This window comes from Aeromicrobium flavum, from assembly GCF_007992115.1.
GTDB classification, from domain to species: Bacteria; Actinomycetota; Actinomycetes; order Propionibacteriales; family Nocardioidaceae; genus Aeromicrobium; species Aeromicrobium flavum.
This window is the reverse complement of record NZ_BJZQ01000009.1, coordinates 1-108,810: the sequence shown is the minus strand read 5'-3', so window position 1 is coordinate 108,810 and position 108,810 is coordinate 1. Positions and strand designations below refer to the sequence as shown.

The following is a 108,810-nucleotide window of genomic DNA, read 5'->3' as shown; positions in this document are numbered from 1 at the left end:
CGATGGGCTCCCCCGAGGCCGTCGCCTCGCTCGAGGCGGCCGCGGGTCGACTCAGCCGTGTCACGGTGCTCGTCGGCAACCGGGCGGGGCACAAGGCGGTGGTCCGCGCCGGCGCCGAGGCCGCCGCGGCCCAGGACCTGCCGCTGCGGGTCGTCTCGCTGCTCGCCCAGGACGACCTGCCCAGCGGCTGGGCCCTGCACCAGGCGGTGGAGTCGACGCAAGCGGCGGTGGCCGGCCTCGTCACCGAGCTCGGCATCGACGCCGACGTCACGGTGGCGTCGGGCGGCAGCCTCGACGAGGCGATCAGCGACCTCGCGTGGCTGCCGGGCGAGGTCGCCGTCGTCGGCTCGAGCCGGCTCGCTCGCAAGCGTCGGCTGTTCCTCGGCCCCACCGCCCAGCGGATGCTGCGCACCCTGCCGGTTCCCCTGGTGGTCGTGCCCAAGAGCTACAAGCCCGCATCGGCTCGGAACGAAGGAACCCCGACATGAGTGTTCGAGCAGATCGTCCGGCCGTGCCCGAGTCCGGCTTGAGCGAGAAGGGCCTCAGCAAGGGCACCGTCGGGGTCCTCGGCGCGGTCGTCATCGGCATCTCCTGCATCGCCCCGGCGTACACGCTCACCGCCGCGCTCGGCCCCACGGTGGCCGAGGTCGGCACCCAACTCCCGGCCGTCTTCATCGCCGGGTTCCTGCCGATGCTCCTGGTCGCCCTCGGCTATCGCGAGCTGAACCGCGCGATGCCCGACTCCGGCACCTCGTTCACGTGGGCCACGCGCGCCTTCGGGCCGTGGATCGGCTGGATGGGCGGCTGGGGCCTCGTCGCCGCGACCATCATCGTGCTGTCGAACCTGGCCGCGGTCGCCGTCGACTTCTTCTACCTGCTGATCGCCCAGATGACGGGCAACGACGGGATCGCCGACCTCACCACCAACCTGTGGGTGAACATCCCCACCACGCTGGTGTTCCTCGGCGTCGCGTGCTGGATCTCCTACCGCGGCATGGAGGCCACCAAGTCCTTCCAGTACGTCCTCGTGACGTTCCAGCTCGTCGTCCTGACCTGGTTCGCGGTCTCGGCGTTCTTCCACGTGAACAACGGCACGGCCTTCGACGCCACCCCGGTCTCGCTCGACTGGTTCAACCCGCTGGAGGTCTCGTCGTTCAGCGCCTTCGCCGCCGGCATCTCCCTGTCGATCTTCATCTTCTGGGGCTGGGACGTCACGCTGACCATGAACGAGGAGACGACGAACCCCGAGAAGGTCCCGGGGCGCGCGGCGACGCTGACCGTCCTGGTCATCATGGGGATCTACATGATCTGCTCGCTGGCGGTCATCGCGTACGCCGGCGTGGGCACGACCGGACTCGGCGCGGGCAACCCCGACAACCAGGAGTCGATGTTCGCCGTCCTGGCCGAGCCGATCATGGGACCCTTCGCGATCCTGATGTCGCTGGCGATCCTGTCGTCCTCGGCCGCCTCGCTGCAGTCGACGCTGGTCTCGCCGGCTCGCACGATGCTGGCCATGAGCTACTACAAGGCGCTGCCGCCGAGCCTGTCGAGGATCTCGCCCCGCTTCATGTCGCCGTCGGTGGCCACCATCGTCGCCGGCGCGGTCTCGGGGGCGTTCTACGTGGTCACGCGGCTGTTGAGCGAGAACGCCCTGTGGGACACGATCACCGCGCTCGGCCTGATGATCTGCTTCTACTACGGCGTCACCGCACTGGCCTGCGTCTGGTACTTCCGGCGCGAGGCGTTCTCCTCGGTGCGCAGCTTCCTCCTCAAGCTGCTGGCGCCACTCGTGGGCGGCGTGATCCTGATCGTGATGCTGGTCAGCACCGCGCGCGACTCGATGGACCCCGACTACGGATCCGGCTCGAGCGTCGCGGGCGTGGGCACCGTCTTCATCCTCGGCGTCGGGGTGCTGCTGCTCGGCGCCGTCATCATGGTCGTGATGCGCGTCCGCCACCCCGGCTTCTTCAAGGGAGAGACGATCAAGCGCCTGCGGTAGCGGCGGTGCGGTTGCGGACCTCGCGCTCCATCCGCTTCTCGTGCCGCTCGCGGCCCTTGACGGCCTCCTGTTCGCGGCTCTTCGGCGGCGCCTTCGTGACGAGGTCGTCGAGCAGGTGGCGGGTGGCGTGGGCGATCTCGTCGACGGCCCGGTCGAACGCCTCGGCGTTGGCCTGCGACGGCCGGGTCGACCCGCTGACCTTCCGCACGAACTGCAGCGCCGCCTCGCGCACCTCGTCGTCGGTGGTGGCGGGCTCGAAGTTGTGGAGCACCCGGATGTTTCTGCACATGCTCCGACGGTAAGCCTCCGCACGCCTCCCGTCACCGGGAGTGCGGTGATCAGAAGGATCGGGTTGGCGTGGGTCCTACGCTGGGCGCAACCATCCCGGCCCAGGAGGATCCCCATGAAGTGCCCGAACGACGCGACGACCCTGGTGATGAGTGAGCGCTCCGGCGTGGAGATCGACTACTGCCCCGAGTGCCGTGGCGTGTGGCTCGACCGAGGTGAGCTCGACAAGATCCTCGAGCGCGCCGAGGCCGAGGTGTCCCGCTCGGTCGCTCACCCGGCAGCGCCGGTCCGCGACACGCGCCCGTCCTACGACGACCGCGACCGCCGCTACGACGATCGCGACCGCGACCGGTACCGCAGCAAGAAGAAGAGCCACTGGCTGGGCGAGCTCTTCGACTGAGGTCCCCTCGTCAGCCCTTCTGGAGCTCCTCGGCGAGCATGACGATGATGCCGCTGGGACCGCGCACGTAGGTGAGCCGGTAGATGTCCTCGTAGGTCGCGACGCCCCGCAGCGGGTGGCACCCGTGCCGCGCGGCGATCTCGAGCGCCGCGTCGATGTCGTCCACCGAGAACGCCACCCGGTGCATGCCGATCTCGTTCGGCTGGGTCGGCTCGGTCTCGATCGCCTCGGGGTGGAGGTACTCGAACAGCTCCAGCCGGCCGTGCCCGTCCGGCGTCTGCAGCATCGCGATCTTGGCGTGGTTGCCGTCGAGCCCGACGGCCGTGTCGGTCCACTCCCCCTGGACTTCGTCGCGTCCGAGCACGGTGAGTCCCAGGTCGGTGAAGAACGCGATCGTGGCCTCGAGGTCGCGCACCGCGATCGCGACGTTCTCCAGCTTGATGGGCATGCGTTTCACGCTAGTGCCGGATCGCGCCGAGGTCACCACTCACGATGTCTGTCGCGGGCGCATCGGCACGGTGCCCGTGGGTACAGACCCCAGGTGACTGACACCGACCACAACTTCCTCACGACCATCGGGGCCCCACTCCCCCAGGCCGACGACGGGCACGCGACGTTGACGATGGATGCCGACGACCGGCACCTCAACGACGCCGGCACCGTTCACGGCGGACTGCTCGCCACCTTGGTCGACACGACGATGGGGGCGGCCATCCTCAGCGTCGTGGACGACGAGACGCCCGCCACCAGTCAGCTCACCGTGACCTACCTCCGCCCCGGCAAGCCGGGTCCGCTCACCGTCACGGCCACCGTGCGCAAGCGCGGCGACCGGCTCACCATCTGCGAGGCCGAGGTGAAGCAGGACGGGAAGTCACTCGTGCACGCGCTCGCCACCTTCGCGCTGAAGGAGAACTGACGACGCCGTTCGGCGCCACCTCGCGAGCTACGCCGTGAGGTCGATGCGGATGGTGAGCAGGTTCGTCCCGAGGGCACGGACCGCAGCGCTGTTGACGCCCCGAAGCGCTCGCAGTCGTGCCTGAGGGTCGTCGTCCGGCAGCACGTGCGCGATGCCGTCGCGCCACCGACCCCGCATCCGCACGCGGACCTTCGGCTGAGCCACCAGGTTCTTGACGTACTGCGAGCGGAGCCCGTGCTCGGAGACCAGCCAGAACGAATCGCCGACCAGCTGGCCACCCACGGGATTGCGGCGGGGCTGGCCAGTCTTGCGACCGGTGACCTCGAGCAGGACGGGAGCTCCGGGGACGCGCCCTGCGATCAGCTTCACGACCGGGTTCGCCACGTACTTCTGGAAGACGTCGACGACGGCCTTCTTGCGACTCGTCCGCGCCTCAGTCATCGAGGCCGCCCAGCTCCATCGCCTCGCGGGCGATGGGCGGCGGCGCATGGAAGTCGAAGGCCCGGAACAGCACGGCGTGGTCGACTCCCATCCGGCGCCCCTGCATGGCGGTGATGCCCGTGATCATCGGACGAACCGGCGGGTGCCCCTCGATCCCGGCCAGGTACTGCTCGTGGGCCTCGAGTGAGGCGATCCCCCGCTCCAGCGGGTCGCCGGTGACGTCCACACCGTGGGTCGGTCGCGAGTCGCCCGACACGAGGAGCCACCGCGGCGACCATGGCTCCAGGCCCTCCCGGAGCAGCTCGGGAAAGACCCACCGGTTCCCGGCGTCGCGCAGCGCATCCAGCGCGGCCAGGCCTGCGACGCGGTGGTCGGCCTGGTTCAGCCCGGCCACGAACTCGATCTCCCACGAGCCCACCACCACCGCGTCGGGCCGGAAGCGCCGGATCGCCATGGCGATGTCGCGCCGCATCGCCAAGGAGTACTCCAGCACCCCGTCCGGGTAGTCGAGGAAGTCCACCTGCGAGACGCCGACGGCCTGAGAGCCCGCGATCTGCTCGCGCTGACGCAGCTCGGCGGTCTCCGTCGGGTGCACGGCGTCCATGCCGGCCTCGCCTCGGGTCAACAGCAGGTAGGCGACGTCCACGCCCTCGCTCGTCCATCGCGCCACGGCCGACGACGTGCCGTACTCGACGTCGTCCGGGTGGGCCACGACGCACAGCACGCGCTCGAACGCGCCGTCGGGGAACGGCGGCAACAGCTCATCAGCGCCCATCCTCGGAGGGTACGCCCGGAACCGGCTGGGACGACAGGGCGAACTCAGATCGTGACGATCTCCGACTCCCCCGGCAGCCTCGCCCCGCCGGGCTCCCGGAAGGCGATCGGCAGTCCCCGCGTCCGCTGCCAGTCGGTGCTGTCCGTCGCCTGGACGTGCACGTGCGGCCGCGTGCTGTTCCCGGAGTTGCCGCAGGCGCCGACCACCGTCCCGATCCCGACCACGTCGCCGACAGGGACCGACACCGAGCCCTCGCGCAGGTGGGCCAGCAGCACGAACGCACCGCCGTCCTCGACCTCGATCACCACGTGGTTCCCGGCGATCGCGGGAGGGCCGCTGCGGATCCGCCTCGCCTGTCCCAGGGCGTACGGCACGAGCGTCAGTTGCGACCGTCGGGCCTCATGGTCCGGCTCACCGTCGTGGGCGACGACCACGCGCCCGGCACACGGCGCGAGGATCGGTCGACCGAAGCCGGCGAACGACTCGGGCGGCTCCGTCGCCAACGCGGTCCGCCAGCTCCACGGGGCCGAGCGGCCACGCTCGTCGACCGGGACGAAGTCGATGGCGTAGGTCGTGCCCATCAGGTGCGTCCCGTGGCTCGGCACGCGCCGCGCGGGACTGTTGCGTGCCAGCCACCGCCCGGAGAACGGATAGTCGAGCACCAACGGCTGGTCCTGACGGTGCGGCCTCACGGCAACGAGGGCGTCACGTCGCGGACGAGGTCGACGATGCGGCGGGCATCACCGCGCGACGGGTCGAGCTCGGGGTCGTAGATCGCCACGCTCCAGCCCAGGCACCCGCCCTCACCGACCGCCGCGACCAGCAGCCGGGTGAGCTGGCGCCAGGTCAGGCCGTTCGGCTCGTTCTCACCACCCGGCACCCCCTGCGCGCCGAACTCCTCGGGGTCGAGGACGTCGAGGTCCACGTGCAGCCACCACCGATCCACGTACTCCGGCAGGTGGCGCACGGCCTCGCGGGCGGACTCCTCGGGCGCTTCGGCAGCCCGGCGCCAGTCGCGGAGGAACACGCCCCGCTCACCGAGGGACCCAACGTTGAACTGCCGGCGCCAGGTCTCGTCCCGTGGCCCCACGGCGAGTTCGTGATCGGCGAGCACGCCCACGCGGTCCGCCAGCGGACCGGCCAGCAGGCGTCCCGTCAGCCCGAGAAGCAGTCCGATCTCCGTGTTCGCGGCCTCCCCGTCCTCGGAGACGTCCAACGGCATCGTGTCCTCGTGGCCGTCGACGAAGAGCAGGCCGACCGGTCCGTCCTCCCGCAGCGCCGGAATCGTGCCGAGGAGGGTGGTGCAGTCGCCGCCGTGCACGAGCGGGAACCGGTCGGAGCTGACGCTACGAACCACCGCATGCCCGAGCGCCTCGGCCATCGCCTCGAGCGCCGCTTCGTTGATCAGCGACGTCGTCCGCCCCCGTTGCGGATCTGGCGCAGGGAGCTCGAGGTCGCCGAGGTCCGTCACGTCACGGTTCGTGAGGGCCGCGGCCAGGCCCGCCTCCCGCAGCACGCGCGAGGCCGCGGACTGGTGTCCAGTCCGGCCGTACCCGTCGAACGGCACCCCGATGAGGTCGACGCCCTTCATCGTCCGATCTTCGCTCGGAAGGGACCGTCAGACCACCCTCAGCCCGGTCAGGCCTCCGGGACGGAGCCGTGGAAGTGACTGATCTTCCAGGTGTCGCCCACGTGCAGCAGCCACAGCGAGAGCCGGAAGTCCGATCGCTCAGGGCCGTCCCCGGCGTCGGTCTCGACCTCGCCCGAGGCGGCCACCAACAGCTGGTCACCGTCATGGTGGATGACCGACCAGCGGTCGAGGAACCAGCGGACCGACCCCGCCTCCACCACCAGCCGCAGGTAGTCGCCCACCTCGTCGGGCTCGAAGTTCGCTCGCGCCGTGCCAAACAGCACCGCCTCGTCGGCGAACAGGTCGGTCAGAGCTGCGAGGTCGCGGGCGGCGACGCCTGCCTCCAGGCGGTCCAGCACGTCCCTGGCGATGGCCACTCCATCGCTCGTCATGCCCTGAGACTAGGAGTCAGAGCGAGTCGAGGACGAACCGATCCTCGCGTGCCCACCCGCACGGCGATGCCTACCTGATCCTGATCTTCAAGGATTTCGCGCCAGGTTTGACGAGCGAGTTACCGGAGTAGCGAACCTTGTACGTTCGCTTGCCCTTCTTCTGCCGGGTGATCCCAAGCTTGGCCTTGCCGTTCTTCACCTTCACGGTTCGGAGCTTCTTGCCCTTGAGGTAGATCGTGACCTTGCCGTCGATCTTCGAGGCCCGAACACCCGCAGCGCGGATCGTCACCGCGACCGTCGCCTTCTTCCTGCCGGCTTTTGCCTTGACCTTGAGGGTCGCGGCCTTCTTCGCTGCGGGCTTGACCTTGACCTCGGCGCTCCTCACCGGACCGACTTGAGGCGATCGCGCCTTCGCCCACAGGTATTCACTCTCGGTAGCCACCGCCTCGACCGAGATTCTGCTGCCCATGTCCGCGGCCGTCAGCTTGTAGGACGAGCCGTGCCCGACAACCCGTCCGTCACGCAACCATCCCAAGTCAACTGAGGCTTCCGGGACATTCCACGACCCGTTGGTCGCTCTCAAGGTCTCCCCAATCACCGGCTGCCCTGCGATCTTGGGCGGGACTTCGTTCACCAGCGCGTTGGGGACTGACAGCTCGCCGTCCTTGCCCCATTCAATCTGGAGGTCGGCCTTCGTCGCCGTTCCCAACGTGAAGTGGACCGCTCCCAGCAGTTCACCCGCGTAGGCGCTGAGTCGATAGGTTCCTGGACCTAGGTCGTCCAAGCGGAAGTTCGCCGTTCGAGGACCGCTCCCGTAGAGGTGGGGTTCTTTCCACGCGAGCAGTTCACGGGTGCCGTCAACCATGTAGTTGAACGGCCATTCGTTGTGGTTCAGCCACCGCGATTCGCCGTCGACCGTCACCTTCCGCTCCAAGACCGCGCTCATCTCGGGAGTTCGAGCGAAATCCTCGTCATTGAGCGGGCTACCGCCCGGCCCCACGATCGACACATCGACCGATCCTGAGGGCACGAAGTCCAACCGTTGTCCGGCGTTGGTCTCTCCAGCCTTCACGACAAATGGTGCTGAGTACGTCTTCGCGCGGTTCCCGGATTGGCCCACCAGGACATAAGTGCCAGCTGAGAGCCCGGAGACCTTGAACGTGGAACCGGAAACCGTCGCCCGACGCACATCCCCAACGGCCCATTCCAGTCCGCCGCCAGTCTCGCTCCAAGTGGGTGAGAGCCTCTGGGCAACGACAGTGGGAACCCACTCCACGCCGGTGATGGTTCCCGACGCCTCCGCCCCACGCGCCAAGGGAACATCCACTCCAGCTACCACTTGTCCGTGCGACAAAGTGATCTCCGACGAATACGACATCGCGGCGAAGTTCCGATTGCTCGTTCCGACGGCAAGGTAGTACGTCCCTGCGGTCAAACCCGTGAGACTAAAGCTCGTCTCTTCGCCGTAAAGGAATGCCTTGTTCTCGCAGCCTTGCCCGACCTCGTCGACAAGGCAGACGAAAAGATGATTCCTGTCCAGCCATTCGTCAGGTCCTAAGCCCCCCTCAGTCGAGTCGAGCTTCTCCGGCGCAACGATCGATCCCTGGAGACTCGCGCCAACCACCAGGTTGACGTCGAATCCGGTCTTGACCTCTCCGAGGCTTAGCGTGAATTCGCGAGAAACGGTCTTGGCGTAGCCGCGAACGGGAGCGACGACCACCCGATACGTGCCGGTCCGGACCCCTTCGAACGAATAAGCGCCGCGCGCGGAGTCGTGGAGCGATGTTGAGGCTTCGGCGATCCAGACTCCTCCCCGCCCCAGGCGCTCAATCGACACCGACAACCACAACCCGGAATGTTCCGAAAGCGGTCGGCCGTCAGGCATCTTGACAGCACCAGCGACCCTGATCTCCCAGTCCAAAGCAGTGTCCACGCCGGTCACGACTCGCCCTGGCGTGAGGGTTACCGCGGGCGACTTCCATTCGACTCCGGCGCCCGCCGAATCGCCGTTCACCCGGACCTCGACGCGATACGTCCCCGCCTCAAGGTTCCTGAACATGTACCGCCCTTCGCTGTCGAAGGACGGCACGGTTTCGACCAGACCCCACACCGTCCCGCCGGCCACGGTTGTCCCGCGCCTCAACGTGATGGACGCGTCAGCGCTGGTGAGCGGCTTCCCGTTCGGCGCCAGGACCACGCCCGAGATGCTTCCCGTGTCCGCGGCCTGGGCGGGTGTCAGGCCGGTCAGTCCAAGGAGAAGTGCGGTCGCGGCGAGAAGCGCGACAAGGGTTCGACCGGACGTTCGGATCATGTGGAGTTCTTTCCCGAGACACAGACCCCTTGCAGGCGCGCGAAGCCGGTTCCACGGTATCCCGCGAGCGGCCGAGCCCTCGGCGAAACGGTGAATTCATCCCCGCAGGGAGGAACCTCAGAGCGAGTCGAGGACGACCGGATCCTCACACGCCCGCGCCCAAGCGGCGATCCGCGCGCGGATCTCGCGGCCCAGCAGCCACTTGCCGATCGGCTCGGCGACGAACTTCAGCCACGACGGGCGCACCGAGTACGTGTACTTCCACACCGCGCGTGTGCCCTCGCGACCGTCGCGGACGTCGGGCACGAATCGCCAGCCGCCGCCGAACGAGGCGAAGAACCACGGCCCCTTCACCATCGTCATGCCGACGGACGTCGGCGGCCGGTACGAGACGTACTCCGACACCATCCGCGGCCCCACGCGGGCGCGCGTGTGCGTGCGCACACCCTTCGCCGGCACGTCGGCGTCGATCAGGTGCTGCTCCCGGATGAACGGGTCCCACCGCATCCGGATCTCGCCGGTGGTCTGCGAGACGGCGAACGCGGTGTCGGGCGGGACGGGCACCCACGCTTCCACCGTGACTTGAGGCATGGCGCCACGCTATCGGTGCGGCGCCTAAACTCGGGCGATGCCGCCTCGTTCCCCGCTGCCGCCGCGCCACGGCCTGCAGTCGGCGTGGCTGCGCACCCCCGACCGGGATCCCCAGGGCCCGCCGTGGCCGACCATGAGCGCGTGGCTCGAGCACGAGATGGCCGTCCACGCCGACGTCCACCGGATGCTCGCCGACGAGCGCTTCGTCTACGACGACCTGTCCCCCGTGCGCGTCGACGACCCCTACGCGCCACACACCTTCGTCTGGTTCCACCGCGACCTGCGCGACGAGGTCGAGGTGCCCGGCGAGATCCACCTGCTGCACCGCGACGAGCGCATCATCGTCGTCGACAAGCCTCCGTTCCTCTCGACGATCCCTCGCGGCAAGCACGTCCTCCAGAGCGTCGTCGTGCGCCTGCGCGCCGAGCTCGACCTGCCCGAGCTCACACCCCTGCACCGGCTCGACCGCGTCACCTCCGGTGTCCTCCTGCTGGCCACCGAGCGTCGCTGGCGTGGGCCGTACCAGACGCTGTTCGAGCATCGGCGGGTCAGCAAGACCTACCGGGCCCTCGCCCCGTGGCAGGAAGCGCTCGAGTCACCCGTCGTCGTCCGCAACCACCTGCGCAAGGACCGTGGAGCCCTCCGCGCCGAGGTCGTCCCCGACGCGCCGGTCAACGCCGAGACCCGCATCGAGATGGTGACGCGCGTCGGCGACCTGGCGGTCTACGAGCTGCACCCCAGGACCGGCCGCACGCACCAGCTGCGCATGCACCTTGCCGGGCTCGGCGCACCGATCGTCGGCGACCCGCTCTACCCCGACGTCACCGACGTCTCGATCGACGACTTCTCACATCCGCTCCAGCTGCTCGCGAGCGAGCTGGCCTTCACTGATCCCGTGGACGGCTCCGAGCGCAGGTTCGTCAGCGACCGGAGCTTCCCGCTGGGTCAGTGACCCCCGCCGATGGCCGCGGGGCCACCCTCGCGACGGATGTCGATGACGTGGCCGGTCATGTCGGCGAGCAGCACGTCGAGCGAGCGGCGCGCCACCTCCTCCGACGACAGCAGCGTGCCCTCGGGCTCCTCGCCGAAGGCCTTCGTGCGCATCGGGGTGCCGGTGCGCTCGGGATTGACGCAGTTGACCCGCACCTGACCGGCCCACTCGTCGGCCAGCGCTTGGGTCAGGTTGACCGTCGCGGCCTTCGCCGACGAGTACAGCGAGTAGCCCTTGCGGCCGCGCGTGTACGACGACGACGTGAACAGCAGCAGCGAGCCGTTCGACTCGGCCAGCAGCGGCCGGAACTCCTGCGCGATGAAGATCGGCGCGAGGTAGTTGATCTCGGTGGCCGACCAGATGGTCTCCTCCGACGTGTCGGCGAGGTCGCCGATCGGCAGGATGCCGGCCGTGTTCACGACGTAGTCGACCTTGCCGGCCTTCGCCACGACCTCGCGCGCGGCCTCGGCCACGTCCTCGCGACGGTCGACGTGCGTGCCGGTGGACGAGCGCGAGAACGCGTGCACGTGCGCGCCGTACGACTCGGCCAGCTTCGCGATGTCGCCACCGATCCCGTACGAGCCGCCGAACACGACCATGGTCTTGCCCTCGAGCGCGGCGCGGTACTGGTCGTCGTCGAGCGCCTCCGGCTCCTCGGCGGACGCCAGCTGGAACAGCTTGTCGGCGATGTAGACGTCGATCGGCTCGGTGACCTTCATGTTCCGCTCGTGACCCTGCACGACCGCGATCGGCACGTCGGGGCGGTAGCGCAGCACCACGGTGCAGTCGTCGGTCGCGGTGAAGTCGGGGTCCTGCCACGCCTTCTCGTACGCGTCGCGGATCACCGAGGCGCGGAAGGCCTGCGGGGTCTGGCCGCGGCGCAGCAGGTCGCGGCGCAGCACGTCCGAGATCGTGTCGAGGTCTCCCCCGCGCTCGTCGTGCACCTGCACCACCGTGTCGGCCGACGGGATCGCGGTGTCGACGGCCTCGTAGGTGCCGAGCGCCTCGACGACGTCGGTGATGATCTTCTGCGACACCAGCGGGCGCACCGCGTCGTGGAAGAGCACGTTGCACTCGTCCTCGCCGAGCGCCTTCAGCGCCAGGCTCGTGGTCTCGTTGCGCGTCGCGCCGCCCTCGAGTACCTGCGTGACCTTCGGATACGCGCCGTCGCGGACGATCGCGTGCACCGGATCGAGGTACCCCGGCGTCATCAGGATGATGATCTCGTCGACCGCCTCGGCCGCCTGGAACACGGAGATCGTGTGCTCGAGGATCGTCTTGCCGGCGATCTTGATGAGCTGCTTGGGGATGGCCAACCCGACCCGGGTGCCGGTTCCGCCGGCGAGGATCACGGCGACGTTGCGCAATTCGGTCACCCGCCGAGGTTACCCGTCCCTCCGGCACCGCTGAGTTGCACGTATCGCCCGCGACACGCCGCTTCGAGATGGCCGAACGTGCAACTCAGCGGGACGGGCGGATGACCGCGTCCTGCTGCTGGCGCTTCCAGTCGCGGAAGCCCTCCTCGGTCACGCCGCAGCGCCAATAGGCCGAGACCGAGATGTCGCCGCGGGCCACGCGGCCGTCCATCAGGTACGGGCGCACCGTCTTCAACAGCGCCGACTCCCCGTGCACGAACGCCTGCACGCGACCCGCGGGCCACGTCCACGAGCGCACCGCCTGGTCGAGCAGCGCCGTCGAGCCCGGCGCCACGCCGTCGCGGTGCAGCCAGTGGACGGTGAGGTCGCCCGCGGTCGGCAGGTCGATCTCGTGCCCCGGACCGTCGACCTCGAGGAACGCGGTCGCCTTCGCTCCGGACTCGAGCACGGCGACCGAGGCGGCGATCGCCGGCAGCGCCGATTCGTCGCCCACGAAGAGCTGGTGGTCGGCCGTCGGATCGGGGCGGTAGGCGCCGCCGGGTCCGACGAATCGCAGCGTGTCGCCCGGCTTCGCCGACGCTGCCCACGGTCCGGCGAGGCCCTCGGTGCCGTGGGTGACGAAGTCGATCGCCAGCTCGCGGGCCTCGGCGTCGACCCAGCGCACCGTGTAGGTCCGCTTGACCTCGCCGTCGGCCGTGTCGAAGACGAGCTTCACGTACGTGTCGGTCGAGTCGAGGTGGTGCGCGAGGTACTCGTCGAACGCCGGTCCGCCCAGAACCACCCGCCGGAGCCGAGGGGCCAGATCCTCCGTGCGGAGGACGGTCAATTGAACCTCGGTCTTCTGAGCCACGCTGTGTAGCCTAACCGCGTGAGCAACGGCCTCGATCCCACGACCTTCGACCCGCAGATCCGTCCCCAGGACGACCTGTTCCGCCACGTGAACGGACCGTGGCTGCAGTCCGCCCCGATCAAGCCCGATCGGGCGACGGCCGGCGGGTTCATCGACCTGGTCGACGAGGCCGAGGAGCTCGTCCGCACGATCGTCGAGCGCTGCGCCGACGAGCCCGAGGGCGACGAGGAGCGCAAGATCGGCGACCTCTACACGAGCTTCATGGACACCGAGCGCATCGAGCGGCTCGGCGCCACGCCCCTGGCCGACGACCTCGCCCGCATCGACGCGATCGACTCGGTGCCCGCACTCGTCCGCACGATCGGCGAGCTGGAGCGCTCCGGCGTCAACAGCATCGCCGGCCTCTACATCGCGCCCGACCGCGGCAACCCCGACCGCTACGTCACGCACGTCGTCCAGGCCGGCATCAGCCTCCCCGACGAGTCGTACTACCGCGAGGACCAGTTCGCGCCCATCCGCGACGCCTACCGCGATCACGTCGGCACCATGCTCGACCTCGCCGGCTTCGACGACCGCGGCACGCGCGCCGACCGCGTCCTCGACCTCGAGACCCGCATCGCGTCGCACCACTGGGACCGCGTCGCCAGCCGCGACGCCCAGAAGACCTACAACCTGAAGTCCTTCGACGAGCTCAGCGCCCTGGTGCCCGCGTTCGACTGGAAGGCGTGGGCCGCGGCCGCCGACATCGACGAGGCCGTCCTGGCCGAGGCCGTCGTGTCGCAGCCGTCCTACCTCGAGGGCATGCAGACGCTGCTCACCGACGACCTCCTCCCCGCGTGGCAGGACTGGTTGCGCTGGCAGCTCGTCCACGCGGCCGCCCCCTACCTCTCGGACGAGTTCGTCACCGCCAACTTCGACTTCTACGGCAAGACGCTGCAGGGCACCGACGAGCTGCGTCCCCGCTGGAAGCGCGGCATCGGCTTCGTCGAGGGCTCGATGGGCGAGGCCGTGGGCAAGATCTACGTCCGCACCGAGTACCCGGCCGAGGCCAAGGCCCGCATGGAGGAGCTCATCGCCAACCTCCTGGAGGCCTACCGGATCAGCATCCGCGAGCTGTCGTGGATGAGCGACGAGACCAAGCAGCGCGCGCTGGCCAAGCTCGACTCCTTCACCCCGAAGATCGGGCACCCCGAGAACTTCCGGGACTACTCCGCCCTCGAGACCGATCCCGCCGACCTGGTCGGCAACGCCCGCCGCGCGCAGTCGGTCGCGATGGACCGCGAGCTGGCCAAGATCGGCCAGCCGATCGACCGCGACGAGTGGTACATGACCCCGCAGACGGTCAACGCCTACTACAACCCGACGATGAACGAGATCGTCTTCCCGGCCGCCATCCTCCAGCCGCCGTTCTTCGACGCGCAGGCCGACGACGCCGTCAACTACGGCGCGATCGGGTCGGTCATCGGCCACGAGATCGGCCACGGCTTCGACGACCAGGGCTCGCAGTACGACGGCACCGGCGCGCTCAGCAACTGGTGGACCGACGACGACCGCGCCGCGTTCGACGCCCTCGCCGCGAAGATCATCGGCCAGTACGACGACCTCAGCCCTGAGAACGCCGACGGCCAGACGGTCAACGGCGCGCTCACGATCGGCGAGAACATCGGCGATCTCGGTGGACTCGGCATCGCCCATCTGGCGTTCAAGCTCGCCCAGCAGGACAAGCCCGCGGAGACGATCGACGGACTCTCCCCCGACCAGCGCTTCTTCCTGGCGTGGGCGCGGGCCTGGCAGGGCAAGGTGCGTCCGGCCGAGACCATCCGCCGTCTCACCGTCGACCCGCACTCGCCGCCGGAGTTCCGCTGCAACCAGGTCGTGCGCAACATCGACGCGTTCTACGAGGCGTTCGGCGTCGCCGAGCAGGACGAGCTGTGGCTCGATCCCGCCGAGCGTGTGACGATCTGGGCCTGAGGTGGGCTGGGGCTTCCAGCGCCGCACCGTCGGCACCCTGGCGCTCGTCCAGGTGGTCGGCGGCATCGGCAACGGGGCGGGCCTCGCCGTCGGTGCCCTCCTGATCGAGGACGTCACCGGCTCTGCCGGCTGGGCCGGGCTCACTGTCGTCGCGACGACGCTCGGAGCGGCCCTGTTCACCGTGCCCCTGTCCAACTTCGCGGTGCACCGCGGTCGTCGGCCGGCGCTGACGACGGGCTGGCTCGGAGGCGCACTCGGCGCCCTCGCGGTCGTCGCCGGTGCCGAGTGGAGCTCGCTGCCGCTGCTGCTGCTCGGGTTCCTGCTGTTCGGGGGAAGCACGGCCGCCAACCTGCAGTCGCGGTTCGCCGCGGCCGACCGAGCGGAGCCCGACGAGGTGGGCCGGTCGATCTCGCTCGTCATCTGGGCCACCACCATCGGCTCCGTCGCCGGACCCAACCTGACCGGCCCGGGAGCCGCCACGGCGCGGGCCCTGGGCATCCCCGAGCTCGCGGGTCCACAGGTGTTCTCGGGCGTCGCCTTCACCGTCGCCGGCCTCCTCACCTGGCTGATGCTGCGGCCCGACCCGCTCGAGCGACGCGACGCCTCGGCCCCACCCCCGCCGCGCACCCGCGCCGCGCTCCCCCACGTCCGCGGCGCCACGGCTCTCGCGATCGGCACGATGGCGCTCTCCCACGCGGTCATGGTGGCCGTCATGGCGTTGACGCCGGTGCACATGTCCGGCCACGACGCGGCCCTCTCGGTGATCGGGCTGACGATCAGCCTGCACATCGCCGGCATGTTCGCGCTGTCGCCGCTGTTCGGCTGGATGACCGACCGCTGGGGCGCGGAGCCGACCATCCTGCTCGGCCAGGCGGTGCTCATCGCGGCCTGTGGCATCGCCGGCACCGCCGGGCACTCCAACGTCCAGATCACCATCGGCCTGATCCTGCTGGGCATCGGCTGGTCGATGTCCGTCATCGCGGGTGCGGCGCTGCTCACCCGCAGCGTCGATCCGACGGTGCGGCCGCTCGTGCAGGGCTTCAGCGACCTCACGATGAACCTCGCCGGTGCGGCGGGCGGACTGCTGGCCGGGCTCGTCGTCGCGGTCTGGAACTTCGGCACCCTGACCGCCGTGGCCGCCGTGCTGACCCTGCCGATCATCGCGGCGATCGTGCCCGCCTCGCGTCGACAGGGCGTCCGTCTCACGTAGCGAGAACACTCGCTTGTTTCGGTGCTTCTTCGAACACCTGTTCTACGCTGATGACATGAGCCCGATCGCCGACGACGCCTTCGCCGAGGCCCGGCGCAGGCGGGCGCGGGCCGAGTTCGCGGAATGGGATCTCGTGCTCACCCACCGTGAGCGCGAGATCGCCCGGATCGACGCCACCGACGACGTGCTGCTCAGCAAGGAGCTCGCTCGGCGGGCCGTCACGCTGGAGATCGCCCAGCGCCTGCGCATTCCCGAGAACTCGGTCTGGCGGATCATCGTGCAGGGCGAGGAGGTCCGCGATCGCACGCCCGCCGTGTGGGTCGCCTTCCGCGACGGAGTCCTCGACGCACGTCGCGTCGGCCTCATCGCCGACATGGTCGCCAAGCTGCACACGCCCAAGGCCCTCGAGGCCGTCGACCAGAACGCCGCCGAGTACGGATCCGGGCACACCCCGGGCGAGCTGCGCGCGTGGCTCAAGCGGCTGCGTGCCCGGCTCGAGCCCGAGAAGCTCAACGACGATGCCGCCCACGCCACGGAGCAGCGCCACGTCGAGATCTCGCACAACGACGACGGCACCTCGTGGCTCAGCGCCCTGCTGCCCACCGGCGTCGCGGTCGCCGTCGGCAACCGCCTGCGCGCCGCCGCCAAGGCGCTGCCGAAGACCGACCCCGACACGGGCGAGCGCGACCGTCGCACGCGTGAGCAGAAGAAGGCCGACCTCCTCGCGCACTGGCTCACCTGCAGCGAGGGCACCCAGACCGACATCCGCGCCGAGATCGCGATCACCATCGACTCCACCGACCTGATCGGGCTCACTCACGGCGCCGCCTTCACGCGCGGCCACCGCGAGCCGATCCCGGCGGCGTGGGCGCGCGAGCTGGCCGCCAGCGAGCACACCCTGTTCCGCCGCCTGGGCCTCGATCCCTTCGGCAACGTCATGGACACGACGAAGCTGGGGTACCACCCCAGCGAGTCCCTGCGCGAGGCGCTGAGGTGGCGCGACGGCACCTGCCGGGTCGCCGGCTGCCAGGCCGACATCCGCGACACCGACCTGGATCATGAGCTGGCCTACGACCGGGGCGGCACCACCTCGGCCGACAACCTGCGATCCCTGTGTCGCAAGCACCACAACATGAAGTCGCACGACCACCTCGACCGCCGCAGCCTCCGGCCACCGGTGCAGTTCGTCGAGTGCTACGCCGTCGGCACCCCCGTCGTCTACCGTCCCGTTCCCGCCTGAGGCACCCGCCTGCCCGGCTAGGCTCGCCGCGTGACCGATCAGATCAGGTTCGTGTTGTCCGAGTCCGACATGCCCACGCACTGGTACAACATCGTCCCGGACTTCCCGACGCCCCCGCCGCCGCCGCTGCACCCCGCGACGCACGAGCCCGTGGGTCCGGACGACCTGGCTGCGCTGTTCCCGCCCGAGCTGATCGCCCAGGAGGTCACCTCCGAGCGCTACGTCGAGATCCCCGAGCCCGTCCGCGACGTGTACCGCCAGTACCGTCCGTCGCCGCTCGTGCGGGCCCGCCGCTGGGAGCAGAAGCTCGGCACCTCGGCCCGGATCTACTACAAGTACGAGGGCGTCTCGCCCGCCGGCTCGCACAAGACCAACACCTCGGTGCCGCAGGTCTACTACAACGCCATCAACGGCATCACCCGCCTGACCACCGAGACGGGCGCGGGACAGTGGGGCACGGCGCTGGCGTACGCCTGCTCGCTCTTCGGACTCGAGTGCGAGGTGTGGCAGGTGGGCGCCTCGTTCGACTCCAAGCCGCAACGCCGCACCCTGATCGAGGTCTTCGGCGGCAAGGTGCACCGTTCGCCCAGTCGGCTCACCGCGTTCGGTCGCTCCCTGCCCGAGGACCACACCGGGTCCCTGGGCATCGCGATCACCGAGGCAGTCGAGGTCGCCGCCCAGGACGAGACGATCCAGTACGCGCTCGGCTCCGTCCTGAACCACGTCCTGCTGCACCAGACGATCATCGGCGAGGAAGCGCTCAAGCAGCTCGCGATGGCCGGCGAGTCCGGTGCCGACCTGGTCGTCGGTTGCGCTGGAGGAGGATCGAACTTCGCCGGCCTGGCGTTCCCCTTCCTGCGCGAGAAGCTCGCCGGCAACCAGTCGCCGCAGATCCTCGCGGTCGAGCCCTCGTCGTGCCCCACCCTCACCCGCGGCGAGTATTGCTACGACTTCGGCGACACGGGCGGCATGACCCCGCTGATGAAGATGTACACGCTCGGTCACGACTTCGTGCCCTCGCCGATCCACGCCGGCGGCCTCCGCTACCACGCGATGGCGCCGCTGGTGTCGCACGCCGTGCACGAGGGCCTGATCGACGCCGTGGCCCTCGACCAGAGCGAGTGCTTCGACAGCGCGATCGAGTTCGCCCGCACCGAGGGCATCGTCCCGGCGCCCGAGTCGTCGCACGCGCTGGCCCAGGCTCGGCGTGCCGCGATCGAGGCCACGGAGAACGGCACCGAACCGGTCATCGTCGTCGGCCTGTCCGGCCACGGCCTGCTCGAGCTCGGCGCCTACGACTCCTACCTGAACGGCCGACTCGAGGACGATCCGCTGTCCGACGAGGACCTGCAGGCGGCTCTGGCCAACGTGCCCGTCATCTGATCGGATCTCGATCATGACCATCGAGGTACGCGCCGCGACCGAGTTCGAGGACGTGCGCACGATGCTCGGGCCCAAGCGTCCCGACTCCGACGTGTGTTGGTGCCTCAGCTATCGCGTGCCCGGCACGGTCAACCGCGAGCTCCGGCGCGAGGCACGGGGCGAGTACGTCCGCGAGCTCATGCGGCAGGGTCCCCCCGGGGTGCTGGCGTACGCGGGCGACGAGGTGGTCGGCTGGGCGGCCATCCACCCCCGCGCCGACACGAGCTTCGCCACGAGCCGCAAGATCCCGCACGTCGACACCCTCGACGCCTGGAGCCTGTGGTGCGTGCGCGTCCGTCCCGGGCACCGCGGCCAGGGCATCGCCCACCACCTCATCACCGGCGCCGTCGAGCACGCGCGCGCCGAGGGCGCTCCCGCCGTCGAGGCCTACCCCGTCGACAACGCGGGCGCGAAGGTCGACCTCACGATGGCCTACGTGGGCACCCGGGCCATGTTCGAGCAGGCCGGCTTCGAGAAGGTCGCCGACACCACGTCGGTCCTCAACGGGTTCCCGCGCGTCGTGATGCGGCTCAGGCTGTCCTGACGGCGCCCAGAGACCCGTCCACCATCTCCAGCACGCGGTCGCAGTGCTCCAGCACGTCGTGGTCGTGCGTGACCATGACGACGGCGACGTTCTGCTCACGCGCCTGGTCCGCCAGCAGCTGGACGACCTCGTGGCTGCGCGCCCGGTCGAGCGCGGCGGTGGGCTCGTCGACCAGCAGCAGGCTGGGCGCGTTCACCAGGGCGCGGGCGATGCCCACACGCTGGCGCTCGCCACCGGAGAGGTGGCCGGGACGGTTCTTCGCCCGGTGAGCCATGCCCACGGAGTCGAGCACGGACTCGGCGTCGACCTTGCGGTTCCCCGCGAGGCGGCCCGCGAGGCGCAGCTGGTCGGCGGCGGTCAGGGCCGGCAGCAGGTTGCCGGACTGGAAGACGAAGCCGATGTTCTCGAGCCGGAACTTCGCCGAGGCGCCCTTCGACAGGGTGCTCAGGTCGGTGCCGTGCACCCGGACGGAGCCGGAGTCGGGGTTCGACAGCGCGCCGGCCACGGCCAGCAGCGAGGACTTGCCCGAGCCCGAGGGCCCGACGATGGCGACGAACTCGCCCGCGCGGACGGTCAGCGACACGGCGTCGAGGGCGCGGACCCGCGAGTCGCCGTCGCCCAGCTCGAGTGTCGCGTCGACGATCTCCAGGGCAGGTGTGTTCTCGGTGTTCATCGACGGCCTCCCAGCGCGGCGAGGGGATCGACCCGGGTGATGCGCAGCACCGCGACGGCGGCGCCCAGCAACCCGAGCACGATGGTCAGGACGGAGGCGGTCGCGATCGGGCCGGCCTCCAGCTCGAACGGCATGGCGTCGGGCATGATCGCGCCCATCGCGACGCCGGCGGCCACGCCGATGCCCGTGAAGACGAGCAGGACGACGACGGCCTGCGCGAGGCTGTCGCGCAACAGGTAGCGGCTCGAGGCGCCCATGGCGCGCAGCACGGCGAGGTCGCCGGCGCGCTGGATCGTCCACACGGTGAAGAAGGCACCCACGACGAGCGCGCAGATCACGTAGAGGAAGACCTGGATCATGCTCAGCGTCAGCGTCTCGGCCTCGTAGCCGGGCGACGCGTTGAACGACTCGGTCAGCGTCATGCTCGTCGTGCCGGCGGCCTCGTCGGCGGCGGCGAGGTCGACGTCCGCGTCGTCCTTCGCCTGCACGGCGACCGCGCTGAAGAGCGAGTAGTCGGCGGCGGCCACCGTGGCGTCGGTGGGCACCCCGGGCTGGGCGGTGTTCGACGCGATCAGCTGCCAGGTCTCGAGCGGCAGGTAGGCGACGTCGACGTGGCCGAACGTGGCCTGGCCCTCGGTGAAGCCCACGACCGTGAGCTCGACGTCGATGCGGTCCAGGGTGACGACGGTGCCGATGGCGACGCCGTCGTCCTTCAGCGTCTCGGAGACGACGATGCCGTCCGCACGGTCGAGGCCCTCGCCCGAGGACGTCTTCGGGGCGATGAAGCCGTCCGTGTCGACGCCGAACAGCGTCAGGTCGACCTGCTTGCCGTCGTCGGTCGTGCTGTTGACGATGCTGACGCCCATCGGTTCGGCGGCCTGCACGCCCTCGGCGTCGCGCCACGGGGCGAGCTGGTCCTCCTCGAGCACCGATCGGCTGAACGCGTTGTCCTTCATCGTGCCCTCGTCGAACGCGAACGCGGTGACGGGCATGGCCTTCAGGCCGGAGACGCCGTCGTTGACGAGGCCGGACGACAGTCCGGACAACAGGACGACGAGCACGGAGATCAGGGCGATCACCGTGCCCATCAGGGCGAATCGGCCGCGGGCGAACCGCAGCTCTCGCAGGGCCAGGAACATGCAGATCCTCGGAGTCAGAGATCCCGACACCTTGTCGGGAAGATACTGACAGTGTGTCACCACGCTCCCAGCGCTCAGGCGCCGGGCAGGCCCGCGGTGAGCATCGCGAAGACGTCCTCGGCGGTGCGGATCGCGTCGGCCCCGTGCTCCACGAGCTGGACGCCCGCGCCGAGCACGCCCTGGACGAGGTGGACGAACCGCTCCGGCACGCCGAGCTCGGCGACCACGTCCGCCACCGGACGCATCAGCGCGTCGTGCAGCACCATGAGGTCCTCGAACCGGGTGGGCGACAGGTCCGCCTGCTGCAGCGGTCCGGCGAGCTCGTGCTCGCCGGCCGCGGTCATCTGCATCGTCGCGTCGACGAGGGCGCGCAGCCTCGGCAGGCCCGGGTCGGCCTCCGCCAGGGCGTCCGCGATCCCACGGTTCCAGCGATCGAAGGCGTCGATGGCCACCGCGACGAGCAGGTCGTCCTTCGACGGGAAGTAGTCGTAGAAACTCGACCGCGACATGCCGGCGCGCTCGGTGACCGTTCGCGGGTTGATGCCCGCGACACCGCCCTCCCTGAGGATGTCCTCCGCGGCGCGCACCAGGGCGGCGCGTTGCGCCTCGCGGTGCGCGCCGACGGTGGGCGCGGAGATCCTGGGCATCAGTCCATTATGACGCCGTCGAGCCCTTCGTCCGTGCCGAGCCCAGGTAGATCGCCCGGATCTTCTGCTTCGCTCCACGGACCCGGACCGTCGCGACCGCACGCCCCTTGCGGAGCGTGACCGTCTTCAGCACCTTCGACCCGGCGACGAACCGGACCTTCCCCGTCGGCACGTGGCCGGCGGCCCGCACGGTGGCGACGACCTTGACCGTCGATCCGCGCTTCGTCGCCTTCAGAGCCGTACGACTCGTCGCCTTCACGACCGTGACCGTCACCGGAGTGCTCACGGACGACGTCCCGAGCGCCGCGCCCGTGAAGCGCGCCGTCAGGCGGTGACGTCCGACGGCCAGTCGCGGCAGCGTGACCGTGGCCTTCCCGTCCGTGACGCGCACCCGGGTCAGGACCCGGTTCCCGTCGCGGATCTCGACCACACCGGCCGTGGCCAGTCCCCCGAGCGTCACCACCGCGGTCAGCCGCTTCTTCGCGTACGCAGCCCGCGTGGCGGACAGGCGCAGGCCCGTCGTGGTCGCCTTGCCCAGCCGCAGGAACACCGTCTCACCGGTGGCGTCCTTGAGCCCGTCATTGTCGGTCACGCCGTAGAGCGAGCCGTCCTTCGCGATGGTGAAGCCCTCGAGCTTCTCCTGCGTCCATCCGTGCGTGGCCCGCAGTGCTGGCAGCACGTCGATCGCGAGCCGCTTCTCGACCGTCGGCAGGTCCTTCCCCGAGCCCTGCGGGACCGTGAAGGTGGAGATGTGCTTGGTGCGCGCCTTCGGCCCGTTCAGCTTGTCGCGCTCGATGACCGCGAACGTGTCGTCGTCGACTGCCGTGATCTCCGAAAGCCCGACCCAGTCGCCACTGCCGCGCAGCGGCGTCTGCAGCTCGTAGCCGAACCACGCGAACGACCGGTCGGAGACGTCGTAGCGGCCGATGCGCGCCACGTCCTCGCCCGCGAGCGGGCGCTGCAGGACGAACCACACGTGCTCACCGTCCCGGTCCGTCGTCGCCGTGACGCCCTCGAGACCCTGGGCGCCGAGCTTCGACGTCACCTCGGTCGGCAGGCTCACGCGCTCCTGCACGACGCCGGCCCCGTTCGTCCGCACCAGCTCGTTCCCGCCGCCCTTCGCCCCCTCGGACGCGATCCAGAAGCCGCCCTGCGGCCGCTGGAACAGGCCCTCGATGTCCAGCTCGACGGGGCTCCCGGCCTCCGTCACCGGGACCGAGTCGGTGATGCGCGCCGGGTGGCCGGCCACGTCGACGCGGTAGAGCGTGGCCTGCTTGATGACCTTGTCGGCGGCGGTCCACAGCGTGGTGGCGCTCTTCGTGTCGGCGGTCAGGGCGCCGAGCGCCTGCCAGCCGATCGGCGCGCCGTCCTTCTCGTCCGAGACGATCGAGGGGAAGGCCGCCTTCCCGGGCTTCCACGCGTACAGACCCACCGTGGCGCGCACGCCCGCCTCCGCGTCGTCCGTCTCGCTCGACACCGCGAACAGGCCACGGGACGGGATCGGCAGCAAGCCCTCGGGGCCGTTGGTCGTCGGCATGACCTGGACGTACTCCGGCTTCGCCGGGTCGCTCACGTCGTAGACGGCGACGAAGTTGCTGCGCTCGGAGCCCACGAACGCGTACGGCGTGCCGTCGTACTCGGCGACGGCGAGGCCCTCCGGCTCCGCGCCCTTCTTGGCCGCGCGGTCGTCGTTGTGGAGCCCGTGCTTCACGGCGAGGCGCTCGAAGGTGTTGCCGGCGTCCCACACGACGTCGCCGTCGGTGTCGAAGACGGTCCAACCGCGGGTGCCGCCCTTCCAATCGCCCTCGTTGGCGGTGGCCAGGTGGTCGTCACCGACCCAGGCGATCGCGTCGGGCTCGCGCGGCACGGCCGCCACCGAGTCCGTCAGCGAGATCGCGCCGTCCTTCGTGACATCGACGCCCTCCAGGGCGACCGACCCCGCGCTGAACGCCTTCTCGATCCTGCCCGAGGCCGAGTCGATCAGGACGACGCCGTTGTTCTCCTGCAGGGTCACCGCGAGCGTGCCCTTGCTGTTGAACGCGACGTACTCGGGCTCCGGGTCGGTCGGGGCCGCCATCCCGGCCGCGGCCAGCACGTCGGCCGGCAGGTCGACGCGGCGCGGGGTCCAGTCGGCGGGCGCCCCCTCGAGGTCGACCAGCTGGACGAAGCCGCCGGGCGCCTGGGGCAGGTCGCCCTCCTTCCCACCCGCGGGCGCGGCGTCCTCGTCGCGCTGGTTCTCCATCGCGACGGCCGCCACGGACCGGTCCTTGCTCAGAGCGATCGAGTCCGGCTGGCCGCCCAGGTCGATGCTGCGCACCCGTGTGCCGTCGCTGAGCCGCACGACGTCGAGTCGGCCGCTCGGATCGGTGAACGAGGCGGAGGTGTCGACGACCACGAGGACGTACTTCCCGACGACGCTCACCGAGGTGGGCTGGTCGTCCGCATCGCCGAGCTCCTCCAGCGAGAGCGAGCCGTCGCCGCGAGGCGCCGACGGGTCGCTGATGTCGAGGAAGCCGATCCGCTTCCCGAGAGCGTCGGTGTGGACGAGGGTCCTGCCGTCGTCGGAGACCGCGGAGATCTCGGCGACCGTCTCGGCCGACGCCGGGACGCCGGCGGGAGCGTTCTGGAAGACCGGGTACGTGGCGACGCGGTGGAAGGAGTGGTCGGAGGCCGCGACGGCCGGGGTGGACAGGAGCGGGAGGGCGCTGGCGAGCACGGCGGCACCGGCCAGGCTGGCGAGGGAACGAGACACGGCGACACCGTCTCGGCACCACCGCAACGGCCCGGGGCCGTCCGGTGAACGTCAGGTGACGACTCCGGCAACTCTCGCGGTCAGGGCACGAGCACGATCTTGCCGCGTACCTCGCCGGACTCACTCAGCCGATGCGCCTCGACGACGTCGTCCAGCGGCAGCACGCGCCCGATCTCGACGTCGAACTCGCCGGTCGCGATCAGCGGGAGGACAGCGCCGACCGCCTCGTCGCGCCAGCCCTGCTGCTCGGGCGTCAGCGGCTCCGGCGATCCGCCGGACCACGCCTGCAGTCCCAGCTCGTGGTACTGCGCGCCCTGCACGATCGTGCCGATCCGGGTGCGGTCGACCAGCTCCAGGCTCGTCTCGAGCGCCTCCTCGGTGCCCGCACAATCCAGCGAGACCGTGAAACCCTGCGGGGCAGCCTCGCGCAGGCGCTCCAGCAGCCCGGTGCCGTAGGTGACGGGCACGGCGCCCAGCTCGCGCAGGCGCTCGTGGTTGCGCTCCCCCGCCGTGGCGACGACCTCGGCGCCCATCGTGCGGGCCAGCTGGATCGCGGCCTGGCCGACGCTGCCCGAGCCACCGTGCACGAGCAGGGTGTCCCCGGTCTCGACACCGAGCGAGCGCAGCACCTGGTAGGCGGTCGCGACCGGCACGCCGAGGGCCGCGGCAACCTCGAAGCCGACGCCGGCCGGCTTGGACGTGAGGTGGCCGGGCGTCGCGACGACGTGGGTGGCGTACGTGCCCTGCGTGTTCTGCACGACGACCTCGTCGCCGATCCCGCAGCCGTCGACACCCTCGCCCACGGCCACGATCACGCCGGCGCCGTCGAAGCCCGCACGGCGCGGCTCGGTGAACGGCGGCGACGGACGGATGCCCGCCCGCAGCTTCGTGTCGATCGGGTTGACCCCCGCCGCGCGCACCTCGACGACCACCTGGCCGTCACCGGGCGTGGGCTCGGGGCCCTCGCTCACCTCGAGGACCTCGGGTCCGCCGGTCTGGGCATACGTCACGTAACGGGCCATGCACCCACCCTGTCAGGGAAAAACAAAACGGGCCCCGCGGGGCCCGTTCGTGTTTCCTTCGGTGGAGCATAGGAGATTCGAACTCCTGACCTCTTCCATGCCATGGAAGCGCGCTACCAACTGCGCCAATGCCCCGCTAACAACCTGACTGATATTACCTGCTCGCTCCCGAGTTCCCCAAACCGGGGTCGGGGTCGTCGGCTTCGTCGTCCGACATGACCGGCTCGGGCAGCGATCCGGAGTTCCATTCCGACAGCCGCCACTGCGACCAATCCTGGTACCGCGCCTCCTCCAGCACCGACCAGTGGCAGTTCGACAGGCCACCGAACTGGCGCCACGACGACTCGGGAATCCCCAGGAACGCCAGGATGCCCGTGCGCAGGACCGCGCCGTGGGCGACGACGACCAGCGTCTCGCCCAGCGGCAGCTCGTCGAGGTAGTCGTGCAGGGCGCCGGCGAGCCGGGCCCCGGCCTGGGCGTGCGTCTCGGCACCCTCGATCTGGGTCTCGTCGCCGTCGGCCCACGCCTGCATCTGCGCCGGGAACCGCTCCCACGATTCGCGCCAGGTCAGGCCCTCGCGCGCCCCGAAGGCCAGCTCGCGCAGGCGCGGGTCGGTCTCGACCTCGAGGCCGGTGCGCTCGGCCAGGGCCCGCGCGGTGTCGGCCGCACGCGACAGGTCGGAGCTGACGATCCGGCTGGGCGCCAGCGACGCCAGCCGCGCCGCCGCGTCGACCGCCTGCTGGCGGCCGACCTCGTCGAGCGGGATGTCGGTCTGGCCCTGGACGCGTCCGGCGAGGTTCCACTCGGTGCGCCCGTGCCGCCAGAAGATGACCCGGCGGCCCATCGTGCTGCCGGGCTTCACGACAGCTGCAGGTCGATGGCCGGGCAGTCGCTCCACAGCCGCTCGAGCGTGTAGAAGGCGCGCTCCTCGGCGTGCTGGATGTGCACGACGATGTCGCCGTAGTCCATGAGGATCCAGCGCGACTCGCGCTGGCCCTCGCGGCGGATGGTCTTGGCGCCGAGCTCGAGCAGCTTCTCCTCGATGGCGTCCTTGACGGCGTTCATCTGCGGCTGGTTCGACGCCGAGGCCAGCAGGAAGACGTCGGTGATCGCCAGCTGGTCGGAGACGTCGAAGGCGATGAGGTCGGCCGCCTGCTTGTCGGCGGCGGCGTGTGCGGCGGCACGAGTCAGTTCGATCGCGCGATCGGTGGCGGTCATGGGGTGTCCTTGTCGGTGGGGTCCTGCGGTTGGTAGAGGCCGTGCTTGCCGATGTACTGCACGACCCCGTCGGGCACGAGGTACCAGACCGGCTCGCCGCTGTTCACGCGAGCGCGGCAGTCGGTGGAGCTGATCGCCAGTGCCGGGATCTCGACGAGGGTGACGCGCTCGCGGGGCAGACCCTCGAGCGTCGACTCGTTCATCTCGTGGCCCGGTCGCGTACAGCCGACGAAGTGGGCCAGCTCGAAGAGCTCGCGGTGGTCGCGCCAGGTGAGGATCGCTGCCATCGCGTCGGCGCCGGTGATGAAGTACAGCTCGTCATCGGGGTACGCGGCGGCGAGGTCGCGCAGGGTGTCGATCGTGTAGGTCGGCCCGTCGCGGTCGATGTCGACGCGGCTGACGGTGAAGCGCGGGTTGGCCGCCGTGGCGATGACCGTCATCAGGTAGCGGTCCTCCGGCGGCGAGACGACACGCTCGGACTTCTGCCAGGGCTGCCCGGTGGGCACGAAGACGACCTCGTCGAGGTCGAACCACGACTGCACCTCGCTGGCGGCAACGAGGTGTCCGTGGTGGATGGGATCGAAGGTGCCGCCCATCACGCCGATGCGACGGCGACGATCCGACATGCTCAGGAGTGCTCGCGACCCAATCCGAACAGGAACGTGACGAGCAGCAGGGCCATGAGCACGGCCAGGGCGATCCCGCCGATCACGTACGGGTTGATGGCCGGTTCGCCGTGGGAGGCCGCTTCTTCAGCAGCCAGCATGAGATCGAGCATGGGCGTCAATCTACCAGCGGCTCAGCGGGTCTGGCCGCTGCCGGTCACGACGTACGTGGTGGTGGTCATCTCGACGAGTCCCATCGGGCCGCGCGCGTGCAGCTTCTGCGTCGAGATGCCGATCTCCGCACCGAACCCGAACTCGCCGCCGTCGGTGAACCGCGTCGACGCGTTGACCATGACCGCGGCCGAGTCGACGCCCATCGTGAAGCGCCGTGCGGCGTCGAGCGATCGCGTCACGATCGCCTCGGTGTGGCCCGAGCTGAACCGCCGGATGTGGTCGACGGCCTCCTCGAGCGAGTCGACGACGCGGGCCGAGATCTCCGACGCGAGGTACTCGGTCGCGTAGTCGTCGTCGGTCGCCGCGGTGACGCCGTCGAACGTCTGGAACGTGGCATCGCCGTGGATCGCGACGTCACGCTCCTGCAGCGCCTCGACGACGCGCGGCAGGAACGCGTCGGCGACCTTGCGGTGCACCAGCAGCGACTCCGCCGCGTTGCAGACGCTCGTGCGCTGGGTCTTGGAGTTCACGACGATGTCGAGCGCCATGTCGAGGTCGGCCTCGGCGTCGACGTACACGTGCACGTTGCCCGTGCCGGTCTCGATGACGGGCACGGTGGACTGCTCGACGACGGTGCGGATCAGGCCCGCTCCCCCGCGCGGGATGACGAGGTCGACCAGCCCTCGGGCGGTCATCAGGTCGGTGGAGGTGCTGCGGTCCTCCGCGCTGATCGCCTGGATCGCGTCGGCGGGCAGGCCGGCCGACGCGACGGCGTCGCGCATGATCTGGACGATGACCGCGTTGGAGCGCCGGGCCGAGCGCGACCCGCGCAACAGCGAGGCGCTGCCGGCCTTGAGGCAGATCGCTGCGGCGTCGGCGGTGACGTTCGGGCGACCCTCGTAGATCATCCCGATGACTCCCATGGGCACCCGGATCTGCTGCAGCTGCAGGCCGTTGGGCAGCGTCGAGCCCCGGACGACCTCGCCGATCGGGTCGGGCAGCGCGGCGATGTCGCGGACGCCTCCGGCGAACGCCGCGACGCGGTCGGCGTCGAGCGCCAGCCGGTCGATGACGTTCTCGGGGGTGCCCTCGGCACGGGCCTCGGCGACGTCCTCGGCGTTGGCCGCGACGATCCGGTCGGTGCCGGCCACGAGTGCCTCGGCCATCGCGGTCAGCGCCGCGTCCTTGTCCTTGCGCGTCGCGAGCGCCAGCACGCGCGCCGCCTCACGCGCCCGCAGTGCAGCCTCACGGACCTCGGTTCCCATGGGGCGAGTGTAGTTCCGCCGCTCAGGACGGAGGCAACGGATCGGCCTTCACCGCGTTGATCTCGGGCTCCTGGTAAACCTCGCCGGTCCACTCGGCGATCACCCGCCGGTACTCCGGAGTGTGCTGGTAGCCGCCGTGGGTCAGCACGAGCGAGCCCGGATCGCCGACCTCGGCGGGCCGCACCTCGAGCGTCGGCACGTCGTACGGGCCGTCGGCGTCGCCGTACACGCGGTAGCCCAGCGGATCGGACCGACGGAAGAAGTTGATCCAGTGCCCCGGCTCGGCGAGGCAGTACCGCAGCCCCTCGCCGTCGGTCGGCGGCTTCCCGGCGGGCGGGGCCTGCGGGAGGTCGGGCCGGGCCGCCCGCATCCGGGACGCGCCGTCGGTGGGCTCGTAGCCGAGGGCGTCGGGCCCGGCCGCGGCCGGGAAGACCCGCCCGTAGAGCGCCCGCACCTGGCTGCCGTACGTGAGGAGCCGCACCCGCTTCGCCAGGCCGTTCAACCGCGCCACCACCGAGACGCAGATGAGCGAGCCCTGGCTGTGTCCCGAGAGCACCACGATCCGATCGTCCTGACGGCCCAGAGCCCAGCGCACGCGGGCGGTGATCTCGGGGACCACCCGCTCGGCGTAGCAGGGCGGCCCGAAGGGGTGGCCCGACCGCGGCCAGAAGGTCGTGATGTCCCACAGCATGCCGACGTTGCGGCGCGCGGACGGCGAGCGCCGCACGAGCGAGCCGGCCAGCATGAGGCCGGCGCTGACCGCCAGTGCGGCGTACAGCGAGGCCGTGGCGAACGGGCGCGTCCACTCCCACCACTCCCAGGGCGGCCGACCGCCGGACGACAGGGCGAGCGTGCCCAGCGCCAGGAACGAGGTGACGGCGCCGACGGCGTCCATCATCCGCTCACCGCGGTGCGCGAGGGCCGCAGTCACACGCGCCTCCTGCACGGCCTCGCGGTCCTGGCGGGGCACCCCCAGGGCGTCCGTCTTCACCTCGTCCCGGATCTCGGGAGCCGCCTTCAGGCGGAACAGCGCCACCATCGCGAGCGTGAGGAGGATGCCGCCGATGATCACGGCCAGCTGCATGAGCGGTGTCCAGACCAGGATCTGGGGCACGACCAGCGGCGTCTGCGGCGGGTCGGTGACGGTCAGCGCGACGCGCCCGCGAGCAGCGTCGACCACGAGGCAGCGCCGGGTCGCGTCGTCGGGGCACGCCGTCGTCACGTCCAGCAGGCCCGCCGTGCGGAAGCCCTCCGACTCTCCCGTGCAGACCTCGTCCCGCAGCTCGGGCGAGTCGCTCCGGAAGCACGACGCGACCAGCCGCACCCGCGTGGCGTCCGCGGGCAGGACGAGCGTCGCGTCCGTCACCCGCGAGGACGCCATCGAGTAGAACGAGCCGGCCTGGCGCGGATCCGTGCTGGCGCGGGACAGGCCGTCGGTGCGCACCTCGCCCGACGTCATCACCAGCTGGTCGTCGATGCGTGAGATCCGCGCCTTCGCCAGGACCACGTCGCCCGACAGCGTCAGGGGGTCCTTCTCCGCCTGGGCCGACAGCGGTGACCGCTCGTTGCGCTTCGTGATCAGGTCGGCGACCGACTGCGACTCCCCGTTGAGGTACTCCGCGGCGGCGACGGTCAGGGCCGACGTGAACAACAAGGCGACCATCGTCGCCGCGCCGAGCAGCACCGACGCACCGGCCCCCGCCCACGCGAACGCCCGGTACTGGGCACGCGTCGAGCTCCACCACTGGAAGAGCATCAGGCCCGCCCACGCCAGCAGCGCGAGCGCCAGCAGGACGCGGGTCGACACGAACCACCCTGAGACGACGATCGCCAGCACCGCCGCGATGATCAGGAAGGCCGCGACGAGCCCGACCCGCGAGCCGACGAAGACGATGACGTGCACCACGGTGAGGGCGACGAACAGGCCGAGGAACCACAGGTTGGAGCCCCACCAGGACAGGTCCTCGGCGGCCGGATCGACGCCGTCCGGCGTGGACCAGATCAGCGCCAGGTGCGCCGCCAGGATCGCGAACGACACCCACACGAGCCGGAGCAGCGGCAGCGCGCGCAGCCACTCGCCGGGGCGGGCGAGCCAGTGCTCCTTCCGGGCCAGCTCGCGATCGCGCCCGCCCAGCCGCAGGTGCCAGGTCCACCGGTACTCGAGGTCCTCCTCGTCGATGGTGAGCGTGCGGGCCAGGACCAGCAATGCCACCACGCCTGCGGCCCCGGTCGTGATCCACAGCAGGTCGGTCGCGTCACGCGCGATCAGGTGGGCCCCGGTGAACAGCACGATCGTCGCGGCCGCCATCGCGACGTGCAGGCGGAGCAGGCGGCGGGTGCGCTTCTCGCCCTGCCACATGCTCGGGTGACCCAGGACGTTCTTCGCGCACGTGTCGAGCTCGACGTCCCGATCGGCGGTCCGATCCTTCAGCTTCCGGTCACGGCGGTGCTGGTCGGGGTCGTCGGTGGTGGCCTCGTAGCGGGCCAGGCTCTGGCGGGTGAGCAGGAACAGGCCGAGCACGAGAGCCACCGGCACCACCGACATCACCACGATCCGGCGGCCGGCCGACAGCGACGCGAGCGCGTCGAGCCAGTCCGGCAGCACCGGACAGGCCACCGAGTTCGCCCGGAAGCACTGCCAGGCGATGAGATCGAGCGCGACGAAGCAGGCGGTGAGGATGCCGACCATCGTGAGGATCAGCCCGCTGACGCGCACGGCGCGCAGGCCCCAACGGGCCTGGCCCGAGTTCTGCCCGACCTGCGTGCGGGCCCAGAAGGCGAGGTTGACCAGGGCGAAGGGCAGCAGGCCCAGCCACAGGACGCGCGTCACCCAGCCCCACGCGCCGCGGACGCTCGAGGTCAGGCCGCCCCACGAGTACGCCTCGAGCGCCATCCCCGTGGGGAGCCTCCGCATCGGCGGGTGGACGTCCTCGGCGAGGCGGTAGAACCCGGTCAGGGAGTCGCCGGCGACCTGCTGGACCTGCCCCGGGTCGTCGGCACCGAGCATCGACGTGGTGGGCGTGCCGCGCACGCCGTGCACGCGGAGCTCCAGGACCACCTGGGCGGGTGTGGGTGCGGGCATGGGCCGACCTCCGTGACTTGACCGTGTCACCGAGGGAGAGGCCGTGGCAAGACCCCGTGATGCAGGAAGGTCAGGCCATGAGGATCAGGTCGTCGCGGTGGATGACCGCGCGCTCGTGATCGGCGCCCATCGAGGCGGCCAGGTCGGAGGTGGACCGGCCCAGCATCGCGGGCAGCTCGGCGCTGTCGTAGTTGACGATCCCCCGGGCCACGAGGGCGCCGTCGGGACCGACCACGTCGACGGGGTCGCCGCCGGAGAACTCGCCCTCGACCGCGACGACACCGGCCGCCAGCAACGACGCCCCGCGCTCGACCAGGGCGCGCCGGGCGCCGGCGTCCAGCACGAGCCGGCCGCGGGTCTCGCTGGCGTGGGCGAGCCACAGCAGCCGGGTGGCGCGGCGCTTGCCCGTGGGAGCGAAGCGAGTGCCGACCGGCTGGCCCTCGACGGCCTCGATGGCGCGCGCGGCGGACGTGAGCCGCACCGGGATGCCGGCCGCCGTGGCGATCCGGGCCGCCTCGATCTTGGTGACCATGCCGCCGGTGCCGACCGCCGAGCCCACCCGGGCCACGTCGACGCCCGCGAGGTCGGCCTCCGAGGCGACGGTGGCGATCGGGCGCGAGTCGGGCAGGTCGGGATGACCCGTGTAGAGCCCGTCGACGTCCGACAGCAGGATCAGCTCGTCGGCGTGGACCAGGTGGGCCACCAGGGCCGCGAGCCGGTCGTTGTCGCCGAAGCGGATCTCGGACGTGGCGACGGTGTCGTTCTCGTTGACGACGGGCACGACGCCGAGCTCGAGCAGCTTCGCGAACGTCTGGTGGGCGTTGCGGTAGTGGCTGCGGCGGCTGACGTCGTCGACGGTGAGCAGCACCTGGCCGACGACCAGGCCGGCGGCGGCGAACGCCTCGGAGTAGTGCGCGATGAGCGCCCGCTGGCCGACGGCCGCGGCCGCCTGCTGGGTGGGCAGGTCACGAGGACGCTGCGGCAGCGCGAGCGGGCCGAGACCGGCGGCGATCGCGCCGGAGGACACCAGGACGACCTCGTCGCCGCGCGCCCGGACGGCGACGACGGCGTCGACGACGGTGCCGACGCGGTCGGGGTCGAGGTGGCCGTCAGCCGTGGTCAGCGAGGAGGAGCCGACCTTGATGACGACCCTCACTGATCGTCCTCGTCCAGCTCGTCGTCGCCGGGGTACTCCTCACCGATCTCCCAGTCCGGAAGGACCGTGCGGGGGTCGAACGGCTCGGGCTCGAGGCCCTCGGCGCGCAGCGCCACGGCCTCCAGCTCCCAGGCACGGCGCGCCGCGAGCAGCTGGCGCCGCTCGACGTTGGTGCGTCGCGTGCTCTGGTCGATGCGCAGGTCCTCGCCACGACGACCCAGCACCTCGGCGCCCGCGGTCATCGTCGGATCGAAGTCGAAGACGACCTCGTTGCGACCCATGTCGGCCTCGTTCGACGCACCGATGACGATGTCGTCGCCGGCCTTCGCGCCCAGCTTGAGCAGGTGATCCTCGACGCCGAGCCGGTTGAGCCGGTCGGCCAAGAAGCCCACGGCCTCGTCGTTGCTGAAGTCGGTCTGGCGGACCCAGCGCGCGGGCTTCTCGCCCAGGACGTGCCAGCGGCCCTCGATCTGGCGCACCTCGAACTCGCGGCCGACACCGGACGGGGCCGGCGGGCGCAGGACGATGCGGGTGGCCTCGCGGTGCGGCTCGGCGGCGCGGCGGGCGGCGACGATCTCGGCCATCGCGAACGACAGCTCGCGCAGTCCGGCGTGGCTGGCGGCGGAGACCTCGAAGACCTGCAGCCCGCGCTCGCGCAGCTCGGCGATCACGAACTCCGCGATCTGGGCCGCATCGGGCACGTCGGTCTTGTTCAGCGCGACCAGGCGGGGCCGGTCGCTGAAGTCGACGTCGGCGTACTCGCCGTAGCGGGCCAACTCGTTCTCGATCACGTCGAGGTCGGACAGCGGGTCGCGGCCCGGCTCGACGGTGGCGCAGTCGATCACGTGCACCAGCGCGGCGCAGCGCTCGACGTGCCGCAGGAAGTCGTGGCCCAGGCCACGGCCCTCACTGGCGCCCTCGATCAGGCCGGGGACGTCGGCGACGGTGAACGTCGTGTCGCCGGCCGTGACGACGCCCAGGTTCGGGACCAGCGTCGTGAACGGGTAGTCGGCGATCTTGGGACGCGCTCGCGACAACGAGGCGATGAGGCTGGACTTGCCGGCCGAGGGGAAGCCGATGAGGCCGATGTCGGCGACGACCTTGAGCTCGAGCGTGACCGTGAGCTCCTCGCCGGGCTCGCCCTTCAGGGCGAAGCCGGGCGCCTTGCGCTTGCTGGAGGCCAGGGCAGCGTTGCCCAGGCCGCCGCGGCCGCCGGCGGCGATGACCAGCTCGGTGCCGACGCCGACCAGGTCGGCCAGGACCTCGCCGTTCTCGCCGCGCACGACGGTGCCGTCGGGCACGCGCAGCACGAGGTCCTCGCCGTTGGAGCCGCTGCGGTTCGAGCCTGCGCCGGGCGCGCCGCTGGTGGCCTTGCGGTGGGGCTCGTGGTGGAAGTCGATCAGCGTCGTGACGTCGGCCGCGACGACCAGGATGACGTCGCCACCGTGCCCGCCGTTGCCGCCGTCGGGACCGCCGAGGGGCTTGAACTTCTCGCGGTGGACCGACGCGACGCCGTGACCACCGTTGCCGCCGGAGACGTGCAACGTCACCTGGTCAACGAACGTGGGGATCGCCATGGGTACTCCTGGCCGAGGGGTGGAAAAAGAGAAGGGGCAGCCCGCATCAGCGGACCGCCCCTCTCAGGAGGATCTGCGCGTCACTGCTCCGGAACGATGTTCACGACGCGACGGCCGCGCTTCGAGCCGAACTCGACCGCACCGGGGGCGAGGGCGAACAGCGTGTCGTCGCCGCCACGGCCCACGTTGGAGCCGGGGTGGAAGTGGGTGCCACGCTGGCGGACGATGATCTCGCCGGCGTTGACCAGCTGGCCGCCGAAACGCTTGACGCCGAGGCGTTGGGCGTTGGAGTCGCGACCGTTCTTGGTGGAGGCTGCGCCCTTCTTGTGTGCCATGTCGTCAGTCCCTTACTTCGTGATTCCGGTGATCTTGACCTGGGTGTACTTCTGACGGTGACCCTGGCGCTTCTTGTAACCGGTCTTGTTCTTGTACTTCTGGATGATGATCTTGGGGCCCTTGAGCCCACCGACCACCTCAGCGTCGACCTTGGCCTTGGAGGCGTCGGCGCCAGCCGTCACCTCGTCGCCGTCGACCAGCATGACCGCGGCGAGCTGGACGGTGTCGCCCTCGGCCGCCTGGACCTGGTCGATCGAGATGACGTCGCCGACCGCGACCTTGGTCTGGCCGCCGCCATTGCGCACGATTGCGTACACCACGGGATTCCTCACTCTGTACTGAAAGAAGACTACGTACGAAAAAAGTCAGTTGAGGCGCGCAATGCGCACCGACTGTCGATTCTACTCGGGCGCACCATCGTCGGTCAAAACGGGTGCCTCGGAGGCCTGCGGCGTCTCGTCGGACGAGGACTCGTCCGCCTTGGCGTCGTCGCCCCGGTCCTGGCGCTGGCGGCCGTTTCCGTTGCCGTTGCCGCCCTTGTCACCGCCCCGGCCCGAGCGACCGCCGCGGCGGCCACGGCGCTGGCCGTCGTCCTTCTTGGGCTCGACGGGCGCGTCCTCGATCATGACGCCGCGGCCGTGACAGTGCTCACACTCGTGGCTGAAGGACTCCAGCAGGCCGGTGCCGATGCGCTTGCGCGTCATCTGGACCAGGCCCAGCGAGGTCACCTCGGCCACCTGGTGGCGGGTGCGGTCGCGGCCGAGGCACTCGACGAGGCGACGCATCACCAGGTCGCGGTTGCTCTCGAGCACCATGTCGATGAAGTCGATGACGATGATGCCGCCGAGGTCGCGCAGCCGCAGTTGGCGCACGATCTCCTCGGCCGCCTCGAGGTTGTTCTTGGTGACGGTCTCCTCGAGGTTGCCCCCCGAGCCGGTGAACCGGCCGGTGTTGACGTCGACGACGACCATCGCCTCGGTGCGGTCGATGACCAGCGAGCCGCCCGACGGCAGGTGCACCTTGCGGTCGAGGGCCTTGTGGATCTGCTCGTCCAGGCGCCGCTCGGCGAAGATGTCGTTCTCGCCCTCCCAACGCTTGACCCGCTCCTCGAGGTCGGGCGCCACGTGGGCGATGTAGCCCGCGACCATGTCCCAGGCCTCGTCACCCTGGATGGTCAGCGACGCGAAGTCCTCGTTGAACAGGTCGCGGATGACCTTGATCATCAGGTCGGGCTCGGAGTACAGCAGCTGGGGCGCCTTGCCGGCGGCCACCTTGCTCTCGATGTCCTCCCAGCGGGCGGTCAGCGCCGTGATGTCGCGCTGCAGCTGGTCCTCGGTGGCACCCTCGGCGGCCGTGCGGACGATGACGCCGGCGCTCTCGGGGAGGGCCTCCTTCAGCAGGCCCTTGAGGCGCGCGCGCTCGTTCTCGGGCAGCTTGCGGCTGATGCCGTTGCTGCCGCCGCCGGGCACGTAGACCAGGAAGCGGCCCGGCAGGCTGATCTGGCTCGTGAGCCGCGCGCCCTTCTGGCCGATCGGGTCCTTGGAGACCTGGACGAGCACGGTCTGGCCGGGCTGCAGCGCGTCCTCGATCTTGCGCTGCTTGCCGTTCTGGATGTTCGACCAGTCGACCTCGCCGGCGTAGATGACGGCGTTGCGACCGGCGCCGATGTCGACGAACGCGGCCTCCATGCTGGGCAGCACGTTCTGGACCTTGCCCAGGTAGACGTTGCCGATCAGCGAGGTCTGCGACTCGCGGGCGACGTAGTGCTCGACGAGCACGCCGTCCTCGAGCACGGCGATCTGCGTGTAGTCGTCGCGCTGGCGCACGACCATCTCGCGGTCGACGGCCTCGCGACGGGCCAGGAACTCGGCCTCGCTGACGATCGGGGCGCGGCGGCGGCCGGCCTCGCGGCCCTCGCGGCGACGCTGCTTCTTGGCCTCGAGGCGGGTCGAGCCCGTGACGCCGGTGATCTCGTCCTCGGCGGTGCGGCCCTCGCGGACCTTGACGACGGTGTTCTCGGGGTCGTCGGGCGCACCCTCGGCACCCTCGCCCGCACGGGCGCGGCGCCGACGGCGGCGCGTCGTGGTGGAACCGGTCGAGGACTGGTCGTCGTCGGACGACTCGCCGTCCTTGGCCTCGGTGTCGTCGGAGTCGCCGTCGTTGTCGGAGTCGGCGTCGTCGCTGCCGCCGTCCTGGTCGCTCTTGCGGCGACGACGGCCGCCGCGGCGGCGGCGACGGCGTCCGCCTTCGCCGGACTCGTCGTTCGAGTCGTCCTCGTCGTCGGCGTCGGACTCGGAGCCCGGGTCGACGTCGTCGTCCTGCGGCTCGGGGCGCTTCCTCTCCCGCGGCGGCGCCAGCTCGGCCGGCGGCGGCTGGAACATCGCGCCGACCGGCGGCAGCTTGCGCTGGACGGGAGCAGGCTCGGGGACCTCGTCGGTCTCCTCGTCGTCCTCGTCCTGGTCGGTCACGGGCGGCTCGGGAGCCTCCCCGGCCGGTGCGGCGAAGACCGCGGCCGGGGGGCCGGCGGGTCGGCCGGCCGCACGGCGCCGCGTCCGCGCGGTGGGCGCGGCTTCGGGCGTGTCGGTGCCTTCGGGGGTGTCAGTCGCGTCGTTCGGATCGAGCATGTGCTCTCCTTCGCCCGGCAGCGGCGCAGCCATCACCGGGCTGGTCAACGGTCCCGCGGGACCTCAAGTCTGTCTGCAGGACGGCGCTTAGGCCTGTCACCCGGCAAACTGCCCGACCTGCCGCGGTCGACACCTCTTACAGTGCGTCGCGGCCGGTGGCGAGCGGATCGCCGACCGTACCGGTCCGAGCATCCAGCGGCCCTTGGTCCGAGCGGGTCGCCAGGGGCGCCTTCTCGATCGGCAAGCCGCACAGGGTGCGCAGTCCGGTGATCACGTCGTCCGGTCGTACCGACGGGATGTCATGGCGTACGACCACGTCCAGTATCGCACACCCGCCTGTGCCGACCGTCTCATCGACGCGAAGCGCGAGCACCGCGTCGCGGCAGTCGAAGGTGCGCAGGCCCCGTTTCATCATGCGCTCGACGAGGACCTCCTCGCGGGCGAGGAAGGTCTCGACGGCCGCGGTGGCGTCCGCGACGGACACCTCGGGCAGCTCGATCAGCCAGCGACTGGCCTGCAGCAGGTCGGCGAGCGCGCCACCGGGCGACACCACGACGTCGACGATGTCGAGGCCGGTCGGGAGCGCCTCGTCGAGCGCCGCCTGCACCTCGGCCGGGTCCATCGGGCGGGTCAGGCCGATCTCGAGGTACTCGGCCTCGCTCGCCGCGCCGGTGGGCGAGGCGTTGGCGTAGGAGATCTTGGGGTGCGGCGAGTAGCCGGACGAGTGGCCGATCGGCAGGGCGGCGCGGCGGATGGCCCGCTCGAAGGCGCGGGCGAAGTCCCGGTGGCTGGTGAAGCGCATCCGGCCCCGCTTGGCGTAGCGGATCCGCAGCTTCTGCACGATCGGCAGCTGCGGGTTGGGGGCCTCCGGGTTGGGGGTTCCCTGCAGGGTCGTGCTGCCGTCGTTGCTCACCCCACCAGCCTACGGTGGCTGCGCGCGGGCACCGATCCCAGCGCCGGGCAATACCCGGGGGCAATGGCGTCACGTTCTTCCGATCGGTCCGTCTCAAGAGCGGACGCACTCCGCGACCGCTCCGGCAGGACTTGGAAGGACCTTCGTGAAACTGACGACTCGACGACTCGCTACTGCGGTCGCCACCAGCGTGGCCGGGCTGCTTCTGGCCTTCCTACCCTCCGTTGCTCACGCGGAGGAGTCGAGCGATGTCAGCGACGTGTGGCTCACCGCTCAGGACGTCCGGGTCACCTCCGGAGCGTGCCGAAACGCGAAGTTGAAGATGACACACAACGGTGGGTACCTGGAACGGATCGCCGCTGAGGTCGAGATCTGGAAGGGCTCGCGGTTCATGGGTGAGACGTTCGACTTCCTCTACGAGTCCTCTGACGCATTGGCGGTCGAATATCAGTGGTGCCCCTACGAGGGACTCGGTCGATTCCGCGCAGGCCCGAGCGATGTCGAGTGGAGCTACACGGTCGAGACCTCGTACTGGGATCCGTTCTTGGAGATGTGGGAGACCGAGACTGACTACCGCGAAGGCGACCTCCGCGACTACTCGAAGGCGTCGTTCTGGATCAAGCAGGACTCTCGACTCTCCCGGCCGACCGGCCGCACTACCGGGAGGGTGCGCACCTTGTCGACCAAGTTGACGCATTACAACGTCGAGGCTTCCCGTTGGAAGGCCCTGAGGAAAGCGTCCGTGAAACTCCAGCGTCGGGCATCGAACGGTCGCGGTCAGTGGAAGACCATCAAGACGGTTCGCACGTCGTTCGCCGGACGAGCGACCGCGAAGGTGAAGTCGGCAAAGTCTTCGCAGTACCGCTTCGTCTACGGGGGGTCGGGCACGACGTGGAGTCGCACGTCAGCGACCGTGCGCCGCTGAGAGTGCTCGTGGCGCCCCCTCGTCAGTCCGCCGTGTCGAACCTGCGGTCCAGGACGTCCAGCGCGTAGGAGAGGCCGGCACCGAGGACGCCCAGCACCAGGCGCGGGTGCGGCACCCCGCGACGCACGAGAGCCTGCTCGAAGGCCCGGTCGACCGTGAAGCCCAGCGCGGTCGCTCCCGCGGCGACGCCGCCCAGGCCTGCGCCAGCGAGGGCCGACGGCGGCGCCGGGACGTCCTTGCTCCTCAGCGCGAGGAACGCCGCCCCGCCGGCCACGGCGCCCGACGTCGCGGCCACGGCGATCCGCACCCGGCGCGGGGCGCGCCCGATCGGGACGACCGACACGAGTCCGGTGAGGGCCGCGAACGCCAGCGACTGGCGCGTCTCCCGTGCTCCCATCTCAGACCACCGAGAGCGGCAGCAGCTTCTGCCCGGTCGGGCCGATCTGGATCTCCAGATCCATCTCGGGGCACACGCCGCAATCGAAGCACGGGGTCCAGCGGCAGTCCTCGACCTCGGCGGCGCCGTCGGGGTCGATCGCGTCCTGCCAGTCCTCCCACAGCCACTCGCGGTCGAGGCCCGAGTCCATGTGGTCCCACGGCAGCACCTCGTCGTGGTCGCGCTCGCGCGTGGTGAACCAGTCGAGGTCGACGCCCAGGGGCGACAGCACCTCGTCGGCCTTCGCGGCCCAGCGGTCGTAGCTGAAGTGCTCGCTCCAGCCGTCGAACCGGCCGCCGTCGCGCCACACCTGCTCGATGACCGCACCGACGCGGCGGTCGCCACGGGACAGCAGTCCTTCGACGATGCCGGGCTTGCCGTCGTGGTAGCGGAAGCCGATCGCCTTGCCGTAGCGCTTGTCGGACTGGACCGAGGCGCGCAGCTTGCGCAGTCGCTCGTCGGTGGTCTCGTGGTCGAGCTGCGCGGCCCACTGGAACGGCGTGTGCGGCTTGGGCACGAAGCCGCCGATCGAGACGGTGCAGCGGATGTCGCGCCGACCCGAGACCTCGCGGCCGGTGTCGATGACCCGCTTGGCGAGCTCGCCGATCTGCAGGACGTCCTCGTCGGTCTCGGTGGGCAGGCCGCACATGAAGTAGAGCTTCACCTGGCGCCACCCGTGCGAGAACGCGGCGGAGACGGTGCGGATCAGGTCGTCCTCGCTGACCATCTTGTTGATGACCTTGCGCATCCGGTCGCTGCCGCCCTCGGGCGCGAACGTCAGGCCCGAGCGGCGGCCGTTGCGGCTGAACTCGTTGGCGAGGGTGATGTTGAAGGCGTCGACCCGCGTCGACGGCAGCGAGAGCGACGTGTTGGTGCCCTCGTAGCGGTCGCCCAGCTGCTTGGCGACCTCGCCGATCTCGGAGTGGTCGGCGCTCGAGAGGCTCAGCAGGCCGACCTCCTCGAAGCCGGACTGCTTCAGGCCGTTGTCGACCATCTGGCCGATCGTCTGGATCGAGCGCTCGCGGACCGGGCGCGTGATCATGCCGGCCTGGCAGAAGCGGCAGCCGCGCGTGCAGCCGCGGAAGATCTCGACGCTGAAGCGCTCGTGCACCGTCTCGGCCAACGGCACGAGCGGCTTCTTCGGGTACGGCCAGGCGTCCAGGTCCATCAGCGTGTGCTTCGCGACCCGCGTCGGCACGCCGGGACGATTGGGCGTGATCGCGGCGATCTGGCCGTCGGGCCGGTACGTCACGTCGTAGAACTTCGGCACGTAGACGCCGCCGGACGCGGCGAGCCGCATCAGCACCTCGTCGCGGCCGCCGGGACGCCCCTCGGCCTTCCACTCGCGCACGACCTCGCTGATCGCCAGCACGACCTCCTCGCCGTCGCCCATGACGGCAGCGTCGACGAAGTCGGCGATCGGCTCGGGGTTGAACGCACTGTGGCCGCCGGCGACGACGATCGGGTGCGAGTCGTCGCGGTTGACCGCCAGCAGCGGGATGACCGCGAGGTCGAGCGCCGTCAGCAGGTTCGTGTAGCCCAGCTCGGTCGAGAAGCTGATGCCGAAGAGGTCGAAGGCCCCGACGGGTCGGTGTGCGTCGACGGTGAACTGCGGGATGCGGTGCTCGCGCAGCACGGCCTCCATGTCGGGCATGACGGCGTAGGTGCGCTCGGCGAGGATCCCCTCGCGCTCGTTCAGGACCTCGTAGAGGACCTGGACGCCCTGGTTGGGCAGGCCGACCTCGTAGGCGTCCGGGTACATCAGCGCCCAGCGCACGTCGGCCTCGTCCCAGTCCTTGACGGTGGAGTTCAGCTCACCGCCGATGTACTGGATCGGCTTGGAGACGCCCGCGAGCAGGGGCTCGAGACGGGCGTAGACGGAGTCGACAGGCATGACACCAAGGGTACGGGTCTACTTGGTGACCGTGAGCGTCCGGACGACGCTCACCGAGGGCTCCATGAGATCGGTGCCGGTGAACGTGGCGCTGAGCCGATGGGTGCCCGCCGCCAGGCGCGGCAGCGTGACGACGACCTTGTGGCTGGTCAGCGCGTTGAGCGTCACCGTGGCGATCGGCTTCTTCCCGTCGAGGATGGTGATCTTCCCCGACGCGACGGGCACCGAGCGCGCCGAGTGGACGGACACGGTCACCTTCGCGCGCGCGGTGGTCTTCACCGACCGTGCGACCGCGAGGCCCGTGATCGAGCGCTCCTGGACGATGACCGGCAGCTCGGCACTGGACGAGCGGGCCTGGAACCCCGCGCCCCGGTACTCGACCGAGAGCCGGCGTGCGCCCGGCGCCAGCCCGGGCACCTCGACCGTCACCGTGCCACGCGAGGCGGGGGTGAGAATCGACGACGCGACCTTCTCACCGTCGGCCAGCACCCAGACCTCGCCTGCGGTCGGGGCGCCGCCTCGCACCGTGCCCACCGTGGCCGTGACGCGCGCGGCCTCGGTGGACCGCACCGTGGCCCGGTCGACCGTCGCCGCGACGGTCGTCGTCTCCATCGCGGTGACGCTCGTGGCCCTGGACTTCGACCGCCGGACGGTCTTGGAGCCCCAGTAGGTGGCGCGCAGGACGTGCTTCCCGGGGGTCAGCGCGGGAAGCCGCACCGTGACCTTGCCCCGGCGGGCCTTCGTGAGGACCGGCGCCGCGATCCGCCGGCCGTCCAGGTAGACCGAGACCGAGTTGGTCGGGATGCGCCCGTCCGTCGCGGCGACGGCGATCCTGGCGGTCGGCGTGGACCCGGCTTCGAGGGTGGTCTTCGGCAGCGTGATCGTGGTCTTCGCCGAGACGACCTTCGGCGCCTTCGTGACGACGACCTTGATCGTGCGGCTCGTCCCCTTGCGCACCTGGGGGCTGCCGGCGTAGACCGCGGAGATCCACTGCTTGCCGCGCTTCATCCGCGGGATCTCGACGGTGGCGGCGCCCTTCGACGCGGCCGTGAGGGTGACGGTCTTGACCGTCTTGCCGCCGCGGCGGATCTTGACGCGGCCGGTGGGCACGACGCCCCGGCGGGCCGTGACCTTGACCGTGATCCGGGGCTCGACCTGGGTGCTGACCTTCGCCGGGCCCTTCACGGACACGGAGGCCGCCACCGGGGCGGGGGCCGGCGGCGTCGTCGGCTCCGGCGACGGCTCAGGCGTGGGCTCGTCCGGTGTCGGCTCCGGGGTCGGGGTCGGGACCGGGACCGGGACCGGGGCGGCGGGGGCCTTCACGTCCTTGAAGTGGATGAAGCGCTCGGGGTACCAGGAGTCGCCGGTCGAGACCTTGTAACGGCGGTACACCTTCGAGGTGTAGCTGTCCTCGGACAGGATCAGGTGCTTGGACCCGACCTCCTCGACGTACGCGACGTGGCTGGACGCCTTCGACCACTGGGCGATGGCACCGACGGCGGGCCGGTTGTCGACGAGGTAGCCGAGCTTCCTGGCGTTGGTGTGCCAGTCGCGCGCGTTGCCCATGAGGACCCTCGGCTCGGGCACGCCGGCCTTCTTCATCCGGTAGGCGGCGTAGTTCGTGCAGTTGTGCCCGGCGTACATGCGCCAGTGCATCTTGTCCATCACGGCGGCGTACCCGGAGGTGTCACACTTCGCGACCTGCGCCTTGGTCTTTCCGCTGCAGATCAGCGAGAACGCCTGCGCCGAGGTGGTGGTGGCGGTGAGCCCGGCCATCACGAAAAGGCACACGAGTCCCACCAGTCCCAAACGACGCATGCGCGCTAGCCTAAGGCACCGACACGCCGAAGTGAACTTAAAGCCGAACTTTAAGGTTGGTCCGTGTTAATGACATTCGTGTCATTCTTCCTCCCCCGCGGGCGGTGCGCCCCGAGGTTGCGACCCCTTCGGACGGTGCACCATGATCGACGCATGGCACAGAAACAGTCGATCCTCGGACGCATCTCCCAGCTGACCCGGGCGAACATCAACGCCCTGCTCGACAAGGCTGAGGACCCGCAGAAGATGCTCGACCAGATGGTCCGCGACTACACCAACTCCATCGCCGAGGCCGAGCAGGCCGTGGCCCAGACGATCGGCAACCTGCGGCTGGCCGAGGCCGACCACGCCGAGGACGTCGCCGCCGCCAAGGAGTGGGGCGCGAAGGCGATCGCTGCGTCCAACAAGGCCGACCAGCTCCGTTCGGCCGGGCACGACGGCGAGGCCGACCGCTTCGACCAGCTCGCCAAGGTGGCGCTGGGCAAGCAGATCTCCGCCGAGAACGAGGCTCGCACCGCCGCGCCGATGATCGCCCAGCAGAGCGAGGTCGTCGAGAAGCTCAAGACGGGCCTCGTCGGCATGAAGGGCAAGCTCACCGAGCTGCACGCCAAGCGCGACGAGCTCGTCGCCCGGCACCGCACCGCCGAGGCGCAGGCCCAGGTGGCCGGCGCGATCAAGTCGATCGACATCCTCGACCCCACCAGCGAGCTCAGCCGCTACGAGGACCGCGTGCGCCGCATCGAGGCGCAGGTCCAGGGCCAGCAGGAGCTCGCCTCGTCGAGCCTGGACTCGCAGTTCGCCGAGCTCGAGGCCGATGCCGGCCAGCTCGAGATCGAGGCACGCCTCGCCGAGCTCAAGGGCCTCGGCTCCACCTCCACCGCCCCCGAGGAGAACGCGTGAAGCTCACCGAGCGGTTCGAGTACCCCGCCACGCCCGACCAGGTCTTCGCCCTCGTCAGCGACCCGACGTTCCGCGAGGAGTCGTGCCGCCACCAGGGCGCCCGCGACTACGACGTCAAGGTCACCACGGAGGGCGACACCACCGTCGTCACGATCGAGCGCACGATGGAGTCCGACATGCCGGACTTCATCAAGAAGCTGACCGGCGACTCCGTCACCGTCACCCAGATCGAGAAGTGGGGACCCGCCGACGCCGCGGGCACGCGGACGGCCGACGTCAGCGTCGACATCCACGGCCAGCCCGCGCGCATGCGCGGCACGTCGACGATCACCGCCACCGGCGCCACCACGGCCATGACCCTCGACGGCGACGTCAAGGTGTCGCTGCCGCTCATCGGCAAGCGGATCGAGCCCGAGGTGGCCAAGGCGATCTCGGCCTCGCTGCGCGAAGAGGTCGAGTTCGGCACCACCCGGCTCTGACGACTACGCGTCCAGGAGCTCGATGACGTCGTCGAGCTCCTGCGGCGCGTACCAGGCCAGGTCGCCGCTGCCGTCGGCATCGACGTGCAGGGCCTGAAGGTCCTCTCTCCGGATCGGCGCGTCGTCGGCCTCGACCTCGGCGCACACCACCACGCGACCGTCCTCGGCGGCGGTCAGCAGCGCGTCGTACTCGTCCTCCTCGTCCTCGGAGGCGGCCACGACCACCTCGAGCGAGACGGGCCGGTCGTCGGCCAGCGCCCGGAGCGCAGCGAGGTCGGCGGCGGCGTAGACCCTGACGTGGCTCATGTCGGCCTCTTCCGTCCGCGCGGGGCGCGGGTTCGCTGCGGACCGATCGTCTCGGTCAGCTCCTCGAGGGCCTCGAGGATGCACTGGCCCAGGACGTCGGCGTCCGGGACCGCCTCGCGGTCGGTGACGATGCCGAAGTAGACGTGACCGTCGTAGGACGTCACCCCCACCGAGATCGTGCGGTGCCCCGTCAGCGGGATCGCCGGGTAGATCTCCTTCAGCTGCTGCCCGGCCATGTACACCGGGTCCTGCGGGCCGGGGACGTTCGTGATGACGAGGTGGTACGGGCGGTTCGCCTCGTCGGCTGCCACCCGCGCACCGACGGCGTGGAAGGTCGAGGTGGCGAAGCCGGGAAGGCTGGCCATCTTGTTCGCCGCGACGGCCGAGCCCATCTCACGATGGCCCTTCAGCGCGTACGACACCTGGTGCAGCCGCACGACCGCGTTCGACTCCCCCACCGGGAGCGTGAGCATGAGTCCGCGCACGAGCGGCCCCAGGGAGGTCGGGTGCCCGCCCTCGGCGGGGCCGTCGCGCGTGACCGACATCGGCACCATGGCGCGGAAGCCGGTCTTCGCCGTGACGGGCTCCGCGCGGGTGAGCATCCAGCCGCGCAGGCCGCCGGCGATCGCCGCGAGGATGACGTCGTTGACGGTGCCGCCGTGCTCGTCGCGCACCCGGCGGAAGTCCGACAGCGGGGCGCCGACCGTGGTGAACCGCCGGTGTCGCGACAGAGGCGCGACCAGCGGACCGTGCGTGGCCGAGTCGGGACCCAGCACCGGCAGCTTCGACAGGATCCGCGACCACTGGTACTCCCCGCTCCACAGCAGCTCGGCGGGGTGGCTCACCTGGGAGCGCACGGACCCGGCCAGCAGTTCGAGCGAGCCCGGCGCCGAGCGGGGCGTCCACTCGTCGTGCGGGATCGCCCGGTCGCGCTGGGTCTCCTCCAGCAGCACCTGGGCCAGGTCGACCGTGTGCGATCCGTCGACGAGCGCCTGGTGTGACTTGAACAGCAGGGCCAGCTCGCCCCCGCGCAGGCCCTCGATCAGGTACAGCTCCCACAGCGGGCGCTCATGGTCGAGCCGGCGCGCGACGAGTCGTCCGACGAGGTCGTGGAGGGCGTCGCGGCCGCCGGGACGCGGCAGGGCCGAGCGGCGCACGTGCAGCGAGAGGTCGAAGTGCTCGTCATCGACCCAGACCGGCATGCCGAGTCCACCGGGCACCCGCCGCGGCACCTGGCGGTAGCGCGGCACGAGGTCGATGCGGTCGTTGATGACCTGGATGAGGCGGTCGTAGTCGAGGGGACGGTCGCCGGGCGAGAGAATCGCGAGCGAGGCGACCTGGCGCGGCGTCTCGGGATGGTCCCGGTGCAGGAACATCGCGTCGAGCGGGCTCAGTCGTTGCATGCGCTCCCCTGCTGTCCTCGCCTCGGTGGTGACGTGATCCAGAAACTTACCACCGAAAGAGCTACTGACAGGCTCGTCCGCGGCGTGCCATCCTTCCCCGGATGAGAGGAAGGCTGCGATGACATGGGGACGTGCCGCGATCGATGACGCGCACCGCCTGGCGGTCGCCTCGTGCGTGGGTGCCGGGCTCGGACTGCTGGTCGGCGGCGTCGGCGGACGCCTGTTCATGGGGCTCCTCGCCGGGCTCAACCGCGAGGACCACGGCGTGATCACCAGCGACGGCTTCCCGATGGGCGAGTTCACCGTGAGCGGCACCCTCGTGCTGCTGACCACCGGCACCGTGCTGGGCGTGCTGGGCGCCGGGATCTACGTCGCCCTGCGCAGCCTGACCCTCGGCCCGTCCTGGTTCCGCCGGGCCTGCGTGGTGGTCGGTGGCACGGTCATGGTCGGAGCGTTCCTCGTGCACGAGGACGGGCCGGACTTCACCCTGCTCGAGCCCACGTGGGCGGCCATCGCGCTGGCCCTGTCGGTGCCCGCCCTCTTCCTGCTCGCGATGGCGCCGCTCGTCGACCGTGCGGTGCGCGACGGCGCCTGGCTGATGCGCAGCCGGGTCGCGTGGGCGGGGCTCGCGCCGTGGGTCTTCCCGCTGTTCCCGTTCGTGCCCCTCTTCGTGGCCGGCTGGCTGCTGGCGCGCGTCGTCCCCGCCCGGGCAGCGGGGCCGTGGCTCGCCCGGGCGGCCCTCGTCGTGCTGTTCGTGGCCGGGGCCGCCAATCTCGTCGCCGAGATCGTGGCGATCTACGACACCGTCGGCCGCGGGCGCTACCTGCTGGGCTGACCGACCAGGTCGGTCGCGAGCCGTTCGACGCGCGAGACGTACCCCGACGACGGTGCCACCTCACGCAGCGGCCGGCCGGTCATCAGGGCGAGATCGTGACCGAGCCCGTCGTGCGGCAGGAACGCCCACGGCGTGTGGCCGGTCAGCTCGCGGACCGTCTGCGCCACCTCTCGCTCCGTCCACCCCAGGCCCGAGCGGAACCCGTTCAGGACGAGCCGCGGCGGCCGCGCCCACGGGCCGGCGTCGTCGACGGCCCGCACCAGCCGGGCGAGGCCGACCGGGTCGACGCGCCCGACCGCCATCACCTCGTCGGCCAGGTCGAGCACGCGTCGCGACACCTGGTCGCGCGACGGCGGACCGTAACCGTCCTCGATCCCGAAGCCGCAGTCCACGACGACGAGGTCGTGATCGCGGCGCAGCCCGCGCAGGACGGTCTCGAGCGCGTCAGGTCTCAGGTGCTGCCACATGTCCGCCCGGGGGACGCCCGTCATCAGGTCCCAGTGCGGGCCGAGCCGCAGCAGGTGGGACGCCGCGGTCTCGGGGCGGCCGCGATTGACGTCGCGGCAGGCCGCCATGACGCCGCTGACCTCGTCCAGGACGCCCAGCAGCTGACCGATCGAGCCGCCGTACACGTCCGCGTCGACGAGGACCGTGCCGTGTCCGGCGGCGGCTGCCGCGGCGGCGAGCGAGACGGCCAGCGTGCTGCGTCCGGGAGCGCCGGTCGGTCCCCACACGGCCACGAGCCGGCCGGGCTCGCGCTCACGCTCGCGCAGGGGAACGGGGACGGACCCCACCGCGGCCAGCTCGCCGAGCCGCGCGGTGTGGCCGATCCCCAGATGGGTGCCGTCGGCCTCGACCGCAGCAGACCGCACCCCGAGACCGGCGAGGCGGTCGACGACCCCCGCGTCGAGGCCGGGAGCGTCGACGACCAGCAGGGCGACATCGATGCGATGGGTCGCTGCCGACGCGAGCAGGTCGGCGACGTCGACGCAGCGCCGGACCAGGACCAGCCCCGGGTCGCGCTCGATCTCCGTCAGGGCCGCGGCCTCCCAGTGGGCACCGCAGGCGGCGACGGCAACCCGCACCGGGTCGGTCACGGCACGCGCACCACGGTCAGGTGGCCGCCGGCCAGCGCGGACACGACCTCGGCCTCGGGACCGCCGCGGCCCGTGTCGACGACGAGGGTGCGCTCACCGGTGCCGTCCGCGCGGGAGACCGAGACGACACTGACTCCGGACAGCACGCGGCGGGTGGACAGGCTCGGGTCGCCCGCCTCGCCCGGACCTGCCCAGACGTCCACCTGCTCCCCCGGGGCCAGGTCGGGCGGCGTCGATCCGGGGGTCAGGGCCATCGCCAGCTGCCGTCCGCGCTCGGCGCGCAGGGTGACGTCGTCGCGGGCGACCAGGGTGCCCTCACCGACGTCGCGCGCCCACACGCCTCGCGGCACGCCGTACCTCGCGGGGATCAGCACCGCGGAGGCCGCCGCGTCCACCCGGCCGGCGACGGGACGTAGCTGACCGGCGTCGACCGGCTCGCCGGCGCGCACCGGCGAGCGGACCAGCCAGTAGTCCGTGGAGTCGCGCGCGGTGGCCACCAACCAGCCGCCGGCGACGGCGGACGCCAGGACGAGGAAGGCGCCGAGGACCAGGCGCGGGTTGCGCCATCTGGAGATCGAGGTGCGCCGGGCGATCGCGCGCCGGGACGTGTCACCCCCCGTGACATGCATGCGCCCAGTCATACGGGGTCGCGGCGCGGCGGTGCCACCGGTCGTCCACAGTCCGGTCGTGACCTGCGCCTCCGTGTCGCCGTCGCGTGTGAGAATGACGCCATGGCTCCCGAGCACCAGTTCCTCACCGCGAACGACGTCGCCGACACCCTCAAGGTGGACGTCCGGGTCGTGTGGGGACTGCTGAAGTCGGGCGAGCTGCGCGGGTTCCAGGTGGGCGGCCGCAAGATGTGGCGCATCGAGGCCAGCGCCCTGGAGGACTACATCGCCCGCCAGTACGAGCGGACGGCTCGCGACACCGCGGTCAGCGCTCCACGAGAGCCGCAATCCACGCCCACGGCAGACTGACCCGCCGGTCGCCGGCCGCCACCTGCACGAAGTCCGCGCCGGCGGCGACGATCGTCCCCTCCACCGCCCGGCCGTCGCGCCGCACCACCCGCACCGGGGCGCCCGCGTCGCGCAGGGCCCGGGCCAGCTGACGGCGGGTTCGCGTCGTGGCCGCCGCCGGGGCCGCGCGTCCGTCGGTGCCGACGACCGCGGTCACCGCCTCGGGCAGCACGACCAGCCGGCGACCCGCGTCCTCGACCAGCAGGACGTCGCCCACGCCGACGACCCGGCCGCCGACCTCGCCGAGTCCGGCCACGTCCAGGCGGACGTCCGGGCCGCCGAGCAGGTCCGTCCATGACAGGCTCGCCCACTGCTCGTCGCGCAGGTCCTCGGCCAGCGCGTCCCGCTCCTCGGCATGGGCGTCGGCGGCGACGCCCTCGAGATCGGCGAAGAGTCGGTCCCAGCGCATGGGGACACCGTAGGGCCTCCGGGGAGGCCCTACGGTGCGGTGATCAGGCTTCGATCGCGCTCGGGTCGTCGGCGCGGGCACCGGCGATCTGGATCTTGCGCGGCTTCGCGCGCTCGGCGACGGGGATCCTCAGCCGGAGGACACCGTCCTCGTACGCGGCGTCGATCCGCTCGAGGTCGAGGTTGTCCCCGAGGACCAGCTGGCGGCTGAACACGCCGCGAGCGCGCTCGGACGCGAGCATCTCCCAGTCGCCGTTGCCGGCGACACGCTCGGCCCGGACGGTGAGCACGTTGCGCTCGATGTCGAGGTCGATGCTCTCCTTCGACACGCCGGGCAGGTCGAACTCGACCACGAAGGTGTCGCCCTCACGCCACGCGTCCATCGGCATGACGGCCGGACGGTTCGTGGTGCCGAAGAGCTGCTGGGTGAGCCGGTCGAAGTCACGGAACGGGTCAGTGGTGCGAATCATCATCGTCGTTCTCCTCCTTCACAGATGATCCGGTGGTTTCGCCTCTCACAACCTATATTCACCAATACATATTCCTTGTCAAGTACGATTCAGTTCATGGAGGACGAGGACGGCGTGTACGCCATCTCCGTGGCCGCCGAGATGGTCGCGATGCAGGTGCAGAACCTGCGCGTCTACGAGCGTCGCGGCCTGCTCGCACCCGACCGCACCCCCGGTGGCACCCGGCGCTACAGCCGGGCCGACATCCGGCGCCTCGTGCGGATCCGCGAGCTGCTCGCCGATGGGCTCAACCTGGCCGGGATCGAGCGGGTGCTCCAGCTCGAGGCCGAGAACGACCGGCTCCGGGCGGAGAACCGGCATCTCCGCCGCCGCTAGCGCGTCCTCGTTCGTCCACACCCTCGTTCCCTGCCGTTGACGTGACCGATCGCCGTGCGCTTCTCTGGACCTCACAAGACGCCATCTGTCGTCAAATGCATTCATGAGGCGTCGAGGATCGAGGTCACGCCATGTGGGAGTCCACGCTCCGCGAGGTGCTCGCGGCCGCCCTGCTGCTGTGGGGTCTGTGGTGGGTCCTGGTCCTGCTGGTGTCGGTCGTCGACCGTCGGCTCGCGGCACGCATCGCGCCGCCCGTGCTGCGCGCGCTCCTCGTCGCCGGGGCCGTGGCCTCGACGGCCACCCCCGCACGGGCCGCGCCGCCTGAGGCACTCGACCCGCTCCACGGACTGCACCTGCCCGAGCGCCCGGTGACGCCCACCGCGGCGGCCCCGGCGCCCCGACCGACCGCGACCCCGGCGCACGTCGTCGTCCCGGGCGACTCGCTGTGGTCGATCGCGCGCGACCACTCCCCCGGCGCCGACGACGCACGGATCGCCGCGGAGGTCCGCCGGTGGCACGCCACCAACCGCGACGTCATCGGGGACGACCCCGAGCTCATCCACCCCGGCCAGCGCCTCGACCCACCAGGAGCACGATGATCACCGCCACGGCACTCGCGACCGATCCCTTCGCACCCCGTCAGGTGCCGCTCCCGTTCCCCCCGTCACCGCCGTTGCTCCCGGTGCCCGTCGAGCGCGGCGACGCGGGCGAGCTGCGCCATCGGTGCGCGCGGTTCACCCAGGCCCTCGCCGAGGTCATCACCGGGATCCGGCCCGTGCGGCAGCTCGGCCCGTGGCTCACCCGCGACGTCTACGAGCAGCTGCACCGCGACGTGGCCGAGCGCCTCGTCACCGGGGGCACGCGCCACAGCCCGCGCGTCGTCTCCGTGCACATCGCGATGGTCGGCGACGGAGCAGCGGAGATCGCCGCGCGCATGGTGCACCGCGGGCGCTCACGCGCCATCGCCGTGCGGCTGCAGCGCGGTCGCGACCACCAGGGGCGCACGACCTGGCGCTGCACCGCCGCCGAGTGGGCGTGAGTCAGCGGTTCTTCTTGCGCGACTGGCGGGCGGCCTTGGCCTTGCGGCGCGCGGCCTCCTTGGCCTTGTTCTGGCGCGCGATCTCGTTGGCGCTGAGCTCCTCGTCCTCGTCGACGACCGACTCCTCGACCGCGATGGCCGAGCCGTCCTCCGACGGGGCCGAGTACGACAGCTGCTTGGGCGTCGTGTCCGGCTCGAGGCCCTTGGCCATGATGTGCGGCGTCTCGTCGGCGTCGTCGTCCTCGTCGACCTCGATCTCGACGCTGAGGTTGAACAGGTAGCCCACCGACTCCTCGGAGATGCCCTCCATCATCGCGTTGAACAGGTCGTAGCCCTCGCGCTGGTACTCGACCAGCGGATCGCGCTGGCTGTACGCGCGCAGGCCGATGCCCTCGCGGAGATAGTCCATCTCGTAGAGGTGCTCGCGCCACTTGCGGTCGAGCACGCTCAGCACGACGCGGCGCTCGAGCTCGCGGGCGACCTCGTTGCCGAGCTCGGCCTCGCGCTTGTCGTAGGCGGCGAGGGCGTCCTCGACGACGACCTTGCGCATCGTCGCGGCGTCGAGGCGCTCGAGTCCGCCGGCCTCCTCGACCACCTGGTCGGGCTCCAGCGAGATCGGGTAGAGGGTGCGCAGCGCGGTCCAGAGCTTGTCCAGCTCCCACGTGGTGGGGTAGCCCTGCGTGGCCGCGGTGACGTACGCGCCCGTGACGTCCTCGATCATCTGACGCACGCGCGGCTCGAGGTCCTCGCCCTCGAGCACCCGGCGACGCTGGGAGTACACGACCTCGCGCTGGGCGCTCATGACGTCGTCGTACTTGAGGATGTTCTTGCGGGTCTCGAAGTTCTGCGCCTCGACCAGGCCCTGGGCCGACGCGATCGACTTGGTGACGCGCTTGTTCTCGATCGGCACGTCGTCGGGGATCTTCATCGTCTGCAGGATCCAGTTGACCCATTCGCCCTTGAACAGGCGCATCAGGTCGTCCTCGAGCGACAGGTAGAACCGGGTCAGGCCCGGGTCGCCCTGACGGCCGGAGCGACCACGCAGCTGGTTGTCGATGCGGCGCGACTCGTGGCGCTCGGTGCCGATGACGGCCAGGCCGCCGGCGGCGACGACCTCGTCCTTCTCGGCCGCGACCTGCTTCTCGATGCGCTCGAGGGTCTCGGGCCAGGCGGCGTCGTACTCCTCGGGCGTCTCGACCGGGTCGAGGCCCTTGCCGCGAAGCTCGGCGTCGGCCAGGAACTCGACGCTGCCGCCGAGCATGATGTCGGTACCGCGGCCGGCCATGTTGGTGGCGACGGTGACAGCGCCCCGGTGGCCGGCTCGGGCGACGATCGCGGCCTCACGGTCGTGCTGCTTGGCGTTGAGGACCTCGTGCGCGATGCCCTGCTTCTTCAGCTGCTTGCTGAGGCGCTCGCTCTTGGCGACGCTCGTGGTGCCCACGAGGACCGGCTGGCCCTTCGCGTGGCGCGCGGCGATGTCGTCGACGACGGCGTTGAACTTGGCGTCCTCGGTGCGGTAGACGAGGTCGGGCAGGTCGTCGCGCTGAACCGGCTTGTTCGTGCGGATCGGCACGACGCCGAGCTTGTAGATCTTGTCGAACTCGGCGGCCTCGGTCATCGCCGTGCCGGTCATGCCCGAGAGCTTCTCGTACAGGCGGAAGTAGTTCTGCAGCGTGATCGTGGCGAGGGTCTGGTACTCCTCGCGGATGCGCACGCCCTCCTTGGCCTCGATCGCCTGGTGCAGGCCCTCGTTGTAGCGGCGCCCCTCCAGCAGGCGGCCGGTGTGCTCGTCGACGATCAGGACCTCGCCGTCGATGACGACGTAGTCCTTGTCGCGCTTGAACAGCTCCTTGGCCTTGACCGCGTTGTTGAGGAAGCCGATCAGCGGCGTGTTGACCGCGTCGTACAGGTTGGCGATGCCGAGCTGGTCCTCGACGACGTCGATCGCCTTCTCGGTGACGGCGACGGTGCGCTTCTTCTCGTCGACCTCGTAGTGCTCGTCGATGCGCATCGCATCGATCATGCGGGCGAACTCGCCGTACCACTTGACCTCGTCCTCGGTGGGGCCCGAGATGATCAGCGGCGTGCGGGCCTCGTCGATGAGGATCGAGTCGACCTCGTCGACGATGGCGAAGTGGTGGCCGCGCTGGACGCACTCGTCCAGGTCGTCGGCCATGTTGTCGCGCAGGTAGTCGAAGCCGAACTCGTTGTTGGTGCCGTACGTGATGTCGCACGCGTACATCTCGCGCCGCTGGGCGGGCGTCTGGCCGGCCACGACCACGCCGACCGTCAGGCCGAGGAAGTGGTGGACGCGGCCCATCATCTCGGACTGGTACTTGGCGAGGTAGTCGTTGACCGTGACGATGTGGACGCCCTTGCCGGTGAGGGCGTTCAGGTACGACGGCAGGGTCGCGACGAGGGTCTTGCCCTCACCGGTCTTCATCTCCGCGATGTTGCCCAGGTGCAGTGCGGCGCCGCCGAGCAACTGCACGTCGAAGTGACGCTGGCCGAGCACGCGGCTCGCGGCCTCACGGACCGTGGCGAAGGCCTCCGGCAGCAGGTCGTCGAGCGTCGCGCCGTCCTCCAGCCGCTGCTTGAACTCGTCGGTCATGGCGCGCAGCTCGGCGTCGCTCATGGCGGCGAACTCGTCGCTCAGGGCATTGACCTGGTCGGCGATGCGGTCGAGGCGCTTGAGGATCTTGCCCTCGCCCGCACGCAGGATGTTGTCGATGATCTTCGGCACCCGATCATCCTAGTGCGGTCGTGCACACTCCGGTGCGAGCGTTGCGGCGAGATCACCACGTGGACGGACCTCCACGTCGTCGAGGCCGAGCCACCCCGCCATCCGCCACAGCTCCTGCGCCAGCTCGCGCGCCGTCTCCGCCGGTGCGCCGGGCTCGGCGAAGGACCCGAGGACGAGCAGCCGGCCGGCCGCGCGGTCGGCCTTGAGGTCGACCCGGGCCACCAGGCGGTCGCCCAGCAGGAACGGCAGCACGTAGTAACCGTGCACCCGACGCTCCTGCGGCACGTAGATCTCGATCCGGTAGCGGAAGTCGAAGAGTTGCTCGGTGCGGGTGCGCTCGAACACCAGCGGGTCGAAGGGGCTGAGCAGCGTGCGCGCCTCGACCCGTCGCGGCCGGGACGCCTCGACGTGCAGGTAGGCCGGCCGCTTCCAGCCGTCGATGGTCACCGGCTCGAGCGTGCCGTCGGCCACGAGCGAGCCGACCGCGGCGGCGGTGGGACCCGGTGCCAGGCGGAAGTAGTCGCGCAGGCACTGGACCGTGGCGACGCCGAGGGCACGCGCCGCGTGGCCCACGAGGGTCAGGTGCGCCTCCTCGTCGGACGGCTCCGGCAGGGCGAGCACGTGGGCCGGCAGGACGCGCTCGGGCAGGTCGTACTCGCGCTCGAAGGCCGCGTTGCGCCGGGCCGACGACACGCGCCCGACGAAGAAGAGGTACTCCAGCGCCTGCTTGGTCTGCGACCAGTGGGTGCGGTCGCGGTCCTCGGCACCGAGCCGGGCCTCCAGCTCGCGGGCCGTGACCGGTCCGATCCGGGCCACGGCGGCCTCGACCTGCTCGATCAGCTGCGGGTTCTCCTGCGCCAGGCGCGCCATCGCGCCCCACATGCCCCGGCCCGAGCGCATCTTGTGGCTCATCGCGGGCCACAGGTCGACGTCGACCAGGGACGCCTCGTGGGCCCAGTACTCGAACAGCAGTCGCGGCGCCCGGCCGGCGGCCCGGTGCAGCAGCTCGACGTCGTAGGGGCCGACCCGCGAGTACAGCGGCAGGTAGTGGGCGCGCTGGAGCACGTTGACCGAGTCGATCTGGAAGAACCCCAGCCGGCGCGCAGTGCGGGCGACGTGCTCGCGGCGCACCTGCGCGGGCTGCGCCCGCGTGAATCCCTGCGAGGCGAGCGTGATGCGTCGCGCCTGCAGCGCCGTGAGGCGAGGGGTCACAACACGTCGTCGATGAGCTTGCTGCGGACGGCGTACATGGCCGCCTCCATCCGCGACTTCATCTGCAGCTTCTCGAGGATGTTCCGGATGTGGTTCTTGACCGTGTTCTCGCTGATGAACAGCTCGCCGGCGATGTCGCGGTTGCTCTTGCCGTGGGCCACGAGGCGCAGCACCTGCAGCTCGCGCGCCGTCAGCGTGGTGGCCGGGGCGGGGCCCTTGGCCATGTGCACGAACTCGTCGAGCAGCTTCGTGGCCATGCTGGGGCTGATCAGCGACTGGCCGGCGGCGACGAGCTTGACCGCCTCGGCGACCTGGTCGTACGTCGAGCCGTCCTTGAGCAGGTAGCCCGCGGCGCCGGCCTTGATCGACTCGTACAGGTCGGCCTCGTCGTCGCTGGCCGTCAGCATGATGATGCCGGTCGTGGGAGCGGTCTCCTTGATGGCGCCGCAGATCTCGACCCCGCTGCGCCCGGGCATCCGGACGTCCAGCAGGACGACGTCGAACGGCTCCTCCGCGATGCGCACCAGCGCGGCGTCACCGTCGTCGACGTCCTCGATCTCGAATCCCCCGTCGGCGCCCAGGACCATCGTCACTCCACGACGGAACAGCTCTTGGTCGTCGACGAGGAGGACCCGGATCACCTCTGCGTGCGCAGTCACGGGATCGATCATGCCACGTCCGGCAGCGGTTACCCCTCGACCGTGAGGCGAATGACGCCGTAGTCGTAGCCCTTGCGGCGGTACACGACGCTCGGCTTCATCGAGTCCTTCTCGACGAAGAGGAAGAAGTCGTGCCCGACGAGCTCCATCTCGTAGAGCGCCTGGTCGAGAGTCATGGCCGCGGAGGTGTGCTCCTTCTCGCGGACCACGAGGGGTCCGTCGCCCTGGACCTCGAGCGGACCGACCTTGCGGGTGTCCGACTCCTCGGCCTCCCAGGTCTCGAAGTCGGCCACCGGCAGGTCCGCCGTCGCGGCCTCGATCGAGTCGGGGCGGTGCTTGTCGCGGTGGCTGCGCTTGCGGTCGACGATCTTGCGCAGCCGGTTCTCGAGCTTGTCGACGGCGGCGTCGAGCGCCGAGTGCTGGTCGGTGGAGGTGGCCTCCACGCGGACGGCCGGTCCGCGCGAGCGCAACGTCATCTCGACGCGCGCGGCGGTGTCGGGCTGGCGCGGGTTGGTCTCGTGGGTCACCTCGACCTCGACGCGGTTGATGCGCTGGCGCCCGTCGAACTTCTCGACGCGCTGGAGCTTCTCGGCGACATGGGAGCGGAACCGCTCCGAGATCTCACTGTTGCGTCCGGTGACCACGATTTCCATGTCCGACTCCTTGCTCAACTGCGAGTGCCCGAAACCTCTCGGCTTGCTTCGACCGTAGCCCGTGGGTGGGTGGACTCGCCACCGGTGGGCAACCCTCGACGGCGGCCACCAGCGTCGCCGCACCGAGAATCTCCATCGCCCCCTCGGCGGACAGTGCGCGCACCGCTTCAGCGAGCGTCGAGCCGGTCGTCAGGACGTCGTCGACCACGACGACGGGGCCCGTCGGGAACGCCGCGCAGCGCATGCTGCCGGCGAGGTTGTGCGCCCGTTCCTCGCGGCCCAGGGCGTGCTGGTCGCGCGGCTGCCGGACCAGCCGCAGCACCGGTCGGACCCGGGCGTCCACGCCCACGACGGCGAGCCTGCGGGCGGTCGCGGTCGCGAGATCGGAGACGAGGTCGCGCCCGCGCTCCCGACGGGACCGGCGCGTCGAGGGAACCGGTACGAGGGTCACTGAGGACCCGTCTCCGATCAGCGTCAGGACGGCCGCGGCGAGGTGGTGCGCCATGACCTCGTCGAGCGTGGCGGCGCCGCCCACCTTCCAGGTCAGCAGCGCGTCCCGTCGCGGGCCCTCGTGAAGCCCCGCGACGGCGACGGGGAGGTCGCCGACGTGCTGCACGAGCGGCTCCGGGGCGATCGTCGCCGCGCACGGCCGGCACGGTCGCAGGCCCGGGCCCCCGCACAGCGGACAGCAGGCCCCCAGGACCAGGTCGGCCGCCGCCTGCCACCATCCGCGCATCCACCCAGTCTCGGGCGGTGCGCGACGGTGGGCCAGAGTCGGCCTCGCCCCTGTGGACGGGTCAGGCGATGCCGCGGGCGACGGGGACGTCGACGGGCACCCAGCGGGTGCGGTCGAGCACCCAGACGCCGCCCTCGCTGTCGAGCAGGTAGAGGTCGGACCGCGCCGCCGGCGTCGCGACGAGGCCGACCGGCTCGATGTCGGGCAGCAACTGGCCGCCACCGGGCCAGGCGTCGACCGCGCCGGTGCCGTCGATGCGCACCGAGCGCAGCTGCGTGCCCGGCGGACCGAGGTGCGCGACGCGCGAGCCGTCGATCCACACGACCTGGCGGGCGGCGGCCTCCGTGGCGAGACGGCGGGGTGGGGTCAGGCCGACCACGCGACCGTCGACGCGCTCCACACCGCCGACGAGCAGTCGCCCGCGGGCGGTCGCCGCGTAGCGGGCGCCGTCCGGCGAGACCGCGAACGAGGACACGACGGGCAGCCCGGGGCTGGAGACCTCGCGGAAGTCGTCGCCCTCGTGGACCCGCACGCGGGCCCGGTCCGCCGACCGGTCGACCAGCCAGGCGGCGCCGTCGATGTCCACGACGGGGCGCACGAACCGGTCGCCCGTGATCTCGTCGGGGTCCGTCCCGACGGCGGTCGTGACCCGCGCCCGGTCGCGCCAGACCCCGGCGACGCGATCGTCACCCGCGGTGACCATCTGGGCCCCGCGGTCGTCCTGGCCCCACTCCCCCGGCAGCGGCTCGCGCGTGCGCGGACCGACCTGCTGGACCACGCCCTCCGCCACGACGATCGCCCAGCGGCGGGACTTGTCGGGCCCGAAGGAGGCCCAGCCGCCGGCGTCCTGCACCGCATCGCCCGTGGGGGCCACGACCGTTCCGTCGCCGGTGATCTGGATGTCCGTGACGGCCGGCACCTGGCGCAGGGTCCACGCCACCTGGGCGGAGATGCGCTTCTGCGTGGCGGTCGAGAGCTCGCCCACCCGCGTGGAGAAGTCGATCTGGGCGACGCCGCCCACGACCGGGACGGACGCCCGCAGCTCCTCGGTCGACGGCACGGCCGTGGTGAGCCCGGGCGTCGAGTCGCCGCGGGGGCCGATCGCGAGTCCGGTCATGAGCGAGGTGGCCAGCTGGTCGCCGACGACCTCGTGCACCGGGACGGGCACCAGGTGCCGGCCACCGGGATCGAGGAAGTACAGGTCGAAGGCCCGGACGTAGTCGTCGAACCAGTCACGGCTGACAAGCACGCCGTCGGGAGGCGTCGCGATCCGCCACTGGCCGTCGACGCGCGCGAGGTCGACCTCGACCCGGCGCGATCCGTCGGCGGGGGTCAGGCGGCCCTGCTCGTCGAGCCACACGTCGGTGTCGAGGTCGATCCGTCCGGTGCCGACCGCACCGGAGAAGATCGCGGCCTCGGTGTAGACGGTGGTGCCCTGGCCCGGACGCCAGCGCTGCGCGGCGTCGGGCGTGAGGAACTCCGCCGCGACCCGGTGGCTGACGGGGTACGCCAGCATCGCGTCGAGGAAGCCACGCACGATCTGGGCCTCGGTGGCGCCGGGCGCGGGGCCAGCCGGCGTGTACCGGACGGTGCTCTCGCCGAGGCCGGACTCGTCCTCGACCCGCTCGACCGGACCGGACGTGGGGATGCCGGCGCACCCAGCCAGCACCGCGGCGACGACCGTGAGGACGACGGCGACGGAGGGGCGCCTCATGCGAACACCGACTTGGTCACGGGCGACCACACGCGCTCGCCGGCCACCCGCGGCAGCGTGAGGACGAACTCGGTGCCCCGGCCCGGTCGCGACCAGACCTCGAGGGTGCCGCCGTGCAGCGCGGCGTCCTCGCGGGCGATGGCCAGCCCGAGGCCGGTGCCGCCCTGGGACCGCGCCGGGTCGCCGCGCCAGAACCGGTCGAAGACCCGGCGCACGACCTCGGGCTCCATCCCGATGCCGTGGTCGCGGACCGCCAGCGAGACCCGGTCGTCGGCCTGCGTCACGATGACGTCGACCTGCGCCGACCGGCTGTACCGCGCGGCGTTGACGATGAGGTTGCGCACCATCCGGTCGACCCGGCGGATGTCGGCCTCGACGACGGCCGGCTCGGTCACGCCGCGGGCGCGGCCCACGATGCCGGCCCGGCTCAGGGCCTCGTCCTGCGCGGCCGACAGGGCGACCGTCGCGAGGTCGACCGGGTCGAGCTCGAGCGTGGCCGCTCCGGCATCGAACCGGCTGAGGTCCAGCAGATCGGACAGCAGCGCCTCGAACCGGCCGACTTCGGTTTGCAGGAGCTCGGCGGCCCGGGCCGTCTGCGGGTCGAAGTGCGGGCGCGCCTCGTACAGCACCTGACCGGCCATCTGCACGGTCGTCAGCGGCGTCCGCAGCTCGTGCGAGACGTCGGACACGAAGCGCTGCTGCAGGCGCGACAGGTTCTCCAGCCGGCGGATCTGGCTCTGCAGGCTCTCGGCCATCTGGTTGAACGACGTGCTCAGGCGGGCGATGTCGTCCTCGCCCTTGACGTGCATCCGCTGCTCGAGGTTGCCTGCCGCGAACCGCTCGGCGATGCGTCGCGCCAGGCGCACGGGCTCGACGACCTGCCGTGCGACGAGGCCCGCGACGAGCGTGACCATCACCAGCAGGACGCCGCCCCCGGCCAGCGACGCCGTGCGCACCAGGTCGAGCGTCTCCTGCTGGTCGGCCATCGAGAACACGTAGTAGAGCGCGTACTGGTCGTTGGACCCCGGCGCCGTCACGCGCCCGCCGACCGTCACCACCGGGATGTCGTCGCCCGCCCCGAAGAGCGACAGCTCCGAGAAGGTCCAGAAGGTGCCCTGCTCGCTGGCGACCTCGCGGACGAGGTCGGCCGGCACGTCGTCGATGCCGACGTTGCCGGAGGCTCGCACGGGCGCCCCGCCGGCCTCGGCCAGCGGACCCTGCAGGACCAGCTCGTAGGAGCGGTTCTCGCCCCGGGTGGCCGCGAGCGCGTCGACCAGCTGTGTCAGGGCCTGCGACTGGCGGGTCGGCTCGCTGTCGACGGCGGCGTCCAGCTGGGACTGGGCCTGCTCGAGACCGGCGCGCGCCTCACCGATCGCGGCGTCGCGCCGGTTCTCGGCCAGGCCGTCGGCCACGTCGCGCAGCAGCGCCCAGCCCACGACCAGGATGACCGCGGTGCTGAGCAGCAGGGTGTTGATGACGACCCGGGTCCGCAGCGACCGGCGCCACAGGCCGACGAGTCGGCGCATCAGGCCGACGCCGGATCGATCGCCTGGTAGCCGACGCCGCGCACCGTCCGGATCACGCTGGGGTTCTCGGCGTCGTCCTCGATCTTCTGGCGCAGCCTGGTCATGTGGACGTTGACGAGCTTGGTGTCGCCGGGGTGGTGGTAGCCCCACACCTTCTGCAGCAGCACCTCGCGGCTGAAGACCTGGGCAGGCGCCGAGATCAGGCAGGCCAGCAGGTCGAACTCCAGCGGCGTCAGCGAGACCGGCCGCCCGTCGCGCGTGACGGTGTGGGCCTGCGGGTCGAGCACGATCCCGCCGAACTCGATCCGGGTGTCGAGCGGGTCGCTGCGCCGCAGCCGCGCCCGGATGCGCGCGATCAGCTCACTGTTGCGGAACGGCTTGGTGAGGTAGTCGTCGGCCCCGACGTCGAGGCCGTCGACGATGTCGCGCGTCTCGCCCTTGGCCGTGAGCATGACGATCGGCACCCCGGAGACCTCCCGGATCCGGCGGCAGACCTCCATGCCGTCCAGACCCGGGAGCATCCGGTCGAGCAGGACCACGTCGGGCTTGAACTCCTCGAACGCCGCCATCACCGCATCACCGGTGTGGCAGACGGACGTCCGGAAGCCCTCGCCCTCAAGGACGATCGTGAGCATCTCCGCCAACGACGCATCGTCGTCGACGACGAGCACCCGATCGTTCTTGGGGCGACGGTGGGACATGCTCAGTAGCGGTAGTGGTCCGACTTGTACGGACCCGCGACGTCGACGCCGAGGTACTCGGCCTGCTCCTTGGTCAGCTCGGTGAGCTCGACGCCGAGGGCGTCGAGGTGCAGGCGGGCGACCTCCTCGTCGAGATGCTTGGGCAGGACGTGGACGCCCAGCTCGTACTGGTCGGCCTTGCTGAACAGCTCGATCTGCGCGAGCACCTGGTTCGTGAAGGAGTTGGACATCACGAACGACGGGTGGCCGGTGGCGTTGCCCAGGTTGAGCAGGCGGCCCTCCGACAGCACGATGATCTTCTTGCCGTCGGGGAAGATCCACTGGTGGACCTGGGGCTTGATCTCGTCCTTGACGATGCCGGGGATCTTGGCCAGGCCAGCCATGTTGATCTCGTTGTCGAAGTGGCCGATGTTGCCGACGATCGCCTGGTGCTTCATCTTCTCGAAGTGCTCGACCCGGATGATGTCGAAGTTGCCGGTCGTGGTGATGAAGATGTCGGCGTACTCGACGACCGACTCGAGGCGCTTGACCTCGTAGCCGTCCATCGCGGCCTGCAGCGCGCAGATGGGGTCGATCTCGGTGACGATGACGCGGGCGCCCTGGCCGCGCAGCGACTCCGCCGAGCCCTTGCCCACGTCGCCGTAGCCGCAGACGACGGCGACCTTGCCGCCGATCATGACGTCGGTGGCGCGGTTGATGCCGTCGATCAGCGAGTGGCGGCAGCCGTACTTGTTGTCGAACTTGCTCTTGGTGACCGAGTCGTTGACGTTGATCGCCGGGAAGAGCAGCGTGCCCTCACGGAAGCGGTCGTAGAGGCGCAGGACGCCGGTCGTGGTCTCCTCGGAGACGCCCTTGATGTCCTGGGCGATGGTGGTCCAGTACTGCGGCTTGGTCTCGAGCGAGCGGGCCAGGACGCGCAGCACCTCCTTGAACTCCTCGTTGTCGGTGGAGTCCTGCGGCGGCACGGCGCCGGCCTTCTCGTACTCGACGCCCAGGTGCAGCAGCATCGTGATGTCGCCACCGTCGTCGAGGAGGACGTTGGGGCCGCACTCGGCACCCTGCTCGTCGGTGAAGGCGAAGACCTTCTCGGCCTCGTCCCAGTACTCGGCGAGGGTCTCGCCCTTCCACGCGAAGACCGGGGTGCCCTGCGGGGCGTCCGGCGTGCCGTCGCGGCCCACGACCACCGCGGCGGCGGCGTGGTCCTGCGTGGAGAAGATGTTGCAGGTGGCCCAGCGCACGTCGGCGCCCAGGGCGGTGAGGGTCTCGATCAGGACCGCGGTCTGGATCGTCATGTGCAGCGAACCGGCGATGCGGGCGCCGGCCAGGGGCTTGCTGTCGCCGTAGCGCTCACGCATGGCCATGAGGCCGGGCATCTCGTGCTCCGCGAGCTCGATCTCCTTGCGGCCGTACTCGTGGAGGGACAGGTCCTTGACGCGATAATCCATGGGCTCGATCCTACCGTTCAGTACCGAACGCCAACGAATCGGCGCGAACCTCACTTCACGCCGGGCGGCAGGGCCGGGGGCAGCCGCAGGAACGGGCGCAGGTGCCACATCCGGTCGAGCAGGGCGTAGGTGCGGTCGGGACCTCCGGGTTTGGCCACGCCGGTCATCACCGCGTCGTGCAGGAACGCCACTTCCGTGGCCAGTCGCTGGTAGCGCGTGACCGCCTCGACGGCCTCGGGTCCGTACTGGCTCGCGAAGGTGCGGCTCTGGCGCCTGCGGCCGAACCGGACGAGCCACGGCACCTCGGCCGGGTGGATCCAGCCGCGGCGGGCGATGTCGCCCAGGGCGCGCGCCAGGACCTCGAGCTGGCGCAGGCGGAGCACGACCGCCGTGACGCCCAGGCCGAGCAGGAGGGCGGCGAGCGCGATGTACGCCAGCAGGAAGCCGAAGCCGCCGCCGACGACGATCGCCCCGTTCCAGAGGGCGTGCAGGCCCACGCTCGCGACGTAGCCGACCGCGAGCAGGGCCCACTGCTGGACCCGTGAGGAGCGGGTGACGGCGATGCCCATGGCGATGCCGATGGCCGACGTGAACAGCGGGTGCGCGAACGGGCTGAACAGGCCGCGGATGACGAATGTGGCCGTGGCCATCTCGGCGCCGGAGTACGGCACCTCGTCGAAGCCGAGGTAGCTGGCGGCGTAGTAGCCGACGTTCTCCATGGCGGCGAAGCCGAGCGCGACCAGGCCCGACACGATGAGGCCGTCGAGGATGCCGTCGATGATCCGGCGCATCCGGACGAGGGTGAGCAGCACGAACAGGCCCTTGGCGAGCTCCTCGGCGACGGGTGCGCCGAGCGCGGTGAGCCAGTCCTCGTTCATGCCGGCGCGGGACATGCCGATCTCGAGCGGCAGGGCGATCGCCACCGCCACCACCGCGCCCCACACGAAGGCGGCCGCCTTGTAGCGGAACGGCTCGGGCTCGACCCGGTCGAGCCACCAGTACGCGAACAGCGCCACCGGCAGCGGGATGAGCGCGTAGACCAGGGCCAGCGAGGTGCCCGCGACCGAGCCGGACGTGGAGGCGAAGAAGACCGCGCCGGCCGCGCCGATCACGGCGGTGATCCACACCAGCACGACCAGGACCTTGCGCCCGCGCTGCCGGAGTGGATCCACGTCGGGCGGCAGCACCAGCGCCTCGGTCGTCGTCACGCGGAACAGCCTAGAGTGCCGCAGCGACACCGGTGCGCCCCGATAGTCTGGCCCCCGAGCGCCCGTAGCTCAGCTGGATAGAGCAAGAGCCTTCTAATCTCTAGGTCGCAGGTTCGAATCCTGCCGGGCGCGCCACCACCACCGAAGGAGAGCCCCCATGGACCTGTTCGAGCTCGACCAGACCCAGCGCCTGAGCCGCGAGGACGCCGCCGCGAAGCTGCACGCCCTCGCCGACGCGCTGTCGCGCCACAACTCCGTGGAGTTCGAGAAGAACGGCAACCGCATCACCGTCGACGTCCCCGACGAGGTCGAGCTCAGCGTCGAGATCGAGATCGGCGACGAGAACGAGCTGGAGATCGAGCTGCGCTGGTGAGCTGACCACCGCACGCACCGACGAGAACGGCCGGCTCGCCATGGCGAGCCGGCCGTTCCGTGTGTCAGGCGGGGATCAGGACTTCGCCGCCGCCGCGATGGCCTTCTGCAGGTCCTCGGGGGTGCGGGCCTCGGTGGCCTTGCCGTCGATGTGCACGGTGGGCGTACCCGAGACGTCGCGGTCGTCCTCGTGGGACTCCTTGGCCTCGTCGATCCACGGCACGAAGCGCTCGGTGCGGACACAGGAGTCGAGGCCCTCGACGCCCGCGTCCTTCGCGAGGTCGATCAGCGCCGGGTCCTCGGGGCCTGCGGTCATCTCCTCGGGCTGGTTCGCGTAGAGCGCGGCGTGGACCTTCCAGAACGCCTCGGGACCCTCGGCGTCCACGGTGCACATCGCCAGGTTGGCGGCGCGGTGCGAGTAGTCGTTGGTGCTCTGGCCGTGCAGGAAGGAGTGCGGCATGAAGCGCAGTCGGATCGTGCCGGCGTCGGCGGCGCTCTGCAGGAAGGGGCCGCTCAGCTGCTCGAAGGAGCCGCAGGCCGGGCAGAGGAAGTCCTCGAAGATCTCGACCAGGGGCGCGTTCGCGTTGTCGACGCCCTCCTTCGCCGGGAAGTCGACGCCGCCGTCCACGAGGTTGCGCGGCTCGATGACCTCGGTGGTCGTCTTGTTCTCGTCCGAGAGCGACTTGACGCCCCAGGCCGCCAGGGCGATCAGCACGATCACGAGCGCGACGATGGCGACGGTGATCTTGTTGCGTTGCTTGCGCTCGGCCTTCTCGCGCTCCTTGCGCATCTGCTCGGCGCGGGCGGCGCGGGCCTGGCGGTCGTTCGTCACGTGGGGCTCCTCAGACATGGACGCGGTACCGCGGGAAGCCTACCCGTAGGGTGGCGGGGTGAACGACAAGCTGGTGTGGGTCGACTGCGAGATGACGGGACTGTCGATCCAGGACGACGCCCTGATCGAGATCGCCGCCCTGGTGACCGACTACGACCTGAACATCCTCGGCGACGGCGTCGACCTCATCATCAAGCCGCCGCAGGCCGCGCTGGACCAGATGAACGAGCTCGTCACCCAGATGCACACCACCTCCGGACTGCTCGAGGAGCTCGACGGCGGCCTCACCGTGCGCGAGGCCGAGGAGCAGGTCCTCGAGTACATCCGCCAGTTCGCGAAGGAGCCGGGCAAGACCCCGCTCGCCGGCAACTCCATCGGCACCGACCGCGCCTTCCTCGCACGCGACATGGTCGAGCTCGAGACCTTCCTGCACTACCGCGTCATCGACGTGTCCTCCATCAAGGAGCTGGCGCGCCGCTGGTTCCCGCGCGCCTACTTCGCCGCTCCCGAGAAGGGTGGCGCCCACCGCGCGCTGGCCGACATCCGCGAGAGCATCGACGAGCTGCGGTACTACCGCCGCGCGATCTTCACCCCCGATCCGGGCATCGACACCGAGACGGCCCGCGCGATCGCCAAGGAGATCGTGGCGGGTCCCCAGCCCGAGTAGGACTCGGCGACGACGTCCGGTAGACTCGTCGCGCTGTGCCGCGAGGCGCACATGGTGGGTGTAGCTCAGTTGGTAGAGCACCGGCTTGTGGTGCCGGTGGCCGCGGGTTCAAGTCCCGTCATCCACCCCAGGGAACGGCCCGGAATCCTCGGATTCCGGGCCGTTCGTCATGATGTCCTCATGGCCGAGCCCAAGACCCAGCCCACGGACGCCGATGTCGACGCCTTCCTCGACGCCGCGACGCCGGCGCGGCGTCGCGAGGACGGTCACCGCCTCGCTGAGATCTGCCGCGAGGTCACGGGCACCGATCCGGTGATGTGGGGTCCGTCGATGGTCGGCTACGGCACCTACCGGAACTGGCCCAAGGTCGCCTTCTCGCCACGGAAGACGGCGCTGACCCTCTACGGGCTCAAGGACCGTCCCGAGGGCGCCGAGCTCCTCCCCCGCCTCGGCACCCACACCGAGGGCGCCGGCTGCGTGTACGTCAAGAAGCTTGACGACGTCGACCTCGACGTGCTCCGCGAGCTGGTCGCGATCGCCTGGGACCGCGAGGACGATCCCGAGCCGTGAGTCAGGGCGTGAGCTGCTCGCGCACCCAGTGGCCGAGCAGCCGGGCGCAGGCGTCGACGACCGCCGCCCACTCCAGGGCCGAGTCGTCGGCCGCGTCGCTGACGATCTTCACCAGCCGGCACGGCACGTCGGCCCGCTGACAGGCCCGCGCCACGGCGAAGCCCTCCATGTCGACCAGGTGCGCCCGCGCGGCGATCGCGTCGCGCACGGCGGGGTCGGTGACGAACAGGTCGCCCGTGGCCAGCACGGTGCCGTCGCCGCCCGGCAGGTCGATCTCGTCGACCGCCTCGTGGCCCAGCGCGCGGATCGCGTCGGCCGAGTAGTCGTGGTTGAGCACGACCGAGGGCAGGAAGAGGCCGGTCAACCCGGGGCGCAGCGCGCCGGCCGTGCCCACGTTGATCACGAGGTCGGGCCGCAGCGCCGCGATGGCCTCGGTCGTCGCCACCGCGGCCTCGGTCTTGCCGATCCCGGTGAGGACGAGCGGCAGGTCCGTCGGCAGGTGCGCGGACTCGGCCTTCGTGGCGGCGACCAGCAGGACCTTCGGTGCCGTCACAGGTGCGCCACCGGCACGACGTCGGGCGCGCCCATGCGGGCCGCGTCGGCGGTCTCGTCGTCCGGCATCGTCTGGCTCTCGCGCTCGGCGTCGACGCGCTTGAGGTAGTGGTCGACCTCGCGATCGCGCTGGGCGTCCGACCAGTCGAGCGCCTCCGCCATCAAGGTGGCGGCCTCCTCGGCGCACTCCGTGCCCCGGTGGAACGTCTCGATCGAGATCCGGGTGCGGCGGGCGAGGATGTCGTCCAGGTGCCGCGCTCCCTCGTGCGTCACACCGTAGACGACCTCGGCCCGCAGGTACGGATCGGCGCCGGTCAGTGGCTCGGCCAGGTCGGGGCGCTCGGCGATGAGGTCCAGCACCTCGGTGGCCAGGCTGCCGAAGCGGTTGAGCAGGTGCTCGACCCGCCCGACGCCGAGCCCGTACCGGTCGGCGAGCGACTGGCGCTGGTTCCACAGCGCGGTGTACCCGTCGGCGCCGAGCAGCGGGATGTCGTCGGTGACGCAGTCCGGGACCTTCCGGTCGAGCAGCGCGCCCATCTGCTGGACCGCCGCGTCGATCGCGTCCTTCGCCATGACGCGGTACGTCGTGTACTTGCCGCCCGCGATCACCACCAGACCCTTGGACGAGGTCGAGACCGCGTGCTCGCGCGAGAGCTTGCTGGTGGCGTCGCTCTCGCCCGCCAGCAGCGGGCGCAGGCCGGCGAAGACGCCTTCGACGTCCTCGGGCACGAGCGGCTCGACGAGCACGGCGTTGACGCGCTCCAGCAGGTAGTCGATGTCCTTGGCGCTGGCGGCCGGATGGTCCTTGCTGAGCGACCAGTCGGTGTCGGTCGTGCCGATGATCCAGTGCGTCCCCCACGGGATGACGAACAGGACGGACGTCTCGGTGCGCAGGATCAGGCCGGCCTCCCCGCGGATGCGGTCGCGCGGCACCACGAGGTGGATGCCCTTGCTGGCGCGCACCTTGAACTGGCCACGCTCCCCCGCGAACGCCTGCGTCTCGTCGGTCCAGACGCCGGTCGCGTTGACGACCTGGCGCGCGCGGATGTCGATCTCGCGGCCGCTCTCGAGGTCCTTGACGCGGGCGCCCACGACGCGGTCGCCCTCGCGCAGCAGGTCGATCACCCGGGTGCGGCTGGCGACGTGGGCGCCGTACGCCGCGGCCGTCCGAGACAGGAACATGGTGTGACGGGCGTCGTCGACCTGGCCGTCGTAGTAGTGCAGCGCGCCGATGAGCGCGTCCTTCCGCAGGGCGGGCATCACCTTGCGGGCCCCGGTACGGGTCAGGTGGCGGTGGTGTGGGACGCCGCGCGAGCGCCCCGACAGCAGGGCCATCGAGTCATAGAGCGCCACGCCGGAGCCGGCGTAGAAGCGCTCCCACACCCGGTGCGTCAGCGGGTAGAGGAACGGCACCGGCTTCACGAGGTGGGGCGCCAGCTTGTCGATCAGCAGGCTGCGCTCACCCAGCGCTTCGGCGACGAGCCGGAAGTCGAGCATCTCGAGGTAGCGCAGGCCGCCGTGGACCAGCTTGCTCGAGCGGCTCGACGTGCCCGAGGCGAAGTCACGGGCCTCGACCAGCCCGACGGACAGGCCGCGGGTCGCGGCGTCGAGCGCGGCACCGCCGCCGACGACGCCGCCGCCGATGACGAGGATGTCGAGGTGTTCCGAGGCCAGCGCGTCGAGCGCCTCCTGGCGGTGGAGCGGGGAGAGGGCAACCGGTCGCATGGTCTCCAGTCAACCAGTGTCAGACCATGGCTGCCGCGATCGCTCGCGCGATCCGGGCGGACGCCTCGCGCGCCGGGCGGCTGACGCCGGTGATGTTGACGAACGCGTGGATCAGCGACCCCTCGCGCGCCAGCGTCGTCGGGACCCCCGCCTCCTCCAGCCGCTCCGCGTAGGCGATCCCCTCGTCGCGCAGCGGATCGAACCCGGCGACGGCGACGTAGGCGGGCGGCAGGCCGGTCAGGTCCTCGGCCAGCAGCGGCGACGCTCGGGGGTCGAGGGCGTCGGCAGGGTCGGCCAGGTAGCGCTCGCGGTACCAGTCCATGTGCTGCTCGGTGAGGAAGTACCCCTCGCGGAACTCCGCGTAGGACGGGTGCTTCCGCGACAGGTCGGTCACCGGGAACAGCAGGACCTGCAGGGCGGGGACGACCTCGCGCCCGCGCAGGTGGTGCGACAGCACGGCCGCGAGGTTGCCGCCGGCGCTGTCGCCGGCGACCACGATGCGGCGAGGGTCCAGGCCCCACCCGGCGGCGCGCTCGACCGCGAAGTCCCATGCGGCCGCGGCGTCCTCGACGGCCGCCGGGAAGGGGTGCTCCGGGGCGAGGCGGTAGTCGACGGACAGGATGTCGACCCCGGCCTCCTGCGCCAGGAACCGCACCGCCGAGTCGGTGCTGACCCGGCTGCCGAGCACCCATCCCCCGCCGTGGAAGTAGACGACCAGGCCCTTCGACTCGGTCGTGGCGCGGTACCGGGTGGCCGGGATCGGCCCCGCGGGTCCGGGGATCACGAGGTCCTCCTCGACGGCGAAGTCCTCGAAGACGTCGGCGAACACCAGCGCCTCGTCGAGGATCATGCGCCGGGCCTGCTCGACGGGGTACTGCGTGAAGTCGTTGCCCGGGATCCGATTCAGCACGCGCAGGGCGACGGCGATCTCGGGCGAGAGCCGCTCACCGTCGCGGTTGACGGGAGCGTGCCGACCGAGACGCGCCACGACGGATTCGGGCAGCCGCGCGAAGCCGCGGACGACCGCCCGCTCGGCCTGCAAGGCCGCGGAGAGCCCGTGGCTGGTGCCGGCGCTCACTCGACCCACCCCAGCGTGCGCTCGACGGCCTTCTTCCAGTCGTGGTACCCGGCCTCGCGCTGCTCGTCGGACCACTGCGGCGACCATCGCTTGGACTCCGACCAGTTCGCCACGAGCTCGTCCGTGCTCGACCAGAACCCGACGGCCAGGCCCGCCGCGTAGGCCGCTCCCAGGCAGGTGGTCTCGGGCACGACGGGACGGCTGACCTCGATGTCGAGGATGTCGGCCTGGATCTGCATGCACAGGTCGTTGGCCGTGATCCCGCCGTCCACGCGCAGCACCTCCAGCTCGATGCCCGAGTCGGCGATCATGACGTCGACGACGTCCTTGCTCTGGTAGCAGATCGCCTCGAGGGCGGCCCGGGCCACGTGCGCCAAGGTGTTGTAGCGGGACAGGCCGACGATCACGCCGCGGGCGTCTGAGCGCCAGTACGGGGCGAAGAGGCCGCTGAACGCCGGGACGAAGTAGACGCCGCCGTTGTCCTCGACCTCCGAGGCGAGGCGCTCGGAGTCGGCGGCCTCGTCGAACACCTGCAGCTGGTCGCGCAGCCACTGGATCGCCGAGCCGGTGACGGCGATGGAGCCCTCCAGCGCGTAGACGGCCGGCTCGTCGCCGAACCGGTAGGCCACCGTGGTCAGCAGGCCGCGCTCGGAGCGGACGATCTCGGTGCCGGTGTTGAGCACGAGGAAGTTGCCGGTGCCGTAGGTGTTCTTGAGCATCCCCGGCTCGAAGCAGGCCTGGCCCACGAGCGCGGCGTGCTGGTCGCCGAGGTTGCCGGCCAGGACGACCTCGGCGCCGAACGGGCCGTCCTCGCGGGTGCGGCCGAAGTCCTGCGACGACGACGTGATCTCGGGCAGCATCTGCCGCGGTACGCCGAAGAGCTCGAGCAGCTCGTCGTCCCACGCCAGGTCCTCGAGGTTCATCAGCATCGTGCGGCTGGCGTTGGTGACGTCGGTGACGTGGACCCCTCCGTCGGGGCCGCCCGTCAGGTTCCAGATCAGCCAGGTGTCGATCGTGCCGAACAGCGCGTGCCCGGCCTCGGCGTCCTGGCGCACGCCGTCGACGTTCTCGAGGATCCAGTGCAGCTTGCCGCCGGCGAAGTACGCCGCGGGCGGCAGGCCGGACTTCGCGTGGATGATCGCACCGCGCCCGTCCTCCTCGGCCTGCTTGGCCAGCGCGGCCGTGCGGGTGTCCTGCCAGACGATGGCGTTGCCGTAGGGCTCGCCGGTCCGCCGGTCCCACACGACGGTGGTCTCGCGCTGGTTGGTGATCCCGACGGCGGCGAGGTCGGCCGCGGTGATCCCGGCCTCCGCCAGCCCCTGCTCGATGACCGCCTGCGTGTTCTTCCAGATCTCCGCGGCATCGTGCTCGACCCAGCCGGCCTGCGGCAGGATCTGCTCGTGCTCGACCTGGTGGCGGCCCTTCTCACGGCCCTCGTGGTCGAAGACCATGAACCGGGTGCTGGTCGTGCCTTGGTCGATCGCGCCGACGTACTGCTGTGACATGGGCCTCACCCTAACGACGCCGCCGTACGCTGACCCCATGACCGAACGCGTCGTCATCGTCGGAGCAGGACACAACGGACTCGTGGCCGCGACGCTGCTGGCGCGCGCGGGGCTGGACGTGCAGGTGCTCGAGCGCCTCGGCCACGTCGGCGGTGCGGCGGTCAGCGCTCCGGCGTTCGACGGGTACGACGCCCGGCTGTCCCGGTTCTCCTATCTCGTCAGCCTGTTCCCGCAAGCACTGATCGACGAGCTGGGACTCGAGCTCGAGCTCCGGTCCCGGGACACCGCGTCGTTCACCCCCTGGTACCGCGACGGCCACGACGGCGGCCTGCTGGTCGAGACCGACGCCGGCGACGCCACCCGGGCCAGCTTCGCCGAGCTGACCGGCGACGACCGCGAGTTCGACGCCTGGAACGCCTTCTACGACGAGGTCTCGACCGTGGCCGCGGCGATCGCCCCGACCCTGCTCGAGCCGCTCCCCCACATCGGCGACGTCCGCGACCGGGTGGCCATGGCGATCTGGACCGACCTGGTCGAGCAGCCGCTCGGGGCGGCCCTGCGCCGCCGGTTCTCCGACGACGTCGTCCGCGGGGTCGTGTCGACGGACGCGCTGATCGGCACGTTCGCGTCCCTCGACGACCTCTCGCTCGTCCAGAATCGCTGCTTCCTCTACCACCTGATCGGCAACGGGACCGGCGAGTGGCGCGTCCCGGTCGGCGGCATGGGCGCCGTCACCGCCGAGCTCGCGCGGGTGGCGACCGAGGCCGGGGCGACGATCCGGCTCAACTCCGAGGTCGACGGGATCGACGTCAGCGACGTCGACGTCACGGTGTGCGGCGACGGGTTCGTCGAGCGCGCCGACCGGGTCCTGTTCGGCGCCGCCCCGTACGTGCTCGAGCGCCTGCTGGGCCACTCCCCCGCCACGAAGCCCGCGGGCGCCCAGCTGAAGCTCAACGTGCTCCTCTCGCGGCTGCCCGAGCTGGCCTCCGGTGTCGACCCTCGGATCGCGTTCGCAGGCACGTTCCACCTCGACGAGTCCTTCGACCAGCTGCAGCTGGCCTGGGCCACCGCCGCGTCGGGCGACCTTCCACCGGCCACCGGTGAGTTCTACTGCCACACCCTCACCGACCGCTCGATCCTCGGGCCGGAGCTGCGCGACTCCGAGGCCCAGACGCTCACGTACTTCGGGCTGCACACCCCGCCGGGAGTCCTCGATGCCCCCGGCGCCAAGGACGAAGCCGTCGCCCGCGTGCTCGCCGCGTTGAACGCGCACCTGGCCGAGCCGATCGAGCCGCTGATCCTGGGCCTGGAGGCCAAGACCCCCACCGAGATCGAGCACGAGCTCTGGATGCCCGGCGGGCACATCTTCCACGGCGACCTCTCGTGGCCGTGGCTCGAGGAGGACGAGCACCCCCGCACCCCGGCGCAGCGCTGGGGCGTCGCCACGGCCCACCCGCGGATCCTGCTGTGCGGCAGCGGTGCCCGGCGCGGTGGTGCGGTCAGCGGGATCGGCGGCCACAACGCCGCCCGGGCCGTCCTCGCCTAGCGCAGCCGGTCGTCGAGGAAGGCCAGCACCGCCTGCACGCCACGCTCCTGGCGGTGCAGCGTCAGGGTGCTGTGCTTCCGGCCGGGGAACTGCACCGCGGTGAAGTTCTCGCCCAGCTCGTCCCTCAGGGTCTGGAAGCGCCGGCCGACCGCGGGGTCGTCCTCGAACCTCAGCCCGAGCACCGGGCAGCCGGCGTTGACGCGGTCGACGACCACGTCGTGATCGGCCGGTGAGAGGCCGAGGTCGCGCGAGCGCGCCGGGGTGAAGGGGAAGGGCGCGGACGGCTGGGCCAGCACGGGGGCCACGACCGACTCGTCGACCATCATCGCGAGGGCGAAGCCGCCCGTGAAGCACATCCCGATCGCGCCGACGCCTGGTCCACCGACCGACGCGTGCAGGTCACCGGCCAGCGCCGCGAGCCACCGCGTCACCGGGGCCGTCCGCCTCAACGCCAACGCGGTGAACTCCCGGCTCACGCAGCCCCGCACGAACGAGGAGACGGTGTTGCGCACACCCATCGGCTCTCCGGGCTCACCGAACAGGTGTGGCATCACGACGGTGAACCCGTGGTCGACGAGCTCCTGCCCGAACGCGATCGCCTCCGGTGTCATCCCGGGGATCTCGTGGATGAGAACCACGCCCGGACCCGCACCGCGCCGGTAGGTGTCGTGCGTGATCCCGTCGTGCGTGAAGCTGTCGCGGTGCCAGCCGTGGAGGGCTCCCATGACCGAAGCATGGCACCCGATTTCCATCGCGAGTAGGTGTGCGCTAAAGTTGGTGATCGCGCAAGCACGAGCACCCCTAGCTCAATTGGCAGAGCAGCTGACTCTTAATCAGCGGGTTCACGGTTCGAGTCCGTGGGGGTGTACCAGCATCACGACAGGCCCCGGGATTCCGGGGCCTTCGTCGTTCCTAGGCCGGCACGCCGCGTCGCAGCGCGGGCCGCGCGATGAGCCAGTAGAGGATCCATGGCGCGACGCTAGCGGCAGAGGACCTCAGCGAACGGCGAAATCCCGGTCCGCGGTCGGCTCGATCTCCGTGACGTCCCGCGCCTCGACCCGGGCGCCGGGCGGCCCCTCGGCCATCCAGGCCAGGACCGTGTCGACCTGCGACGGCTCGCCCTGCACCTCGGCCTCGACACTGCCGTCGTCGCGGTTGCGCACCCACCCCACGACGCCGGCGCGCTCGGCGACCACTCGCATCGAGTAGCGGTAGCCGACGCCCTGCACCGCTCCACGGACCACGACGCGGACGCGCCTCATGTCAGTCCGAGCCGTACTGCTTGATCGCCCGGCTGATGCTGGTGTGCGACACCCCGACCTCGTCGGCGATCTCCTGGTAGGACATGCCCGCGTCGATCGCCGAGGCCAGCGCCGCGGCCCAGGCCCGGCGGGCGTCGGCCATCGCCTGCTCGTACTGGGCGATGGCGTCGTCGTACGCCTCGCGGGCGGAGTGCAGGGCCCGGGGGACGGACTCGTCGTACTCCCGACGGTGACGGAAGGCCATGAGGCCAACCTACGACCGCCCAGGCGGATTTCGTGAGGGCACGAACAGTTAGTACACTGATGACATGACCCCGTCCCGCAATCCGCTCTCCCTGGACGAGCAGGTGTGCTTCGCGCTGTCGGTCGCCTCGCGCACGGTGATCGGCTGCTACCGCGACGTCCTCGAGCCGCTGGGGCTCACCCACCCGCAGTACCTCGTGATGCTGGCGCTGTGGGAGAACGACGGCCTCACCCTGCGCGGGCTGAGCGACGCCCTGCGCCTCGAGCCGGCCACCGTCTCGCCGCTGGTCAAGCGGCTCGAGACGGCCGGACTCGTGCGGCGCGACCGACGCGCCGACGACGACCGCGCCTTCTGCCTCACCGTCACCGCGGAGGGCCGGGCGCTGCGCGAGCGCGCGCTGGCCGTCCCCACCACGATGCTCGAGCGGTTCGACATGGACGTCGCCGAGCTCGAGCAGGTCAACCGGTGGCTGCACGAACTGATCGACCGGGCCGACCGGGCCCAGGAAAGGACCCCGGCATGAGCAACCGCCTCGCCGACTCCTCCGAGGAGTCCCTCAACCTCGTCCGCCGGCGCATCCTGGCGATCACGTGGGTCGTCACGTCGATCCACGGCCTGTTCGGCGCGATCGGCGCCGCCTACGCCCTGGGCCCGGACCGGCGCGGCGACCAGATCATCCTGCTGACCGTGTCGGTGCCGCTGGCGTTCATCATCTTCGGCGTCACCCGCGTCATCCTCGACAAGCCGGTCTTCTCGTGGCCGTCGCTGCCGTTCCTGCTGATCCTGCTGATCCCGACGGTCGCCGCCTGCTTCTGGCTGCTCTGAGCCCTCAGCGCTGGAAGGCGTCGGGGACGCCGTCGCCGTCGTCGTCCGCCGACTCCTGCTCCTCGATGCTGCGGTAGTGCCGATTGCGCGACCGCAGCACGATCGCGGCCAGCGCCGCGGCGAGGAGGGAGCCACCGAGGACGCCGATCTTGACGTACTCCCCGAGGTCGTCGTTCACGAACGCGAGGTCGCCGATCAGCAGCGAGACGGTGAAGCCGATGCCCGCCAGCATCGCCACCCCGACGACGTCGATCCACCGGATGCTGGGGTCCAGCTGGGCCCGCGTGGTCGCCGAGAGCAGCATCGAGCTGCCCACGATGCCGATGGGCTTGCCCAGCACGAGGCCCACGACGATGCCCCACGTGACCACCGATCCGGCCGCCCCGGACAGCACGTCCCCCGAGACCGCGACACCCGCCGCGAAGAAGGCGAAGACCGGCACGGCGAAGCCGGTGGAGACGGGTCGGACCAGGTGCTCCATGCGCTGCGCCGTGCTGCCGTCCCCGCGGGCCGGAACCGTGAAGCCCAGCAGCACCCCGGCGACCGTGGCGTGGACCCCGGACTCGTGCATGCACACCCACGCCACGACAGCGAGCGGGATCAGCAGCCACCACCAGTGCGGTGCACGGCGCACCGTGAACGCGAAGGCGGCGAGCGGGACCAGGAAGCCGACGAGCATGAGCAGGTCGACCGCGTCGGTGTAGAAGACGGCGATGACCGTGATCGCCAGCAGGTCGTCGACGACCGCCAGGGTCAGCAGGAACGTGCGCAGCGCGGACGGGAGGTACGTGCCCAGCACCGCCAGCACCGCCACGGCGAAGGCGATGTCGGTCGCGGTCGGGATCGCCCAGCCGTGGGCGGTCCCGTTGCCCGCGTTGATCGCGACGAAGATCAGCGCCGGGGCGATCATGCCGCCCATGGCGGCGACGACCGGCAGCATCGCGCGGCGGGGGTCGCGCAGGTCGCCGGCGACGAACTCCCGCTTGAGCTCGAGGCCCACGACGAAGAAGAAGACGGCCAGCAGGCCGTCCGCGGCCCAGTCGGCGACCGTGAGGTCCAGGTGGAGCGACGCGGGCCCCACCCGCAGGGCCGCCAGGTCGAAGTACGCGTCGGACCACGGCGAGTTCGCCAGCACCAGCGCGGCGACGGCGGCGACCAGCAGGATCGATCCGCCGACGGTCTCGCGGCGGAGGATGTCGGCGACCCGCGCCGACTCGGGCCAGCTGCCGCGGGTGAACAGTCCAGGTGAGCTCATCGGGTTCCTTCAGGGGTCGACAGCAGGACGCCGACCAGACTTCCCGGCACACCTGGTGTCCACCCTAACGGTGGCTCCCGCGAGGCTCAGGAGTAGATCATGCACGTGGTCGTGCCGTGGGCGACGAGCTTGCCGTCGGGATCGACCACCCGCCCCTCGGCCGTCGCCGTGCTGCGGCCGACGTGGATCACCGACCCGGTGCCGATCAGGGTGCGCCCGTCGACCGGGACCGTGCGGATGTAGTTGACCTTCAGCTCGAGCGTCCCGTACCCGACGCCCGGCCCAAGCTTCGTGTGGATCGAGCAGCCCATGACCGAGTCGAGCAGCGTCGCGCACGCACCTCCGTGCAGCGTGCCGAGCGGGTTCGCGGCGCTCGGCAGGGACTGGATCGAGAACGAGACGGTGCCGTCCTCCAGCGAGAGCACGTCCATCCCGAACAGGTCGCCGATGACGGGCGGGCGCTGGTCGGCCGGGAGGGCGAAGGCGTACCGGAGGAACTCCAGTCCGGACATCTCGGTCAGGGCGGCGTGCGTCATGCTCGCCAATGTAGACCGATCGGTCTATCGTGTCCACATGGCCACCCGCCCCGGACCTCGCGACCGGCTCCTCGACGCCACCGTCGAGTCGCTGCGCCGGCGCGGTGTGCACGGCACCGGCCTCGCGGAGGTGCTGCGGGCCAGCGGCACGGCGCGCCAGTCGATCTACCAGCACTTCCCCGGCGGCAAGGCCGAGCTCGTCGCCGCGGCGACCCGACGGGCCGGCGCGTTCATCGCGAGCCGTGGCCCGGCCGACCCCCACGGCCACGTCGACGCCGTGGTCGACTGGTGGATCGGCCAGCTCGGACGCCACGACTTCGCGCTGGGGTGCCCGGTCGCTGCCGCCGCCCTGGACGAGCCGGACTCCCCCGCGGTCGCGGCCGCCGCCGAGGTCTTCGCCGACTGGAGCGAGGGGTTCGCCAGGCGCCTCGTCGACGCCGGCGCCGACCCCGCGGCCGCCGCGGCGCTCGGCCGGTTCCGCGTCAGCGCGATGGAGGGCGCCATCATGACGGCGCGGGCGCTGCGCACCGTCGCGCCGATGGAGGACCTGCGCGATCACCTCCACCGCCTCGTGGACGACCTCCTGCCACACTGATCCCGTGTGGGTGGGATGGATCGAATTCGACCTCCGGCTCGGTGACGTGCACTCCCTCAAGGAGAAGCGCGCCATCGTCCGGCCGATCGTCAACGAGCTGCGTCGGCGCTTCTCGGTGTCCGCGGCCGAGACCGACTCGCTCGACCTCTACCGCCGGGCCGGCATCGGCGGGTCGCTCGTCTCGATCGACCGGGCGCACGTCGTCGAGGTGCTCGACGCGGTCGAGCGCTGGATGGCCGATCGGCCCGAGGTCGAGATTCTCGTGGCGCACCGCCACCTGGCCAGCAGCGCCGACGACGAGGCGGACCAGGGCGAGCTCCCGTTCGCATGAAGGGCGCGGATCTGCTTACGTGGACGTGATCTCGATCACGACACCGGGGGCGCCATGATCGCCGAGGAACGACCCACCACGTACCGCACCTTCGACGAGGTGCGGGAGACCCTCAGCCCGGCCGAGCAGCGGTTCGAGCGCCTCCGGCGCACGACCGGCGATCTTCGGGGCCTCGTTCGGCTTCATGCTGCCGGTGTCGACGCCGCCGAACGCGATCGTCTACGGCACCGGCATGGTCCCGATCACCCGGATGCTGCGGTCGGGCATCGTGTTCGACGTCATCGGCATCGTCATCATCGTCGCGGGCGTGACCGTCATGGCGAACCTGCTCGGGATCGGCTGACCCCCTTCCGGATCCCCCACTGGGAGAAGGCGAGGGCCACGAGCGCGACGACCATCAACAGCAGCAGGCCCACCGTGTAGTCGCGGTCGGCGGCGTCGTAGGTCGCACCCATCACCAGGGGCGGGAAGAACCCGCCGAGACCGCCCGCGGCCCCGACGATGCCGGTGACGCTGCCCACGCGCTCCGGCGGTGCCAGTTGCGCCACCCACGCGAAGATCGCGCCCGTGCCGAGGCCGAGGAACAGGGCCAGCAGGATGAACCCGAGGCCGGCGGGGATCTCCGGCGCGGGGCGCAGCGCGACCACCCCGGCCATGACGAGCGTGCCCAGCATCGACACCCCGGTCACGATCTTGGGCCCGACCTTGTCCGAGATCATCCCGCCGAGCGGGCGGGCCGCGACGGCGGCCAGCGCGAAGCCGGCCGTGCGCGTGCCGGCGGCGGCGAGGTCGAAGTCGTACACGTCCTTCAGGTAGGTGGGCAGGTACGTCGAGAACGCCACGAAGCCGCCGAACGCCACGGCGTACAGGAACGACATCTGCCAGGTGATGGGCAGCTTGAGAGCACCGACGAGCTTCGGCACGACGGGGTCGGTGTTGGGCGCCCAGGCGGGCGAGTCGCGCATCATCACCCAGCAGAGGGCGGCCACCGCCACCAGCGCCGCCGCGATCAGGACGTGGGTCAGCCCGTAGCCGAACCACTCGACCATCCGCGGGGTGAAGAACGACGAGAGCGCCGTGCCGCCCATGCCGGCGCCGAAGACGCCGGTCGCGAAGCCGCGCCGCGGCTTCTCGAACCAGGCGTTGACGAACGGGATGCCGACCGCGAAGGTCGTGCCGGCGATGCCCAGGAAGAACCCGAACACCAGCAGCATCGTGTACGAGCCACGGTCCCCGGCGAAGGCGACGAGCAGCACGAAGGGCGCCGAGATCAGCATCAGCACGGGGAACATCACCCGCCCGCCGAACCGGTCGGTCATGGCGCCGGCGATGATGCGGCCGAGCGAGCCGACCAGCACCGGTGTGGCCACGAGGAGCGACTTCTCCCCCGCCGACAGATCCAGCAGGTCGGCGTAACGGACCCCGAGCGGCCCGATGACGTTCCAGGCCCAGAAGCTGATCGCGAAGGCGGCGGTGGCGAGCGCGAGGTTGCGTCCCCGACCCGCTTCCAGTGCCTGCTGGTGCTGACTCACTTCCGCCTCCTGGCGTTGTCGCGGGTCCCGATGGGCTCCCACCCGCGTTTGGGAGCGCGTGCACCGGCACCGAGCGCCGCGTCGCGGCTGCGGTAGACGATGTACGGACGGAAGAGGTAGTGCAGGGGCGCCGTGAAGGCGTGGACGAGTCGCGTGAACGGCCACATCGAGAACAGCAGGAACGCCACGAGCACGTGGATGTGGAACTGGATCGGTGCCGCGGCCATCGCGTCGACGTCCGGTTGCAGCGTGACGAGCGAGCGGAACCACGGGGAGACGGTCTCGCGGTAGTCGTGCGCCTCGTGACCGGCCCCGACCGCGACCAGCGTGGTCCACAGGCCCAGCACGATGGCGGAGACGAGCACGGCGTACATGGCCTTGTCGTTCGTGGTGGTGGCCATGAAGACCGGGCCGGTCGTGCGGCGTCGGTAGATCAGCAGCGCGAGTCCGCCGAGCGTGGCGATGCCCGCCAGCGTGCCGAAGAACAGGGCGTTGAAGTGGTAGAGCCCCTCGGAGATCCCCAGCGCCTCGGTCCAGCTCTTCGGGATCACGAGACCACCGATGTGGCCGAACAGCACCATGAGGATGCCGAAGTGGAACAGCGGCGACCCGATGCGCAGCAGCCGCGATTCGTACAGCTGCGACGAGCGCGTCGTCCAGCCGAACTTGTCGTAGCGGTACCGCCACATCGTGCCGCCGACCAGCACCGCCACCACCACGTAGGGCAGGACGCCCCAGAGCAGGAAGTTCACCGGCGAGCTCCTTCAGCCAGCGGCAGCAGCCGCGCATCGAACGGCTCGAGTCCGACGGACTCGGCGGGCTGGACCGGACCAGCCAGGGCCATCGCCTCGGTCCTGGTGCGGGGGGACGCGCCGGGCAAGGTGGCGCAGACCGCGCGGACGGCGCCGGCCCAGGGCGACTCGTCGTCCTCGAGCTCGATGCGCAGCAGCTCCAGACTGGCGCGGTACTCCTGCAGCAACTCGGTGCCGCGCTGCGGATCGACCATCGCCGCGAACTCCAGCACGACCGGCAGGTGGTCGGGCAGCTCACCGTCGAGGCGGACGACCTGGCCGCTGTCGCGGTACACCTGCTTGAAGGAGCCCAGCACCTCGCCTCGGCGACGCGTGTCGCCCTCGGTCCAGTAGGACAGGTGCAGCGCGTGCCGGCGCGTCATGTCGAACGTGTCGACGTACAGCTGGCGCAGCTGCTCCGGCGCCTCCTGCAGGAGTCGCTCGATCACGGTGAGCAGCTCGCGCACGGCCTCGGTCGGCCTCTGCTCGCGCAGCGCCACGGCCAGGTCTGGCAACGCCTCGACGACGTCGTCGTGGGGGTACGAGAGCACCCACGACGCGACCTGGTGGACGATCCGGGTGCTCATTCGTCCGCGCCCCGCTTCGGGAACATCCCGGACGGGGTGCCGTTGCCGTCCCAGTTCAGGAGGTTGACCCGGCCGTGCAGCTGCTCGTCGCTGGCCGCCGTGTCCCCCTCCTGGCGGTTCTTGAGCGCCCGGAAGGTCTCGACGGCGACCGGGACGGGTCCACCGCTCGCCTCACCGAACGGGCCCGAGCCGCCCATGCCGGGCCCTTCGTCGAAGTCGAGCGAGCAGCCCATCTCCTCGAGGTTGTGGGCGTCCTCGGCGTGCGCCTTCGGGATGACGTAGCGCTCGTCGTACTTGGCGATCGCCATCAGCCGGTACATCTCGTACATCTCCTCCTCGGACATCCCGACGGCTTCAGGGATCGAGGCGTCGCCCTCGCGGCCGAGGCTGACGTCGCGCATGTACGAGCGCATCGCCGCGAGCTTGCTGAGCACCTCCGAGATGATCGTGGTGTCGCCGGCGGTGAACAGCTCCGCCAGGTACTCCACCGGGATGCGCAGGGAGTCGATCGCGCCGAAGAGGTTCTCGGGCGCCTCGGCGTCGTGACCCTGCTCGCGCAGGAGATCCACGATCGGCGAGAGCGGCGGCACGTACCAGACCATCGGCATCGTGCGGTACTCCGGATGCAGCGGCAGCGCGACGCGGTACTTCTTGGCCAGCGCGTGGACGGGCGACCTCTGGGCGGCCTCGATCCAGTCCTCGGCGATGCCCTGCTCCCGTGCCGCGTTGACCACGGCCGGGTCGCTCGGATCGAGGATGACGTCCATCTGCGCCTGGTACAGGTCCTTCGGATCCGGCGTCGAGGCGGCCTCGGTGACGGCATCAGCGTCGTACAGGAACAGGCCCAGGTACCGCAGGCGCCCGACGCACGTCTCGGCGCACACGGTGGGCAGGCCCACCTCGATGCGCGGGTAGCAGAAGGTGCACTTCTCGGCCTTGCCGGACTTGTGGTTGAAGTAGATCTTCTTGTACGGGCAGCCGGTGATGCACTGGCGCCAGCCGCGGCAGCGATCCTGGTCGACCAGGACGATGCCGTCCTCCTCGCGCTTGTAGATCGCGCCCGAGGGGCACGAGGCCATGCATGACGGGTTCAGGCAGTGCTCGCAGATGCGCGGCAGGTAGAACATGAAGGTCTGCTCGAACTCGAACTTGATCTTCTCCTCGCTCTCGCGGCGGACCTTCTCCACGATCGGGTCGAGGTGTCCCATCTGGCTCGTGCCGGCGAGGTTGTCGTCCCAGTTGGCCGACCACGTGATCTTGGTGTCCTCACCGGTGATGAGCGACTTGGGGCGCGCCACGGGGAAGTCGTCACCGAGCGGCGCCTCGATGAGCGTCGAGTAGTCGTACGTCCACGGCTCGTAGTAGTCGCTCAGCTCGGGCTGGACCGGGCTGGCGAAGATGCCGAACAGCTTCTTGAGCCGGCCGCCGGCCTTGAGCTGGAGGCGACCGCGCTGGGTGAGCTCCCAGCCGCCCTTCCACTGCTCCTGGTCCTCGTACCGGCGGGGGTACCCCTGGCCGGGGCGCGTCTCGACGTTGTTGAACCAGACGTACTCGGTGCCGGCCCGGTTCGTCCACGCCTGCTTGCACGTGACCGAGCACGTCTGGCACCCGATGCACTTGTCGAGGTTCATCACCATGCCCATCTGGGCCATGACTCTCATCAGTACGTCACCTCCTGCGAACGGCGACGGATCGTCGCGATGATGTCCCTCTGGTTGCCCGTGGGGCCGAGGTAGTTGAACGCGTAGGACAGTTGCGCGTAACCACCGATGAGGTGCGTCGGCTTGACCAGGACCCGCGTGACGCTGTTGTGGATGCCGCCACGCTTGCCCGAGAACTCGGACTTCGGCACGTCGATGGTGCGCTCCTGCGCGTGGTGGACGTACGTGACGCCCTCGGGCAGGCGGTGCGTGACGATCGCCCGGCACACGAACACGCCGTTCGCGTTCGAGCACTCGATCCACTCGTTGTCCTCGACGCCGATGGCCTCGGCGTCCTCCTTGCTCAGCCAGGCGGTGGGGCCGCCGCGCGAGAGCGACAGCATGAGCAGGTTGTCCTGGTACTCGGAGTGGATCGACCACTTCGAGTGCGGGGTGAGGTAGCGCACGGTGATCTCGCGCTCTCCGGTCGGACCCAGGCGCGGACCGCCGAACAGCTTGCTCATGTCCAGCGGCGGGCGGTAGATCGGCATCACCTCGCCGAGGTCGCGCATCCAGTCGTGATCGAGGAAGAAGTGCATGCGTCCGCTGAGCGTGTGCCACGGCTTGAGGCGCTCCACGTTGACCGTGAACGGCGCGTAGCGCCGCCCGCCGGTCTCGGACCCGGACCACTCCGGGGACGTGATCACCGGCATCGGCGAGGCCTGCGTCTGTGCGAAGGTGATCCGCTTCTCCTCCGAGCCCTCGGCGAGGTCGGCGAGCTTCTTGCCGACCCGCCTCTCGAGGGTCTTGAAGCCCTGCGTCGCGAGCGCACCGTTCGTCGTGCCCGAGAGCGTCAGGATCGCCTCGGCGAACTTCGCGTCGGTGTCGATCGCCGGACGGCCCGCGGCGGGACCCGAGTCGAGCACCCCACCGGACCCGGCGAGGATCTCGAGCGCCTCCTTGACGTCGAACGGCACGTTCTTGACGCCCAGGCCCAGGCGATCAGCCAGCGGACCGATCGCCTTGAGCTTGTCGGCGACGGCCGTGTAGTCGCGCTCGATGAGGTGCAGCGCCGGCATCGTGCGTCCGGGGATCGGCTCGACGTCGCCGCGCTTCCAGTCCAGCACCGTGCCGCCGGGCTGAGCCATCTCACCCGGGGTGTCGTGCTGCATCGGCACGGCGACGATGTCCTGGCGGACGCCCAGGTGGGTCTTCGCCAGCTCGGAGAACTTCCTCGCGACGTGGTGGAACATCTCGAAGTCGGTCTCGGACTCCCACGGCGGATCGATCGCCGGCGTGAACGCGTGCACGAACGGGTGCATGTCCGTCGAGGACAGGTCGTGCTTCTCGTACCAGGTCGCGGCGGGGAAGACGACGTCCGACAGCAGCGTCGTCGACGTCATGCGGAAGTCGGCCGAGACGAGCAGGTCGAGCTTGCCCTCGGGTGCCTCCTCGCGCCAGACGACGTCTCGGGGCCGCACGGACGGCTTGCCGTCGAGGGCCTTCGCGTTGGAGTGCGTGCCCAGCAGGTGCTTGAGGAAGTACTCGTTGCCCTTGGCCGAGGAGCCGAAGAGATTCGACCGCCACAGCATCAGGGTGCGCGGCCAGTTCTCGGGCGCGTCGACGTCGTCGATCGCGAAGTGGAGCGACCCGTCCTTGAGTCGCTGCACCACGAAGTCGTTGACGTCCTTCGCGGTGCCGGCCTCGACCGCCGCCGCCGCCTCGTCGGCGAGGTCGAGCGGGTTGCGGTCGAACTGCGGATAGAACGGCATCCATCCCATGCGGGCGGACTGGGCGATCGTGTCGGCGGTGTGCATGCCGGTGAGGTGGCCCTCGGCGAGCGGGGACGCGAGCGCGTCGGCCTGGTAGCCGTCGGAGCGCCACTGGTCGGTGTGCATGTACCAGTAGGAGGTGCCCGTCATGGTCCGCGGAGGGCGGGCCCAGTCGAGGTTGTTCGCCAGCGAGATCCAGCCCGTGATCGGGCGGCACTTCTCCTGGCCGACGTAGTGCGCCCAGCCGCCGCCGTTGCGTCCGATGCAGCCGGTGAGCATCAGCATCGACATGATCGCGCGGTACGTGGCGTCGGCGTGGAACCACTGGCAGACGCCGGCTCCGAGGATGATCATCGAGCGGCCGCCCGAGTCCTCGGAGTTCTTCGCGAACTCACGAGCCACGCGCACGCACGCCTCCGGGGTCACGCTGGTGATCTCGGCCTGCCACGCCGGCGTGTACGGGGACGTGGCGTCCTCGTACCCCGCGGGCCACTGCCCGGGGAGGTCGGGACGGCCCACTCCGTGCTGGGCCAGCATGAGGTCGAACACGGTGGTGACGAGGTGGCCGCCGACGCGCGTGACGGGCACGCCCCGCCGGATCACCTCGCCCACGCCGTCGACCCCGGCGAACGAGGGCAGCAGCACCTCGGCCGACTCCGGATCGACCTTCGCGTCGCGCAGCGACAGGGCCGGGGTGACGCCCTGGAGATCGAGGTTCCACCGACCCTCCCCCGACTCGGAGTAGCGGTCCCCCAGCGTGCCGTTCGGGACGACCGGCTCGCCGGTGGCGGCGTTGACCAGGACGGTCTTCCACGCGCCCTCGGGCGTCTCGTCGCCCAGGTCGCGGGACGTCAGGAACTTGCCGGGCACGAGACCGCCGTGCTCCTCGTTCTGCTTCAGCGTGATGAGCATCGGGAGGTCGGTGTACTGCTGGACGTAGTCGACGAAGAACGGCACGCGCCGGTCGACGAAGAACTCCTTGAGGATGACGTGGGTCATCGCCATGGCCAGCGCGCCGTCGGTGCCGGCCTGGGCCGGCAGCCACTCGTCGGCGAACTTCGTGTTGTCGGCGTAGTCGGGGCTGACGGTGACGACCTTGGTGCCGCGGTAGCGGACCTCGGTCATCCAGTGCGCGTCCGGCGTGCGGGTGACCGGGACGTTCGAGCCCCACATCATCAGGTACGTCGAGTCCCACCAGTCGCCCGATTCCGGGACGTCCGTCTGGTCGCCGAAGACCTGGGGGCTGGCCACGGGCAGGTCGGCGTACCAGTCGTAGAACGACGTCATCGCACCGCCGAGCAGGTGCGTGAAGCGCGCGCCGACGGCGTGGGACACCATCGACATCGCCGGGATCGGGCTGAACGTCGCGATCCGGTCGGGACCGTGCTCCTTGATCGTGTGCACCTGGGCAGCGGCCGTGATCTCGACGGCCTCCTGCCAGTTGGTGCGGACGAAGCCGCCCTTGCCGCGGGCCTGCTGGTAACGGCGACGGCGCTCGGGATCGGCCTGGATGTCGGCCCACGCCAGCACCGGGTCGCCCAGGCGCTGCTTGGCCTCGCGGTACATCTCCAGCAGCACGCCGCGGGCGTACGGGTAGCGCACCCGCGTGGGCGAGTAGGTGTACCAGGAGAAGGCGGCGCCTCGCGGACAGCCGCGAGGCTCGTACTCAGGACTGTTGGGTCCGACGGACGGGTAGTCGGTCTGCTGGGACTCCCACGTGATGATCCCGTCCTTGACGTAGACCTTCCACGAGCACGAGCCGGTGCAGTTCACCCCGTGGGTGGACCGGACGACCTTGTCGTGGCTCCACCGGTCGCGGTAGAAGACGTCGCCGCGGCGACCTCCCTCGCGGAACACCGCCCGTCCGTCGTCCGACTCGTCCCACCGTGTGAAGAACCGTCCGGTTCGCAGCAGGGCAGCGGTCGCGGGGCCATCCAGGGGCTTCGCCATGCCCCCAACCAACAGGGTGACGTGGGTCGCACGCAACCCCCGAGTCCCGTGAGGCACGATGGGCGCATGCCCCCGTTCCACGCGATCGTGCTGGCGGGCGGACGCGCCAGCCGGCTCGGCGGTGCGGACAAGCTGCTGGTCCGGGTGGGTGGTCGCACCCTGCTGGGACTGGCCGTGGCCGCGGTCGAGCAGGCCGGGCGGGTGGTGGTCGTGGGGCCTCGGCGCGACGAGCCGCTCCCCCGCGACGTGACGTGGGTGCGCGAGGACCCGCCGTTCTCCGGGCCCGCCCACGCCGTGGCGGCCGGGCTCGACGCCCTCGAGGCCGCGGCCGACGACCGGATCCTCGTCCTGGCCGGCGACCTGGTCCACCCCGATCTCGTGGTCGAGGCGCTGCTGGCCGGACCGGGCCACCGCGTCGGCGTCGACCCGGACGGTCACCGCCAGTGGGGCTGCAGCGTCGTCCGTGCCGCCGACCTCGCGGCCTCGATCGCCGCGACCGACACCACCGGCGCGCCCCTCCGGGCGCTCATCGGCCCCCTCGACCCGACCGAGGTGCCCCTGGGCGCCGTCGCCGTCGCCGACCTCGACACCCCCGACGACCTGAAGGAGCACGCCGATGGCCACCGATGAGATCCTCGACCGCTGGTGGCAGGCGCTCTGCGCCGAGCTGGGCATCGCGCCCGACGCCGACCCCGAGGCGCTGCTCGACCTGGCCGGCACCGCCGCCCATGCGATCGTGCGTCCGGCCGCGCCGCTGACGACGTTCCTCGTGGGCTACGCCGCCGGTCGCGCCGGCGCCGACGCGGCGGGGATCACCGATCTCGTCGAGCGGGCCGACGCGGCCGCCGAGGACTTCGGGTGAGCGATGTCCCCTGGGGCGAGGCACGTCGGCTTGCTCGTGCCGCCGTGGCGCCCGGCGAGCTGATCACCGTCCGGCTCGGCGAGGCCCTCGGGTGCACCGCCGCCGACGACCTGCTCGCGCTCGGACCGGTCCCCCACGCGGTCACCTCCGCCATGGACGGGTGGGCCGTCGCCGGCGCCGGGCCGTGGCTCGTCGACGAGTCCGACGGTCCGCTGGAACCCGGCCGCGCCCGCGCGATCGTCACCGGCGGCGTCCCGCCGGAGGGCACCGCCGCGGTGCTGCCGACCGAGCGGGGCGAGGTGTCGGGCGACCGACTGCACGGCGAGGCTCCCCCACCCGGCTGGCACCTGCGACCCGCCGGCGAGGAGGCGGCCCCGGGCGACGTCATCGTGACCGCCGGCTCGGTGCTGACGCCGGCCCGGCTGGCCGTCCTGGCCACCACCGGCCACGACCAGGTCGCCGTCCGGCGCGCGCCGTTGGTGCACCTGCTCGTGACCGGCGACGAGCTCGTCGCGTCGGGCGTGCCGCAGCCCGGGCAGGTGCGCGACGTGATGACCCCGATGCTGCCGCCGCTGCTGACCGCCCTCGGCGTTCGGATCGCCCACGTCGACCGTGTCCCGGACGATCCGCGCGCCGTCGCCCGGGCGGCCGAGGCCGGCGACGTCGACCTCGTCATCAGCGCCGGCGGCACGGGCCGATCGTCCGCCGACCCGATCGACGGAGCCTGGGCCGCTCTCGACGCGGACGTCCGGTTCCGCGGCGTCGACATGCGCCCCGGCCACCCGGTCTCGCTCGCCGTGCTTCCCGACGGCCGCCCGTGGCTGGCGCTGCCCGGTAACCCGCTCGCCGCCGTGATGACCACGCTGTCCCTCGTCCCGGCCCTGGTGGCCGGGCACACCGGCGGCGTGCCGGCCGATCCGGCGATCGCGATCGCGGCGGCCACCTTCGCCGGGCGCGCGGGCACCACGCTCGTCCCCGCGATCCACACGCCCGCCGGCGTGGTGCCCGCCGGCACCAGCCGCCCGCACATGCTCCGCGGACTGGCCGACGCCGAGGTCGTCGCGATCGTCCCCGACGGCGGCATCGAGCCCGGGTCACCCGTCGGCGTCCTGCCGCGGGTCTGGTGAGTCGATACCGTGGGGTCCGTGGACGCCACCATCTACCACCACCCGCGCTGCTCGACCTCGCGCAAGGCGCTCGACCGGCTCCGTGAGTCCGGCTCCGAGCCGACGGTCGTGAGGTACCTGGACGAGGGCTGGACGCAGGACCAGTTGCGCCGGCTGTTCGCCGCGGCCGGTCTGACCCCCGCCGAGGCGGCGCGCAAGCGCGACCCGCTCTACGCCGAGCTCGGGATCGCCGACGCCACCGACGACGAGATCCTCGCCGCGATGGTGGCCCATCCCGTGCTGGTCGAGCGGCCCTTCGTCGTCACCGCGAAGGGCACGCGGCTGGCGCGCCCGCTCGACTCCCTCGACGAGATCCTCTGACGGCCCCGCCGAGCCCCCTCCGGCCCGGCGCGCCATACTGTCCCCGACCCTGAACCCCACGGAAGAGAGTCCCCGTGCGCAACCCTCGAGCCTTCCTGCGTCCGCTCGCCGTCGGCGCCCCGAAGCCCAGCTCCGACGTCCCATTCCGTCCGAGCCGGATGATCCACTTCTTCGATCCGAGCAACGAGAAGATGGCGGCCAAGGTGCCGGACATCGCGATGAAGGTCGACATCATCCTGGGCAACCTCGAGGACGCGGTGAAGACCGAGAAGAAGGAGGCCGCACGCCAGGGCCTGGTCGACATCGCGAAGGCGACCGACTTCGGCGACACGCAGCTGTGGACCCGCGTCAACAGCCTCGACTCGCCGTGGGTGCTCGACGACATCGTCACCCTCGTCACCGAGATCGGCGACAAGCTCGACGTCATCATGGTGCCGAAGGTCGAGGGGCCCCAGGACATCCACTACGTCGACCGCCTGCTGGCCCAGCTCGAGGCCCGCGCCGGCCTCGACCGCCAGATCCTCGTGCACGCGATCCTCGAGACCGCCGAGGGCGTCGCCAACGTCGAGGAGATCGCCGCGGCCAGCCCGCGCATGCAGGGCATCAGCCTCGGCCCGGCCGATCTCGCCGCCAGCCGCCGCATGAAGACCACCCGCGTCGGCGGCGGTCACCCGGGCTACCTGGTCCGCCAGGACCCCACCGGCGAGGACCTCACCGCCGGCCGCGCCACGTACCAGCAGGACCTGTGGCACTACACGATCTCGCGCATGGTCGACGCCTGCGCGATGAACGACATCCTGCCGTTCTACGGGCCGTTCGGTGACATCAAGGACGTCGTCGCGTGCGAGGACCAGTTCCGCAACGCGTTCCTGCTGGGCTGCGTCGGCGCGTGGAGCCTGCACCCGGTGCAGATCGACATCGCCAAGAAGGTCTTCTCCCCCAGCCCCGAGGACGTGGCGCACGCCAAGCGCGTCGTCGAGGCCATGGGCGACGGCTCGGGCGCCGTCATGATCGACGGCAAGATGGAGGACGACGCGTCCTGCAAGCAGTGCCTCGTCATGCTCGACCTGGCCAAGTCCCTCGCCGAGCGCGACCCCGAGCTGGCCGCGGCCTACGACCTCTGAGGACCTGACATGACCGACATCCGTCCCCGCCGCTCCGTCCTCTACATGCCCGGCGCCAACGAGCGCGCGCTGGAGAAGGCCAAGAGCATCGACGCCGACGCGTTGATCCTCGACCTCGAGGACTCCGTCTCGCCCGACGCCAAGGACGCCGGCCGCGCCAACGTGTGCGCCGCCGTCACCTCCGGTGAGTACGGGCACCGCGAGCTGGCCATCCGGGTCAACTCGATCGGCACGCAGTGGCACGACGACGACGTCGCCGCCGCCGCGAAGGCCGGTCCCGATGCGATCCTCGTGCCGAAGGTCGAGTCGGCCCAGCAGGTGCTCGACCTGGTCGCCGCGATGGAGGCGGCCGGCGCGCCCGAGTCCACCCAGCTGTGGGCCATGATCGAGACGCCGAAGGCGCTGTTGCACGCCGAGGAGATCGCCGCGGCGCACGAGCGCCTGACCGTGATCGTCATGGGCACGAACGACATCGTCAACGAGACGTACGGGCTGCACGTCCCCGGTCGCAACGCGCTGGTCCTGAACGCCCTGTCGTGGACGCTGCTGGCGGTGCGCGCCGCGGGCAAGGTCGTCATCGACGGCGTCTACAACGACGTCAAGGACGCCGAAGGCTTCGCGGCCGAGGCGCGCCAGGGCCGCGAGATGGGCTTCGACGGCAAGACCCTCATCCACCCCTCGCAGGTCGAGCCGGCCAACGCGACGTTCGCCCCGAGCGACGCCGACGTCGAGCGGGCCGAGGGCATGATCGCCGCCTTCGACGAGGCCGCCGCCGAGGGCAAGGGCGTGGCCACGTTCAACGGCAAGATGATCGAGGAGCTGCACATCCGCGACGCCAAGCGGATCCTCGCCTACGCCGAGGCGCTGCAGAACCGCTGACGCATCGCCGATGCGCGCGAGGCGCGTACCGGGACCTCCGTCCCGGTACGCGCCTCGCGCTCGTTCAGCGGTTGGCGCGAACGCCCCACAGCTGGCTGTGCACCGCGCGCACGTGGGCCTGCGCCCGGCGTCGCTGCTTGATCCGTTCCAGGACCACGAGACGATCGAGGTCGGCGCGCTGCTGCGGCTTGATGCCGAAGTCGAACAAGGACATGGTCTTCACCTCCTCTCCCGTGGTCGCCTCCGCGTGGTGGAGTCCCTCGTTCGGGACTGTCGTCGGGGCAGTGGTGTTCGCGGGCATGAGATCGGTGAGTGTCGTGGTCATGACGCGCCTCCTTCCTGATTCGTCGGTGGGGTGGGTAGATCGGACAAAAGAAGAGCCGCTCCGGACGAGCGTCCGAAGCGGCTGGTGATACGGGTCGATGAGGATCGACTAGGTCAGCAACACGACGGAGGCGCGCCCGTGGGCGAACGTGGGGTCGAAGACGTTCTTCACGGGGCTCACCTCCTGGTGTGTGCGACGTCACTTCAGGAGAAGCGACTCGTCGACGGTAGTGGACTCAGTCCGGCGGTGTCGAGGGGTGATCGTCCACGTCGTCCGATTCCCGCTGGTCGGGCATGTCGCGGTCGGGCCGCACGAGTGCGGCGAGACGCCGTCTGAGCTCCTCCAACCGGTGTCGTGGCTCCATGTCGTCCTCCGTCACTCGATGTCGAGCAGGTCGTCCAGCGCGGTGCGGGGCACACCACCGGCCATGAGCAGGTCGGCGGCCAGTGACCGCACCTGGGCGGCGATCGAGGCGGTGTTGACGGTGAGTCGGTCGGCCATCGCGTGCATGGCGAGGTCGGAGGCCTCCACGAGCCGCTCGTTCGCGCGCTCGAGCTCGACGGCGGAGGAGAACTCGTCGGCGTAGATCCGCAGCGCCGCCACGAGGGTCTCGACAGCGTCGGTCAACCGGGCCGGGGCGCGCTCGCCGTGCCGGAGCATCGAGGCCACGCGCCGAGCCAGCACGCGCGCGTCGCGCAAGGCGTTGTCGAGGTCGTTGACGCTGCCGGCGTACCGCTCGACGTCGGCACGCTGGTGCCAGCGCAGCGGTGCCAGCCGCACGATCTCGCTGACGTTCGCGGCGGTCGAGTGCAGCGACTCGATGATCGGCTGGGCGTCGCGCGCCTCCGCCAGGGCCGAGTCGGCCAACGTCGCGTCGTCGGTGCGCATGGCCTCGGCGACGTGGCCCAGCACGCGCGTGAGGCCCTCGAGGAGCTTCTGCAGGCTCTCGTCGATGTCCCGCATGGTGTTGCGCGGCAGCAGCAGCATCATCACGAACCCGCACAGGCCGCCGATCAGGGCGTCCGTGAAGCGGGTGACGGCGGGGTTGGCGGCCCCGGCGAGCGGCACGACCGCGGCCAGGAGCACCCCGGAGTTGATGGCCTGGGTCAGCGCCATGCCGGTGAGGTTGAACAGCATCGCGACCACGGCGGTCAACGACGCGACGAGCGCCATCTGCCAGCCGCCACGGCCGATCGCGAGGATGAGCAGCTCGCCGACGAGCACCCCGAAGGCGACGCCCAGGATGAGCTCGAAGATCACCCGCTGGCGGCGGCCCGCGCCGGCCATCATGGTGATGACGGCGGCGATCGGGGCGAAGAACGCCTGCGTGTGGCCGAAGGCGTAGGTGGCGATGGCGAACGCGCCACCGGTGGCGACGGCCAGCCGCAGCAGCAGCCGCCAGCTGCGACGGACCCGGGCCAACCGGTCCTGCAGCGAGACGTCGGAGCGCGGCAGGCGCAACCGGCGGAACGGGGGCCGGTCGCCGATGGTCACAGGTAGAGGCCGGTCTGGCCCTCGTCGATGCGCTCGGAGGCGACGGCGTGCACGTCGCGCTCACGCAGCAGGATGAAGCTCTCGCCCCGGACCTCGACCTCGGCGCGGTCCTCCGGATCGAACAGGACCCGGTCGCCGACCTCGACGGTGCGCACCTGCGAGCCGACCGCCTCGACCCGGGCCCACGACAGGCGCCGGCCCATCGCCGCCGTGGCGGGGATGACGATCCCGCCGGACGAGCGGCGGTCGCCAGCCTCCTGGTCGAGGGCGACCAGGAGCCGGTCGTGCAGCATCCGGATCGGGAGCTTGCCGTCCATCACTTCAAGAGCCGGCGCAACACCGCGAGTCCGACGATCGTGCCGACCGTGCCGACGACGACCGGGACGATGTGCTCGAAACGGGGGCCGGTCTGCTCGTCGACGAAGTAGTCCTTGACGCGCTGGACCTGTCGCTTGGCCACGTTGCCGGGCTTGACGCGATCGACCAGCTCGTCGACGTTGCCGCTGAGCCGGGTCAGGAGAACTTCGAGCTCGTCGACGATCTCGTCGTCAGACGCCTGGGCGGGGTCAGACTTTCCTCGTGCCACGGGAGTCCTCTCGATCGGTGCGGGGTGCCTTGTCAGGATAGTGCCCATGACGACCCGACTGCAGCCCGGCGATCCGGCCCCCGACTTCACGCTCCCCACCGACGACGGTCGCGAGGTCACGCTCTCGGACCTGCGCGGCCAGCGCGTGATCGTCTATTTCTACCCGGCTGCGATGACCCCGGGCTGCACGAAGCAGGCCTGCGACTTCAGCGACTCGATCGACCGCCTCCAGGCCGAGGGACTCACGGTGCTGGGCATCAGCCCCGACCAGCCGGAGAAGCTGGCAAAATTCCGCGAGCGCGACGGCCTCGGCATCACGCTGCTGTCCGACCCCGGGAAGGAGGTCCTGACGGCGTACGGCGCGTTCGGCGAGAAGAAGCTCTACGGCAAGCTCGTCCAGGGCGTCATCCGCTCGACGTTCGTCATCGACGCCGAGGGCAAGGTCGAGTTGGCGCAGTACAACGTCAAGGCCACCGGACACGTCGCCAAGCTGCGCCGCGACCTGGGTCTCGGCGCCGCCTGACTCGCCCGGCACGGCGGCCCTATCCTTGGTCCGTTGCCGGTGTGGCGGAACGGTAGACGCGCCAGGTTTAGGTCCTGGTGTCCTCACGGGCGTGCAGGTTCAAGTCCTGTCACCGGCACGCGTCAGGCCATCGGCTCCAGCACGAAGACCGGGATCTTCCGATCGGTCTTCTTCTGGTACTCGGCGTAGTCGGGCCAGACTGCGACGGAGCGCTGCCACCACGTCTCGTACTCGTCGCCCTCCAGCTCGCGCGCTCGGTAGTCCTTGCGCTCGGCGCCGTCCTGCAGCTCGACGTGCGCGTCGGCCTTGAGGTTCCAGTACCAGTTGGGCTGCGACGGGTGCCCGCCCTTGGACGCGACGACGGCGTAGTCGCCGTCGTGCTCGACCCGCATCAGCGCGGTCTTGCGCAGCTTGCCCGACTTCGCGCCGACGCTGGTCAGCACGATGATCGGCACGCCCTGCAGCGTGTTGGCCTCCTGGCCGTTCGTGGCCTCGTAGGTCTCGGCCTGGGTCCGGGCCCACTCGGACGTGCTCGGCTCGTACTCTCCGGTCAGCGGCATGGCGTCTCCTTCTGGTTCGCGGAGTTCCAGCCAACCACGCGAAGCGAACAGCGGCTGAGCCTCTCTGGTGAGTGGCCCGCACGGCACGGGACCCGCAGGGATGTTCACCTACCGGCAGCAGGACGATCACCATGAAGAAGACCAAGGAGAAGAAACAAGCCGCAAACGTTGGAACACTCAAGAAACGCAGTGAGCGAACCTTAAATAACGCAGTCTGAGATACTCAAAAAACGCAGTAAGGGCCCCCAAGAAACGCAATTCGCATGCTAGCCTCGCTGCATGACGGGACTGCACAAGCGGATGGCCGAACGACGCCTGAGCCGCCTACTTGAGAGTCTCGTTCTCGAGGAGCCAGTGATAGCACTTCACGGGCCCCGATCCGTCGGCAAGTCGACGGTCCTCAATCAATTTGCAGCAAGCCGTGGTGTCCAAGTGATCGATCTGGACGACCCAGCGACAAGAGACGCGGTCCTCGCCAACGTCAGTCTCGCCGTGGCAGGTGACAGTCCTATCTGCCTGGACGAGTACCAGCACGTTCCGGACGTGCTGGACGCGTTGAAATCAAGGCTCAACAGGGAGGGCGCGCTACCTGGTACGGCCGTGCTCACAGGGTCCACCCGTCAGGACGCGCTCCCAAGAACCGCGCAGGCTCTCACCGGCCGACTGCACAACATGACGATCTGGCCGCTGTCGCAAGGTGAGATTGCAGGCGTTACGGAGAACCTGCTTCAAGCACTGAAGAACGACGCCGCGAACGCCGTGGCAGCTCACCCCACCTCGACTACACCTCGGACCGCCTACGTCGACAGAGTCTGTGCGGGCGGTTTTCCTCTCGCCCTCCGAAGGAGTGCCGGCTCAGCGCGGAACCGATGGTTCGACGACTATGTGAAGCAGTCCGTCGAGCGCGACGCCATCGAGCTCTCGCGGATACGGGAGCGCCAGGTGCTGAGTCAGCTCTTGTCTCGGCTCGCCGCGCACACCGGTCAGCTGCTGGTCCTCACGAAGGTCGGGGACGGGCTTTCTGCCACTCGGAACACACTCGAATCGCACACGCGACTGCTCGAAGACCTCTTCCTTCTGGAGCGGCTGCCGGCATGGGGCAAGACGTTGAAGGCTCGGAGCGTCGCAACGCCGAAGGTGCACATGGTCGATTCCGGCGTGGCAGCGCGCCTCATGCGGGTCAGTCCGGAAAAACTGGCCGGACTCGACGCGACAGCACTCACCGAGTTCGGCAACTTGCTGGAAACGTTCGTCGTCGGGGAACTCCGAAAGCAGGCGTCGTGGCTCGACGAACCAGTCACCCTCGGCCATTGGCGCACGCATGACGGCGACGAAGTCGACTACGTGGTGGAGTTCGAAGATGGACGCGTGGTCGCCTTCGAGGTGAAAGCCAACGAACGCATCCAGGAAAAGGACCGCCGGGGGCTGCGCAAGTTGCGTGACCTTCTCGGCGATCGCTTCATTGCTGGAGTCGTGTTCAGCACTGGCAATCGTTCATATTCAACCGACGATGAGCGCATCCATGTGCTCCCGGTGGACCGACTCTGGAACCCCGTGCCGTGAGGCTGCTCGCGCGGACCCAGAGTCAACATCTCGTCTTGCACGTTGGGCGGCGTGGCACCGACGGCCCGAGTTCGTTGCTCGTGCTAGAGCGCCACAACGCTTTTTCTTGATTGATTCAAGAAAAGCCACTACGGTGAAGGCATGCCCCTCTCCCCCAGCCTCGAGCAGTCGCTGCGCGACGCCGGGCTGCGGGTCACCCGCCAGCGCACCGCCGTCCTGCACGCGGTCACCGAACGCCCGCACTCCGACACCGCGGCCATCATCGACCAGGCGCGCGAGACGATCCCCGACCTGTCCCACCAGGCCGTGTACGACTCCCTGCGCGCCCTCACCGAGGCCGGCGTCGTGCGCTGCATCGAGCCGGCCGGGTCCGCGGCGCGGTACGAGACCCGCACCGGCGACAACCACCACCACCTGGTGTGCCGCTCCTGCGGCCGGATCGTCGACATCGACTGCGCCGTCGGCGCGGCCCCCTGCCTCACGCCCGCTCAGGACCACGGCTTCGTCATCGACGAGGCCGAGGTCGTCTTCTGGGGCCTGTGCCCCACCTGCGCCACCCCGAGCTCCTGAACTCCCCTGAAAGGACCTGCATGTCTGACAAGAACCACGACGACGCGATCCTCGCCGAGGTCAATGACCCCGACGAGGCCAAGGGCAAGTGCCCGGTCATCCACGACCAGCTGCCCCAGCCGACGGCGGGTGACCCCAACCGCAAGTGGTGGCCCGAGCGCCTGAACCTGAGCATCCTGGCCAAGAACGCGCCGGCCCGGAACCCGATGGGCGAGGACTACGACTACCGCCAGGAGTTCCTGACGCTCGACCTCGACGCGGTCAAGGCCGACATCGCCGCCGTCCTGACCGACTCCAAGGACTGGTGGCCCGCCGACTTCGGCAACTACGGCCCCCTGATGATCCGCATGGCCTGGCACGGCGCGGGCACCTACCGCGTCACCGACGGCCGTGGCGGCGCGGGCACGGGCCAGCAGCGCTTCGCCCCCCTCAACTCCTGGCCGGACAACGTCAACCTCGACAAGGCCCGCCGCCTGCTGTGGCCCGTCAAGCAGAAGTACGGCCGCAAGATCAGCTGGGCCGACCTGATGGTCCTCACCGGCAACGTCGCGCTCGAGACCATGGGCTTCGAGACCTTCGGCTTCGCCGGCGGCCGCGAGGACGACTGGGAGGCCGACCAGGAGGTCTACTGGGGCCGCGAGACCACGTGGCTCGGCGACGAGCACCGCTACTCCGGCGACCGTGACCTCGAGAGCCCGCTCGCCGCGGTGCAGATGGGTCTGATCTACGTCAACCCCGAGGGCCCGGCCGGTCACCCCGACCCGCTCGCCTCGGCGCGCGACATCCGCGAGACGTTCGGCCGCATGGCGATGAACGACGAGGAAACCGTCGCGCTGATCGCCGGCGGCCACACCTTCGGCAAGACGCACGGTGCTGCCGAGGCCGATCACCTCCAGCCCGAGCCCGAGGGCGCGCCCATCGAGCAGATGGGCCTGGGCTGGAAGAACACGCACGGCACCGGCCACGGCGCCGACACCATCACGTCCGGCATCGAGGTCACCTGGACCTACCACCCGACGCGTTGGGACAACGAGTTCTTCCACATCCTGTTCGCCTACGACTGGGAGCTCTTCACGTCCCCGGCCGGCGCGCACCAGTGGCGTCCCGTCAACGGCATGGGCGAGGACATGGTGCCCGAGGCGCACGGCTCCGGCCGTCGCGAGCCCCGCATGCTCACGTCGGACATCGCTCTGCGTGAGGATCCCGCCTACCGCGAGGTCTCGCTGCGGTTCAAGAACGATCCGCAGGCGTTCGCCGACGCGTTCGCCCGCGCCTGGTTCAAGCTGACGCACCGCGACATGGGCCCGAAGGCGCGCTACCTCGGACCCGAGGCGCCCGCCGAGGACCTGCTCTGGCAGGACCCGCTGCCGGCGTGGGAGGGCGAGGTCATCGGCGACGCCGACGTGGCCGCGCTCAAGGCGAAGGTCCTCGAGACCAGCCTGACCGTCTCCGAGCTGGTCTCCACCGCCTGGGCGGCCGCGTCGTCCTTCCGTGGCAGCGACAAGCGCGGCGGCCTCAACGGCGCCCGCATCCGCCTCGCCCCGCAGAACGGGTGGGCGGTCAACAACCCGGCGCAGCTCGCGAAGGTCATCGCGGTCCTGCAGGGTGTCGCCGACGACTACGACAAGGCCGTGTCCCTGGCTGACGTCATCGCGATCGCCGGTGCCGCGGCGGTCGAGAAGGCCGCCCGCGACGGCGGCGTCGAGATCACGGTGCCCGTCTCGGTGGGGCGCGTCGACGCCTCGGCCGAGCAGACCGACGTCCAGTCGTTCGCGTACCTCGAGCCCCGTCACGACGGCTTCCGGAACTACGAGGGCAAGGAGGGCATGCCGGCCGAGTACGAGCTCATCGACCGGGCCAACCTGCTGACCCTGACCGCTCCGGAGACGACCGTCCTCGTCGGCGGCCTGCGGGTGCTGGGCGCCAACCACGACGGCTCGGACCTCGGTGTCCTCACCGACCGGGTCGGCGCGCTGACGAACGACTACTTCGTCAACCTGCTCGACATCGACACCGAGTGGACCGCGACGGACGCGTCGAGCACGCGCTTCGCCACGAAGGACGGCCGCTGGACCGGCACCCGTGCCGACCTGGTGTTCGGCTCGAACTCCGAGCTGCGCGCCGTGGCCGAGGTCTACGCCAGTGACGACGCGAAGGAGAAGTTCGTGCAGGACTTCGTCGCGGCCTGGACCAAGGTCATGGACCTGGACCGGTTCGACCTGCGCTGAGCCGCACCGCACCACACGACGCCCCCGGGTCCCGACCCGGGGGCGTCGTCCGTCTTCCCCCACCGCCGCGCCCCCTCCCACTTTTGGAACTGGATTCACGTCGTCCGACCGGATTCAGGTGAAACCGTTTCCAAAAGTGGAGGTCGGTGCGTCGGTCGCGACGAGCGGACCGCCCGAGCCGCGTAAGGTCGAGCCGTGAACGACAGCGCCCCCGGAACCTTGACGTACCTGCTGGTCGACGGCGAGAACATCGACGCCACCCTCGGCATGTCGATCCTGGGTCGCCGCCCGCAGCCGCAGGAGCGCCCGCGGTGGGACCGCCTGCTGCGCTTCGCCGAGCAGGTCTGGGACCAGCCCGTCCAGGGCCTGTTCTTCCTGGCGGTCGACACCGACCTGCCGATGCCGTTCGTGCAGGCCCTGACGTCGATCGGCTACCGCCCGATCCCGCTGTCGGGCGCGTCCGACCAGAAGGTCGTCGACCTGGCCATCCAGCGCACGCTGGAGGAGATCGCCCGCCGCGAGGCCGACGTCATGCTGGCCAGCAACGACGGCGACTTCGTCCCGCAGGTCGAGGCATTGGTCAGCGGGTCCCGCCGCGTGGCGGTGCTGGGCTTCGAGGAGTTCCGCAACTCGCGCTTCGCGGCGCTGGTGCCCCGCGGCCTGGAGTGCTTCGACCTCGAGCACGACGTCGACGCCTTCACCGTGCCGCTGCCGCGGATCAAGATCATCCCGATCGACGAGTTCGACCCGAACGACTTCCTCTGACCATGGTGCTGGTCGACGTCGACGAGCTCGCCGCCGCGCTGGACTCCGACCACCCGCCGGTGGTGCTCGACGTCCGCTGGACCCTCGGTGGACCGTCCGGCGACGCCGCCCACCGGGCGGGTCACGTGCCCGGTGCGGTGTTCGTGCCGCTCGACACCGAGCTCGCCGCCCATGGGGAGCCGGCGGACGGACGCCACCTGCTCCCGTCTCCGGCCGACCTGCAGCGCGCGGCGCGCCGGTGGGGCGTGCACGACGACTCCTCCGTCGTGGTCTACGACGACAACGGCAACCTCGCCGCCGCGCGTGCGTGGTGGCTGCTGCGCTGGGCGGGCTTCACGGACGTGCACCTCCTGGACGGCGCTGGCGGCGTGGGTCGCGAGCGGTCGCGCCCTGGAGACAGGTGACGTGGCTCCGGCCGCGGGATCGGTCACCCTGTCGGCGGGGGCGCTCCCGGTCCTGGCGCTCGACGACGTCGTCGAGTTCGCGGCGTCGGGCGTGCTGCTCGACGCCCGCGCCGGTGAGCGCTACCGCGGCGAGGTCGAGCCGATCGACCCCAAGGCCGGCCACATCCCGGGCGCGCACAGCGCGCCCACCACGGAGAACCTCGCCCCGGACGGGCGCTTCCGCTCCCCCGCCGAGCTGCGGGAGCGCTTCGCCTCCCTCGGCGCCGACGGCTCACGACCCGTCGCGGCGTACTGCGGCTCGGGCGTCACCGCCGCCCACGAGGTCGCGGCGCTCGCGATCGCGGGCGTCGACGCCGCGCTCTACCCGGGCTCGTGGTCGCAATGGAGCAACCTCGACCTGCCGGTCGCGACGGGCCCGACGGCCCGCTGACCCGGTCAGGCCGCGTCGGCCTCACAGCGCTTCGCCAGCTTCTCGTCGATCGGCTTGGCCTTGCCGCCCAACGGCTTGGTCGTGACTCTGGTCGACGTCACCACCTTCGCGAACCGGCGCAGGCTCTTCGTGGCCGCGGCGACGTCGTCTTCGGGCAAGAACGCGTCGTCGAGCGCCATCGCGCACTCGTCGACACCGAAGCTCTGCCACCCGTAGCCGAAACCGAACTGGCCGCCGGGGCCCGGCCCGGTCGTCATGGAGTGCGACCGGATGACGCCCACCACCCGCTCCGCGCCGTCCTTCGCCGTGACCGGGTAGGCCGCGCGCGTCTGGAGCGTCACGGTGACCACCTCGATCCCGCTCTTCTGGTCGGTCTCCATGGTCCGCTTCCAGGCCCACGTCACGCGCGGGTCGCCCACGTCCTGCACGTCCGGGTGGAACACGGAGGCGGCGGACAACCGGGGCGTGAGCTGGTCCTGGAAGCCCTTCTCGAGCCGGTACGTGATGTCGAAGTTCTTGATCGCGTCGCCGACGGCGCCGATCGGGTTCTCGGACTCGCGGACCTGCCGGCTGAACGCCGAGGCCTGGCCCCAGCTGCGGAGCGCGTAGACCATCGAGTGGTAGTTCTCGGCGTCGAACCCGGCGGGGGCCTTCGGCCAGTCGGATGAGATCGCGTTCGTCGCCGGGACCTGGTCCAGGCCGATCGACGCGAACGTGATCGCGGGCGCCGCGGACTCCTTCGGCACTGCCGCCTTCTCCTTCGAGCCCTCCCCGGCACAGGCGGTGAGGAGCACGGCCAGGACCAGGAGACCGACGACGCGCAGCGGATGGGCGCCAAAGCGGGAGGAGATCAGCACCGAAGCAGTATCGCGACGCCCGCGACCGATGTCACATCGAACGTCAGGCGGCCTCGGCGGACGACGCCACCCGGGCGCCCCGGACCAGCTCTTCCCAGCCCGGGCGACCGAACAGGTCGATCTCGACCTCCCAGGACCCGCGCGCGGTGCCGCTCACGGCGAACTCCGGACCGACCAGCACGGTGTCGTCCGACCCGTCGGCCGGATCGGTGACGTCGAGCCACCGCGGCCGGCCCGGGACCGTCAGCACCGCGTCGTGCAGCGGCAGCAGCACGCAGTGACCGGCCTCGCCGGTGCGGGCGTCGACGACCTCGGCGCGGCGACTGGTGCCCACCTGTTGGGAGATCGCCGAGACGACGTAGACGGTCGCCCCGTCGCCCGGAGCGATCAGGTCACCGGCTCGCAACTGCGAGACGGGCCGGCGGATCGGCTCGGTCATGACGGTCACCTCCATCCCTCCATGCGTCGGCGCGGACCTCCAGTCACTCATGAGCCTCGGACACTTTCCCGCCGTCTCACGATGCGACCCCAGTGGCCGCGCGGCGAGATGTGTAGCGCTTCCCACTCGATTCTGGGCAGATCCCACCGAAGGAGGTGGGTACCGCTACAGATCTCGTCCGCGGACGCGGAACTCCGCCATCACCGCCGCAGGACCCGGCGCGCGGCGGTGTTGCCGAGGAACTGTCCCACCTGGACGAACGCCACGATGATCAGCACGACGGTCCACGTGACCACGGTGTCGAACTGGCGGTAGCCGTACTGGAGGGCGAAGTTGCCCAGCCCGCCGGCGCCGATCGCGCCGGCGATCGCGCTCATGTCGACGATCGCGACGAAGGCGAACGTGTAGCCCAGGATCAGCGGGCCGAGGGCCTCCGGCACCACGACCGTCGTGAGGATCCGCAGCCGGCTCGCGCCCATCGACCGCGCCGCCTCGATGACGCCGGAGTCGACCGTCACGAGGTTCTGCTCGACGATGCGCCCGATGCCGAACATCGCCGCCAGCGTCATCGCGAAGATGATCGCCTTGTTGCCGATGCCGATGCCCACCACGAGCCGGGCCAGCGGCTGGACCGTGGCGATGAAGATGACGAACGGGATCGGCCGGAAGAAGTTGACGACCAGGTTCAGCAGCGTGAACGCCACCCGGTTCGCGAACAGCCCGCCGGCGCGGGTGGCGTAGAGGGCCAGGCCCACGCCCAGGCCCAGGACGCCGCCGATCGCGACCGTGATCGCGACCATGTAGGCGGTCTCCCACGTCGCCGTCCCGATGAGCGACCACAGCTCGGGCAGGTTGGTGTCCTGGCTGATCATGCGAGCACCTCCACGCCCTCGAGGCGGCCGACCTCGGCCACCGCGTCGTCCACTCCCTCGCCGCGCACCGCCAGGGTCACGTGGCCGAACACCGCCGGGCCGACCCGGTTCACGCCGCCCTGGACGACCTCGACGGACAGGCCGCGCGTCGCCAGCGCCGCGAACACGTCGGACTGGCTCGTGCGGCCCTCCACGTCGACGACGATCAGCCGCCCCGCGAACTGGCGGCGCAGCGCCTCGAGCTCGGCACCCTGGGGCACCTCCTCGACCAGCGTGCTGACGAACCGCCGGGTCACGGCCTCGCGCGGGCGGGCGAAGAGGTCGATGACCGGACCGCTCTCGACGATCCGGCCCTGCTCCATGACGCTCACCCGATGGGCGAGCGTGCGGACCACGTCCATCTCGTGCGTGATGACGATGATGGTGATGCCCAGCTCCTCGTTGACCTTGCGGAGCAGACCCAGCACCTCACGCGTGGTGTCGGGGTCCAGGGCGCTCGTGGACTCGTCGGCGAGCAGGATCGACGGGTTCGTCGCGAGTGCCCGGGCGATGCCCACCCGCTGCTTCTGGCCACCCGAGAGCTGCTCGGGGTAGGCGTGCGCCTTGTCGGCGAGACCGACGAAGTGCAGCAGTTCGGAGATGCGCCGCTGGCGGTCGGCGTCGCCGACTCCCGCCAGCCGCAGCGGGAACTCCAGGTTCCCCCACACGGTGCGCGACCGCATGAGGTTGAACTGCTGGAAGATCATCCCGATCCCCTGCCGCACGCGCCGCAGGTCCCGCTCCCCCAGCTGGTCGAGCCGCGTGCCGTCCACCGTGACGCTGCCGGACGTCGGCTGCTCCAACGCGTTGACGAGTCGCACCAGGGTGGACTTGCCCGCGCCGGAGTAGCCGACGATCGCGTGGATCTCGCCGGCCTCGACGTCGAGGTCGACGCCCCGGATCGCCTCGATCGGCGCGCCTCCGCGCTTCGTGGGCGCGAACGTCTTGTGGACGTCCCGCAGCTCGACCAGTGCCATGGCGATCAGCCCCGGTCGCGCGTGTCCGCCTCGACCTCGGCCAGCGAGGCCTGAAGGTCGGCGGCGGGGGTCTTCAACAGCTCGGCGGTGCCGCCCGCGACCTCCTGGACGCCGTCCTGGACGGCCTTGCTGTCCTGGAAGATCTCGATCAGCTTGGCGTAGGTCGCGTTGTCCTTGTCCTCGGCGCGGACGGCGAAGACGTTGACGTACGGCAGGGCCTTCGGGTCGGTGGCGTCGTCCTGCGCGATGGCGTCCTCGAACTTCAGGCCCGCCTTCGTGACGAAGTCGTTGTTGACGATCGCGGCGGCCACGTCGGGCAGCGAGGTGGGCGTCAGGTCGGCCTTGATGGCCTTGACCTTCACCTTGGAGGCGTCGGTGTCGACGTCGGCGATGGTCGAGAAGATCGAGCCGCCGTCCTTGAGCTTGATCAGGCCGGCCGACTGCAGGATGAGCAGGCCGCGGGCCTGGTTGCTGTCGTCGTCGGGCACGACGACCGTGTCGCCCTGCTTGATCTCGTCGACCGAGTCGACCTTCTGCGAGTACAGGCCCAGCGGGTAGATCGCGGTCGAGCCCACCGGCACGAGGTCCTGCTTGTTCGCGACGTTGTACTCGGCGAGGTAGACGATGTGCTGGAACTGGTTGATGTCGATCTCGCCCTCGGTCAGTGCCGGATTGGGCTGCGGGTAGTCCGCGAAGTCGACGACCTCGAGGTCGATGCCCTCCTTCTCGGCCTCCTCCTGGAGCGTCTTCCAGTACGGGTCGCTCGCGCCCACCGTGCCGAGCTTGACCTTGGTCAGCCCCTCGGCCGCGTCGTCACCGCCACGGGAGACGGCGAAGGCGATGAGGGCCGCCACGACGACCAGTACGGCGACGGCGAGCGCGATCGCGCGGCCGCGCTTCTTGGGGGCCTCGATGAGGGGGGAGTTCGAGTCGGACACGGTGGTTCCTTTCGTGGTGCGTGAGCCCCGTCCTCGTGAGAGGGGCGACGATCACCGTAGGCAGGTCCCACGCGCCCCTCCGGCCACGTCTCACCTGTCAGGAACGGACGTCGGCACCGGCGCGGAAGTGCTACCGCCTACGCTGATGCGGTGTTCCGGATCCTGTTCTTCGAGCCGCGCATCGCCGGCAACACCGGGAACGCGATCCGGCTGGCGGCGGCGACCGGGTCGCACCTGCACCTGGTGGATCCGCTCTTCGACTTCGAGGACAGCAAGCTCCGCCGGGCCGGCCTGGACTATCACGACCTCGCCGTCGTCACGGTGCACGAGACGCTCGAGGACGCGTACGCCGCGCTGCTGCCGGCGCGCGTGTTCGCCTTCACCACCGCGGCCACCACGGCGTACACCGACGTCGCCTACGAGCCCGGGGACGTGCTGCTGTTCGGCCCCGAGCCGACGGGCCTGCCGGCCGAGGTCATCGCCGACGAGCGCGTCACCGACTCGCTGCGGCTGCCGATGCTCACCGGACGGCGCTCCATGAACCTGGCCAACTGCGCCTCGATCGCGGTCTACGAGGCGTGGCGCCAGCACGGGTTCGCCGGCGGCGTCTGACGCCTGGCGGAGGCCCACACCCTCCTCGATAGCCTTGGGTCATGAGCGACCCCCGATCCGCCCACGCCTGGGGCCTGGCCACCGTCACGCCCGAGGGCACCGTCCTGGACGTCTGGTACCCCGAGCCCCTGCTGGGCCCGGCTCCCGAGACGACGACCGAGCCGAGCGACCTGGTCGCTGCGGCCCGCGAGGACCGGATCCGGGGGGTCGAGACCCGCGTCATCCACACCGAGATCGCCGACCTCGACGCGGCGCCGACGGACGCCTACGACCTCTACCTGCGCCTGCACCTGCTGTCGCACCGGCTCGTCCAGCCGCACGGCCAGAGCCTCGACGGCATCTTCGGCCTGCTGAGCAACGTGGTCTGGACGACCATCGGCCCGTGCGCGGTCGACGGCTTCGAGGGCGTGCGCGCCCGCGCCCGCGCCGCCGGCCTGACCGTCGCGGTCACGAGCGTCGACAAGTTCCCGCGCATGACCGACTACGTCGTGCCCTCCGGCGTCCGCATCGGCGACGCCGACCGCGTGCGACTGGGCGCGCACCTCGCCGAGGGCACCACCGTGATGCACGAGGGCTTCGTGAACTTCAACGCAGGCACGCTCGGCCACGCGATGGTCGAGGGCCGGATCTCGGCCGGCGTGGTCGTGGGCGACGGCTCCGACGTCGGTGGCGGCGCCTCGATCATGGGCACGCTCTCCGGCGGCGGCAAGGAGGTCGTCCGGGTGGGCGCGGGCTGCCTGATCGGCGCCAACGCCGGCATCGGCATCTCCCTGGGCGACGACTGCGTCGTGGCGGCCGGCACCTACGTGACCGCCGGCTCCAAGGTGACGCTGCCGGACGGCACGGTCGTCAAGGCTGCCGACCTCTCGGGCTCCGACGGCATCCTGTTCCTGACCAACAGCCAGACCGGCGCGCTCGAGGCCCGTCCGCGCGGCGGTCGCTCCGGCGTCGAGCTCAACGCCGACCTCCACGCCAACTGATGCGCTGGGTCGTCGCCACCGTCGTCGCGACGGTGGCGCTCGTGCTCGTCGTCTTCAAGATCTTCGAGACCGGGATCGACAACACCGGCTTCTGCCTCGCCCGCGTCGGCGACCGCACCGTCGAGGTCGACGTCGAGCAGGCGAAGTGGGCGTCGCTGATGGCGGCGGACGCCCAGCAGCGCGGCCTGCCGCCGCGCGCGACGACGATCGCCATCGCGACGGCGTACCAGGAGTCGAAGATCCGCAACATCGACTACGGCGACCGTGACTCCGTCGGCCTGTTCCAGCAGCGCCCGTCGCAGGGCTGGGGCACCGTCGAGCAGATCCTCGACCCGCGCTACTCGATCGGGCGGTTCTACGACGCGCTGGTGAAGATCGACGACTACGAGTCGATGGAGATCACCGAGGCCGCGCAGGCGGTGCAGCGCTCGGCGTTCCCCAGCGCCTACGCCGACCACGAGGCCGACGCCCGGGTGCTGGCCTCGGCGCTGCGCGGCTACTCCCCCGGGGCGTTCGCCTGCGCCACCGACCCCAAGGCCGGGTCGACGTCGGCCGATCTCGAGACCTACCTCGACCAGGCGTGGGGACGCGTGCGCGTGGACTCCGACCCGTCGTCCGGCCAGCACGCCATCGCACTGACCGGCAAGGACATCGGCACCCGCGGGTGGGCGCTGGCGCAGTTCCTCGTGGCGAACTCGACCGAGTACCGGATCGCCGAGGTCACGTTCGACGACATGCGCTGGGAAGCCGGCCAGGACGAGCCCGGCTGGCGTCCCACCGAGGACGCCAGCCGGACCGAGGTGCGCTTCGTGCGCCGCTGAGGGCTCAGCCGACGTCGCGACGCAGGGTCACGAAACGGCCGATCAGCAAGAACACGACGACGTAGGCCAGCAGCACGGCCGCGCCTGCTCCGCGCGAGAGCAGGTCGGTGGCCGTGTCCTGGGCGAAGAAGCTGGCGCCGAGCATGGCGTCGGCCGCCGCGCCGGGCAGGTACTTCGCCACCTCGGACGTGGCGTCCCAGGCACCGAGCGCCACGCGGGCGATCGGCTCGACGAACTGCGTGAACGCGAGGATCACGATGATGGCCGCCACCTGGTTGGTCAGGACGCTGCCGATCGCCGTGCCGAGGACGGCCCAGATGGTCATGACCAGCACGGACATGCCCAGCAGCTCCACGACGCTCTGGGCGCCGAGGTACGCGCCGTCGCCGCGCCACGCCAGGATGGGTGCCGAGCCCGCCACCGTCGAGGCCGTCCCGATGACGCCGTAGACGAAGCCCACCACGACCGCGGCGACCAGCTTGGCACCCAGGAGGATCCACCGGTTCGGCTGCGCCAGCAGCGACGCGGTGATCGTCTTGTGCCGGAACTCGCCCGTGAACAGCAGGCTGCCCACGATCAGCGGGAAGACGTAGCCGATCGGGCTGGTGAGCGAGTAGATGACGCGTGCCAGCTCCTCGCCGTCCTCGATGGGCGCGCCGCTCATGCCCTCCATCTCGACGGTGAACGAGAACGCCATCACGGCGCCGATGAAGATGAGGTAGGCCACGAGCACCAGGGCCAGCAGCCACCACAGGCGGGTCGAGAAGAGCTTGCGCAGCTCGGCCTTGATCGCGGTGCTCATGCCGCCACCCCGCCTCGGGACGCCGGGGCGTCGGGACTCGAGGTGAGGCGCAGGAAGACGTCCTCGAGGCCGACCCCCACGTCGGCCAGCTGGTGCACCTCGAGGCCGGCACCGAAGGCGGCGGCGCCGATCGTGGTCGCAGGCACGTCGAGGATGTCGACGCCCCCCGCGACCGGCTCGGTGCGCCAACCCTTCTCGGCGGCCAGCGCGGCGATCCGCTCGCGCTCGGGTCCGGCCAACCGCACGCGCGACTCGACCAGCGCGTGCAGGCCCTGCAGCGGCGAGGCGTGGACGAGGCGGCCCTGCGCGATGATGACGACGTCGTCCACCGTGTGCTGCACCTCGTTGAGGACGTGGCTCGAGACCAGCACGGTGCGGCCCTCGTCGGCGAACGCGCGGAGCAGGTGGCGCAGCCACACGATGCCCTGCGGGTCCAGCCCGTTGGCCGGCTCGTCGAGCAGGATCACGTCCGGGTCGCCCAGCAGCGCGTGGGCCAGGCCGAGGCGCTGGCGCATGCCCATCGAGTACCCGCCGACGCGCCGCTTGGCCGCATCGGTCATGCCGACCAGCTCGAGCAGCTCGTGGCACCGCGCGTCGGTGGCGCCCACCTGGGGGGCGTAGACCCGCAGGTGGTCCAGGCCCGTGCGGCCGGGGTGGAAGCTCGAGGCCTCCAGCGCGGCACCCACGACGGACGCGGGACGCTTGATGTCCGCGTACCGCTTGCCGCCGATCAGCGCGCTCCCGCCGGTGGGCTTCACGAGCCCGAGCAGCATGCGCAGCGTGGTGGTCTTGCCGGCACCGTTGGGGCCGAGGAATCCGGTCACCGCGCCAGGACGGACGGTGAAGCTCAGGTCGTCGACGGCCTTGACGGAACCGAACTGTTTGGACAGGTGATCGACGGTGATGTCGGTCTCAGTTCGCATGCCCCGACCCTAACGAAGCGCCGCCCCCGCTCGGCGAGTGGCGCAAACCGGGGTC

118 protein-coding genes and 5 tRNA genes (1 of these 123 only partly in view) are annotated in these 108,810 nt (G+C 70.8%); 47 read left to right on the top strand and 76 right to left on the bottom strand.

All coding sequences use genetic code 11. The annotated features are described in order from the left end of the window. A protein-coding gene (locus AFL01nite_RS10405) for a universal stress protein (RefSeq protein WP_146827611.1) crosses the window boundary here: on the top strand, positions 1 to 488 show its 3' portion. Its footprint begins 403 nt before the window's first position; 488 of the gene's 891 nt are visible here — the last part of the coding sequence; the start codon falls outside the window, past its left edge; it ends in the stop codon at positions 486 to 488. Continuing rightward, positions 485 to 1,999, top strand: coding sequence for an APC family permease (locus AFL01nite_RS10400; protein WP_146827610.1), 1,515 nt, complete (start codon positions 485 to 487; stop codon positions 1,997 to 1,999). Before AFL01nite_RS10405 ends, AFL01nite_RS10400 begins: the two co-directional genes overlap by 4 nt. On the opposite strand, the gene AFL01nite_RS10395 is transcribed toward AFL01nite_RS10400, so the two are convergent. Then, a complete protein-coding gene (locus tag AFL01nite_RS10395) occupies positions 1,983 to 2,288 on the bottom strand; it encodes a DUF2277 domain-containing protein (RefSeq protein WP_146827609.1) in 306 nt (101 codons plus the stop codon). The genes AFL01nite_RS10400 and AFL01nite_RS10395 overlap by 17 nt on opposite strands. Before the next feature lie 114 nt (positions 2,289 to 2,402). Between AFL01nite_RS10395 and AFL01nite_RS10390 the strand changes: the two genes are divergently transcribed. Beyond that, positions 2,403 to 2,687 carry a TFIIB-type zinc ribbon-containing protein gene (locus tag AFL01nite_RS10390; RefSeq protein ID WP_146827608.1) on the top strand — a complete coding sequence of 95 codons (285 nt, stop codon included), beginning with the start codon at positions 2,403 to 2,405 and terminating at the stop codon, positions 2,685 to 2,687. Positions 2,688 to 2,697: 10 nt separating this feature from the next. Here the strand turns inward: AFL01nite_RS10390 and AFL01nite_RS10385 are convergent, their stop codons facing one another. Then, entirely contained in the window at positions 2,698 to 3,135 is a 438-nt protein-coding gene (locus AFL01nite_RS10385) for a VOC family protein (RefSeq protein ID WP_146827607.1), read from the bottom strand. A gap of 93 nt (positions 3,136 to 3,228) precedes the next feature. On the opposite strand from AFL01nite_RS10385, the gene AFL01nite_RS10380 reads away from it, so the two are divergent. Further along, entirely contained in the window at positions 3,229 to 3,603 is a 375-nt protein-coding gene (locus tag AFL01nite_RS10380) for a PaaI family thioesterase (RefSeq protein ID WP_146827606.1), read from the top strand. A 27-nt stretch (positions 3,604 to 3,630) separates the two neighbouring features. On the opposite strand, the gene AFL01nite_RS10375 is transcribed toward AFL01nite_RS10380, so the two are convergent. From AFL01nite_RS10375 to AFL01nite_RS10345, 7 genes are all read right to left on the bottom strand, one after another. Continuing rightward, positions 3,631 to 4,044 (bottom strand): nitroreductase/quinone reductase family protein, encoded by a 414-nt coding sequence (locus AFL01nite_RS10375; RefSeq protein WP_146827605.1) that lies wholly within the window; start codon positions 4,042 to 4,044, stop codon positions 3,631 to 3,633. Then, positions 4,037 to 4,819, bottom strand: a complete 783-nt coding sequence (locus AFL01nite_RS10370; RefSeq protein WP_146827604.1) for a PIG-L deacetylase family protein — start codon at positions 4,817 to 4,819, stop codon at positions 4,037 to 4,039. Before AFL01nite_RS10370 ends, AFL01nite_RS10375 begins: the two co-directional genes overlap by 8 nt. Before the next feature lie 44 nt (positions 4,820 to 4,863). Beyond that, positions 4,864 to 5,511, bottom strand: coding sequence for a M23 family metallopeptidase (locus AFL01nite_RS10365; protein ID WP_246119677.1), 648 nt, complete (start codon positions 5,509 to 5,511; stop codon positions 4,864 to 4,866). Beyond that, complete coding sequence (locus AFL01nite_RS10360; RefSeq protein WP_146827603.1) at positions 5,508 to 6,410, bottom strand: arginase family protein; 903 nt, start codon at positions 6,408 to 6,410, stop codon at positions 5,508 to 5,510. Before AFL01nite_RS10360 ends, AFL01nite_RS10365 begins: the two co-directional genes overlap by 4 nt. 47 nt (positions 6,411 to 6,457) lie before the next feature. Continuing rightward, positions 6,458 to 6,841 (bottom strand): nuclear transport factor 2 family protein, encoded by a 384-nt coding sequence (locus tag AFL01nite_RS10355; RefSeq protein ID WP_146827602.1) that lies wholly within the window; start codon positions 6,839 to 6,841, stop codon positions 6,458 to 6,460. A 70-nt stretch (positions 6,842 to 6,911) separates the two neighbouring features. Continuing rightward, on the bottom strand, positions 6,912 to 9,152 hold the full coding sequence (locus AFL01nite_RS10350) for a carboxypeptidase-like regulatory domain-containing protein (protein WP_146827601.1): 2,241 nt from the start codon (positions 9,150 to 9,152) through the stop codon (positions 6,912 to 6,914). A gap of 117 nt (positions 9,153 to 9,269) precedes the next feature. Further along, complete coding sequence (locus tag AFL01nite_RS10345; protein ID WP_146827600.1) at positions 9,270 to 9,743, bottom strand: SRPBCC family protein; 474 nt, start codon at positions 9,741 to 9,743, stop codon at positions 9,270 to 9,272. 37 nt (positions 9,744 to 9,780) lie between these two features. Between AFL01nite_RS10345 and AFL01nite_RS10340 the strand changes: the two genes are divergently transcribed. After that, positions 9,781 to 10,695, top strand: coding sequence for a pseudouridine synthase (locus tag AFL01nite_RS10340; protein ID WP_146827599.1), 915 nt, complete (start codon positions 9,781 to 9,783; stop codon positions 10,693 to 10,695). Here the strand turns inward: AFL01nite_RS10340 and AFL01nite_RS10335 are convergent. Next, positions 10,689 to 12,110: a bifunctional cytidylyltransferase/SDR family oxidoreductase gene (locus tag AFL01nite_RS10335; protein WP_146827598.1), complete on the bottom strand. Its 1,422-nt coding sequence runs from the start codon at positions 12,108 to 12,110 to the stop codon at positions 10,689 to 10,691. The genes AFL01nite_RS10340 and AFL01nite_RS10335 overlap by 7 nt on opposite strands. A gap of 85 nt (positions 12,111 to 12,195) precedes the next feature. Continuing rightward, positions 12,196 to 12,960, bottom strand: coding sequence for a siderophore-interacting protein (locus tag AFL01nite_RS10330; protein WP_222593488.1), 765 nt, complete (start codon positions 12,958 to 12,960; stop codon positions 12,196 to 12,198). Between the two features lie 18 nt (positions 12,961 to 12,978). On the opposite strand from AFL01nite_RS10330, the gene AFL01nite_RS10325 reads away from it, so the two are divergent. Genes AFL01nite_RS10325 through AFL01nite_RS10305 form a run of 5 tightly spaced genes read left to right on the top strand, consistent with a single transcriptional unit; the run spans position 12,979 to position 19,347 of the window. Then, positions 12,979 to 14,931, top strand: coding sequence for a M13 family metallopeptidase (locus AFL01nite_RS10325; protein WP_146827597.1), 1,953 nt, complete (start codon positions 12,979 to 12,981; stop codon positions 14,929 to 14,931). A 1-nt stretch (position 14,932) separates the two neighbouring features. Then, complete coding sequence (locus AFL01nite_RS10320; RefSeq protein WP_146827596.1) at positions 14,933 to 16,141, top strand: MFS transporter; 1,209 nt, start codon at positions 14,933 to 14,935, stop codon at positions 16,139 to 16,141. A 55-nt stretch (positions 16,142 to 16,196) separates the two neighbouring features. Next, positions 16,197 to 17,381, top strand: coding sequence for an HNH endonuclease (locus AFL01nite_RS10315; protein ID WP_146827595.1), 1,185 nt, complete (start codon positions 16,197 to 16,199; stop codon positions 17,379 to 17,381). 30 nt (positions 17,382 to 17,411) lie between these two features. Beyond that, complete coding sequence (locus AFL01nite_RS10310; RefSeq protein WP_146827594.1) at positions 17,412 to 18,764, top strand: TrpB-like pyridoxal phosphate-dependent enzyme; 1,353 nt, start codon at positions 17,412 to 17,414, stop codon at positions 18,762 to 18,764. A 13-nt stretch (positions 18,765 to 18,777) separates the two neighbouring features. Continuing rightward, positions 18,778 to 19,347 carry a GNAT family N-acetyltransferase gene (locus AFL01nite_RS10305; RefSeq protein ID WP_146827593.1) on the top strand — a complete coding sequence of 190 codons (570 nt, stop codon included), beginning with the start codon at positions 18,778 to 18,780 and terminating at the stop codon, positions 19,345 to 19,347. Here AFL01nite_RS10305 and AFL01nite_RS10300 read toward each other — a convergent pair. From AFL01nite_RS10300 to AFL01nite_RS10220, 18 genes are all read right to left on the bottom strand, one after another. After that, a complete protein-coding gene (locus AFL01nite_RS10300; protein ID WP_146827592.1) occupies positions 19,334 to 20,020 on the bottom strand; it encodes an ABC transporter ATP-binding protein in 687 nt (228 codons plus the stop codon). The genes AFL01nite_RS10305 and AFL01nite_RS10300 overlap by 14 nt on opposite strands. Then, positions 20,017 to 21,159 (bottom strand): ABC transporter permease, encoded by a 1,143-nt coding sequence (locus AFL01nite_RS10295; protein WP_146827591.1) that lies wholly within the window; start codon positions 21,157 to 21,159, stop codon positions 20,017 to 20,019. Before AFL01nite_RS10295 ends, AFL01nite_RS10300 begins: the two co-directional genes overlap by 4 nt. Positions 21,160 to 21,233: 74 nt before the next feature. Beyond that, positions 21,234 to 21,806 (bottom strand): TetR/AcrR family transcriptional regulator, encoded by a 573-nt coding sequence (locus AFL01nite_RS10290; RefSeq protein WP_146827590.1) that lies wholly within the window; start codon positions 21,804 to 21,806, stop codon positions 21,234 to 21,236. Between the two features lie 7 nt (positions 21,807 to 21,813). Further along, the gene (locus AFL01nite_RS10285; RefSeq protein ID WP_222593487.1) at positions 21,814 to 24,558 is read right to left on the bottom strand and encodes an esterase-like activity of phytase family protein; all 2,745 of its coding nucleotides are present in this window, start codon (positions 24,556 to 24,558) and stop codon (positions 21,814 to 21,816) included. A gap of 80 nt (positions 24,559 to 24,638) precedes the next feature. Then, positions 24,639 to 25,580: a quinone oxidoreductase family protein gene (locus AFL01nite_RS10280; RefSeq protein ID WP_146827588.1), complete on the bottom strand. Its 942-nt coding sequence runs from the start codon at positions 25,578 to 25,580 to the stop codon at positions 24,639 to 24,641. 62 nt (positions 25,581 to 25,642) lie between these two features. Then, a tRNA-Ala gene (locus AFL01nite_RS10275) sits at positions 25,643 to 25,715 on the bottom strand. Between the two features lie 19 nt (positions 25,716 to 25,734). Beyond that, positions 25,735 to 26,442: a histidine phosphatase family protein gene (locus tag AFL01nite_RS10270; protein ID WP_246119676.1), complete on the bottom strand. Its 708-nt coding sequence runs from the start codon at positions 26,440 to 26,442 to the stop codon at positions 25,735 to 25,737. Further along, positions 26,439 to 26,798 carry a ribosome silencing factor gene (gene rsfS / locus AFL01nite_RS10265; protein WP_146827587.1) on the bottom strand — a complete coding sequence of 120 codons (360 nt, stop codon included), beginning with the start codon at positions 26,796 to 26,798 and terminating at the stop codon, positions 26,439 to 26,441. The genes AFL01nite_RS10270 and rsfS overlap by 4 nt, the downstream gene beginning before the upstream one ends. Then, positions 26,795 to 27,424 (bottom strand): nicotinate-nucleotide adenylyltransferase, encoded by a 630-nt coding sequence (nadD, locus tag AFL01nite_RS10260; RefSeq protein WP_146827586.1) that lies wholly within the window; start codon positions 27,422 to 27,424, stop codon positions 26,795 to 26,797. Before nadD ends, rsfS begins: the two co-directional genes overlap by 4 nt. Positions 27,425 to 27,426: 2 nt before the next feature. After that, the gene (locus AFL01nite_RS15330; RefSeq protein ID WP_186813903.1) at positions 27,427 to 27,576 is read right to left on the bottom strand and encodes a hypothetical protein; all 150 of its coding nucleotides are present in this window, start codon (positions 27,574 to 27,576) and stop codon (positions 27,427 to 27,429) included. 21 nt (positions 27,577 to 27,597) lie between these two features. After that, positions 27,598 to 28,842, bottom strand: coding sequence for a glutamate-5-semialdehyde dehydrogenase (locus AFL01nite_RS10255; protein WP_146827585.1), 1,245 nt, complete (start codon positions 28,840 to 28,842; stop codon positions 27,598 to 27,600). Between the two features lie 22 nt (positions 28,843 to 28,864). Further along, a complete protein-coding gene (locus tag AFL01nite_RS15325; RefSeq protein WP_186813902.1) occupies positions 28,865 to 31,924 on the bottom strand; it encodes a hypothetical protein in 3,060 nt (1,019 codons plus the stop codon). A gap of 70 nt (positions 31,925 to 31,994) precedes the next feature. Then, positions 31,995 to 33,080 carry a glutamate 5-kinase gene (gene proB / locus AFL01nite_RS10245; RefSeq protein WP_146827584.1) on the bottom strand — a complete coding sequence of 362 codons (1,086 nt, stop codon included), beginning with the start codon at positions 33,078 to 33,080 and terminating at the stop codon, positions 31,995 to 31,997. Further along, positions 33,077 to 34,657, bottom strand: a complete 1,581-nt coding sequence (gene obgE, locus AFL01nite_RS10240) for a GTPase ObgE (protein ID WP_186813901.1) — start codon at positions 34,655 to 34,657, stop codon at positions 33,077 to 33,079. Before obgE ends, proB begins: the two co-directional genes overlap by 4 nt. Positions 34,658 to 34,737: 80 nt before the next feature. Beyond that, on the bottom strand, positions 34,738 to 34,992 hold the full coding sequence (rpmA, locus tag AFL01nite_RS10235; RefSeq protein ID WP_146827583.1) for a 50S ribosomal protein L27: 255 nt from the start codon (positions 34,990 to 34,992) through the stop codon (positions 34,738 to 34,740). Between the two features lie 12 nt (positions 34,993 to 35,004). Beyond that, positions 35,005 to 35,310, bottom strand: a complete 306-nt coding sequence (gene rplU / locus AFL01nite_RS10230; protein WP_186813900.1) for a 50S ribosomal protein L21 — start codon at positions 35,308 to 35,310, stop codon at positions 35,005 to 35,007. 84 nt (positions 35,311 to 35,394) lie between these two features. Next, positions 35,395 to 37,617 (bottom strand): Rne/Rng family ribonuclease, encoded by a 2,223-nt coding sequence (locus AFL01nite_RS10225; RefSeq protein ID WP_246119675.1) that lies wholly within the window; start codon positions 37,615 to 37,617, stop codon positions 35,395 to 35,397. A 136-nt stretch (positions 37,618 to 37,753) separates the two neighbouring features. Then, positions 37,754 to 38,530, bottom strand: a complete 777-nt coding sequence (locus tag AFL01nite_RS10220) for a TIGR03936 family radical SAM-associated protein (RefSeq protein ID WP_146827580.1) — start codon at positions 38,528 to 38,530, stop codon at positions 37,754 to 37,756. Between the two features lie 145 nt (positions 38,531 to 38,675). Here AFL01nite_RS10220 and AFL01nite_RS10215 point away from each other — a divergent pair, with 145 nt between their 5' ends. Then, on the top strand, positions 38,676 to 39,455 hold the full coding sequence (locus tag AFL01nite_RS10215; RefSeq protein ID WP_146827579.1) for a hypothetical protein: 780 nt from the start codon (positions 38,676 to 38,678) through the stop codon (positions 39,453 to 39,455). A gap of 22 nt (positions 39,456 to 39,477) precedes the next feature. Here AFL01nite_RS10215 and AFL01nite_RS10210 read toward each other — a convergent pair whose 3' ends face one another. From AFL01nite_RS10210 to AFL01nite_RS10200, 3 genes are read right to left on the bottom strand one after another with little or no spacing between them, the layout of a single operon-like run. Next, positions 39,478 to 39,852, bottom strand: coding sequence for a hypothetical protein (locus tag AFL01nite_RS10210; protein WP_146827578.1), 375 nt, complete (start codon positions 39,850 to 39,852; stop codon positions 39,478 to 39,480). 1 nt (position 39,853) lies between these two features. Beyond that, positions 39,854 to 41,785: a TIGR03960 family B12-binding radical SAM protein gene (locus AFL01nite_RS10205; protein WP_146827577.1), complete on the bottom strand. Its 1,932-nt coding sequence runs from the start codon at positions 41,783 to 41,785 to the stop codon at positions 39,854 to 39,856. 18 nt (positions 41,786 to 41,803) lie between these two features. Next, a complete protein-coding gene (locus AFL01nite_RS10200; protein WP_146827576.1) occupies positions 41,804 to 43,603 on the bottom strand; it encodes an Ig-like domain repeat protein in 1,800 nt (599 codons plus the stop codon). A 153-nt stretch (positions 43,604 to 43,756) separates the two neighbouring features. Between AFL01nite_RS10200 and AFL01nite_RS10195 the strand changes: the two genes are divergently transcribed. Beyond that, the gene (locus AFL01nite_RS10195) at positions 43,757 to 44,503 is read left to right on the top strand and encodes a PspA/IM30 family protein (protein WP_146827575.1); all 747 of its coding nucleotides are present in this window, start codon (positions 43,757 to 43,759) and stop codon (positions 44,501 to 44,503) included. Further along, positions 44,500 to 44,982, top strand: a complete 483-nt coding sequence (locus AFL01nite_RS10190; RefSeq protein ID WP_146827574.1) for a DUF2505 domain-containing protein — start codon at positions 44,500 to 44,502, stop codon at positions 44,980 to 44,982. Before AFL01nite_RS10195 ends, AFL01nite_RS10190 begins: the two co-directional genes overlap by 4 nt. Before the next feature lie 3 nt (positions 44,983 to 44,985). On the opposite strand, the gene AFL01nite_RS10185 is transcribed toward AFL01nite_RS10190, so the two are convergent. Both AFL01nite_RS10185 and AFL01nite_RS10180 read right to left on the bottom strand, forming a co-directional pair. After that, the gene (locus tag AFL01nite_RS10185) at positions 44,986 to 45,288 is read right to left on the bottom strand and encodes a hypothetical protein (RefSeq protein ID WP_146827573.1); all 303 of its coding nucleotides are present in this window, start codon (positions 45,286 to 45,288) and stop codon (positions 44,986 to 44,988) included. Next, positions 45,285 to 46,691, bottom strand: a complete 1,407-nt coding sequence (locus AFL01nite_RS10180) for a wax ester/triacylglycerol synthase family O-acyltransferase (RefSeq protein ID WP_186813899.1) — start codon at positions 46,689 to 46,691, stop codon at positions 45,285 to 45,287. Before AFL01nite_RS10180 ends, AFL01nite_RS10185 begins: the two co-directional genes overlap by 4 nt. Before the next feature lie 118 nt (positions 46,692 to 46,809). Here AFL01nite_RS10180 and AFL01nite_RS10175 point away from each other — a divergent pair, with 118 nt between their 5' ends. After that, on the top strand, positions 46,810 to 47,526 hold the full coding sequence (locus tag AFL01nite_RS10175) for a hypothetical protein (protein ID WP_186813898.1): 717 nt from the start codon (positions 46,810 to 46,812) through the stop codon (positions 47,524 to 47,526). Here AFL01nite_RS10175 and AFL01nite_RS10170 read toward each other — a convergent pair. Beyond that, positions 47,511 to 48,623, bottom strand: coding sequence for a CpaE/TadZ family protein (locus tag AFL01nite_RS10170; RefSeq protein WP_146827570.1), 1,113 nt, complete (start codon positions 48,621 to 48,623; stop codon positions 47,511 to 47,513). The two genes, AFL01nite_RS10175 and AFL01nite_RS10170, sit on opposite strands and share 16 nt — an antisense overlap. Beyond that, positions 48,620 to 49,252 carry a hypothetical protein gene (locus tag AFL01nite_RS10165; RefSeq protein ID WP_146827569.1) on the bottom strand — a complete coding sequence of 211 codons (633 nt, stop codon included), beginning with the start codon at positions 49,250 to 49,252 and terminating at the stop codon, positions 48,620 to 48,622. Before AFL01nite_RS10165 ends, AFL01nite_RS10170 begins: the two co-directional genes overlap by 4 nt. Positions 49,253 to 49,354: 102 nt before the next feature. Here AFL01nite_RS10165 and AFL01nite_RS10160 point away from each other — a divergent pair, with 102 nt between their 5' ends. After that, the gene (locus AFL01nite_RS10160; protein WP_146827568.1) at positions 49,355 to 49,600 is read left to right on the top strand and encodes a helix-turn-helix domain-containing protein; all 246 of its coding nucleotides are present in this window, start codon (positions 49,355 to 49,357) and stop codon (positions 49,598 to 49,600) included. Here AFL01nite_RS10160 and AFL01nite_RS10155 read toward each other — a convergent pair. Beyond that, positions 49,557 to 50,048, bottom strand: a complete 492-nt coding sequence (locus tag AFL01nite_RS10155; protein WP_146827567.1) for a hypothetical protein — start codon at positions 50,046 to 50,048, stop codon at positions 49,557 to 49,559. The genes AFL01nite_RS10160 and AFL01nite_RS10155 overlap by 44 nt on opposite strands. A 43-nt stretch (positions 50,049 to 50,091) precedes the next feature. After that, entirely contained in the window at positions 50,092 to 50,520 is a 429-nt protein-coding gene (locus AFL01nite_RS10150) for an Hsp20/alpha crystallin family protein (RefSeq protein ID WP_281285734.1), read from the bottom strand. A gap of 93 nt (positions 50,521 to 50,613) precedes the next feature. Between AFL01nite_RS10150 and AFL01nite_RS10145 the strand changes: the two genes are divergently transcribed. From AFL01nite_RS10145 to AFL01nite_RS10135, 3 genes are all read left to right on the top strand, one after another. Continuing rightward, on the top strand, positions 50,614 to 50,892 hold the full coding sequence (locus AFL01nite_RS10145) for a MerR family transcriptional regulator (RefSeq protein WP_146827566.1): 279 nt from the start codon (positions 50,614 to 50,616) through the stop codon (positions 50,890 to 50,892). Positions 50,893 to 51,023: 131 nt separating this feature from the next. Continuing rightward, positions 51,024 to 51,491 (top strand): LysM peptidoglycan-binding domain-containing protein, encoded by a 468-nt coding sequence (locus AFL01nite_RS10140; protein WP_146827565.1) that lies wholly within the window; start codon positions 51,024 to 51,026, stop codon positions 51,489 to 51,491. Then, positions 51,488 to 51,931, top strand: coding sequence for an Rv3235 family protein (locus tag AFL01nite_RS10135; RefSeq protein ID WP_146827564.1), 444 nt, complete (start codon positions 51,488 to 51,490; stop codon positions 51,929 to 51,931). The genes AFL01nite_RS10140 and AFL01nite_RS10135 overlap by 4 nt, the downstream gene beginning before the upstream one ends. A gap of 1 nt (position 51,932) precedes the next feature. On the opposite strand, the gene secA is transcribed toward AFL01nite_RS10135, so the two are convergent. The 10 genes from secA to AFL01nite_RS10085 all read right to left on the bottom strand — a co-directional run bounded on the left by secA (position 51,933) and on the right by AFL01nite_RS10085 (position 64,528). Then, the gene (gene secA / locus AFL01nite_RS10130; RefSeq protein ID WP_146827563.1) at positions 51,933 to 54,674 is read right to left on the bottom strand and encodes a preprotein translocase subunit SecA; all 2,742 of its coding nucleotides are present in this window, start codon (positions 54,672 to 54,674) and stop codon (positions 51,933 to 51,935) included. A gap of 9 nt (positions 54,675 to 54,683) precedes the next feature. Beyond that, positions 54,684 to 55,886, bottom strand: a complete 1,203-nt coding sequence (locus tag AFL01nite_RS10125; protein WP_146827562.1) for a winged helix-turn-helix domain-containing protein — start codon at positions 55,884 to 55,886, stop codon at positions 54,684 to 54,686. After that, complete coding sequence (locus AFL01nite_RS10120; RefSeq protein WP_246119674.1) at positions 55,883 to 56,545, bottom strand: response regulator; 663 nt, start codon at positions 56,543 to 56,545, stop codon at positions 55,883 to 55,885. Before AFL01nite_RS10120 ends, AFL01nite_RS10125 begins: the two co-directional genes overlap by 4 nt. A 29-nt stretch (positions 56,546 to 56,574) precedes the next feature. Continuing rightward, on the bottom strand, positions 56,575 to 57,198 hold the full coding sequence (gene hpf / locus AFL01nite_RS10115) for a ribosome hibernation-promoting factor, HPF/YfiA family (RefSeq protein WP_146827560.1): 624 nt from the start codon (positions 57,196 to 57,198) through the stop codon (positions 56,575 to 56,577). Next, entirely contained in the window at positions 57,167 to 57,934 is a 768-nt protein-coding gene (locus AFL01nite_RS10110; protein WP_146827559.1) for a ComF family protein, read from the bottom strand. Before AFL01nite_RS10110 ends, hpf begins: the two co-directional genes overlap by 32 nt. Positions 57,935 to 57,995: 61 nt before the next feature. Next, on the bottom strand, positions 57,996 to 59,648 hold the full coding sequence (locus tag AFL01nite_RS10105; RefSeq protein WP_146827558.1) for an LpqB family beta-propeller domain-containing protein: 1,653 nt from the start codon (positions 59,646 to 59,648) through the stop codon (positions 57,996 to 57,998). Continuing rightward, a complete protein-coding gene (gene mtrB / locus AFL01nite_RS10100) occupies positions 59,645 to 61,174 on the bottom strand; it encodes an MtrAB system histidine kinase MtrB (RefSeq protein WP_146827557.1) in 1,530 nt (509 codons plus the stop codon). The genes AFL01nite_RS10105 and mtrB overlap by 4 nt, the downstream gene beginning before the upstream one ends. Next, a complete protein-coding gene (gene mtrA / locus AFL01nite_RS10095) occupies positions 61,174 to 61,875 on the bottom strand; it encodes an MtrAB system response regulator MtrA (protein WP_146827556.1) in 702 nt (233 codons plus the stop codon). Before mtrA ends, mtrB begins: the two co-directional genes overlap by 1 nt. A gap of 2 nt (positions 61,876 to 61,877) precedes the next feature. Beyond that, positions 61,878 to 63,320: an adenosylhomocysteinase gene (ahcY, locus tag AFL01nite_RS10090; RefSeq protein WP_146827555.1), complete on the bottom strand. Its 1,443-nt coding sequence runs from the start codon at positions 63,318 to 63,320 to the stop codon at positions 61,878 to 61,880. Between the two features lie 50 nt (positions 63,321 to 63,370). Further along, entirely contained in the window at positions 63,371 to 64,528 is a 1,158-nt protein-coding gene (locus AFL01nite_RS10085) for a PrsW family intramembrane metalloprotease (protein WP_186813897.1), read from the bottom strand. Positions 64,529 to 64,586: 58 nt separating this feature from the next. On the opposite strand from AFL01nite_RS10085, the gene AFL01nite_RS10080 reads away from it, so the two are divergent. Continuing rightward, positions 64,587 to 64,663: transfer RNA gene (locus AFL01nite_RS10080), tRNA-Arg, on the top strand. A 22-nt stretch (positions 64,664 to 64,685) separates the two neighbouring features. After that, a complete protein-coding gene (locus tag AFL01nite_RS10075) occupies positions 64,686 to 64,901 on the top strand; it encodes an amphi-Trp domain-containing protein (protein WP_146827553.1) in 216 nt (71 codons plus the stop codon). A 75-nt stretch (positions 64,902 to 64,976) separates the two neighbouring features. On the opposite strand, the gene AFL01nite_RS10070 is transcribed toward AFL01nite_RS10075, so the two are convergent. Beyond that, positions 64,977 to 65,732, bottom strand: coding sequence for a DsbA family protein (locus AFL01nite_RS10070; protein WP_186813896.1), 756 nt, complete (start codon positions 65,730 to 65,732; stop codon positions 64,977 to 64,979). A 58-nt stretch (positions 65,733 to 65,790) separates the two neighbouring features. On the opposite strand from AFL01nite_RS10070, the gene orn reads away from it, so the two are divergent. The 3 genes from orn to AFL01nite_RS10055 all read left to right on the top strand — a co-directional run bounded on the left by orn (position 65,791) and on the right by AFL01nite_RS10055 (position 66,969). Continuing rightward, positions 65,791 to 66,399, top strand: coding sequence for an oligoribonuclease (orn, locus tag AFL01nite_RS10065; RefSeq protein ID WP_146827551.1), 609 nt, complete (start codon positions 65,791 to 65,793; stop codon positions 66,397 to 66,399). 54 nt (positions 66,400 to 66,453) lie between these two features. Beyond that, a tRNA-His gene (locus AFL01nite_RS10060) sits at positions 66,454 to 66,529 on the top strand. Between the two features lie 50 nt (positions 66,530 to 66,579). Then, on the top strand, positions 66,580 to 66,969 hold the full coding sequence (locus AFL01nite_RS10055) for a DUF1801 domain-containing protein (RefSeq protein ID WP_146827550.1): 390 nt from the start codon (positions 66,580 to 66,582) through the stop codon (positions 66,967 to 66,969). A 1-nt stretch (position 66,970) separates the two neighbouring features. Here the strand turns inward: AFL01nite_RS10055 and AFL01nite_RS10050 are convergent, their stop codons facing one another. From AFL01nite_RS10050 to glpK, 4 genes are read right to left on the bottom strand one after another with little or no spacing between them, the layout of a single operon-like run. Further along, the gene (locus AFL01nite_RS10050; RefSeq protein WP_146827549.1) at positions 66,971 to 67,522 is read right to left on the bottom strand and encodes a nucleosidase; all 552 of its coding nucleotides are present in this window, start codon (positions 67,520 to 67,522) and stop codon (positions 66,971 to 66,973) included. Then, entirely contained in the window at positions 67,519 to 69,246 is a 1,728-nt protein-coding gene (locus AFL01nite_RS10045; protein ID WP_146827548.1) for a glycerol-3-phosphate dehydrogenase/oxidase, read from the bottom strand. Before AFL01nite_RS10045 ends, AFL01nite_RS10050 begins: the two co-directional genes overlap by 4 nt. Positions 69,247 to 69,265: 19 nt before the next feature. Beyond that, positions 69,266 to 70,324 (bottom strand): alpha/beta hydrolase, encoded by a 1,059-nt coding sequence (locus tag AFL01nite_RS10040; RefSeq protein WP_246119673.1) that lies wholly within the window; start codon positions 70,322 to 70,324, stop codon positions 69,266 to 69,268. Then, on the bottom strand, positions 70,321 to 71,829 hold the full coding sequence (gene glpK, locus AFL01nite_RS10035) for a glycerol kinase GlpK (RefSeq protein WP_146827546.1): 1,509 nt from the start codon (positions 71,827 to 71,829) through the stop codon (positions 70,321 to 70,323). Before glpK ends, AFL01nite_RS10040 begins: the two co-directional genes overlap by 4 nt. A 37-nt stretch (positions 71,830 to 71,866) precedes the next feature. Between glpK and AFL01nite_RS10030 the strand changes: the two genes are divergently transcribed. Next, on the top strand, positions 71,867 to 73,375 hold the full coding sequence (locus AFL01nite_RS10030; RefSeq protein WP_146827545.1) for a phytoene desaturase family protein: 1,509 nt from the start codon (positions 71,867 to 71,869) through the stop codon (positions 73,373 to 73,375). Here AFL01nite_RS10030 and AFL01nite_RS10025 read toward each other — a convergent pair. Beyond that, on the bottom strand, positions 73,372 to 74,100 hold the full coding sequence (locus AFL01nite_RS10025) for a dienelactone hydrolase family protein (protein ID WP_146827544.1): 729 nt from the start codon (positions 74,098 to 74,100) through the stop codon (positions 73,372 to 73,374). The genes AFL01nite_RS10030 and AFL01nite_RS10025 overlap by 4 nt on opposite strands. Before the next feature lie 70 nt (positions 74,101 to 74,170). Here AFL01nite_RS10025 and AFL01nite_RS10020 point away from each other — a divergent pair. Next, positions 74,171 to 74,246: transfer RNA gene (locus AFL01nite_RS10020), tRNA-Lys, on the top strand. Between the two features lie 124 nt (positions 74,247 to 74,370). Here AFL01nite_RS10020 and AFL01nite_RS10015 read toward each other — a convergent pair. Continuing rightward, a complete protein-coding gene (locus AFL01nite_RS10015) occupies positions 74,371 to 74,637 on the bottom strand; it encodes an acylphosphatase (protein ID WP_146827543.1) in 267 nt (88 codons plus the stop codon). Between the two features lies 1 nt (position 74,638). Next, positions 74,639 to 74,881 carry a helix-turn-helix domain-containing protein gene (locus AFL01nite_RS10010; protein ID WP_146827542.1) on the bottom strand — a complete coding sequence of 81 codons (243 nt, stop codon included), beginning with the start codon at positions 74,879 to 74,881 and terminating at the stop codon, positions 74,639 to 74,641. Between the two features lie 64 nt (positions 74,882 to 74,945). On the opposite strand from AFL01nite_RS10010, the gene AFL01nite_RS10005 reads away from it, so the two are divergent. After that, positions 74,946 to 75,404: a MarR family winged helix-turn-helix transcriptional regulator gene (locus AFL01nite_RS10005; RefSeq protein WP_146827541.1), complete on the top strand. Its 459-nt coding sequence runs from the start codon at positions 74,946 to 74,948 to the stop codon at positions 75,402 to 75,404. Next, a complete protein-coding gene (locus AFL01nite_RS10000; protein WP_146827540.1) occupies positions 75,401 to 75,706 on the top strand; it encodes a hypothetical protein in 306 nt (101 codons plus the stop codon). Before AFL01nite_RS10005 ends, AFL01nite_RS10000 begins: the two co-directional genes overlap by 4 nt. A 4-nt stretch (positions 75,707 to 75,710) precedes the next feature. Here AFL01nite_RS10000 and nhaA read toward each other — a convergent pair whose 3' ends face one another. Both nhaA and AFL01nite_RS09990 read right to left on the bottom strand, forming a co-directional pair. Continuing rightward, the gene (gene nhaA / locus AFL01nite_RS09995) at positions 75,711 to 76,961 is read right to left on the bottom strand and encodes a Na+/H+ antiporter NhaA (RefSeq protein ID WP_146827539.1); all 1,251 of its coding nucleotides are present in this window, start codon (positions 76,959 to 76,961) and stop codon (positions 75,711 to 75,713) included. 86 nt (positions 76,962 to 77,047) lie between these two features. After that, entirely contained in the window at positions 77,048 to 77,497 is a 450-nt protein-coding gene (locus AFL01nite_RS09990) for a PaaI family thioesterase (RefSeq protein ID WP_146827538.1), read from the bottom strand. Positions 77,498 to 77,534: 37 nt separating this feature from the next. Between AFL01nite_RS09990 and AFL01nite_RS09985 the strand changes: the two genes are divergently transcribed. Beyond that, positions 77,535 to 78,092, top strand: a complete 558-nt coding sequence (locus AFL01nite_RS09985) for a TetR/AcrR family transcriptional regulator (protein WP_186813895.1) — start codon at positions 77,535 to 77,537, stop codon at positions 78,090 to 78,092. Positions 78,093 to 78,096: 4 nt separating this feature from the next. Continuing rightward, complete coding sequence (locus tag AFL01nite_RS09980) at positions 78,097 to 78,423, top strand: DUF503 domain-containing protein (RefSeq protein WP_146827536.1); 327 nt, start codon at positions 78,097 to 78,099, stop codon at positions 78,421 to 78,423. 15 nt (positions 78,424 to 78,438) lie between these two features. On the opposite strand, the gene AFL01nite_RS15320 is transcribed toward AFL01nite_RS09980, so the two are convergent. Next, positions 78,439 to 78,609 (bottom strand): hypothetical protein, encoded by a 171-nt coding sequence (locus AFL01nite_RS15320; protein WP_186813894.1) that lies wholly within the window; start codon positions 78,607 to 78,609, stop codon positions 78,439 to 78,441. A gap of 7 nt (positions 78,610 to 78,616) precedes the next feature. Between AFL01nite_RS15320 and AFL01nite_RS09975 the strand changes: the two genes are divergently transcribed. Continuing rightward, positions 78,617 to 78,766, top strand: coding sequence for an anion permease (locus AFL01nite_RS09975; RefSeq protein ID WP_222593485.1), 150 nt, complete (start codon positions 78,617 to 78,619; stop codon positions 78,764 to 78,766). On the opposite strand, the gene AFL01nite_RS09970 is transcribed toward AFL01nite_RS09975, so the two are convergent. The 5 genes from AFL01nite_RS09970 to AFL01nite_RS09950 are packed head-to-tail and all read right to left on the bottom strand — an operon-like array spanning position 78,738 to position 86,695. Beyond that, entirely contained in the window at positions 78,738 to 79,955 is a 1,218-nt protein-coding gene (locus AFL01nite_RS09970; RefSeq protein WP_146827534.1) for an MFS transporter, read from the bottom strand. The two genes, AFL01nite_RS09975 and AFL01nite_RS09970, sit on opposite strands and share 29 nt — an antisense overlap. Next, positions 79,952 to 80,707: a respiratory nitrate reductase subunit gamma gene (gene narI, locus AFL01nite_RS09965; RefSeq protein ID WP_146827533.1), complete on the bottom strand. Its 756-nt coding sequence runs from the start codon at positions 80,705 to 80,707 to the stop codon at positions 79,952 to 79,954. The genes AFL01nite_RS09970 and narI overlap by 4 nt, the downstream gene beginning before the upstream one ends. Then, complete coding sequence (gene narJ, locus AFL01nite_RS09960) at positions 80,704 to 81,333, bottom strand: nitrate reductase molybdenum cofactor assembly chaperone (RefSeq protein WP_146827532.1); 630 nt, start codon at positions 81,331 to 81,333, stop codon at positions 80,704 to 80,706. The genes narI and narJ overlap by 4 nt, the downstream gene beginning before the upstream one ends. Beyond that, positions 81,330 to 82,994, bottom strand: coding sequence for a nitrate reductase subunit beta (gene narH, locus AFL01nite_RS09955; RefSeq protein WP_146827531.1), 1,665 nt, complete (start codon positions 82,992 to 82,994; stop codon positions 81,330 to 81,332). Before narH ends, narJ begins: the two co-directional genes overlap by 4 nt. Beyond that, positions 82,994 to 86,695 carry a nitrate reductase subunit alpha gene (locus AFL01nite_RS09950; protein ID WP_146827530.1) on the bottom strand — a complete coding sequence of 1,234 codons (3,702 nt, stop codon included), beginning with the start codon at positions 86,693 to 86,695 and terminating at the stop codon, positions 82,994 to 82,996. The genes narH and AFL01nite_RS09950 overlap by 1 nt, the downstream gene beginning before the upstream one ends. Positions 86,696 to 86,761: 66 nt before the next feature. On the opposite strand from AFL01nite_RS09950, the gene mobA reads away from it, so the two are divergent. The 6 genes from mobA (at position 86,762) to AFL01nite_RS09920 (ending at position 91,047) form a co-directional block, all read left to right on the top strand. Further along, a complete protein-coding gene (gene mobA / locus AFL01nite_RS09945) occupies positions 86,762 to 87,325 on the top strand; it encodes a molybdenum cofactor guanylyltransferase (protein WP_146827529.1) in 564 nt (187 codons plus the stop codon). Then, a complete protein-coding gene (locus AFL01nite_RS09940; protein WP_146827528.1) occupies positions 87,312 to 87,557 on the top strand; it encodes a DUF6457 domain-containing protein in 246 nt (81 codons plus the stop codon). The genes mobA and AFL01nite_RS09940 overlap by 14 nt, the downstream gene beginning before the upstream one ends. After that, positions 87,554 to 88,684 carry a molybdopterin molybdotransferase MoeA gene (locus AFL01nite_RS09935; protein ID WP_146827527.1) on the top strand — a complete coding sequence of 377 codons (1,131 nt, stop codon included), beginning with the start codon at positions 87,554 to 87,556 and terminating at the stop codon, positions 88,682 to 88,684. Before AFL01nite_RS09940 ends, AFL01nite_RS09935 begins: the two co-directional genes overlap by 4 nt. Positions 88,685 to 88,702: 18 nt before the next feature. After that, positions 88,703 to 89,044, top strand: coding sequence for an arsenate reductase (glutaredoxin) (gene arsC, locus AFL01nite_RS09930; RefSeq protein WP_146827526.1), 342 nt, complete (start codon positions 88,703 to 88,705; stop codon positions 89,042 to 89,044). Between the two features lie 74 nt (positions 89,045 to 89,118). Further along, entirely contained in the window at positions 89,119 to 90,168 is a 1,050-nt protein-coding gene (locus AFL01nite_RS09925) for an HpcH/HpaI aldolase/citrate lyase family protein (RefSeq protein ID WP_146827525.1), read from the top strand. Positions 90,169 to 90,177: 9 nt separating this feature from the next. Further along, positions 90,178 to 91,047: an HpcH/HpaI aldolase/citrate lyase family protein gene (locus tag AFL01nite_RS09920; RefSeq protein WP_146827524.1), complete on the top strand. Its 870-nt coding sequence runs from the start codon at positions 90,178 to 90,180 to the stop codon at positions 91,045 to 91,047. A gap of 64 nt (positions 91,048 to 91,111) precedes the next feature. On the opposite strand, the gene AFL01nite_RS09915 is transcribed toward AFL01nite_RS09920, so the two are convergent. The 4 genes from AFL01nite_RS09915 to AFL01nite_RS09900 all read right to left on the bottom strand — a co-directional run bounded on the left by AFL01nite_RS09915 (position 91,112) and on the right by AFL01nite_RS09900 (position 93,452). Further along, on the bottom strand, positions 91,112 to 91,372 hold the full coding sequence (locus tag AFL01nite_RS09915) for a hypothetical protein (protein WP_146827523.1): 261 nt from the start codon (positions 91,370 to 91,372) through the stop codon (positions 91,112 to 91,114). A gap of 375 nt (positions 91,373 to 91,747) precedes the next feature. Beyond that, positions 91,748 to 92,866 (bottom strand): FUSC family protein, encoded by a 1,119-nt coding sequence (locus tag AFL01nite_RS09910; protein ID WP_146827522.1) that lies wholly within the window; start codon positions 92,864 to 92,866, stop codon positions 91,748 to 91,750. Next, a complete protein-coding gene (locus AFL01nite_RS09905; RefSeq protein ID WP_146827521.1) occupies positions 92,863 to 93,183 on the bottom strand; it encodes a GroES family chaperonin in 321 nt (106 codons plus the stop codon). Before AFL01nite_RS09905 ends, AFL01nite_RS09910 begins: the two co-directional genes overlap by 4 nt. Further along, positions 93,183 to 93,452, bottom strand: coding sequence for a DUF3618 domain-containing protein (locus AFL01nite_RS09900; protein ID WP_186813893.1), 270 nt, complete (start codon positions 93,450 to 93,452; stop codon positions 93,183 to 93,185). The genes AFL01nite_RS09905 and AFL01nite_RS09900 overlap by 1 nt, the downstream gene beginning before the upstream one ends. A gap of 46 nt (positions 93,453 to 93,498) precedes the next feature. Between AFL01nite_RS09900 and bcp the strand changes: the two genes are divergently transcribed. Then, the gene (gene bcp, locus AFL01nite_RS09895) at positions 93,499 to 93,975 is read left to right on the top strand and encodes a thioredoxin-dependent thiol peroxidase (protein ID WP_146827519.1); all 477 of its coding nucleotides are present in this window, start codon (positions 93,499 to 93,501) and stop codon (positions 93,973 to 93,975) included. Positions 93,976 to 94,010: 35 nt separating this feature from the next. Then, positions 94,011 to 94,093: transfer RNA gene (locus tag AFL01nite_RS09890), tRNA-Leu, on the top strand. Between the two features lie 4 nt (positions 94,094 to 94,097). On the opposite strand, the gene AFL01nite_RS09885 is transcribed toward AFL01nite_RS09890, so the two are convergent. Then, positions 94,098 to 94,535, bottom strand: coding sequence for a nitroreductase family deazaflavin-dependent oxidoreductase (locus AFL01nite_RS09885; RefSeq protein ID WP_146827518.1), 438 nt, complete (start codon positions 94,533 to 94,535; stop codon positions 94,098 to 94,100). A gap of 279 nt (positions 94,536 to 94,814) precedes the next feature. Between AFL01nite_RS09885 and AFL01nite_RS09880 the strand changes: the two genes are divergently transcribed. The 6 genes from AFL01nite_RS09880 to AFL01nite_RS15745 all read left to right on the top strand — a co-directional run bounded on the left by AFL01nite_RS09880 (position 94,815) and on the right by AFL01nite_RS15745 (position 100,495). After that, positions 94,815 to 96,098 carry an ATP-binding protein gene (locus tag AFL01nite_RS09880; protein WP_146827517.1) on the top strand — a complete coding sequence of 428 codons (1,284 nt, stop codon included), beginning with the start codon at positions 94,815 to 94,817 and terminating at the stop codon, positions 96,096 to 96,098. A gap of 141 nt (positions 96,099 to 96,239) precedes the next feature. Beyond that, entirely contained in the window at positions 96,240 to 96,668 is a 429-nt protein-coding gene (locus AFL01nite_RS09875) for a Fur family transcriptional regulator (protein ID WP_146827516.1), read from the top strand. A gap of 20 nt (positions 96,669 to 96,688) precedes the next feature. Beyond that, positions 96,689 to 98,896, top strand: a complete 2,208-nt coding sequence (gene katG / locus AFL01nite_RS09870; RefSeq protein WP_146827515.1) for a catalase/peroxidase HPI — start codon at positions 96,689 to 96,691, stop codon at positions 98,894 to 98,896. A gap of 195 nt (positions 98,897 to 99,091) precedes the next feature. After that, positions 99,092 to 99,661 carry an NYN domain-containing protein gene (locus AFL01nite_RS09865; protein WP_146827514.1) on the top strand — a complete coding sequence of 190 codons (570 nt, stop codon included), beginning with the start codon at positions 99,092 to 99,094 and terminating at the stop codon, positions 99,659 to 99,661. Between the two features lie 2 nt (positions 99,662 to 99,663). Next, positions 99,664 to 100,065 carry a sulfurtransferase gene (locus AFL01nite_RS15750; protein ID WP_307724462.1) on the top strand — a complete coding sequence of 134 codons (402 nt, stop codon included), beginning with the start codon at positions 99,664 to 99,666 and terminating at the stop codon, positions 100,063 to 100,065. Position 100,066: 1 nt separating this feature from the next. Then, a complete protein-coding gene (locus tag AFL01nite_RS15745; protein WP_307724461.1) occupies positions 100,067 to 100,495 on the top strand; it encodes a sulfurtransferase in 429 nt (142 codons plus the stop codon). Positions 100,496 to 100,500: 5 nt separating this feature from the next. Here AFL01nite_RS15745 and AFL01nite_RS09855 read toward each other — a convergent pair whose 3' ends face one another. The 5 genes from AFL01nite_RS09855 to AFL01nite_RS09835 all read right to left on the bottom strand — a co-directional run bounded on the left by AFL01nite_RS09855 (position 100,501) and on the right by AFL01nite_RS09835 (position 104,617). Continuing rightward, on the bottom strand, positions 100,501 to 101,352 hold the full coding sequence (locus tag AFL01nite_RS09855; RefSeq protein WP_146827513.1) for a hypothetical protein: 852 nt from the start codon (positions 101,350 to 101,352) through the stop codon (positions 100,501 to 100,503). 43 nt (positions 101,353 to 101,395) lie between these two features. Continuing rightward, a complete protein-coding gene (locus AFL01nite_RS09850) occupies positions 101,396 to 101,791 on the bottom strand; it encodes a hypothetical protein (protein WP_146827512.1) in 396 nt (131 codons plus the stop codon). A gap of 200 nt (positions 101,792 to 101,991) precedes the next feature. Beyond that, the gene (locus AFL01nite_RS09845) at positions 101,992 to 102,663 is read right to left on the bottom strand and encodes a methionine ABC transporter permease (RefSeq protein WP_146827511.1); all 672 of its coding nucleotides are present in this window, start codon (positions 102,661 to 102,663) and stop codon (positions 101,992 to 101,994) included. Beyond that, the gene (locus tag AFL01nite_RS09840) at positions 102,660 to 103,679 is read right to left on the bottom strand and encodes a methionine ABC transporter ATP-binding protein (protein ID WP_146827510.1); all 1,020 of its coding nucleotides are present in this window, start codon (positions 103,677 to 103,679) and stop codon (positions 102,660 to 102,662) included. The genes AFL01nite_RS09845 and AFL01nite_RS09840 overlap by 4 nt, the downstream gene beginning before the upstream one ends. A 5-nt stretch (positions 103,680 to 103,684) precedes the next feature. After that, positions 103,685 to 104,617: a MetQ/NlpA family ABC transporter substrate-binding protein gene (locus AFL01nite_RS09835; protein WP_222593484.1), complete on the bottom strand. Its 933-nt coding sequence runs from the start codon at positions 104,615 to 104,617 to the stop codon at positions 103,685 to 103,687. A gap of 150 nt (positions 104,618 to 104,767) precedes the next feature. On the opposite strand from AFL01nite_RS09835, the gene AFL01nite_RS09830 reads away from it, so the two are divergent. From AFL01nite_RS09830 to AFL01nite_RS09820, 3 genes are read left to right on the top strand one after another with little or no spacing between them, the layout of a single operon-like run. Beyond that, positions 104,768 to 105,229 carry a tRNA (cytidine(34)-2'-O)-methyltransferase gene (locus AFL01nite_RS09830; RefSeq protein ID WP_146827509.1) on the top strand — a complete coding sequence of 154 codons (462 nt, stop codon included), beginning with the start codon at positions 104,768 to 104,770 and terminating at the stop codon, positions 105,227 to 105,229. Between the two features lie 41 nt (positions 105,230 to 105,270). Continuing rightward, complete coding sequence (dapD, locus tag AFL01nite_RS09825; RefSeq protein WP_146827508.1) at positions 105,271 to 106,209, top strand: 2,3,4,5-tetrahydropyridine-2,6-dicarboxylate N-succinyltransferase; 939 nt, start codon at positions 105,271 to 105,273, stop codon at positions 106,207 to 106,209. Next, complete coding sequence (locus AFL01nite_RS09820) at positions 106,209 to 107,030, top strand: hypothetical protein (RefSeq protein ID WP_146827507.1); 822 nt, start codon at positions 106,209 to 106,211, stop codon at positions 107,028 to 107,030. Before dapD ends, AFL01nite_RS09820 begins: the two co-directional genes overlap by 1 nt. 4 nt (positions 107,031 to 107,034) lie before the next feature. On the opposite strand, the gene AFL01nite_RS09815 is transcribed toward AFL01nite_RS09820, so the two are convergent. Further along, positions 107,035 to 107,832: an ABC-2 transporter permease gene (locus AFL01nite_RS09815; protein WP_146827506.1), complete on the bottom strand. Its 798-nt coding sequence runs from the start codon at positions 107,830 to 107,832 to the stop codon at positions 107,035 to 107,037. Continuing rightward, positions 107,829 to 108,755 carry an ATP-binding cassette domain-containing protein gene (locus tag AFL01nite_RS09810; RefSeq protein WP_146827505.1) on the bottom strand — a complete coding sequence of 309 codons (927 nt, stop codon included), beginning with the start codon at positions 108,753 to 108,755 and terminating at the stop codon, positions 107,829 to 107,831. The genes AFL01nite_RS09815 and AFL01nite_RS09810 overlap by 4 nt, the downstream gene beginning before the upstream one ends. Positions 108,756 to 108,810 lie beyond the last annotated feature (55 nt).

Coding starts and splice junctions, on each gene's coding strand:
- AFL01nite_RS10055 (WP_146827550.1), top strand. CDS start 66,580: ATGGCCGAGCCCAAGACCCAGCCCACGGACGCCGATGTCGACGCCTTC.
- AFL01nite_RS15320 (WP_186813894.1), bottom strand. CDS start 78,609: ATGAAGCCGAACGAGGCCCCGAAGATCGCCGGTCGTGCGCCGGAGGCG.
- AFL01nite_RS10360 (WP_146827603.1), bottom strand. CDS start 6,410: ATGAAGGGCGTCGACCTCATCGGGGTGCCGTTCGACGGGTACGGCCGG.
- dapD (WP_146827508.1), top strand. CDS start 105,271: ATGAGCGACCCCCGATCCGCCCACGCCTGGGGCCTGGCCACCGTCACG.
- AFL01nite_RS10155 (WP_146827567.1), bottom strand. CDS start 50,048: ATGCGCTGGGACCGACTCTTCGCCGATCTCGAGGGCGTCGCCGCCGAC.
- obgE (WP_186813901.1), bottom strand. CDS start 34,657: ATGGCGATCCCCACGTTCGTTGACCAGGTGACGTTGCACGTCTCCGGC.
- AFL01nite_RS10375 (WP_146827605.1), bottom strand. CDS start 4,044: ATGACTGAGGCGCGGACGAGTCGCAAGAAGGCCGTCGTCGACGTCTTC.
- AFL01nite_RS10010 (WP_146827542.1), bottom strand. CDS start 74,881: ATGGCCTTCCGTCACCGTCGGGAGTACGACGAGTCCGTCCCCCGGGCC.
- AFL01nite_RS10315 (WP_146827595.1), top strand. CDS start 16,197: ATGAGCCCGATCGCCGACGACGCCTTCGCCGAGGCCCGGCGCAGGCGG.
- AFL01nite_RS09985 (WP_186813895.1), top strand. CDS start 77,535: ATGGCCACCCGCCCCGGACCTCGCGACCGGCTCCTCGACGCCACCGTC.
- AFL01nite_RS10300 (WP_146827592.1), bottom strand. CDS start 20,020: ATGAACACCGAGAACACACCTGCCCTGGAGATCGTCGACGCGACACTC.
- AFL01nite_RS10110 (WP_146827559.1), bottom strand. CDS start 57,934: ATGCGCGGATGGTGGCAGGCGGCGGCCGACCTGGTCCTGGGGGCCTGC.
- AFL01nite_RS10390 (WP_146827608.1), top strand. CDS start 2,403: ATGAAGTGCCCGAACGACGCGACGACCCTGGTGATGAGTGAGCGCTCC.
- AFL01nite_RS10225 (WP_246119675.1), bottom strand. CDS start 37,617: ATGCTCGATCCGAACGACGCGACTGACACCCCCGAAGGCACCGACACG.
- AFL01nite_RS10175 (WP_186813898.1), top strand. CDS start 46,810: ATGACATGGGGACGTGCCGCGATCGATGACGCGCACCGCCTGGCGGTC.
- AFL01nite_RS09885 (WP_146827518.1), bottom strand. CDS start 94,535: ATGCCGCTGACCGGAGAGTACGAGCCGAGCACGTCCGAGTGGGCCCGG.
- AFL01nite_RS10395 (WP_146827609.1), bottom strand. CDS start 2,288: ATGTGCAGAAACATCCGGGTGCTCCACAACTTCGAGCCCGCCACCACC.
- rpmA (WP_146827583.1), bottom strand. CDS start 34,992: ATGGCACACAAGAAGGGCGCAGCCTCCACCAAGAACGGTCGCGACTCC.
- AFL01nite_RS10355 (WP_146827602.1), bottom strand. CDS start 6,841: ATGACGAGCGATGGAGTGGCCATCGCCAGGGACGTGCTGGACCGCCTG.
- AFL01nite_RS10105 (WP_146827558.1), bottom strand. CDS start 59,648: ATGAGGCGCCCCTCCGTCGCCGTCGTCCTCACGGTCGTCGCCGCGGTG.
- nhaA (WP_146827539.1), bottom strand. CDS start 76,961: ATGAGCTCACCTGGACTGTTCACCCGCGGCAGCTGGCCCGAGTCGGCG.
- AFL01nite_RS09810 (WP_146827505.1), bottom strand. CDS start 108,755: ATGCGAACTGAGACCGACATCACCGTCGATCACCTGTCCAAACAGTTC.
- nadD (WP_146827586.1), bottom strand. CDS start 27,424: ATGTCGGATCGTCGCCGTCGCATCGGCGTGATGGGCGGCACCTTCGAT.
- AFL01nite_RS09880 (WP_146827517.1), top strand. CDS start 94,815: ATGACGGGACTGCACAAGCGGATGGCCGAACGACGCCTGAGCCGCCTA.
- AFL01nite_RS10345 (WP_146827600.1), bottom strand. CDS start 9,743: ATGCCTCAAGTCACGGTGGAAGCGTGGGTGCCCGTCCCGCCCGACACC.
- AFL01nite_RS10205 (WP_146827577.1), bottom strand. CDS start 41,785: ATGCCTGTCGACTCCGTCTACGCCCGTCTCGAGCCCCTGCTCGCGGGC.
- AFL01nite_RS09950 (WP_146827530.1), bottom strand. CDS start 86,695: ATGGCGAAGCCCCTGGATGGCCCCGCGACCGCTGCCCTGCTGCGAACC.
- AFL01nite_RS10015 (WP_146827543.1), bottom strand. CDS start 74,637: ATGAGGCGCGTCCGCGTCGTGGTCCGTGGAGCGGTGCAGGGCGTCGGC.
- AFL01nite_RS09850 (WP_146827512.1), bottom strand. CDS start 101,791: ATGACCGAGCCGATCCGCCGGCCCGTCTCGCAGTTGCGAGCCGGTGAC.
- AFL01nite_RS10180 (WP_186813899.1), bottom strand. CDS start 46,691: ATGCAACGACTGAGCCCGCTCGACGCGATGTTCCTGCACCGGGACCAT.
- narJ (WP_146827532.1), bottom strand. CDS start 81,333: ATGAGCACCCGGATCGTCCACCAGGTCGCGTCGTGGGTGCTCTCGTAC.
- AFL01nite_RS10400 (WP_146827610.1), top strand. CDS start 485: ATGAGTGTTCGAGCAGATCGTCCGGCCGTGCCCGAGTCCGGCTTGAGC.
- AFL01nite_RS10160 (WP_146827568.1), top strand. CDS start 49,355: ATGGCTCCCGAGCACCAGTTCCTCACCGCGAACGACGTCGCCGACACC.
- AFL01nite_RS10195 (WP_146827575.1), top strand. CDS start 43,757: ATGGCACAGAAACAGTCGATCCTCGGACGCATCTCCCAGCTGACCCGG.
- AFL01nite_RS09820 (WP_146827507.1), top strand. CDS start 106,209: ATGCGCTGGGTCGTCGCCACCGTCGTCGCGACGGTGGCGCTCGTGCTC.
- AFL01nite_RS10290 (WP_146827590.1), bottom strand. CDS start 21,806: ATGCCCAGGATCTCCGCGCCCACCGTCGGCGCGCACCGCGAGGCGCAA.
- rsfS (WP_146827587.1), bottom strand. CDS start 26,798: ATGACCGCCACCGATCGCGCGATCGAACTGACTCGTGCCGCCGCACAC.
- AFL01nite_RS09815 (WP_146827506.1), bottom strand. CDS start 107,832: ATGAGCACCGCGATCAAGGCCGAGCTGCGCAAGCTCTTCTCGACCCGC.
- AFL01nite_RS10185 (WP_146827573.1), bottom strand. CDS start 45,288: ATGAGCCACGTCAGGGTCTACGCCGCCGCCGACCTCGCTGCGCTCCGG.
- AFL01nite_RS09920 (WP_146827524.1), top strand. CDS start 90,178: ATGACCGACATCCGTCCCCGCCGCTCCGTCCTCTACATGCCCGGCGCC.
- AFL01nite_RS10150 (WP_281285734.1), bottom strand. CDS start 50,520: ATGATGATTCGCACCACTGACCCGTTCCGTGACTTCGACCGGCTCACC.
- AFL01nite_RS15330 (WP_186813903.1), bottom strand. CDS start 27,576: ATGCTCGATCTCATGCTGGCTGCTGAAGAAGCGGCCTCCCACGGCGAA.
- AFL01nite_RS09845 (WP_146827511.1), bottom strand. CDS start 102,663: ATGATCAGCCAGGACACCAACCTGCCCGAGCTGTGGTCGCTCATCGGG.
- AFL01nite_RS10370 (WP_146827604.1), bottom strand. CDS start 4,819: ATGGGCGCTGATGAGCTGTTGCCGCCGTTCCCCGACGGCGCGTTCGAG.
- AFL01nite_RS10385 (WP_146827607.1), bottom strand. CDS start 3,135: ATGCCCATCAAGCTGGAGAACGTCGCGATCGCGGTGCGCGACCTCGAG.
- AFL01nite_RS10255 (WP_146827585.1), bottom strand. CDS start 28,842: ATGGGAACCGAGGTCCGTGAGGCTGCACTGCGGGCGCGTGAGGCGGCG.
- AFL01nite_RS10165 (WP_146827569.1), bottom strand. CDS start 49,252: ATGCATGTCACGGGGGGTGACACGTCCCGGCGCGCGATCGCCCGGCGC.
- AFL01nite_RS10280 (WP_146827588.1), bottom strand. CDS start 25,580: ATGGCCCGTTACGTGACGTATGCCCAGACCGGCGGACCCGAGGTCCTC.
- AFL01nite_RS09915 (WP_146827523.1), bottom strand. CDS start 91,372: ATGACCACGACACTCACCGATCTCATGCCCGCGAACACCACTGCCCCG.
- AFL01nite_RS10295 (WP_146827591.1), bottom strand. CDS start 21,159: ATGTTCCTGGCCCTGCGAGAGCTGCGGTTCGCCCGCGGCCGATTCGCC.
- mtrA (WP_146827556.1), bottom strand. CDS start 61,875: ATGTCCCACCGTCGCCCCAAGAACGATCGGGTGCTCGTCGTCGACGAC.
- AFL01nite_RS10025 (WP_146827544.1), bottom strand. CDS start 74,100: ATGGGAGCCCTCCACGGCTGGCACCGCGACAGCTTCACGCACGACGGG.
- AFL01nite_RS10135 (WP_146827564.1), top strand. CDS start 51,488: ATGATCACCGCCACGGCACTCGCGACCGATCCCTTCGCACCCCGTCAG.
- glpK (WP_146827546.1), bottom strand. CDS start 71,829: ATGTCACAGCAGTACGTCGGCGCGATCGACCAAGGCACGACCAGCACC.
- AFL01nite_RS10045 (WP_146827548.1), bottom strand. CDS start 69,246: ATGCGACCGGTTGCCCTCTCCCCGCTCCACCGCCAGGAGGCGCTCGAC.
- AFL01nite_RS10200 (WP_146827576.1), bottom strand. CDS start 43,603: ATGCGTCGTTTGGGACTGGTGGGACTCGTGTGCCTTTTCGTGATGGCC.
- narH (WP_146827531.1), bottom strand. CDS start 82,994: ATGAGAGTCATGGCCCAGATGGGCATGGTGATGAACCTCGACAAGTGC.
- AFL01nite_RS10350 (WP_146827601.1), bottom strand. CDS start 9,152: ATGATCCGAACGTCCGGTCGAACCCTTGTCGCGCTTCTCGCCGCGACC.
- AFL01nite_RS09875 (WP_146827516.1), top strand. CDS start 96,240: ATGCCCCTCTCCCCCAGCCTCGAGCAGTCGCTGCGCGACGCCGGGCTG.
- AFL01nite_RS10145 (WP_146827566.1), top strand. CDS start 50,614: ATGGAGGACGAGGACGGCGTGTACGCCATCTCCGTGGCCGCCGAGATG.
- hpf (WP_146827560.1), bottom strand. CDS start 57,198: ATGGAAATCGTGGTCACCGGACGCAACAGTGAGATCTCGGAGCGGTTC.
- AFL01nite_RS10140 (WP_146827565.1), top strand. CDS start 51,024: ATGTGGGAGTCCACGCTCCGCGAGGTGCTCGCGGCCGCCCTGCTGCTG.
- AFL01nite_RS09990 (WP_146827538.1), bottom strand. CDS start 77,497: ATGACGCACGCCGCCCTGACCGAGATGTCCGGACTGGAGTTCCTCCGG.
- mobA (WP_146827529.1), top strand. CDS start 86,762: ATGCCCCCGTTCCACGCGATCGTGCTGGCGGGCGGACGCGCCAGCCGG.
- AFL01nite_RS10210 (WP_146827578.1), bottom strand. CDS start 39,852: ATGGGAGCACGGGAGACGCGCCAGTCGCTGGCGTTCGCGGCCCTCACC.
- AFL01nite_RS09840 (WP_146827510.1), bottom strand. CDS start 103,679: ATGGCACTGGTCGAGCTGCGGGACGTCCACAAGACGTTCGCGCCCACG.
- ahcY (WP_146827555.1), bottom strand. CDS start 63,320: ATGGATTATCGCGTCAAGGACCTGTCCCTCCACGAGTACGGCCGCAAG.
- AFL01nite_RS10000 (WP_146827540.1), top strand. CDS start 75,401: ATGAGCAACCGCCTCGCCGACTCCTCCGAGGAGTCCCTCAACCTCGTC.
- AFL01nite_RS10305 (WP_146827593.1), top strand. CDS start 18,778: ATGACCATCGAGGTACGCGCCGCGACCGAGTTCGAGGACGTGCGCACG.
- AFL01nite_RS10005 (WP_146827541.1), top strand. CDS start 74,946: ATGACCCCGTCCCGCAATCCGCTCTCCCTGGACGAGCAGGTGTGCTTC.
- AFL01nite_RS09905 (WP_146827521.1), bottom strand. CDS start 93,183: ATGGACGGCAAGCTCCCGATCCGGATGCTGCACGACCGGCTCCTGGTC.
- AFL01nite_RS15325 (WP_186813902.1), bottom strand. CDS start 31,924: ATGCCCGCACCCACACCCGCCCAGGTGGTCCTGGAGCTCCGCGTGCAC.
- AFL01nite_RS10075 (WP_146827553.1), top strand. CDS start 64,686: ATGGACCTGTTCGAGCTCGACCAGACCCAGCGCCTGAGCCGCGAGGAC.
- AFL01nite_RS10030 (WP_146827545.1), top strand. CDS start 71,867: ATGACCGAACGCGTCGTCATCGTCGGAGCAGGACACAACGGACTCGTG.
- mtrB (WP_146827557.1), bottom strand. CDS start 61,174: ATGCGCCGACTCGTCGGCCTGTGGCGCCGGTCGCTGCGGACCCGGGTC.
- AFL01nite_RS09940 (WP_146827528.1), top strand. CDS start 87,312: ATGGCCACCGATGAGATCCTCGACCGCTGGTGGCAGGCGCTCTGCGCC.
- AFL01nite_RS10340 (WP_146827599.1), top strand. CDS start 9,781: ATGCCGCCTCGTTCCCCGCTGCCGCCGCGCCACGGCCTGCAGTCGGCG.
- katG (WP_146827515.1), top strand. CDS start 96,689: ATGTCTGACAAGAACCACGACGACGCGATCCTCGCCGAGGTCAATGAC.
- bcp (WP_146827519.1), top strand. CDS start 93,499: ATGACGACCCGACTGCAGCCCGGCGATCCGGCCCCCGACTTCACGCTC.
- AFL01nite_RS15750 (WP_307724462.1), top strand. CDS start 99,664: ATGGTGCTGGTCGACGTCGACGAGCTCGCCGCCGCGCTGGACTCCGAC.